This window comes from Acidovorax sp. Leaf191, assembly GCF_001424425.1.
Classification (GTDB): domain Bacteria; phylum Pseudomonadota; class Gammaproteobacteria; order Burkholderiales; family Burkholderiaceae_C; genus Acidovorax.
Genome location: NZ_LMPT01000001.1, coordinates 622,041 through 735,653 on the forward strand (window position 1 = coordinate 622,041; position 113,613 = coordinate 735,653).

A 113,613-nucleotide genomic window follows, 5' to 3' on the forward strand; every position below is an offset into this window, starting at 1 on the left:
CCATGCTCGACCCCGACCCGCGCAACGCCGGCGCAGGCATCGAGATCCTGACGGCCGCTGGTGTGGAGGTGTCGGTCGGCGTGCTGGAGCGCAGCGCCGTGGACGACATGGGTGCGTACCTGGCGCTCAGCGCCAATGCCGCCACCCCGGGGAGCGCCGCATGACGCGCTTCACGCCCAGCCTGCTGGTGTGCCTGGTCGGTGCCGCATCGTGCGCGCATGCCGTCCAAGCGCCTCAAGTGCCTCAAGCGCTTCAAGCGCCCCAGGCCGTGAGCGCTGCAAGTGCTGCAAGTGCCGCCAGTTCGGAGAGCGCCCCCAGCGCCGCCGGCCTGCTCGGCTGCTGGCGTGCCACCAAGATCGTGCTGTACGTGCAGGACGGCACCCAGGCCGAGGACACCTCGGGCCGCTGCACCCTGCAGTTCAAGCAGACCCTGTTCGAGTCCACCTGCAAGACCTCCACCGGCAGCTCCACCACCGCGTACCGCTACCAGGTCGTGCGGCCCCAGGTGTATGCGGCCACCATGGCCAGCAGCACCTTCAAGACGGACATGATCGGCTCCACCCGCGAGTACGAATACCGCATCGACGGTGACCGGCTGCGCACCGTGAGCGTGCCGCCCGCCAAGCCGCCCGAGCCGCCGGCCGTGGCGGCACCGCGCGTGGAGACCGAGGCGGCCAGGACGCCATGCCCGTGAGGCTTGCGGTTGGTTTGCTATTGAATTAATAGCTGCTGGCGCTTGCCTATCCAGCGGTAGCGGCCCAAAAGGCTTGGATTTCAGGCCGCGTCGGCCGGTGCTGCCGTGGCCGCAGCCGCAAAGCTGCGCCGCAGTATCCCGGTCAGCATGGTGTGCAGCAGCGCCTGCACCGCTTGGATCGCGTCATCCCCCGGCCCCGTGCGTCGCAGCGCCGCGGCCAACGCATCGCCGTGCGCAGCCACCGTGCCGGTGACCTCGGCGCGCCAGCGCTCGGCCAGCCGGGCGGCATCGGCCGGTGGCACCCGCTCCAGGTGCGCGATGACGAGGTAGTGCGTGCAGGCCGCCTCCACCGCGTGGCGCAGCAGCGCGTCCCCATCGTCCCTCTTCTGCAGGGACCGCAGCACCCAGGCGGTGGTGCCGCCCAGCAGCGCGCCCAGGGCGGTGCCCGCGCCCAGCGTCAGGCCGCCGGTGCCGATGTCGATCAGCGCACCGGCCTTGGCGCCTGCCGCCGCGCCCGCTGCGGCGCCGGCGGATGTGCCCACGGCCAGGGCGGCGGTGCTGGTACGGCGCATGGCGGGCAGCAGCGCGTTGGATTCGTGCAGCAAGGGCGCAGGTGGCTGGCCGTGCAGCGTGCGCAGCGCGGCGTCCAGCGTCTGCACCTGCTGGGCGTAGCGCGCGGACTGGGCGTTGGCGTCGCCCGTCTCACCGCTGGGTGCGGGTTGCGCCACCTCGCGCAGGTGCCGGGCCAGGGCTTGCAGCGACTGGTGAAAGCGCAGCTCGTTGCGCTCCACCCAGGCTGCGCGCAGGCGGCCCAGGGCGTGTTGATGCGCGGGCAGCGCCACGGTTAGCCGGTCAAACAGTGCGGGCTCCAGCACCCAGCTGGCGCCAAAGTCTTCCCACCGCAGTGCCATCAGGGGCGCGCCCTGCCAGGCGGGCGGTGGGGCGTCGGTGGTCCATGCCAGCACGGCGTCCACCGGCTGGCGGGCATCGCCGAACTGCAGGCGGTCGCCCTGCGGGGTCTGCACCGCGGCGTTGTGCAGCACGTCCGCCAACGGCCCGTGCAGGCCGATCAGCAGGTCGCCTGGCAGGGCGGCGCGCAGCGCGTCGAATGCGGCATCGCCCGGGTCGATGCGGGCTTGCCAGCGGGCCTCGCGCCAGCGCGCCCAGGCCGCCAGCGCCAGGCGCGGCAGCACCACCACCAGCGCCAGCAGGCCCACGTACATCCACACCCAGCGGCTGCCGCCCGCGCCCTCGCCGGCAAAGTTCTGCGTGGCCGCGATCTCCTGCAGCGTGAAGGGGGCCGTGCCGAACAGCACGGCCAGCGGCCAGAACAGCACCGACACGATGGCGTGCACCTGCGCGGCGTCGAGGAAGGTGCTCTCCCACCCGAACTGGTAGCGCACCACCAGCCCGCGCAGCAGCAGCGACAGCGCGATGCCCGCGCCCCAGGCCGCCGCGCACAGGTGCAGCACGCGGGCCGCGCGCTGCACCTGCAGGTCGGCCGTGTGGGCCCACCACCGTGCATGGAAGTCCGCCGCGATGCGCGCCGCCAGCCCGCGCCCCCGGCCGGTGCCCAGGCGGCGGGTGAGGTGCCGCAGGCCCTGCAGCAGCGGCAGCCCCGTGGCCGGCGGGCGCCAGGCGCGCCAGGCCATCAGCAGGTACACGCACAGGTTCCAGGCCAGCACGATCAGCAGCGGTGGCGACAGCAGGTCCACCCGGTGGGCGTTGGCGATGCGGTCGATGGCCAGGCCCATCGCCAGGGCCAGCAGCGGCAGGCCGCGCGCCAGCCAGCGCCAGGCGGCACCGGGCTCGTGCAGGGCGGCGACGGTGGTGTCCCGGCCGCTGGCGCGCCGGGCGACGGTGTCGGCACGCTCCAGCACCACGTCGCCCGCACCCACGCGCTGCGCACCGCGCTGGCGGGCGGCTGCCACGGCCGTGCGCGTGGCCTCGTCCCAGTCGGCCTGGCTGACCAGGGTGCGCCCGGCATCCACCTGCTCGATGGACTGGGCGAGCAGCACGGTCCGCAGCTGGGGCAGGGTCACGCGCACGGATGCTCCTGTTTTAATAGCTGTTAGCGCTTGTCATACAAGCGGTAAAGGCATTTTTGACCATTATTTGGGCCACAGCGCCCACAGCCGCAGGTTCTGCTTCAGGCGCCCGGCAATGTCCCCGGCCTCCGGGCCCCAGCCCGTGAAGAAGTCGGCCCGCACCGCGCCCAGGATCGCGCTGCCGGTGTCCTGCGCCATCACCATGCGGTTGAGCTGCACCTGGGGGCCGCTGGAGGCCAGCCACACCGGCGTGCCGTACGGGATGCTCTGGCGGTCCACGGCGATGGAGCGGCCGGGCGTGAGCGGCACGCCCTGCGCGCCGCGCGGGCCGAAGCCCGCGTCCAGCGGGTTCAAGGGCTCCTCGCGGAAGAACACGTACCGCGGGTTGGTCCACATCAACTCGTTGGTGCGCTGCGGGTTGGCCGCCAGCCAGGCGCGGATGCCGGGCCAGGTCGCGTCGCGCGTGTAGCCCTGGTCCAGCAGCCAGCGGCCGATGCTCTGGTAGGGCTGGTCGTTCGTGCCCGCGTAGGCCACGCGCACCAGCGACACCGACCCGTCGGCCTCGGTGATGCGCAAGCGGCCCGAGCCCTGGATGTGCAGCACCATCGATTCGACCGGGTCGCGCAGCCAGGCGATGGCCCGGCCGGCCAGCGCGGCCTGTGCCTCGGGCATCGACTCGATCTGCTGGCGGGTGTACCAGGGCTTGCGCGCGCCCAGCCCGGCGGGCGTGCGGTAGATGGGCACGTTGAAGCCGTTGCCCGGCTGGCGCGCGCCGTCCATCATGGGCTCGTAGTAGGCCGTGAGCAGGCCGTCGGGGTTGCCGTCGGTCGCCTCCACGCGGTAGGGCTGCAGCCGCGCGATGAGCCAGGCGCGCTGCTCTTCGGCGGTGGCGATGCTCAGCTGGCGCACGTCGCTGCACAGCGCGGTGAAGGGCGGCGCGGGCCGTTCGCAGCTCTTGATCCAGGCGTTCCAGGCCTCGTGCAGCGCGTCCTCGGTAAAGCCCGGCAGCTCGGCCCAGCGCACGGGCACCCAGCGGCTCTTGGGCTGGGCCATCGGCGCAGGCAACGGGCCGGTGTCGCCCGGCAGCACCACCGCGCCAGGCGGCAGGGACGGAAAGGGCGCCGGGATGGCCGGGGTGCGGGAGGGGCTTGCAGGCGGAGGGCTGGAGCAGGCCACCAGCGTTCCTACAATCAGCGCCGTCGATACAAGGCGCAGGAGTGTCAATGTCATGGGGCTGATTTTGCTTGAAGCGCTGCTTGCGCTGGTGCTGCTGGGGGCGATTGTGTGGTGGACGATGTTTTCGGGGCGCAAGGGGGGTGAGCTCAAGCCGCCCAGCCAGGACACGCCTGCACCTGCACCTGCACCGCCTGAGGCGCCCGGCCCCAAGCCTCCTGCGCCGCCGCCCGGTTCTTCCTGACCTTCTGCGCTTGACCAGCTCCCGGGAGCCAGGCGACGCAGTCCTACAACCAAGGGGCCCCTGTGCCGATGGCGTGGCTGGGCATGCCACACCAAGATGGCGGATCAGCTGGGCGCTACCGAGGCTGCCGCCAAAAACAGGCTGCAGCCCGCGACCGGAACTCCCGCAGCGCCCAGCTCCCGTTGATCATTCAAGGAGCACACACATGCGCAGAAACATTCTTTGGGGCGCCACCGCCGCCGTCGTCATCCTGGCCACCGGCTGCGCCAACATGGACGATACCCAACGCCGCACCGCCACGGGCGCTGGCGTGGGGGCACTGGCCGGCGCCGTGATCGGCTCGGCCACCGGTGGCAATGCCGGTACCGGCGCCGTGGTGGGCGCGGGCGTGGGCGCCCTGGGCACCTACATCTGGTCGCAGAACATGGAGCGGCAAAAGCGCGAGATGGAGCGTGCGACCCAGGGCACCGGCATCGCCGTGACCCAGACCGCCGACAACCAGCTCATGCTCAACATCCCGAGCGACATTTCGTTCGCGGTGGGCCGCTCGGACATCCAGCCCAACTTCGCGCCGGTGCTCGACCAGTTCGCCGCCGGGCTGCGCAACAACCCCAACACGGACGTGCGCATCGTGGGCCACACGGACAACACCGGCAGCGATGCCATCAACAACCCGCTGTCGGTGGACCGCGCCGCCAGCACGCGCAGCTATCTGGCTGCGCGGGGCGTGGACGGCCGCCGCATCGCCATCGACGGTATGGGCGAGCGTTACCCCATCGCCAACAACGACTCGGCTGACGGCCGCGCCCGCAACCGGCGCGTCGAGATCTTCGTGGGCGAACGCCCCCGCGGTTGATCCTCGGGGCTGACAGCCCCAGGCGCAACGACCCAGGCTCGCCAGCCTGGGTTGCGCACGCCGCAGCGGCTCAGTGCAGAGCCGGCGGCTTCATTGACCTGCGCGCAGCAGGTTGGCCAGCTCGACGGCTGACTTCACCTGCATCTTGTCGAACACGCGCGAGCGGTGCACTTCCACCGTGCGCACGCTGATGTCGAGCTGGTCGGCGATCAGCTTGTTCGGCAGGCCCGCCACCACCAGGTCCATCACATCGCGTTCCCGCTCCGTCAGGTCGGCCAGCCGCACCTGCAGGTCGCTGCGTTCGCGCAGCTGCGCCAGGTGCGCGGCCGACTGGGCGAGCGCCTGCTCGATGCGGTCGACCAGGGCATTGTCGGAAAACGGCTTTTCGCAGAAGTCGAACGCACCGCGCTTGACCGTGTCCACCGCCGTGGGCACGTCGGCGTGGCCGGTGAGAAAGATCACCGGCATGGTGGCCAGGTCGCCCCGCACCGCCAGCAGGTCGAACAGCGCCAGCCCGCTCATGCCGGGCATGCGCACGTCCAGCAGCAGGCAGCAGGGCTGGCGCTGCGCAGGTCGGGTCTTGAGCATCGCGTCGAAGGCTTCGGCACTGTCGAACGACTCGCTGGGCAGCCGGCGCGAGCGCAGCAGCCAGGCCAGGGCCTCGCGCACGCTGGCGTCGTCGTCCACGATGTACACGGTGGCGTTGGTGATGGGTTCCATCAGGGTGGGGGCGCGGGTTGGGAGACAGGGAGCGTGAAGGTGAATACCGTACCACGCGGCTCATGGGGGGCAAAGCCGAGAAAACCACCGTGCTGCTCGATCACCGTGCGGCACAGCGACAGGCCCAGGCCCATGCCTTCGGGCCGCGTCGTGAAGAACGGCGTGAACAACCGGGCCGCGACATCGGGCGGAATGCCCGTGCCCACGTCCGTGACCGCGAATTCGACCCAGCCGCTGTGCTGGTTGGAGGCCGCGCGGCGCACGCGGATGTCCAGCACGCGGTGGCGGATCTCGGGGTCGTCCATGGCCTGCATGGCGTTGCGCGCGAGGTTGAGCAACACCTGCTCGACCATGGTGCGGTCGCACAGCACCGGCGGCAGGCCGGGCTCCACCGTGGTGTTCACCCGCACGGCCAGCTTGCGGGCCTGCAGGATGGCCAGCGGCAGAATGGCGTCGATCAGCTGCTGGGCCGACACGGCCTCGCGCGCCTGGTCGCGGCGGCGCACGAAGTCGTGCACGCTCTTGATCACCTTGCCGGCCCGCTCGGCCTGGCGGGCGATCTGCTGCATCGCCATGCGCACGTCCTGCAGGCTGTCGGGCGCTGGCGTGCTGCCGGCCCCGGCGGGCGCTTCCAGCAGGTTCATCGAGCCGGTCGCGTAGCTCGATATGGCGGCCAGCGGCTGGTTGAGCTCGTGGCTCAGCAGCGAGGCCATCTCGCCCACGGTGGCCAGGCGGGCCGTGGCCTGCAGGCGCTCCTGCGATGCGCGCGAGAGCTCTTCCACCCGCCGCTGCTCGCTGATATCGAGGAACGCGCTCATCCAGCCGGTGTGCTGGCCCTGCGCGTTGATGAGCGGCGCCTCGATGATGAGCACCGGGAAGCGCGTACCGTCCTTGCGCATGAAGACCGACTCGAACCCCTCGCGCGGCGGTATGTGCTGGCCCGACAGGCGGATGGCCTGGCGCTGGCGGTACTCGTCCACCAGCTCGGGCGGCCAGTAGGGGGCGGACACGCTCTGCCCCAGCAGCTCCTGCGCGCTGAACCCCACCATGGCGCAGAACGCGGGGTTCACGTAGGTGATGCGGCCTTCCAGGTCGCGCGCGCGCAGGCCGGTGACGAGCGAATCCTCCATCGCCTTGCGAAACGCCAGCGCATCGGCCAGGTCGCGCTCGGCGCGCAGCCGCCGGCGGTTGTCGCGCACCAGCACCACCATCACCGTGACCAGCGCGATGGACATGGCCGTGACCAGCGCCGTGAGCACGTTGGGGAACAGGCTGGGCGCGCTGTGCCAGGTGTCCATGCGCAGCACGAGCGTGGTGCCGGGCAAGTCGAGCAGGTGCTGCGCGGTGAACATGCGCGAGCCCCTGCGCGCCGCACCCAGCACCGCCAGGCGCGTGCCGTCGGCCTCGGTGAACGATGCCTCCTGGCTGCGCGTGAGGTTGTGCGCCACCAGGTTCACCAGCACGTCCTGCAGCGAATACGTGGCCACCAGAAAGCCGGTGTGCCTGCCCCCGCCGGTCAGCGGCAGGCACAGCTCCATCATTTCCGAACCCAGGCCGTCGCCGTGGGGCTGGAAGTAGCTGCTGGAGTACGAAGGGCTGCTCAGGCGGCGCGCGTTGGTGCAGGCGATGGCAGCGTCGGACTGGTGGCCTTCGCGGATGCGCGCATCCCAGGCCACGGGCCGGTAGGGCGACTGCGCATGGGTGCGCATCCGCAGGTTGGCGTCGCGCCATTCGATGCGCACCAGCTCGCGCCGGCTGCGCAGCAGCTCGGCCGCATCCACCTCCCAGGCCAGCTGGCCTGGTTCGCCCGCGTGCAGGGCCTGCAGGCTCTGCAGGTTGCGCGTGAGCGCCACGCGGATGTCCGACACCGCGTCGGCCGTGTCGCGCTCCAGCCGGCTCTGCACCTGGCTGGCCTCATAGCGCCCCGCCAGCCACACCATGGTGGCCAGCATGGAGATCACCAGCAGCACCAGCAGCGTCCACAGCGACCAGCGCCGCCAGGCGCCCCGCCAGCGCCGCAACAGGGTGCGTGGCCCCAGCTTCACAGGACGCGGTGCGACAGGGAGGGCAGCTGCAGCCGCACGCTGCGCAGGCGCTCAGGGTCCAGCGTGCCCTGCACCACGCCCGCGCCCTGGTCCTGTTCGGCCAGCACCACGCCCCAGGGGTCCACCAGCATGGTGTGGCCCCAGGTGTGGCGTCCGTTCTCGTGCACGCCGCCCTGCGCGGGGGCCAGCACATAAGCCAGGTTCTCCACCGCGCGGGCGCGCAGCAGCACCTCCCAGTGCGCCTGGCCCGTGGTGTGGGTGAAGGCGCTGGGCACCAGCAGCAGGTCGGCCCCGGCGCTGGCATGCGCGCGGTACAGCTCCGGAAACCGCAGGTCGTAGCACACCGACAGCCCCACGCGCCAGGTGTGGCCGCCGCGCGATGGCAGGTCGAACTGCACGGGCGTGTCGCCCGCTTCGATCACGCGGCCTTCGTGGTACTGCTCGCGTCCGTTGTCGAAATAGAAAAGGTGGATCTTGTCGTAGCGCGCCACACAGGCGCCGCTGGGGTCGAACACCAGCGTGGTGTTGCGCACGCGCTCAGGGGTGCTGGTCTGCAGGGGCAGCGTGCCGCCCACCACCCACAGCTTCAGCTCGCGCGCCGCGGTGGCCAGGAACCGCTGGATCAGGCCTTCACCGGCGGCTTCGCCCAGGGCCAGCTTGTCGGTGTCCTTGTGGCCCATCACGCAGAAGTATTCGGGCAGCACGGCCAGCTCGGCACCGCCGTGCGCCGCCTGCTCCAGCAGGGCGCGCGCGGCGGCCAGGTTGTCCTCGAGCCGGGTGCCGGACACCATCTGAATCGCTGCAACTTGCATCATGACACTTCTCCTGGTTTTGCCGGGGGGCTGCTGCGCGGCGGGGCCTCCGCACCGGGCAAGGCATCGCGCGCGCGGCGCGGCACGCGCACCACGCGCGGGTCGGACCAGGTGCCGTCGATGCGGAACTCCTGCGTGGCGGCCTCGATGAGCGGCCCGCGCAGGAACACCTGCGCGAGGAAGCTTCCGAGGCCGATCACCGGGTTGATGGCGGTGGCCACCAGCGACGCTGTCATGGCGTTGATCTCGGGCACCACCACCACGCGCAGGTCCTGCGTCTCGTGGTCGATGTTGGCGCTGCCTTCCATCAGCACGGCGGCGTTCACGCCCTTCATCTGCAGGTTGTTGGTGGTGGCCACGCCCTGCTCGATGCGCACGTCGCCGCGCACGAAGTCGAACGCGAAGCCCTCGCTGAACACATCGCGGAAGTCGAGCGTCAGGCGCCGCGGCAGCGACTGCAGGCTCAGCACGCTCAGCAGCTTGGCCAGCCCCGGGTCGGCCTTGAGGAACTGGCCGGTTTCGATGTTCACGTTGATCAGGCCGGTCATGGAGCGGTAGTCGGGGCTGAAAGGCGCGCCCACCCAGGCGACCTGGCCCTCCAGCCGCCCCTTGCCGCGCCGGATCACGCCGGGCATGCTCATGCGGGTCAGCAGGTCGCCCGAGTCGCGGATGTCCAGCCGGAAGTTGAGCACCGTGCGCCGATCGGCCTCGCGCGGGCCCGAGCCCGCCGCGTTGAGCACCGCCCAGTTGCCGCTGGCGGTCAGGACGGCCTCGGGCGCGGTGATGTTGAACTTGGACAGGCGCCATTCGCGCTGCGAACCATCGCCGCCGCGGTTCTGCGCCTCGATCTCCACCCGCCCGAGCCGCTTGCCGCGCAGGTCGAAGTCGTCCACCACGATGTCGAGCGCCGGCAGGGCGCCGGGCTGCTCGTCCAGCAGCGACTCCACCTGGTTCACGTCGCTTTGCGGCATGTTCACCCGCGACAGCCGCGCGAACAGGCGGCCGTTGGGGTGATCGGCGGAGCCGGGCTGGCGGTACTCCAGGTAGCCGTTGAGTTCGGTGGCGTCCAGGTTGGCGCGCCAGGTGGTGCCGTCGCGCAGCGCCCCGGCCACGATGTTGTGCAGCGTGCGCCCTTGCAGCGTGATTTCGCGCGCGCGCAGCGCGAGCGTGGTGGGCATGTAGTCCTGCGTCAGGGTCTGCGTGCCCGGGGCCGCTGCTGCCGTGGCACCAGCGGCAGAGGCCGGTGCGCGTGCCGCGGCGCCGGTGCCGGACGTGGCCTGGCTCAGCACGTCCTCCCACGCATCCACGTCCAGCCGGCCCTGGTTGATGTTGGCGGCCACGCCCTGCGCCGGCATGGGGGAGGATTCGCCGCCCGTCAGGCCGACGCCGATGGTGCCGCGCAGCACCCGCGGCTGGGGGCCGCTGATGTCGCGCACATACATGGCCGAGCCCACCGAGCCCAGGTCCACGGTGATCTGGTCGCGCAGCGGCGGGGCCTCCGCGCCGTTGCCGTTGCCATTGCCATTGCCACTACCCGCGCCGGTGCCCGTGCCGTTGGTGCCCTGGCCGTGGCTGCCGTGCGTCAGGCCCGCCAGCGACTCGCGCAGCACCTGGTTTTCAAAGCGCAGGGGCAGGCTGGTCTCGGCGGTCTTGCCCAGCGGCGGCGGCAGTGCCAGCGCCAGGCCCTGCAGGCTGGTGGTCACCTGCACCTCGGGCACGCCGCGGCGAAACGACAGCGCCATCGAGTACGGCGCGCTGCCGGTGGCGCGCCTCGCCAGCTGCGAGAGCATGCCCAGTTGCGGCGTCTGCTGCAGCCCTTCGGCGGTGGCGGTGCCCTGCGCGCGCAGTTGCACGGCGGACTCGGTGGCCGGCGCGTTGGCCGGCAACGCACGCATGCCGCCTTCCAGCTTGACGCTGCCGCCCAGCGCCGTCGCCTGCACGCCCTGCAATGCAAAGCCGGCCTCGGTGAACTGCACCACGCCGCGTGCGCGGCTCAGGGGCGGGGTGTCGGGCGTGATGCGCACATCGTTGCCCGCCAGCGTGACACTGCCCTGCACCTTGGACTTGTTGATCTCGCTGATGGGCAGCGACAGCCGCAGCTGCAGGTCCGCAGTGCCCGTGCCGCTGGCCTGGTCGAGCGCGCCGCCGGTCATGCGGCCGAGCGGCGAGGTGGCCATGAGGGCCAGCATCTCGGGCAAGGGGCCGCGCGCGTCGGCGCTGACTCCGACCACGGTATGGGCCAGGTCCGGAATCCTGGCATCCACCTTCGACAGCTTCAGGCCCTGGCGCCCCGCAAACGTGCCGGTGGCGCTGCGCACCTGCATGGACGAGCGCTCGAAGATCAGCTCGCCCGACAGGTCGGTCAGCGCCGGCCAGGGCAGGGTGCCGGCGGGCTGCAGGCTGGGCGGCACGTAGGCGTACGTCACGTCCTTCACCCGGGCGGCGATGCGGAACTCGCCCAGCTTGGGGTCGTTGAAGGGCAGGTGGTGCAGGTCGCCCTTCACGCGGAACTGCACGTTGCTCGCACTGCCCGCCACCACTGCATCGCGCACATAGTGGCGCGAGTCGGGCGGGATGGACAGCGGCAGATAGCGGTGCACGCGCGTGCCGTCGGCGCGGTGCAGCGTGCCGCTCAGGTCCAGCACGCCCGGAAAGCGCGACTGGTGCGAGACCTTGGCCGCGTCGCTGGTGTGCCAGGTGGCGCGGGCCTCGCCCTGCGCGTCGGCGTTGGCGAACTGCACGTCGTTGGCCTGCACCGCAATGCGGCTGCCCTCGAGCTGCCAGCGCACGTCGGCGCTCAGGCGGTCCAGCGGCAGCACCGGGTCTTCGAACACGCCGGGCAGCAGCAGCGCGCCCGAGGCAATGGTCAGCGCCGCCTTGCCGCCGCCCTGCGTCATGTCGACATCCACCGTGGCGCCGCGCAGGCCCAGGTGGGTGGGCGCGCCGCCACCGGTGTCGCCCGCCAGGGCCAGGCCGCGGATGCGGCCGCGCACCTGGTACTGCTGCAGGCTGTCGAGCGGGCCCCGCCAGGTGGCGTTGATCTCGTCCACCAGGCCCTGCGGCGCATAGGTGCGCACAGCCTCGTGCGCGGTGTTGCCCAGGGGCAGGCGGCTGGCGATCTGCGCCAGGGCCGCCAGGTCCAGCCGGTCCGCGCGGAACTCGCCCTGGGCCGGTGCCTTGGCCGTGGCATCGGTGTAGACCAGCCGCAGGTTGCCGCCGGGCCAGGCCAGGCCGTCGTCGGTCTCAAACTGCAGGGACTGGGTGGAAAACTCGAACCCGCCGTTGAGCCGGCGCCCACCCATCCGGCCCTGGATCGAGGGCAGCACCAGCGCCTGCAACTGCGGGCCCAGCGTGGCGTTGACGTCGGCCAGGGCCAGGTCGGCCGTGCCGCCCACGATCTGCCCGCGCTGCACATCCGCCCAGGCGCGTAGCGCCCCGCGGCCCTGCGCCACCTCGATGCCCACATCGGCATAGTGGCGCAGCCGCGACGCATCGACCCGCGCAAAGTGGGCATACACCTGCCCGTTCCAGTGTTTCCAGTTGCCGTCGCGGGCGCTCAGCAGCGGCGCGCGGAACAAGCCGACCACCGTGAACCGCTCGCCCCAGGCTTCGGGCGGGGTGGCATCCAGGCGCATGTGGTGGTGCCAGTTGCCATTGCGCAGCACCAGGTCCACCTTCTCCAGCGCCAGTTCGGGGGCGCCGCGCTGCTCGTCCGTCCAGCGCACCGTGCCGCCCTGGATGAACACCTCGCCCTGCGAGAAGATCCAGTCGGCCGCGGCGCTGCTGTCGCCTTGCTCCTGCGTAAAGTCCAGGCCCGCCACATGGATACGGCCCTGGGTGTCGCGCCGCACATCGAGCTCGGGTCGTTCGACATAGAGCTGCTCGAAACCGCCCTTGAGCAGCGACCGCGGCGACAGCGCCACCACCACCCGCGGCAGGCGCAGCGCGGTGCGGCCGGCGGCATCGAGCAGGGCCAGGTCCGACAGCTCGATGGACGGGATCAGCCCCTCGGTCTTGGCAGAGATCGCGCCGATCTTGACCGGAACCCCCAGAGCCCGTGCGGCATGCGCCTCCAGCTGCGGGCGGAATTCGCCGATTCGCGGCACAATCCAGCCATGAAGTGCGCCCCACGCGATGGTCACCAGCAGCCAGAAGGCCAGCAGCAAACCGAGTGACCACCGTGCGAGACCTGCCATAAATTTGAGCAGGCGTGTGGGGTGCGTGGTGGGAGCAATCATGGTCGAATTGAATGTGGCTGGAATTATGACCCGCGGCTCCGGCGCGGGTTCACTACCAACGAGTGTCCTTATGTATGTGGTCCCCGGCCATGTCTGCCATGCCATCGCCCGCCGCTGACCTGTGCTGCCTGGCCCGGCCCGAGGGGCTGCTGGCCAGCCATTCCCGCTTCTACCAGCGCCTGCACCGCCGCTACGCCGACGACCTGCCCCTGCTGCCCCCCGGCCCGCCGGTGCTGGCCACGATGGAGCAGGCCTACGAGGCCTTGCGCGCGCGCGGCGCGGACACCGGCACCGCCTTGCGGGTGGTGCGCCAGCTGGTCATGGAGCGGCTGATCCAGCTCGATTGCGATGAGGAGGCCTCCCTGGCCGACGTCACCCGCGCGGTGACCGAGCTGGCCGAACTGGCGCTCGACCGCGCCTGCCACCAGGCGCGCCAGGAGCTCGACGAGCGCCACGGCGCGCCGCGCGGGCCCGAGGGCCAGCCGGTGCAGCTGTGGATCATCGGCATGGGCAAGCTGGGCGCGCGCGAGCTCAATGTGTCGAGCGACATCGACCTGATCTACGTGTACGAGCACGACGGCGACACCGCCGGCACGGCCGAGGGCCGCGGGCGCATCTCCAACCACGAATACTTCGCGCGGGCCGTCAAGTCCATCTACAGCCTGGTGGGCGACACCACCGAGCACGGCTTCGTCTTCCGCGTGGACCTGGCCCTGCGGCCCAACGGCAACTCGGGGCCGTCGGCGGTTTCGCTGCCGGCACTGGAGGAATACCTGCAACTGCATGGCCGCGAATGGGAGCGCTTTGCCTGGCTCAAGAGCCGTGTGGTCGCGCCGCGCGACTGTATCGGGGGCTCGGAGGTGCAGGCGCTGCGCGGCGTGGTGCTGCCCTTCGTGTTCCGCCGCTACCTCGACTACAGCGTGTTCGACGCCCTGCGGTCCCTGCACCGCCAGATCCGCGACCACGCGGCCAAGCGCAGCGCCGGCCACCCCGAGCGCGCCAACGACGTCAAGCTCTCGCGCGGCGGCATCCGCGAGATCGAATTCACCGTGCAGCTGCTGCAGGTGGTGCGCGGCGGGCAGTTCCCCGAGCTGCGCCGCCGGCCCACGCTCGACGCGCTGCCGCGCATCGCGCAGGCCGGCCTCATGCCGCAGGAGACGGCCGAGGCACTCGCCCGCGCCTATGTCTTTCTGCGCCGCGTGGAGCACCGCATCCAGTACCTGGACGACCAGCAGACGCACGTGCTGCCCACGCGCGACGACGACCTGGCCTGGATCGCCTACACCATGGGCTACCCCGACTGCTGCGCCTTTCTGCACGAGCTCGACGCGCACCGCGAGCTGGTGGCCCAGGAGTTCGACACCCTGCTGGGCGGCAGCGGCAAGAAGCAATGCAGCGGTGGCGGTTGCGGCGGCCCCCGGGCGGCCGCGCCGCCTCCGCCCGAGCTGGAGAGCCTGCTCGAACAACTGCCTCCCGGCTTTCGGGAGCGCGTGGCCGAATGGCGCAACCACCCGCGGGTCGAGGGCCTGCGCGATGAAGCGCGCACGCGCCTGTTCCGCCTGGTGCAGCGCACCGCGCGCTGGCTGGCCGAAGGCAAGGTGAACGAGGACGCGGCGGTGCGCCTGGTCGGCTGGCTGGAGCCACTGCTGCGGCGCGAAAGCTACCTTGCTTTGCTGCTGGAGCGCCCGTCGGTACACGAGCACCTGCTGCACCTGCTGGGCGCCGCCAAATGGCCCGCCCGCTACATGCTGCAGCACCCCGGCGTGATCGACGAGCTGGCGGGCGATGCGCTGCTGTCCGAGCGCTTCGTGGTGGAAGACTTCGAGCGCGAGCTGGCCGTGCGCCTGGCCTCGCTGCAGTCCACCGGCGAAGACGACGACGAGACCCTGCTGAACCTGCTGCGCCGCGCCCAGCACGCCGAAACCTTCCGTACGCTGGCGCGCGACGTGGAGCGGCGCATCACCGTCGAGCAGGTGGCAGACGACCTGTCCGCACTGGCCGACAGCGTGCTGCGCATCACCGCCGACTGGTGCTGGAGCCGGGTCAAGAACCGCCATCGCAAGAGCCCGCAGTTCGGCATCATCGGCTACGGCAAGCTGGGCGGCAAGGAGCTGGGCTACGGCAGCGACCTGGACATCGTCTTCGTGTTCGATGACGACGACGATCGCGCCCCCGAGGTCTACGCCGCCTTCGTGCGCAAGCTCATCAACTGGCTCACCGTGAAGACCAGCGAAGGCGATTTGTACGAGATCGACACCGCGCTGCGCCCCAACGGCAGCTCGGGCCTGCTGGTCACGAGCTTCGAGGCCTACGCCAACTACCAGCAGCGCCGCGGCAGCAACACCGCCTGGACCTGGGAGCACCAGGCCATGACGCGCGCGCGCTTCGTGATGGGCAGCGACGCGCTGCGCGAGCGCTTCGACACGGTGCGCGAGGCCGTCATCACCTCCGAGCGCGACCCGGTGGCCCTGCGCGACGAGATCGTGCTGATGCGCGAGCGCGTGCGCTCGGCCCACCCCACGCGCGACGGCCGCTTCGACGTGAAGCACAGCCCCGGCGGCATGGTGGACGCGGAGTTCGCGGTGCAGTACCTGGTGCTGTCGCAGTCGGCGGCGCACCCCGAGCTGCGCGGCAATGTGGGCAACATCGCGCTGCTGCAGCGCGCCGAGCAGGTGGGGTTGCTGCCCCCCGGTGTGGGCACCGCCGCGGCCGACGCCTACCGCGAACTGCGCCGCGTCCAGCACGTGGCGCGCCTGGACGAGGCGCCCACGCAGGTCGCGCCGCCCGCGCTGCAGGCCGAGCGCGACGCCGTGTTCGCCCTCTGGCTCGCCGTGTTCGGCGCGGGCCTGGGGATGTAGACCGCCGACCCCCGGCGTTGCCGCTGCGAGAGCAGGCGGTGACAAATGGTTGCAAGTTGCCGGGGCACCGCCGGCCTAAAAAAGTCGTTAATTCAAACAACTGTTTGAATTCTGGTGGTTTAATCCGGGGCCATGAGTTTTGGTGCCCATTTCATTCCTGCCGCCCAGCGCACCGCCCGCAGCGACGGCGAAGACACGCGTGCGCGCCTGCTGCGCGCGGCCTTGCAGCTGTTCTCCGAAAAGGGCTTTGCCCAGACCTCGGTGCGCGCCATTGCCGAGGCCGCCGGCACCAACGTCGCCGCCATCGCCTACCACTTCGGGGACAAGGCGCAGCTGTACACCGCCACCTTCTACGAACCCTTTGGCAGCGGCAGCGACCTGATCCCGGTGTTCGCCGACCCCGCGCTGGACCTGGGCGAGGCCCTGAGCCGCTACTTCGCAGGGTTTCTGGAGCCGCTCAAGCACGACGACCTGGTCACCCAGTCGGTGCGCCTGCACATCCGCGAGCTGCTGGACCCGACCCACGTCTGGCCCGAGCTGTTCGAGCGCGAGTGCCGCGCGCCCCACCTGGCCCTGGTGCAGGTGCTGCGCCGCCACATGGGCGTGACCGAGGTGGACGACGACATCCACCGGCTCGCTTTTTCGCTGGCCGGCCTGGTGATGCAGATGTGGACGCAGCGCGACGCCTTGCAGGGCATCACACCGCAGCTGGCCACGGAGGCGGCCGTCGAGCAGTGGGTGGAGCGGCTGACCGGCTACGCCCTGGACATGGTGCGCGGCGACATCGCACGGCGGCAGGCCGACGCACCCCCGGTGCGCCCTGCACGCCGCGGTACTTCACAGACTCCGAGGACTTCGCACAAGAAGGCATCCAACACATGACCACCAGCAAGACCCGACTTTTATGGGCCGCCTGCCTGCCCCTGGCCCTGGGCGCCTGTGCCATCTCGCCACCGCCGGCGCAAGTGCCCGCACCGCCCCCTGTGGCGTGGCAGGCCCCGTTGCCGCACCAGGGCTCTCTCGGGGACCTGGCGCAGTGGTGGACGCAGCTGGGCGACCCGCTGCTGGTCGAGCTGATCGACGCGGCGCAGGCCATCAGCCCGGGCGTCGCGCAGGCCCAGTCGCGCATCGCGCAGGCCCGGGCCACGCAGGTCAGCAGCCGCGCTGCGCTGCTGCCGTCGCTCGACGGCCAGGGCAATGCCAGCCGGGGCTTCAATGAACAGCTCGCGGGCATTGCCACCACGGCGCAGGCCGGGCTGCAGGCGAGCTGGGAGATCGACGTCTTCGGGGCCAACCGCGCCACCAAGGCTGCGGCCGACCAGCGACTGGCGGGTGCCCAGGCGCTGTGGCACGAGGCCCGCGTGAGCGTGGCCGCCGAGGTCGCGCTGCAGGCGAGCAGCCTGCGTACCTGCCTGGAGCAGTTGCGCGTGGCCGAGCGCGACGCGCAGTCGCGCGGCGAGACCTCGCGCCTGTCCGACCTGAGCGAGCGCGCGGGCTTCACTGCCCCGGCCACCGCAGCGCTGGCCCGCGCCAGCGCCGCCGAAGCCCAGGCCCGCGCATCGCAGCAGCGCATGCTGTGCGAGGTGGACGTGAAGACCCTGGTGGCCCTGACCGGCTGGGAAGAGCCCGCGCTGCGCGCCCGCCTGTCCACCGCCGCGCCTGCGGCGCCCGACACATTGTTCAGCATCGCGGCCCTGCCCGCGCAGGTGCTGGCCCAGCGGCCCGACGTGTACAACGCCGAGCGCGAAGTGGCGGCCGCCAGCGCCGAGGTGGGCAGCGCGCAGGCGCAGCGTTACCCGCGTTTGTCGCTCAGCGGCTCCGTGGGCACGGCCTGGGTGCGCACCGGCGGCGTGACCACCGACCTCAACACCTGGACCATCGGCCCGCTGGCGCTGAGCGTGCCCCTGTTCGACGGCGGCCGGCGTGGCGCGCAGGTCGATGCGGCGCAAGCCCGATACGACGAAGCCGCAGCGCTGTACCGCGCCAAGGTGCGCCAGGCCGTGAGCGAGGTGGAGCAGGCGCTGGTGCGGCTGCAGAGCACGGCCGAACGCAACACCAGCGCACGCACGGCGGCGGCGGGCTACCGCACCTCGTTCGATGCGACCGAGGCGCGCTGGCGCGGCGGGCTGGCCAGCCTGGTGGAGCTGGAGGATGCGCGGCGCACGTCGCTCGCGGCCGAGAACGCGCTGGTCGCGCTGCAGCACGAACGCCAGGCGGCCTGGATCGCGCTGTACCGCGCCGCAGGCGGCGGCTGGAACGGGCAGACCGCCCTCGCCGTAGCCCCACCATTCGCTGCGGCCACCGCCGCGCGCTGAGTGATTGAAACCGTGGGAGCCGGCCGATCGCCAGCCTCCTTTTCCTGACACCGACTGGATGAACGGACAGACAAAAATGACAACTCCAACGCAACGTTTCAAGTTCTCTCCCACCGCCTTCGCCGTGATCGCCGCCTGCGTGCTGGCCACGGGCGGCGCCCTGGTTTTCTCGGGCGCGTCGCGCGCGGCCGATGAGCCCAAGGCCAACCAGCCCCGCCCCGCGCTCACCGTGAGCACGGCCCAGCCGCAGCGCACCTCCGTGCCGGTGCGCCTGTCGGCCAACGGCAATGTGGCCGCGTGGCAGGAGGCCAGCATCGGCGCCGAAAGCAACGGCCTGCGCCTGACCGATGTGCGCGTGAACGTGGGCGACGTGGTCAAGGCCGGCCAGGTGCTGGCCACCTTCTCGGCCGAGACGGTGCAGGCCGACGTGGCGCAAATGCGCGCAAGCCTTCTCGAAGCCCAGGCCAACGCGGCCGAGGCGGCGGCCAATGCCGACCGCGCCCGCTCGCTGCAGGCCACGGGCGCCTTGAGCCAGCAGCAGATCCAGCAATACACGACGGCCGAGAAGACCGCGCAGGCCCGGGTGGAGGCCGCCAAGGCCACGCTGAACGCACAGCAGCTGCGCCTGAAGTACACGCAGGTGGTGGCGCCCGACAGCGGCGTGATCTCGGCCCGCACGGCCACGGTGGGTGCGGTGGTGGGTGCGGGCACCGAGCTGTTCCGCATGGTGCGCAAGGGCCGCCTGGAGTGGCGGGCCGAGGTCACCTCGACCGAGCTGCGCCGCATTGCGCCGGGCGCCAAGGTCAGCGTGACCGCGGCCAGCGGCGCCACGGCCGAAGGCACGGTGCGCATGGTCGCGCCCACGGTGGACCCGCAGACGCGCAATGCGCTGGTGTACGTCGATTTGCCGGCGAACAGCGATTTCCGCGCAGGCATGTTCGCGCGCGGCGAGTTCGCGCTGGGCCAGAGCGATGCGCTCACCGTGCCGCAGGAGGCCCTGGTCGTGCGCGACGGGTTCTCCTACGTGTTCGTGGTGGGGGCCGAGCAGCGCGTGCAGATGCGCAAGGTGCAGACCGGCCGCCGTGTGGCGGACCGGGTCGAGGTGGTGTCGGGCCTGGAGGCCAATGCGTCGGTGGCCGTGCGCGGGGCGGGTTTCCTGAACGATGGCGACCTGGTGCGCGTGGCGGCACCGGCGGCTGCGCCGGTTTCGCCCGCGGCACCTGCACAGCCCGCGCGCACCTCCTCAGCGCGGGAATTCAAGCCAAAAATGCACCTGGCGCTTGCTGATCAAGCGCCAGCAGCTCTCAATTAAGGAGCGTTCTTCATGAATGTATCCACCTGGTCCATCAAGAACCCGATACCGGCGCTGATGCTGTTCGTGCTGCTGACGTTCGGCGGCCTGCTGTCGTTCAACGCCATGAAGGTGCAGAACTTTCCGGACATCGACCTGCCCACGATCTCCGTGACCGTGGCGCTGCCGGGCGCCTCGCCTGCGCAGCTCGAAAACGACGTGGCGCGCAAGATCGAGAACAGCATCGCCACGCTGCAGGACTTGAAGCACATCTACACCAAGGTGCAGGACGGCGGCGCCACCATCACGGCCGAGTTCCGCCTGGAAAAGCCCACGCAGGAGGCGCTCGACGACGTGCGCTCCGCCGTGGCCCGCGTGCGCGGCGACCTGCCCGGCGATGTGCGCGACCCCATCGTGACCAAGATGGACCTGGCCGCGCAGCCGGTGCTGGCGTTCACCATCGCCTCCACCCGCATGGACGACGAGGCGCTGTCGTGGTTCGTGGACGATGCCGTCGCCAAGAAGCTCCTGGCCGTGCGCGGCGTGGGCGCGGTCAACCGCGTGGGCGGCGTGCAGCGCCAGGTCCATGTGGAACTGGACCCGGTGAAGCTGCAGGCGCTCAACGCGTCGGCCGCCGACATATCGCGCCAGCTGCGGCTGGTGCAGACCGAAAGCGCCGGCGGCCGCACCGACCTGGGCGGCAGCGAGCAGCCCGTGCGCACGCTGGCCACCGTGCAGTCGGCGCAGGAACTCGCGGGCCTCACGCTCGCGCTGTCCGACGGCCGCCATGTGCGGCTCGACCAGGTGGCCACGGTCTCCGACACCATCGCCGAGCCGCGCGCGCTGGCCATGCTCAATGGCAAGCCCGTGGTGGGCTTCGAGGTGGCGCGCAGCAAGGGCGCGAGCGAGGTGGAAGTGGGCGGCGCGGTGCAGGCTGCGCTCAAGGAGCTGCGCGAGCAGCACCCCGACCTCGAGGTCACCGAGGCCTTCAACTTCGTGCAGCCGGTGCAGGAGGAATACGACGGCTCCATGCACCTGCTGTACGAAGGCGCCCTGCTGGCCGTGCTGGTGGTGTGGCTGTTCCTGCGCGACTGGCGCGCCACGTTCGTGTCGGCCGTGGCGCTGCCGCTGTCGGTGATCCCGGCGTTCATCGGCATGCACCTGCTGGGCTTTTCGATCAACGTGATCACGCTGCTGGCGATGTCGCTGGTGGTGGGCATCCTGGTGGACGATGCCATCGTGGAGGTGGAGAACATCGTGCGCCACCTGCGCATGGGCAAGACGCCCTACCAGGCGGCCATGGAGGCGGCCGACGAGATCGGCCTGGCGGTGGTGGCCACCACCTTCACGCTGATCGCGGTGTTTTTGCCCACGGCCTTCATGAGCGGCATCGCGGGCAAGTTTTTCAAGCAGTTCGGCTGGACGGCGTCGCTCGCGGTGTTCGCCAGCCTGGTGGTGGCCCGGGTGCTCACGCCCATGATGGCGGCGTACATCCTCAAGCCCATCGTGGACGAGCACAAGGACCCGCGCTGGATGACGGTGTACCTGCGCTGGGCGTCCTGGTGCGTCAAGCACCGCTGGATCACCTTCCTGGCCACCGGCGCGTTCTTCATCGGCTCGCTCGCGCTGATCCCGCTGCTGCCCACGGGCTTCATCCCGCCGGACGACAACTCGCAGACCCAGGTCTACCTGGAACTGCCGCCCGGCGCCACGCTGGCGCAGACCCGCGCCGTGTCCGAAGACGCGCGCGCGCGCATCGCCAAGGTCGAGCATGTCAAAAGCGTCTACACCACCATCGGCGGCGGCTCGGCGGGTGCCGACCCCTTCATGGGCGGCGCTGGCGCCGAGACGCGCAAGGCCACGCTCACCATCTTGCTGGCCGAGCGCGGCGACCGGCCGCGCAAGCAGGGCATCGAGAACCACATCCGCGCCGCGCTGGAGACGCTGCCGGGCGTTCGCAGCAAGGTGGGCCTGGGTGGCTCGGGCGAGAAGTACGTGCTGGTGCTCTCGGGCGACGACCCGCAGGCGCTGACCACGGCGGCCCTCGCGGTCGAGAAGGACCTGCGCACCATCCCGGGCCTGGGCAGCATCTCGTCCACCGCCAGCCTGGTGCGCTCCGAGATCGCGGTGCGCCCCGACTTCGCGCGCGCCGCCGACCTGGGCGTGACCAGCAGCGCCATCGCCGAGACCCTGCGCATCGCCACCGTGGGCGACTACGACGTATCGCTGCCCAAGCTCAACCTGGCCTCGCGCCAGGTCCCCATCGTGGTCAAGCTGCAGGACGACGCGCGCCAGGACCTGTCGCTGCTCGAGCGTCTGGCCGTGCCCGGCAGCAAGGGCCCGGTGATGCTCGGCCAGGTGGCCACGCTGGAGTTCAGCGGCGGCCCGGCCGTGGTGGACCGCTACGACCGCGCGCGCAACGTGAACTTCGAGATCGAGCTGTCGGGCCAGCCGCTGGGCGACGTGACCAAGGCGGTGGAGGCGCTGCCCTCCATCAAGAACCTGCCGGCCGGCGTGCGCCAGATCACCATCGGCGACGCCGAGATGATGGGCGAGCTGTTCGCCAGCTTCGGCCTGGCCATGCTCACCGGCGTGCTGTGCATCTACATCGTGCTGGTGCTGCTGTTCAAGGACTTCCTGCACCCGGTGACCATTCTGGCGGCGCTGCCGCTGTCGCTGGGCGGTGCGTTCGTGGGCCTGTTGATCGCGCAAAAGAGCTTCTCCATGCCCTCGCTCATCGGGCTGATCATGCTCATGGGCATCGCCACCAAGAACTCCATCCTGCTGGTGGAGTACGCCATCCTGGCGCGGCGCGAGCACGGCATGACGCGCTTCGAGGCGCTGATCGACGCGTGCCACAAGCGCGCGCGGCCCATCATCATGACCACGCTGGCCATGGGCGCGGGCATGATGCCCATCGCCCTCGGTATCGGCGCTGCGGACGCGAGCTTCCGCTCGCCGATGGCGGTGGCCGTGATCGGCGGCCTGATCACCTCGACGCTGCTGAGCCTGCTGGTCATCCCGGCGGTGTTCACCGGCGTGGATGACGTGGGCCAGTGGTTCGGGCGCACGATGCGCCGGCTGCGGGGCGGGCACCATGAGCACCCGCCTGCGGCACCGCAAACTCCGCCAGCCACGCATTGATAGCACGCACTTACATTTCGGGGGGCTCTTTCGGCAGAAAAGCCGGGAAATCACCCGGCAGCCGATGGGTTTGGTGGGGGGCGGGCGTTAGATAATGTAACGAGCACCATGAACCTCGTCAGCCTCAACATCGAATCGATCCAGCTCGGCCAGCCGCTGCCTTTTGTGCTGCGCGGCGCCGACGGCACCCTGCTGGCACAGAAGGGGTACATCATCCGCACCCGCGAAGAGCTGGCCAAGATGGTGTCCCGGGGCCGCCAGCTGTGCGTGGACACCGACGAGTCCGGCGGCAGCCACCGCGCCTACCTGGCGCAACTGCAGCGCATGCTGAACGCCGACACCAACCTGGGCGAGATCGCGGCGATGAAGATGACGGCGGCCGAGGACTCGGCCGCGCGCGCCCGCGGCGGCCGGCTGCTGCCCGACTGGCCCGAGCTGCAGCTGCGGGCCACGCAGCTGCTGCGGTCGCCGTCGGCCACGGACTTCGGCGGCCGGTTCCAGGCCCTGCACGACGAGCTATCGCGCCACTGCGAGCAGACGCCGGACGCGACGCTGCTGGCCATGATCTACCTGTCGGCGCAGGAAACCCACATGTACAGCGGCACCCATTCGATGCTGGTGAGCTGCGTGTGCATGGTGGTCGCGCGCGAGATGCTGCGCTGGCCCGAAGTGCGCGTGCAGCAGCTGGGCCAGGCGGCGCTGAGCATGAACATCGCGATGACCGAGCTGCAGGACCAGCTCGCCCAGCAGACCCACCCGCTCACCGCCGAACAGATCTCTGCGGTGGAGGACCACGCGGCGCGTTCCGAGGCCCTGCTGCGCAGCCTGGGCGTGTCCGACCCGCTGTGGCTGGAGGCGGTGCGCTGCCACCACCACCGCACCCCCGGCCCCCTGGCCAAGAAGACCGAAGCCCAGCAGATGGCGCGCCTGCTGCAGCGCGCCGACATCTTCGGCGCGCGCATGGCGCCGCGTGCGGCCCGCCCGCCCATGCCGGCCACCGCCGCCATGCAGGCGAGCTACTACGACGAGGAGCACCAGGTCGACGAAGCCGGCGCGGCCCTCGTCAAGACCCTGGGCGTGTACCCCCCCGGTGCCTTCGTGCGCCTGGCCAGCCAGGAGGTGGGCGTCGTCATCCGCCGCGGCGCCACGGCCACCACGCCCAAGGTGGCCGTGGTGACCAACCGCGAAGGCATGCCCACGGGCGAGCCCATTCCCCGCGACACCGGCATGCCACCCTGGAAGGTCACGGGCGTGGTGGCCTTCAAGGATGTGCGGGTCAAGCTCTCGCTCGACCGGCTGCTGAGCCTGGGCTGACCCGCCGGCGCCGACGGACGGACAGATACACCTGCGGCCTGCGCCATCGGCCAGCGCCCCTCGTGCTCATGCGGTGCGGCGCCGGTACGCCGCGGTGCGCGGCGCCCTCTCCACAGACTTTGATCCCCTTGCGGCATGGTGGCCGCATCCATGGGGTCGGCTGCTGCGTACATGATGCAGGTGCCGCGTGATCCACACCGATTCCGGGATCCGCACCAAGACGTAACCAATCGGTATAAATAAAAACTCATGTGGACAAAAAATAATGGAGCGGTTAAATTGGCCGCACCGACCTGTGCTGGAAGTCCTATGACCACCTTTTTGCTACGACCCGTCCCTGCCGCCGCCCTGGTGCTGGCCGCTGCCTTCGGGCCCGGGGCCTGGGCCCAGCCAGCGGCGCAGCCGGTGCCCGGTGCGGCTGCAGCGGCGGCGCCGGCCGCCTGTCCCGCCACGCTGCAGCACACCTTCCTGCGCCTGCAGGACGAAAAGCCGCAATCCCTGTGCCAGTACAGCGGCAAGGTCGTGCTCGTGGTCAACACCGCCAGCTTCTGCGGATTCACCGGCCAGTACAAGGGGCTTGAAGAGCTCTATGCGCGCTACAAGGACAAGGGCCTCGTCGTGCTGGGCTTCCCGTCCAACGACTTCTCGCAGGAGTCCGGCAGCAACCAGCAGATCGCGGACTTCTGCGAAAGCACCTTCGGCGTGAAATTCCCCATGTTCGCCAAGAGCAGCGTGAAGGGCGCCGAGGCCTCGCCGCTGTTTCGCCAACTGGCCCAGCTCTCGGGCACCGCCCCGCGCTGGAACTTCCACAAATATCTGCTGGGCCGCGACGGCAAGCTGGTCGACCAGTACTCCAGCCTGACCGCGCCCGACAACCAGGGCCTAGTGCGCGCCATCGAGCAGCAACTGGCGGTTGCCCCCGCACGGTGATTGACATGCTTTCTTTACGTTTCTTTAAAAAAAACCTGTCCGAAGGCTGGAACTTCGGCGGGACAGCCCCACTCTATTTCTTGCGCAACACGATTGCGCGACGTACAGTTTTAGTGTTGCGAAGCCTTTCGGGCCCCCGGGTTCCGACTGACCTCCTGGAGCGCTTCTCCTCCCTCCCTCTCTTATTCGTTTCGGGACGCTTCGCAACCTTTTTATTCCGTGACCCGGCCAGAGGGAGCCGGCCATGAAAATCGCCATCATCGGCTCCGGCATCTCCGGGCTGGCTGTCGCGCACCAGCTGCGCGGGCATGCGGACATCACCCTCTTCGAGGCCGGCGACTACTTCGGCGGCCACACCCACACGGTGGACGTGACGCTGCCCGATGCCTGGGGCAACCCGGTCACGCACGGCGTGGACACGGGCTTTCTGGTCTTCAACGAGCGCACCTACCCGGGCTTGATCCGCCTGCTGGCCGAGCTGGGGGTCGAGACCTCCAAGTCCGACATGTCGTTCTCGGTGCAGGTGCCCGGCGCGCTGCGCGGGCGCACGCTCGAGTGGAGCGGCACCGACCTGTCCACCGTGTTCGCGCAGCGGTCCAACCTGCTGAACCCGCGCTTTTGGGGCATGCTGCGCGACCTGCTGCGCTTCAACCAGCTGTGCACCGGCATCGCACAGGCCAATGCCGAGGCCGCGATGACGCAGCCGCTGGGCGACTTCCTGAAGGAGCACCGCTTTGGCGATGCGTTCCGCGACTGGTACTTCCTGCCGATGCTCGGCTGCATCTGGAGCTGCCCGACCGACCAGATGCTGAAGTTCCCCGTGGCCACCATGATCCGGTTCTGCCACAACCACGGCCTGATCCAGGTGAGCCAGCGGCCGCAGTGGTGGACGGTGTCGGGCGGTGCCTGGCACTACGTGGAGAAAATCGTGGCGGGCATTGCCGACAAGCGCCTGTCCACCCCCGTGCGCCGTGTGGAGCGCGACGCAGCCGGCGTGCGCGTGGTCACCGACCGGCACACCGAGCACTTCGACAAGGTCGTGCTGGCCACGCATTCGGACCAGTCGCTTGCGCTGCTGGCCGAGCCCAGCGCGCAGGAGCGTGCGGTGCTGGGCGCCATCCGCTACCAGGCCAACCGCGCCGTGCTGCACACCGACGCGGCCGTGCTGCCAGGCCTGCGCAGCGCCTGGGCCGCCTGGAACTACGAGCGCGCCGCCGAGGGCCACCGCGAGTCGGCCCGCGTGTGCCTGCACTACCTCATCAACCAGCTGCAGCCCGTGCCGTTCGCGCAGCCCGTGGTCGTGTCGCTCAACCCGCTGCGCGAGATCGCGCCGGAGCATGTGATCGGCAGCTACGACTACGCCCACCCCGTGTTCGACCTCGCGGCCATCCAGGCCCAGCGCGGCGTGGCCCAGCTGCAGGGCCAGGCCCACACCTGGTTCTGCGGCGCCTGGACGGGCTACGGCTTCCACGAAGACGGCCTGCAGTCGGGCCTGGCGGTGGCCGAGCAGCTGCGCGCCACCCTGCCCACCGCGTGGGCGAAGGCCGCCTGATGACCACGCCGGGCGCTGCCGCACCCCTGATCGGCTTCGGCCAGGTGCGCCACACCCGGCTGCGCCCGCAGCGGCACGCGTTCGCCTACCCCACGTTCTTCCTGATGCTGCCGCTGCGCAGCCTGGCGGGCGGGGCCGGCGCGGCTGCGGGCGCACCCGGCCCGCTCGCGGTCAACCGCCGGGGCCTCATCAGCTTTCACGATGCCGACCACGGCGACGGCCGCAGTGCCGCGCAGGGCGGTGCGCTCGCCTGGGTGCAGGAGCTGCTGCGCGCCGAGGGCATCGCAGACGCGGACGGCGAGGTCTGGCTGCACTGCTACCCGCGCGTGCTGGGCTACACCTTCAAGCCCGTGAGTTTCTGGTACTGCCACCGCGCCGACGGCAGCCTGCGCGCCATCGTGGTCGAGGTCAACAACACCTTCGGCGAGCGCCACTGCTACCTGCTCGATGCGCCGCGCTACGGCGTGGAGCTTGCAGCGCGCAAGGTGTTCCACGTGTCGCCGTTCTGCGAGGTGAGCGGCGGCTACCGGTTCCGCTTCATGCGCACCCTGGCCGCAGGGGCCGGAGCGCCCGCCGACACCGATTCCGTTGCCGCGGGCCGCACCGTGGTGCGCATCGACTACGACGACGCGGCCGGCCCGCTGCTGCAGACCAGCGTGAGCGGCACCCTGCACCCCATCACCGACAAGACGCTGCGCCAGGCCCTGTGGGGCTACCCGGCCATGACGCTGGCCGTGATCGCCCGCATCCACTGGCAGGCGCTGCAGCTGTGGCTCAAGCGCGTGCGCTTTCACAGCAAGCCCGCAGCGCCGGCCTCCACCGTGACCCGCTGAACTGCTGAAACGTTGACCACCGAACCATCGAATCGCCGGCCCTTGGAACGCACCCACCGCAAACCGCACGAGATGACCGCCATGAACACCTCCAGCACCACCGCCCGCCGCCCGGCCATCGACCTGCCCCAGGGCACGCCCGCCGCCGCCCGCACGGCCCTGAAGCTCTTGCAGCGGCTGCAGCACGGCAGCCTGACGGTGCAGCTGCCCGACGGCACGCTGCAGCACTTCGGCCACGGGGGCGGGCCCACCGCCGCCATCACGCTCAAGAACTGGAACGTGTGCAGCGCCGCGCTCAAGTCCGGCGACATCGGCTTTGCCGAGAGCTACATCGCCGGCGACTGGACCACGCCGCACCTCACCGACCTGCTCAAGGTCTTCATCGCCAACCGCCAGCAGGTCGAAGGCGTGATCTACGGCACCTGGGCCGGGCGGCTGCTGTACCGCATCAAGCACCTGCTCAACCGCAACACCCGCGCCAACAGCCAGAAGAACATCCACGCCCACTACGACCTGGGCAACGCGTTCTACCAGCTGTGGCTGGACGACACCATGAACTACTCGTCCGCCTGGTTCGAGGGCCAGGCCGGCGGCGACATGCGCGCGGCCCAGCACGCCAAGGTGCGCCGCGCGCTGCGCATGGCCGGCGTGCAGCCCGGCGACCGCGTGCTGGAGATCGGCTGCGGCTGGGGGGCGCTGGCCGAGATGGCGGTGACCGAGTTCGACGCGTCGGTGACCGGCGTGACGCTGTCGACCGAGCAACTGGCCTTCGCCCAGGACCGCATGGCGCAATGCGACCGCGCGCAGCAGGCCGACCTGCGGCTGCAGGACTACCGCGACATCACCGACGGCCCGTACGACGCCGTGTGCTCCATCGAGATGATCGAGGCCGTGGGCCGCGAGTACTGGCCCACATACTTCCAGGCGGTGCAGCGCCTGCTCAAGCCCGGCGGCCGTGCCTGCGTGCAGAGCATCGTCATCGACGACAGCCTGTTTGCGCGCTACATCAGCTCCACCGACTTCATCCAGCAGTACATCTTCCCGGGCGGCTGCCTGCCCTGCCCGCGCGAGTTCCGCCGCGAGGCGGAGGCCGCCGGCCTGCGCGTGGTCGACGAATTCGCGTTCGGGCAGGACTACGCCGAGACGCTCAAGCGCTGGCGCGAGCGCTTCCTGGCCCAGCGCACGCAGATCCTGCAGCTCGGGTTCGACCAGCGCTTCATGCACATCTGGGAGTTCTACCTGGCCTACTGCGAAGCCGCCTTTGCGATGGGCAACATCGACCTGGTGCAGTACACGCTGGTCAAGGACTGACCGGCCAGCCCCGGAGGCACACCGATGAACGCTATTAAAAACATAGCTATTGCCGCTTTCCTGGCAAGCGGTACGGCCATTTTTTATGCGCAACCCCTGTTCGCGCTGGAAGCCGAGGCGGCCGGCCCGCTGTCTGGCGCCCGCCTGGTGGGCCAGGGCACGTTGAGCTTTCTGGGGTTCGATGTGTACCGTGCGCGCCTGTGGGCCGCGCCCGGGTTCGACGCCAGCGACTACGCCGCCCACCCGCTGGCGCTGGAGCTGACCTACCACCGCGGCTTCTCGGCCGATGCCATCGCCAAGCGCTCGCTCGACGAGATGCGCCGTGTGGGCAGCTTCACCCCCGAGCAGGCCGCGCGCTGGCAGCAGGCGCTGCAGGCCGCACTGCCGGACGTCAAGCCCGGCGACCGCCTGCTGGGCGTCTACCAGCCCGGTGCGGGCGCGGTGTTCCGCATGGGCGGGCGGGTGGTGGGCGAGGTGCCTGACGCCGAGTTCGCGCGCCTGTTCTTCGGCATCTGGCTGTCGCCCAAGACGTCGGAGCCGGCGCTGCGCCAGGCACTCATCGCCTCGCCCCGCAACGCAGGGTCGCCCCCGTGACCCCGCAGGCCCTGCAGTCGCCGCTGCGCTCCGGGCAGGGCCTGGCGTATGGCCTGCTGGGCCTGCCGCTCGCGTTCGTCGCGCTGCCGCTGTACGTGCTGCTGCCCAACCACTATGCGCGCGAGTTCGGCATGCCGCTGGCCACGCTGGGCGGGCTGCTGCTGGCGGCGCGGCTGCTCGATGCCGTGTCCGACCCGCTGCTGGGGCGGCTCTCCGACCACCTGTTCGGCCGCTCCGCGCGCGCCGTGCTGGCGGTGGGCGCCGTGTCGGCGGTCGTGATGGCGCTGGGGCTCACGGGGCTGTTCTTTCCGCCGGTGCAGGGGGCGCCTGCGCTCACCGCCTGGGCGTTTGCGGCACTGGTGGTGACCTACCTGGCCTACAGCCAGCTGGGCATCGCGCACCAGTCGTGGGGCGCGCGCCTGGGTGGGGACGAGCTGCAGCGCAGCCGCATCGTAGCCTGGCGCGAAGGCGCGGCCCTGGTGGGCGTGGTGCTGGCCTCGCTGCTGCCCGCGCTGGCGGGGCTGCCGGCCATGCTGGGCGTGTTCGCGCTGGCGCTGAGCCTGGGCTGGTGGGCCTGGAGCCGGGCGCCCCGGCCGGCCACCCACGCCGCTGCGGCGTGGCAGCCGGCGCACGCAGCACCACAGCCCGCGCTGTGGCGCCCGTGGCAGCGCCCGGCGTTTCGGCGCCTGCTGGCCGTGTTCGTGCTCAACGGCATTGCCAGCGCCATCCCGGCCACGCTGGTGCTGTTCTTCATCCAGGACCTGCTGCAGGCCCCGCCCGCGCAGGAGCCCCTGTTCCTGGGCATCTATTTCGTGTGCGCCGCGGTGTCGATACCGCTGTGGCTGCGCGCCGTGGCGCGCTTCGGGCTGGCACGCACCTGGCTGGCGGGCATGCTGCTGGCCATCGCGGCGTTCAGCGGCACGGCGCTGCTGGGCGCGGGCGATGTGTGGCCGTTTGCGCTGGTGTGCGCGCTCTCGGGCGTGGCGCTGGGCACCGACCTGGCCCTGCCCAGTGCGCTGCTGGCCGGCGTGATCGCGGCCGAAGGCGACAGCGGCCGCCACGAGGGCGCGTACTTCGGCTGGTGGAACCTGGCCACCAAGCTCAATCTGGCCCTGGCCGCGGGCCTGGCGCTGCCGCTGCTCGGCGCGCTGGGCTACGCGCCCGGCACCCGCAGCGAGGCCGGCCTGCAGACCCTGAGCCTGGCCTACGCAGTCCTGCCCTGCGCGCTCAAGCTGATGGCCGCCGTGGCCCTGTATGCCCTGATCCTGCGCCGCCTCCCGGCGGGCGCAGCCCTTCCCCTGCGAGGTACCCCATGACACTGAACCGACGCCACCTCCTCGCCGCCGCCGCGGCCGCCGCCAGCCCCGTGCTGCTGGCGGGCTGCGCCAGCCAGAACCTCGAGGGCTACGCCAGCGAAAAGCCGGTGCTCGACCTGGCCCGCTACTTCAACGGCACCATCGACGCCCACGGCATCTTCCAGGACCGCAGCGGGCAGATCGTCCGCCGCTTCACCGTGGTCATGGTCTGCACCTGGACGGGCGACCAGGGCGTGCTGGACGAGGCCTTCACCTATTCGGACGGCACCACGCAGCGGCGCGTCTGGCGCCTCACGCGGCTTGCGGACGGGCGCTACACCGGCACGGCGGACGACGTGATCGGCGAGGCGAAAGGCCAGACGCGCGGCAACGCCTTCCGCTGGAACTACACGCTGGCCCTGCCCGTGGACGGCAAGGTCTACCACGTGGACCTGGACGACTGGATGTACCTCATGGACGACCGCGTCATGCTCAACCGCGCCACCATGAGCAAGTTCGGCGTGCGCCTGGGTGAGATCACTTTGTCCTTCACCAAGCGCGCGCCATGAGCCTGAACCCGCCCCAGCGCGACTGGCACGGCCGCCGCGCCTGGCTCATCGGCGCCTCCACCGGCATCGGCCGGGCCACGGCGTCGGCCCTGCATGCGCGGGGTGCGCGCGTGGTGGTCTCGGCCCGCGATGGCCAGGCGCTGCAGGAGTTCGTGCGCGAGCACCCCGGCAGCGAGGCCTGGCCCCTGGACGTGGCCGCGCCCGAGCAGGTGCAGGAGGTGGCCGCGCAGGTGCTGGCCGGCGGCGCAGTGGACCTGGTGTGCTACTGCGCAGGCACCTACCGCGAGATGCGCGCCACCGAGTTCGACCTGGCCGACATGCTGCGCCACCAGCAGACCAACTACACCGGCGTGCTGCACGTGCTGGGCGCCGTGCTGCCGGCCATGCTGGCCGCCGCCGCACGCGGCCAGCCCGGGCACCTGAGCGTCATCAGCAGCGTGGCGGGCTTTCGGGGCCTGCCCAAGAGCCTGGCCTACGGGCCCACCAAGGCCGCGCTGATCAACCTGGCGGAGGCGCTGTACCTGGACCTGCACGACCTGGGGATCGGCGTGAGCGTGATCAACCCCGGGTTCGTGTCCACGCCGCTCACCGCGGGCAACGACTTTCGCATGCCCGCACTCATCACGCCCGACGCGGCGGCCGCGGCCATCCTGCAGGGGTGGGGAGAGGGCCAGTTCGACATCCACTTCCCCAAGCGCTTTACGCGCGTGATGAAGGCGCTGCGGCTGCTGCCGTATGGTTGCTATTTTCCGGCGGTGCGCCGCTTCACGGGACTATGACCACCAGTTTCTCGCCCCCTCCACCGCCCGTCCCCACCGGCGGCGCGCCCGCGGCAACGCCCGAGGCCGTGGCCCGCGTCGTGGCGTTCTTCGAGCAGCTGTCCCCCGCCGATGTCGCGCACATCGGCCGCCTGTACGCACCGGCTGCGCGGTTCAAGGACCCGTTCAACGATGTGCAGGGCGTGCCCGCCATCCAGGGCATCTTCGAGCACATGTTCACGTCGCTGCAGGCGCCGCGCTTCGTCGTCACCGGCCAGGTGGTGCAGGGCGACCAGTGCTTTCTCACATGGGACTTCGTGTTCGCGTTCCGCAATTTCCACCAGGGCGTGCAGCAGACGGTGCGGGGCGCGTCGCACCTGGTGTTCGACAGCCGGGGGCTGGTCACGCTGCACCGCGACTACTGGGATGCGGCCGAAGAGCTGTACGAGAAGCTGCCCGTGGTGGGTGGGCTGATGCGCTGGCTCAAGCGGCGCGCGAACAGCTGATGGCTTCCGCTTGCAACAACACCCATCGTTCACCGTTCGCGCAGTGCCAGCCCGCACGCAGCGCAGGGCTTGGGCAGGCTCAGCCCGAACGGCCGGGGGTGAATGGCCCCATGCAGACCCCCTTGCACGGCCGGGGCTGATAGCGGTCAGCCCCGCGCCCGCAGCCGCGAATGGCCGGGCAGCGGCACCGCGCGCTGCAGCACGCCTTCGGCCAGCCACACCGCGCTGTCCCACGCACGCTGCGCCACGAAGGGCAGCGGCAGCTGCTGGTAGTCGTCGTTGAAGACCTCGAAGCTGTAGTCGCCCTGGTAGCCCATGCCGTCGAGCGCGCGCACCAGTTCGGCCAGCGCCTGGCTGTGCACGCCCTCGCCGGGGAACACCCGAAAGTGCCGCGCTGTGTCGATGCGCTCCTGCACCGTGCGCGTCTCCTGCCACATGAAGTCCGACAGCTGCACCAGGTAGATCTTCTCCGGGTCCACGTCGCTCAATGCCGACAGCGGCGTGCTGGTGGCGAACTGGTGGTACGAGTCGATGGCCAGGCCCAGGTTGGGACAGTCGGCCTGCTCGACCGCGGCCCAGGCCTGGTGCACCTCGTTGATGTGCCGGCCCCACGACAGGCCCTCGAACGCGATGCGGATGCCGTGCGGCAGCGCCAGCATCGCGAGTTTGCGCAGGTCGCGCGCAATCGCGTCGGCGTCGGCCGTGGCGTGCGACGAGGTGGAGCTGCAGGCCAGCAGCACCGGCGCACCCAGGTCGCGCGCCATCAGGATCATCTGCTTGGCGATGTCCACCTTGTAGCTGTGCAGGTGGCCCGACAGGCCCTCGAAGTCGCGCAGCACCTGAAAACCCGTGACGCGCAGCCCGCTGCTGCGCACCGCGTGCACGGCGGCCTCGATGCCCTCGGGGTGGCCCACGATGTCGCGGGCGGCCAGCATGATCTGTCCGAAGCCTGCGGCCTGGATGGCGGCGAGCTTGGCCTCCAGCGGGCCGGCCAGGCTGATGGTGTCCATGCCGAAATCGGCGACGTTGCGTTGCATGGTGGATGTGCGCATGGCGGCTCGGCTCCGGTGCGGGGTCAGCGCTGGTCCAGCACCAGCTCGAAGCTGGGGGCGCCGGCTTCGGCCCGCGTGAGCGCGCCGCGTGACTCGGTGTGCACGCCGGTGGGCGACTCCACGAAGTCCACACCGCGTGCGCGCAGCGCATTCACGGTGGCCAGCACGTCGGGCGTGCCGAAGGCCACGCGCTGCAGCAGCTCCTCGGGGTCGGCATCGAGCGCGTCCACCAGCGGCTCGATGAGCTGCCAGTGCAGCGTGCCGCAGGGGCTCGCCAGGATGCGGCCGTGCGTGAGCACGCCAAACGACGTGTCGGGCGACAGCTCGGCAAAGCCGAACAGCTCGCCGTAGAAATGCGCCCAGTCCTGCGCGCGGCCCAGGCCGATGTACTGCACCACGCCGAACAGGTGCAGGCCCTGCATCGCGGGCGACAGGCCAGACGGTGGTGGCTGCACCGTGGGGATGGACACGAAGTCCACGTCGTAGATCGAAAAATCCTTCCAGCGGTCCACGAAGTAGATGCGGCTGGCGCCCACGCCGTGAATGGCGGGGATGTTCAGTTCCATCACCTCGACCTCGGTGTGGACGGCCCACGCGCCCAGCGCGAGCACGCGGCGGTAGGCCGCGGCGGCATTGCCCACGCGGAACGCCACGGCGGTGAGCACCGGGTGCTCGGTCAGCGCTGCGGGTGCGTGCACGCCGGTGCGCTCCTCGTCCTGGTGCGCGTTCACGATGATGTTCATGTCCCCCTGGCGGTACAGCAGCACCTCGCGCGAGCGGTGGCGCGCAACGGGCTGAAAGCCCATGCGTTCGAGGGCCTGGCCCAGCGCCTGCGGGCGGATGGTGGCGTATTCGATGAACTCGACGCCCTGCAGGCCCAGGGGGTTGGGCATGTCGCCCAGCGCTTCGCGGGCGGCCATCATCGGGGTGCTCATGGGTTCAACTCCTTGTGTTGTGCCGCGCGCGCAGGGGCGTCAGCGGGCGGTGACGAGGCGGCGGAAATGCGCGTCCATGCGCGCAGCGTCGGGGGCTTCGCCGGTGAACAGCTCGAACGCGCCCACGGCCTGGCCCACGGCCATGCCGCCGCCGTCCGACACGCGGCAGCCCAGGGCCCGTGCGGCCTGCACCAGCGCGGTGTCGAGCGGGAAGTACACCACCTCGGACACCCACATCGCGGGGCGCAGCAGGCCCACGTCCAGCGGCAGGCCGGGCAGCTTGTCCATGCCCGTGGGCGTGGCGTGGATGAGCCCGCTGGCACTGGCCATGGCGGTGGGCAGGTCCGCAGCCTGGGCGCGTGCGCCATACAGGGCGTTCACATCGGCGGCCAGCTGCGCCGCACGTTCGGGCTGGGCATCGACGATGCTCAGGCGCTGCGCGCCCAGGCGCAGCACGGCGTGGGCAATGGCAGCGCCTGCGCCGCCCGCGCCCAGCAGCACCACGTGCGACAGGTCGGCCTGGGGCAGTGCGCGGGTGAACCCCCACGCCCAGCCCGAGCCATCGGTGTTGTGCCCCACCAATTGGCCATCGCGGATCACGACTGTATTGACCGCGCCCATGGCCTGGGCCTCTTCGGAGAGGCTGTCCAGGTACGGGATCACGGCCTGTTTGCAGGGGTAGGTGACGTTGCAGCCCGCGTAGCCCATGATGCGCGCGGCGGACAGCAGCGTGGGCAGCTGTGCGGCCGACGAGGCCGAGCGGTCCAGGTCGATGAGCTGGTAGTGCAGGCGCATGCCGTGGTGGCGCGCCTCTTCTTCATGCAGCGCGGGGGACAGCGACTTCTGGATGCCGGCACCGATCAGTCCGATCAGTACCTTGCGGGGGCTCAGGGGCGGCATGGCAGTCTTTGCGGGAGCGGTCGGGGGATCGGAGAGCAGGGTGCTCATGGGGATAGGCTTGGGTGCGCTGCGCCAGCGCGCAGCGCACGGGGTGGAGGTAGCGTTACTTGGTACCGCGCAGCTTGGCCAGCGTCGCATAGACCTCTTTCACGGTCTCGGCGCCCACCTTTTCGCTGTGCTTCTCGACCACGGGCTTGACCTTGGCGCGCAGCTTGTCGAGCTCTGCAGCGGGGAACTCGGTGACCTGCATGCCGGCCTTCTTGAGGTCTTCGAGCGCCACGTTGGCCTGCACGCGCGAGACGCCGCGCTGGAACGTGGTGGCCTCGGCCATGGCTTCGGTCACGGCCTTCTGGTCCGCGGGGCTCAGGCTGTCCCAGAACTTCTTGCTCACGATGACGGCCTGCGGGTTGTACATGTGGCGCGTGATGGTGAGGTACTTCTGCACCTCGGCGAACTTGGACGACAGGATGGTGGAGACCGGGTTCTCCTGGCCGTCCACGGCCTTTTGCTCCATGGCGGTGTAGAGCTCGGGGAAGGGCATGGGCACGGCGTTGGCGCCCAGCGCGTTGAACATGTCGATGTAGATCGGCGACTGGATCACGCGGATCTTCAGGCCCGCGATGTCCTCGGCCTTGGTGATCGGGCGCTTGCTGTTGGTCACGTTGCGAAAGCCCAGCTCCCAGTAGCCCAGGCCCACCAGGTTCTTGGCCTGCAGTTTGTCGAGCAGCTTCTTGCCGAAGGGGCCGTCGGTCACGGCATCGGCTTCTTGCGGCGAGGCGAACAGGAACGGGAAGTCATAGATGCCGAACTCCTTGGCCTGGGCCGACAGGATGCCGGCGTTGAGCACCGTCATCTCCACCGTGCCGCCTTGCAGGGCCGAGACGGTCTGCAGGTCGCCGCCCAGCGTTCCGCCGGGGAACAGCTTCACGGCGATGCGGTTGTTGGTCTTGGCCGCGACGAGGTCGGCGAACTTCTGTGCGCCCTGCGCCTGCGGGTGGTCCTTCTGGTTCTGGAACGCGAACTTGATCGTGCGCTCCTGCGCGTGCACGGCGGGCAGCAGCGATGCGGCGACGAGGGCGGTGGCCAGCAGGGTCTTCAAGAGTTTCATGGATGTCTCCTTGGGTTTTTGGGCGGTGCAGAAACGACGACGGAAAAGGGTTGCGCGGTGTGCGTGGAATGCTCGGATTGGCGGGCGTATCAGCCGCCCAGCCAGCGCATGGGCACGGTGACGAGCGACGGGAACAGCACCATGAGGAACATCACGATGAACTGCGCCAGCATGAACGGCATGACGCCGCGCGTGACCTGGCCCATCGAGATGCGGCCCACGCCGGCCACCACGTTGAGCACGGTGCCCACGGGCGGCGTGATGAGGCCGATGGAGTTGTTGATGATGAACAGCACGCCGAAGTACACGGGGTCGATGCCTGCGGCCTTGACCACCGGCATGAGCACGGGCGTCATGATGAGGATGGTGGGCGTCATGTCCATGGCCGTGCCGACCACCATCACGAGCACCATGATGGCGATCAGCAGCAGCGTGGGGTTGCCCATGAAGGGCTCCAGCATGCCGATGACCTTGGCAGGCAGGTCTGCCACGGTGATGAGCCAGGCCGACACCATGGCCGCAGCCACCAGGAACATGATCACGGCGCTGGTGCGGGCCGCCGTCTTGAAGATGACGATGAGCTGGCGCCAGGAGAGTTCGCGGTACACCACCATCGAGACGACGAGCGCGTACATCGCGGCCACCACGGCGGCCTCGGTGGGGGTGAACACGCCCATGCGCAGGCCCACCAGGATGATGATCGGCAGGCCCAGCGCCCAGCCAGCCTCGCGCAGGGCGACCTTCAGTTCAGCCCGCGTGGCGCGCGGCGGCGGGGTGACGTGTTCGCGTCGGCCCACCCACCACCAGGTGAAGGCCAGCGACAGTGCCAGCAACAGGCCCGGGAAGATGCCCGCGAGGAACAGCTTGCTGATGGACACGTTGGCGGCCACGCCGAAGATCACGAAGCCGATGGACGGCGGGATGATGGGGCCGATGACGCCGGCCGAGGCGATGAGGCCCGCAGAGCGCTCCTTGCTGTGGCCTGCGACCACCATCATCGGCAGCAGCAGCGAGGTCAGCGCCGCCGCGTCGGCCACGGCCGAGCCCGACACGGCCGACAAAATCACGGCGGCCATGATGACCACGTAGCCCAGGCCGCCCGGGATGTGGCCGACCAGGGCCAGCGCGAGCTTGACGATGCGGCGCGACAGGCCGCCCACGTTCATGATCTCGCCGGCCAGCATGAAGAACGGCACGGCCAGCAGCGGAAAGCTGTCGGCACCGTTGATCACGTTCTGCGCCAGGATCTGGGCATCGAACAGGTCCAGGTGCCACATCAGCGCCACGCCGCTGAGCAGCAGCGCATACGCAATGGGGATGCCGATGGCCATGGCCACCAGCAGAGAGCCGAGGAAGATTGCGACGGTCATGGAAAGAGTGCTCCGGGCGGTTTGTTCTCAGGGCGTGAACACGTATTCAGGGCTTGCCCGAGCCCGGCGCGCTGCGGCCGTCCAGGCTCTGCGCCATGGCAGCGGCATCGGCTTGCTGTACGTCGCGCTGGATCTGCTCGAGCGCGGCGGCTTCTTCGCTTTCCTGCACCATGACCAGTTCGCGGTCGGTCAGCGGCAGGAACAGCGTGCGCAGCAGGTCGCGCAGCAGGATGGCAATCGCCGAGGCGCCCATGAGCACGCCGCTGGCGTAGAAGATGCCCACCGACGCGCCGGTGACCGGGGCCTCGGTCTCCCAGTTGATGACCGTCTGCGCCCAGCTGCCCGTGAGCAGCAGCCACGATACGTAGATCATGGCCACCTGGGCCAGCACGAGGCAGATCTTCTTGCCCAGGCGCGGCAGCCGGGCCACCATCGCGTCCACGCCCAGGTGGCCGTGTTCGCGCAGCGCCACCACGGCGCCCATGAAGGTCAGCCAGACGAAGAGCCAGCGCGACAGCTCCTCGGACACGGTGATGCCCGAGTTGAAGGTGTAGCGCAGCACCACGTTGCCGAAGACGAGCACCACCATGATGGCCAGGCACAGGCCGGAGAGGGCGTCGAGGGCGCGGGTGTAGCCCCGCAGAACGCGGTCGGCCAGTGCAAACATGGTGTCTCCATTCTTGTCGTTGATGCGCTGGAAATTATTTTGTACGAACTGGTTAGTATTTGATCTAGGTGCAAACCCTGGACCGGGGAGTGCGATAAAGAATGAGGAACGGGAACGGGAACGGGAACGGGAACGGGAACGGGAACGGGAACCGAGGGCGGGGGCAGCCTGAGCGGGCCGCACGGCCTGCGCAACCGCCGCCACGCCGCGCCGGGAGCGTCCCCCCGCGGGGATGGCGCGCAGCGCCTCAGGGGGGCTTACTTCACGAAGCGCACGATCATCTCGATGATCGAATCGCGGCGCGCCGCCGTGGCGTCGGCGGAGTCCAGCGAGCGCTTGAAGATCGCGCCGAAGGTGTGGCGGTTGGCCACGTTGAAGAAGCACAGCGCCGAGATGGACATGTGCAGGTCCAGCGGGTCCACGCCCGGGCGGAACACGCCGCTGGCCACGCCGCGCTGGTAGACGTCCCGCACCGCGTGGATCACCGGGATGTTGAGCTCCTGGATGGTGGTGGAGCGGCTGATGAACTCGCCCCGGTGCATGTTCTCGTTCATCACCAGGCGGATGAAGTCGGGGTTGGCCAGCTGGTAGTCGACCGTGAAACCCACCAGCGTGCGCAGGGCTTCCTCAGGTGCCAGGTCTTCGAGGTGCAGCTCCGCCTCGATGCGCCGGATGCGGCGGTAGGCGTCTTCCAGCACCGCCACGTACAAGCCTTCCTTGCTACCGAAGTAGTAGTAGATCATGCGCTTGCTGGTGCTGGTGAGCGCCGCGATCTCGTCGATGCGGGCGCCGGCCAGCCCCTTGTCCGCGAACTCCGCCGTGGCCACCTGCAGGATGTTAGCCATGGTGCGGTCGGGGTCGTTCACGCGCACACGGTCGGCGCCGGGCGCGGCGGCGGCGTCGCGCGCCGCGCGCTGCCGGCCGGCACGGGTGGTGGCGGCGGCCTTGACGGTCTTGGCGGGCTTGTTCGGGTTTTGAACCATTTCGTTCATAAGCTTCGTAGCATACGGCACGCCATGGATACCCTCGGAGTGGCGCGGCCGCTGCGCCGGTGCCCGGCGGCGGCCCCCAACGCAGGCAGGCTCAGGACGGCCGGGTGTCCGCGAAGCTCGGGCGCAGCATGAGCTTGTCGAGCAGCTTGGCGAGGTTGGGGTACTCGCCGCGCCAGGCGATCTCGGGGAAGCGGAACTCGAGCCAGCCCAGGGCGCAGCCGACGGCGATGTCCGACAGGCTCAGGTGGATGCCGCTGCAAAACGGCTTGTCGCCCAGGCCCTGGCTCATGGACTTCAAGCTGTCGTTCACCTTGCGCAGCTGGCGGTCGATCCAGGCCTGGCTGCGCTCGCTGTCCTTGCGGTGGGCCCAGGTGGCTTCTAGGCGCGCCAGGATGGCGGCGTCCACCAGGCCATCGGCCAGGGCTTCCCAGGTCTTGACCTCGGCGCGCTCGCGGCCCTGGCTGGGGATGAGCTTGCCCACGGGCGAGAGGGTGTCGAGGTACTCCACGATCACGCGGGAGTCGAAGACGGCTTCTCCGCCTTCCATGACCAGGCAGGGCACCTTGCCCAGCGGGTTGGAGGTGGCAATGGTGGTGTCGTCCGCCCAGACGTTCTCTTGCACGAACTGGTAGTCGAGCTTTTTTTCCGCCATCACGACGCGCACCTTGCGGACATAAGGGCTGGCAGTGGCTCCGATCAATTTCATGGTGTGGCTTCCAGTGCGCGGTAGTCTGAACAATCGAGTTTGATTCTATCGGCTGCGACTTGGCACCATCGCCGGGCGGGCGGCAGGTGTGGCAAAGCCGTGACACTGGCCCAACACCTACAATGGCGCGCCATGAGCCTGTCCACCATCACCGCCCTGTCGCCGCTTGACGGCCGTTACGCCAGCAAACTTGCCGCCCTGCGCCCGATCATGAGCGAGCACGGCTACATGCACCGCCGTGTGCAGGTGGAGGTGGCCTGGTTCATCGCCCTGTCCGACGCGGGCTTTGCCGAGTTCAAGCCCCTGACCACCGGCGCTCGCGCCTACCTGCTGGGCCTGATCAAGAACTTCTCCGAAGCCGACGCCGCGGCGATCAAGGAGATCGAGAAAACCACCAACCACGACGTGAAGGCCGTGGAGTACTGGATCAAGAGCAAGTTCGAAGCGCGCCCAGAACTGGAGAAAGCCTCCGAGTTCGTGCACTTCGCCTGCACCAGCGAAGACATCAACAACACCAGCCACGCGCTGCAGCTGCGCTCGGGCCGCGACCAGGTCGTGCTGCCGGGCCTGGACCGCATTGTGCTCAAGCTGCGCGAGATGTCGCACGCCTACGCCGACGTGCCCATGCTGAGCCGCACACACGGCCAGACGGCCAGCCCCACCACGGTGGGCAAGGAGATGGCCAACGTGGTCATGCGCCTGCAGGCCGCCAGCGAGCGCATCGCCAGCGTCAAGATCATGGGCAAGATGAACGGCGCCGTGGGCAACTACAACGCCCACCTGTCCGCCTGGCCCGATTTCGACTGGGAAGCCTTCAGCAAGAAGGTCATCGAGACCCCCGAGCCGCTGGGCCTGGGCCTGACCTTCCAGCCGTACTCCATCCAGATCGAGCCGCACGACTACATGGCCGAGCTGTTCGACGCCGTGGCGCGCGCCAACACCATCCTGATCGACCTGTCGCGCGACATCTGGGGCTATGTGAGCCTGGGCTACTTCAAGCAGCGCCTGAAGGCCGGCGAGATCGGCTCGAGCACCATGCCGCACAAGGTCAACCCCATCGACTTCGAGAACGCCGAAGGCAACCTGGGCCTGGCCAACGCGCTGCTGCGCCACCTGTCGGAAAAGCTGCCGATCAGCCGCTGGCAGCGCGACCTGACCGACAGCACGGTGCTGCGCAACATGGGCGTGGCCCTGGGCTATGCGGCGCTGGCGTACGCCTCGCTGCTGGCGGGCCTGAACAAGCTCGAGTTGAACGAAGAAAACCTGGCCGACGACCTCGACGCGGCCTGGGAAGTGCTGGCCGAGCCCATCCAGACGGTGATGCGCCGCTTTGGGGTGCAGGGCGCGTATGAAAAGCTCAAGGAAGTCACGCGCGGCAAGACGGTGACGGCCGAGGCGCTGCACGGCCTGATCCGTTCGCTGGAGATTCCCGAGGCGGAGAAGGAACGCCTGCTGGCCATGACGCCGGGCAGCTACACGGGCAAGGCGGCGGAGCTGGCCCGGAGGGTGTAGCCCCCTGCGGCGCTTTGCGCCTTCCCCCGCAGGGGGACGCACCCTGTGGCCTGGCGGAGCCAGTTCCACGCTGCGCTGGTTTGGGCAGTGTGCATAAGTGGCAGCTGCCGAGTCGCGGTGCGCATCTGTTTTTTCAAGCCTTTTTGGCCTCCACCGCTTGATAGGTAAGCGGCGGAAGCTATGACATTTATAGCAAGGCCCCATGGCAATCAAATCCACGATCTTCAAGGCGCATCTCTCGATCGCCGACATCGACCACGGCTACTACGCCGACCACGCGCTCACCCTGGCCCGCCACCCCAGCGAAACCGACGAGCGCATGATGATCCGTCTGGTGGCCCTGGCCATCCAGGCCCACCAGCTCAACGACCTGTGCAAGGGCGACGGCACGCTGACCTTCGGCGCGGGGCTGTCCGACCCGGACGATCCCGATGCATCGCTGACCGACTTCACGGGCCGCAAGCGCGTGTGGATCGAAGTGGGCCAGCCGGAAGACAAGCCGCTCACCAAGGCCTGCAGCAAGTCCGACGCGGTGATCGTCTACTGCTTTCACCATGCGGCCGAGGTGTGGTGGCGGGGCATCGAGACCAAGCTGTCTCGCCTGGAAAAACTGCAGGTCTGGCGCATACCCACCGAGGCATCCCAGGCGCTGGCCCAGTTGGCCGAGCGCAGCATGCAGCTGCAGGCCACGGTGCAGGAGGGCGCGATCACCCTGAGCAGCAACCAGGGCAGCGTGCACGTGGAGCCCGTGCGCTGGAAGTGATGCCGGATTCCAGGATTCAGCGTTCAGTAGTAGGGAAAAAGGCAGCTACCGCATGATAGGCGGGCGCTGGCCGCTATTAATTTGATAGTAATTGCATCGCATCGCATCGCATCGCATCGCATTCAGCTGCGCTGAATTGCTTCGCTGTGGCGGTGCCGGTCATTCGCGCGGCATGAGCGCGCCGCATTGCCAGCACTGCTCGAAACCGCCCTCCACCATCTCGCCACAGCGGCAGTCCCAGCGGCGCTGGGGCAGCTCCTCCAGTGCCTGGAGCAGACTGCGGGCAGGGGTGGCGTGTCCGTCGTACTCCAGCCAGATCTCGGGCAGGCACTGGTCGGGCGGCAGGTGACCCGCTGCGGCGCCCAGGTACTGGCGCTGTACCGACGCCGCCATGCCCGCCTCGCACAGCAGGTCTGCCCAGAGCGTGGCAATCGCGATGTTCGGGGCTTGGGTCAGGCGCAGCATGGGCCCACCATAGCGGTTTGCTCCCGTGGCGTACAGCCCTGCGGCCTCTTCCGTTGCCCCTGCCGCTCCTGTTCCCCTGCGTGTTGCACGTTCAGCGGGTCGTGCAGGACTGACAGCCAGGGTGACAGCAGCCGACCGCCAGCCTTCTTCAGGAGGCGGCCTCGGCAGCAGCAGCGGACCGGGTTGACGCGCCTTCGGCCGCACGCTCCGCGTACCGGTTGAAGCGCCAGGCCGAGTGCTCCAGCGTGATGCGCCGCCACACTACGCGCTTTTGCGCCGGCGTGAATGCGGGCCAGAACTGCACTTCGTCAAACGTGCGCCCGCAACCTTTGCACAGGTCATCGCCCTGGCTGGTGGAGCAGATGGCAATGCACGGCGTATCGGGCGTGGTGTCGTACCAGGCCTGCCATGCGGCCTGGGCCTCGGTGGTCACGGCCGCTTCGTCGACCTCGTCCTCGCGCCGGAACACCATGAGCGCGTACAGCTCGCCCAGGGCGCGGATCTCCGGCGCCAGACTCACGCCATCGGGCGACGGGCGGCACCTCCGCCAATGGTTGATCGCAGCTTCGATGTCGGTGATGTGGAGAACGGCCATGGAGAAAGATCAGAAGGGGCTGGATCATAGCTGCCCGCCCCCGGGCCTCCTGCCAGCGGTGTTATTTGCCTGCCGCGGGCGCACTGGCAGAGATTCCGGGGTACCGCTGTACGCATTAACCACAACGAGCCGCCCTTGCGCGCAAGCGCTGGCGATGTTCCAATCGCAGCTTCGAAGGGGAGTAGCTCCCGACTTGCCACCCGGCACGGCCAGACACCTGGTCCTGGGGGTGGCGAGGCATCGGAACCGTCGTCAGTACGAAGCGCGCACCGCGCTTCCGGCGGTCCGGGCCAGGCGCACTCACCATGCTCCGGGCTGAGCAAGACCTTTGATGGGCCCTGCACAGGGCTGATCAAGGCCGTCCTTCGCATATCCATGCCCTTCTCGGGCGCGCCCTTGATCCTCTCATCGCAGGCCCTCTATCCCTTGGACGGACTCGGCGCTACAGTGGCACCGGGATCCTCCTTTCGCGCGCATTGATACAGAGGAATTTATGGACTTTTTGGCTTCGCCCGAATTCTGGATCGCCCTGGGGCAGATCATCATCATCGACATCCTGCTCGGGGGCGACAACGCGGTGGTCATTGCGCTGGCCTGCCGCAAGCTGCCGCCCGCCCAGCGCACCAAGGGCATCATCTGGGGCACCGCCGGTGCCATCATCCTGCGCGTGATCCTGATCGCCTTCGCGATGACACTGCTGGCGCTGCCGTTCCTCAAGTTCGTGGGCGCGCTGCTGCTGGTCTGGATCGGCATCAAGCTGCTGGCCCCCGATGAAGACGGCCACGGCGACGTGCAGGGCAGCGACAAGCTGCTGGCCGCCATCAAGACCATCATCGTGGCCGACCTGGTCATGAGCGTCGACAACGTCATCGCCATCGCCGGCGCCGCCCAGAATGCGGGCGAACACTCGTTCCTGCTCGTGGTGCTGGGCCTGCTCATCTCCATCCCGATCATCGTCTGGGGCAGCCAGCTGGTCATCAAGCTCATGGAGCGCTTCCCCCTGATCATCACGGCCGGCGGCATGCTGCTGGGCTGGATCGCTGGCGGCATGCTGGTCACTGACCCCGTGTTCGCCAACCCCGACAAGTGGCAGTGGATGGTCAAGCTGCCGCAGACGGACCTGATCCGCTATGGTGCGAGCGTGGCAGGTGCACTGCTCGTCCTGGCAGCCGGCAAGTTCGTCCTGTCGCGCCGCGCAGCCGCCGCGCCTGCCGAGCAGCAAGGCTGATCGCCAGGCGCTATCGGGCGCTCTTTGGAATCGACCCGGGGCCTGGGGGCATGTCGCCCTCCGGGCCTTTGGCTCTCAACAGGAGATGGTATGGACAGAGTCATCGTGTATGTGGACGACGCGGCATACGCCGAACAGGTGCTGGCGCCGTTGTTTGCCCGGGATGCCACGAAGCATACCCAGTGGGTGCTGGTCGCCTGCGCTCCCCGCATGACCCACCGCATCAGCAAATGGGTGAGCCACAGCGCGCGCGAGAACTGGCGCGCCAAGTGGGCCGACAAATTGTTCTCGCAGATCCTGCCCGCGCTGCGGGCGCCCGCGAGCAGCGTGACCACCGTGGTGGCCAAGGGCCCGCTGGTGGAGCTGACCGAGCAGCTGCAGGCAGCCCAGCCGTCCGCGGCCCAGGTGGTGGACGCCCGCCGGCCCAAGTCCGACACCCCCGAAGCGCAGGCCGCCGCAGGCCGCCGCTGGTCGTCGCCGCGGCCGGGCACGCTGCTGGGCAGCCTGCTCACCGGCTTTGGCGCCCTGTGGGTGCTGGCACTGGAGTAAAAAAAGTGCTGGACAGCCCGCTTCATGGCGCGGGTTGGCATGCTGAAAGGGCCCTCGCGGGCCCTTTTTCGTTGTGGCTGGCCGGTGCTATTCTTTGGCCATGAAACTTCTTCTCAAATGGCTGCTGAGCGCAGCGTCGCTGCTGTTCGTGGCCTACATCTACAGCGGGGTCGAGGTGAAAAGCTTCACGTCGGCCCTGATCGCGGCTTTCGTCATCGGGCTGTTCAACGTGGTCCTGCGGCCCGTGCTGGTGGTGCTGACCCTGCCGGTCACCGTCGTCACGCTGGGGCTCTTCCTGTTCGTCATCAACGCGCTGATGTTCTGGGCCGCCGCGGCCGTGCTGGACGGCTTCCACGTGCAGGGCTTTGCAGCCGCCCTCATCGGGTCGCTGATCTACACCGTCCTGGGTGTTCTGATCGAGTCAGCGCTCGGCGGCCTGTTCTCGAAGAAGTAGCTCCACCGCGCGCAGCCGCGTGTCGATGATGGACGCTTCGATGTGGTCCACCTGCGGCCCGCCGCGCCGTGCCAGATCCTGCCCGGCCTTGAACCGGTCCACCGCCGCCGCATAGTCATAGCGGGCGGCGTGGGCCTCGGCTTCGGCACGCACGGCGCGCAGCGGCTGGCCCTGTGCCTGCCAGCTCGACGCCAGCAACTGCCACACTGTGGCATCCCGGGGGTGCGTGGCCACCCAGGTCTGCAGCGCGCCCGTGCCCTCGGCAGCGCGCCCGAGCCGCAGCAGGGCCTGGGTGCGCAGGGCCAGGTCCGGGCGGCGTGGCGCGCCTTGCTCGGCGGGCAGCGCATTCAAAGCCGCGGCGGCGTCGCCCGCGGCCAGTTCGATTTCAGCGCTCAGCAAGCGGGCCAGCCGATGGGCAGCGGGGTCGTTGCGGGCCAGTTCGTCCAGCTTCCTGGCCGCCGAGCGCGCACCCTGCGCATCCCGCAGTTGGTTGCTGCCAAGGGCTGCCGCATACAGCACGGCAGCGCGGCGGTTGGCCGGCAGCGAGGCAAATCCCGTGCCCTGAGGCTCGGCCACCCACTGGCGCAGCGTGTCGACCCCGGGGTTGGACAGCACCCGCGCACGCGCTGCCACCATCGCGTGCTCCATCGTGCCCGCCGGCGCCGCTGTGGGCGCAGCCGCCGCGCCGGGCGGCATGCGCGAGTGCATGTCTGCCATGCGCTCGCTGGTCAGCGGATGGCTGCGCAGATAGGGCCAGGAACCGTTGTCGTTCAAGCGGTTGGCCTGCTGGAGCTTCTCGAACATGCTCACGAAACCCTGGGGCGCAAACCCGGCCGGCGCCATCAGTCCGTAGCCGATCCGGTCCGCCTCGCGCTCCATGTCGCGCGAGAAATTCAGCTGGTTCTGCATGGCCAGCGCCTGCCCGCCGACCACCAGGGCCTGCGTCGCGCCCGGGTTCTTGCTGGCCGCCAGCGCGCCAAGGATCATCGCCCCCAGGAGCAGGGGCGTCTGCTTGCTTTGCTGAGTGATCAGGCGGGAGATATGGCGCTGCGTGACATGGCTGAGCTCATGGGCCAGCACCGAAGCCAGCTCGTCGCGCGTGGTGACGACCCCGATGAGGCCCAGGTGGACCCCCAGGTAGCCGCCGGGCAGCGCAAACGCGTTCACTGTACGGTCGCGCCCGAGCAGAATCTCCCACGCAAAGCGCTCGTCCAGCTCCGGCGAGAGCTCGCCACGGGCTTTGGCAGCTGCCACCAGCGGCTGCCAGATGCCCTGGACATAGTCGCCCACCACGGGGTCGTCGATGTAGTCGGGGTCGCGGTAAAGCTCGCGGATAATGCGGTCACCCAGCCGGCGCTCTGCGCTGGTGGTGAGGTCGCTGGAGTCGCCGAGGGTGGGTAGGCCTGTCTGGGCGCCTGCAGGCGAAACGCTGGCGGCGGTGCCCAGCGCTATCAAAATAGAAGCTGCTAGTGACCTGCTGGCAAGCGCCAACGGCTTGAAAATCTTGAAGTCTTGCATCGAGAGGGTCGGCGGGCTGGGGCGCGTATCCCGCGCCCATGAGCGGTTCCACATGCATCGTATGATGCCCTGAACCACTGAATGTTTCGCCACGCGCGCCGTAACTATCGCAACACTCGAGATATGACCTCCCTGACCCACTTTGACGATCAAGGCCAAGCCCATATGGTGGATGTTGGCGCCAAGCCCGCCACGCACCGCATCGCGGTGGCATCGGGCCGTATCGAAATGCTGCCTGCCACTCTGGGACTCATTCAAGCAGGTACATCCAAGAAAGGGGATGTCCTTGGTGTGGCGCGAATTTCAGGTATACAAGCCGCCAAGAAGACCAGCGATCTCATTCCACTGTGCCATCAGGTGGCCTTGACCCGCGTTTCTATTGATTTCGAAACCGCCAATGCGCAACGACCAGAAGCAGTGGGCGTCATTTGTACGGCAACCGTGGAGACTATCAGTCCAACAGGTGTGGAAATGGAGGCACTTGTAGCGGTGCAGTTGGCGTTGCTCACTGTCTACGATATGTGCAAGGCTGTGGATCGGGGCATGTCGATACATGACGTACGGGTCATGAGCAAACATGGCGGAAAATCGGGGAGCTTTTCCGTAGTTTAGGTGCGTCGTATGTGTATGACGAAGCAATTCGAACGCTCGGTCAGAAGGGTTTAGTCTATTTCAGCCAGCTGGATGTGTCGAGCTGTCTTACTAATAGCCTATGGCTCCCAAAGCAAGAGCACTTCCCGTTTTGTCCTGTGCGGCGAATTATATTCTGCCTTGACAACTCGTTGTGTTGGGACTTTTGGCGTTTACTAAAAATATTGTAATTAAAAATTATTTAATCACCACGCGGTAGCCGAGAATGCGATTCAGACGGCGCGGTAGAGTATTTGAATTGCTTTCAAATAGCTCACATTACCATGAATCCGTCGCCAGGTAAAAATCCTATTATTTTTGCGGATTGGTCCAGGACCGCTATCCAGTCCTGTCTGTGATGGACCGGCAAGAATAAGCATTCATTGACACTTATTCCTGCCTTTTTTGCGATGGTTGATGCCTCATCCATGACGTCTGGATAATGGGTAAGGAATTTTGCCAACGGTTTGGCCTTGGCTAACACCTTGCTCTGATAGTCCCTGTCATAAGGTATGTAAAATTCAGGGCGTTGCGAGTAATCTCGGCCTCCTTGCAAAGAGTCGAACATTACCATCTGCTTCTCGGTAGAGTCTTTTGGCTCGCGAATTCCCACAACGATTGGTCGCCGAAACCACTCGGGGCGAATTTTTTCTGGTAACGCTGCAAGGGACGGCCCAACTTCATGGCCTTGGTATTCTGGTTGTCCAACAACGTTGAAGCGATCTATCTCGTGTACCAGAAAAAGCGGACGTGCCTGATAAACGGTGTGAATCCCATAGCCCAACGCAAGAAGCTGAATGGCTGTCACTAGGGCTATATCGGTAATTATTTCTCGGCGTGGCTTTTGGGGGTTGAATATGACCAGTGTCAAAATGGGGCCGCATATCAGATCTGCAGTGATCAATATTGCAAAAAGACCCAGTCCGCCAGATAGCAGGCCGTATGGGTGCGGGTACCACATCAGAAACACTAGCGCAGCTATCGATCCCGCAATCACCGATGAGAATAACAAGTGTATCAGCGAAGCTTGAGCGGCTGCCCGCACTCGGGAATAAAATGACATATTCTGAGGTTTGAGGATCAATACTCTTGTTGGTATTTCTCTGGCTGTGCTGTTGATATTTGCAATGCCATTATTTTAATCAATTTCCCCAAACTGAGCAAATGTCAGTTCCCCGACAAGCTGGAGCAATAGGTGGATGCAAAATCGGCGCTGGGAGATGACTTTAGCGGCAAGACGCTGGTACATATTTGGCTTGCACAGTTCCTAACGCAGCGCTACCCATCCCTTGGCTTTGGGCTGTGGCTTTGGTGCTCGATGTACAGGCCCAATCGATCGATGTTGCCGTTCCAGCGGCTTGAGCTGTAGCCAAAGTAATCGCAGCCCCCGCTGCGTTCCGAGCGTAAGGTGATAGAAGAATGGTATTTTGACCCGCACCGACCCCCACAGTCACCCGGTTCATCGTAACAGTGATGACGCCGGTAGGAGGATTGCTCACATTGAGCAACACGGAGGCTACATACTTACTATTGGCACCAGTCCCGCCGGCCTGAGAGTTCCACGACGCTGAAGCTTGGGTCAAAGTGTCCACATTACCTACGCCGTCAGCCGCGACAACCAGCTTCGCACTGTCTGCCAAGAGAAGGCCTTCCACGATTCTCGTGCGAATAATGTAATCTTGGTAGGCTGGTAAAGCAACAGCAGAGAGTACTCCGATAATGGCCACAACCACCATCAGCTCGATCAGTGTGAAACCGTTATTTAATCGTGACATACTTGTTGCCGAGCGGCCGGTGAGGTTTTTCAGAAAATCTGCCTGAAACAATTGAATCTTCAAGATAAAAAGAGCGCAAAAGCGCTCTTTTTATGGGTCGTTAAAAACGAATTAACGGCAAGAAGCGGGGGCGTACTTGGCCAGCAGCGTTCCGGCTGCTGCACCTGGCATGTTGCCACCGGTAGTCGCATTGGTTGCTGCCAAAGCGGTGGTAGCACCGCAAGCCCAGTCGATCGAACCGGTCACAGCTGGGGTGGAGGTCAGAGCGGTTGCCAAGGGGACGCCAGCGCTGGCTGCGGTAGCGGAACCTGCGGCGGAGCGGACATAAGGAGAAAGAAGGATCGTTCCCGTAGCGCCCAGCGTAGCCGGAATAAAGGTCACGGTAATGACGCCAGTAGCAGGAGCGATAAGTACGCTGCTAACGTACTTGCTGTTAGCGCCAGTTCCGCCGGCCTTAGCATTCCACGTAGTAGCAACGCGGTCAAGATCACCGACCGAAGCGGAACCGTCAACTGCGACTTCCTTCTTGGCGCTATCTGCCAGGCCCAGACCTTCCGTCACGCGAGCGCGGATGGTGTAGTCTTGATAAGCTGGCAAGGCCACTGCGGCCAAAATACCAATGATCGCCACAACGATCATCAATTCAATCAGGGTAAAACCCTTTTGCAGAGTACGCTTCATATAAAACTCCTTGGAGGTCCGTTGCATTAACAACCTGCAGAAGGATTCTTCAGGTCTGCCATGACTACAGCACTTCTCGTGCCAACCTGCGCTAGCGCCGCATGCTTTGAGACACGTAGGTAGTGACACGGTTGGCGGCCGGGCGGGTGACATTTTTGTGCGATCACTACTGTCACTAAGTGCGTTTTCGGTAGCATCTTGTGTGCACTATGAGCATGCTATGGCGGTCAAGGCTTGTTAAGTGAAGCAGGTGCTTGTGCATCATCTACCCCGCGCGGTGTCCCCGGCCCGCCTTGGCTGTCTTACACGTTGAATTCCTGTCCTGCCTGTAGCCAATGAATGCTCAGCGGAGGTAGCCCCTGTGTAGAGGCGTCGGGGAACGCTTGGGCATACAGCTCGCATATTTCGCTCATGATCAGGTCAGTTTGCGCTGGTTTTGTATGCGTGATGTAAACCCGGCCCCCAGGCTGATTAAAAGATTGCAGTTCCGCCAAGAGGGTTCTCGGTGACAGATGCAGGCTCCGTTGAGCAAGGGTGCTTTCCCGGTCACTGAATGCCGTCTCTATGATCAACATAGCCACCGGCAACTGTTTCACCCGCTCCCAGAACATGGGATTTCTCTCCGTGTCGCCACTGAAAACCCACCAACCTGTCGCGCCCTTCACCGCGTACCCGACCGCCGCCACAGTGTGAAAGGCCGGCAGTGCTTCCACCACCAGCCCTGCAGCTTCACGTGGTTCACCCTGTTGCATAGGGGTGAAACGCAGGAATGGCTGGGCTAGCGAGGGAATGCGCTCGAAGTCCGGCCAGATGACGTCATTGAAGATGTGGGTTCGAAGCGCCTCGATCGTTTCAGGTAGTGCATGAATTTCCACATGCGTATGCCGCAGTGAGGACACTGCATCAAGCATGAGAGGAAGTGCAGCAATGTGGTCCAAATGCGAATGCGTGAGAAACACATGATCAATCTTGCACATTTCCTCTAACGTCAGGTCGCCAACACCTGTTCCCGCGTCGATCAGCACACTTTCATCCAGAAGAAACGACGTGGTCCTGCAATCCTTGGCAATGGCTCCAGAGCAACCCAGTACACGAACCTTCATGGGCCAACCCTACTATTTGGTTTCAAAATTGGTGGCGCCGTCCCATTGGATGTCAAAAGCATCCCCTTGACGTTCTTTGATACGCGCTATGTACAGTTCGCGAAGTTGCTCGGGAACTCCCGCGTCTCCCAAATCCACCAATAATTTGTGGCATTGTGCCCAATCCTGTGATCTATAGGAAGCGACGATTGATTGCCACGTCAGAAGCGTCTTGTCACCACTATTGAGCGCTGGTGCCCCTATCGGCGAGTAGATAGCCACTGCTTGTGCTTTGCCTTTGACCCGTACCCTGTCCAGATCCAGCCACGCGAATTGCGGCGCTTGCGCGAACGTTGTTTCGCTCACCACGGTCCGCACGCCGTAGTATTTCGACAACCCCTCAAGCCGTGATCCCAGGTTGACGGCATCTCCAATGACTGTGTAACTGCGCCGGATATCGGACCCCATGTCGCCAACGCACATGTTGCCCGTGTTGAGCCCGATGCCGATTCCAATCTCGGGCAGACCCCGCTCCCGGTGCAGAACATTCACCTCTTCGATAGCTTTGGCCATATCAAGAGCCGCCTGCACAGCCAGCCGCGCATGGTCAGGAGTCGGCACCGGGGCGCCCCAAAACGCCATTACGCAGTCCCCCATGTACTTGTCGATGGTTCCCCGATGGCTGCGGATGATGTGGGTCAGCCTGCTGAACACGTCGTTGAGCAACGCCTGCAGTTGCAACGGCTCCATCTGTTCTGACATGGCCGTGAAGCCTCGCATGTCGCAGAACATGACCGTGAGCTCCTGGTTGCTGGCCTGCATGCTGTAGTTGTCGGGCTGCTTGACCATCTCGTCCACCAGTTCTGGCGGGACGTAAGTGCCGAACAGCGCGGCCAGTTCCCGTTTGGAGCGGCTTTCCACAAAGTAGCCGTAGACCATGTTCAGCGTGAACGCCAAAACAACCATCACGACCGCGCTGGCCAGGGGCAGTGCCAGCCCGTGGCTGAGGTAGAGCCACAGGTTGAGGGCCGTCAAGCCGCTCACCAGTCCCACGCTCATCAAGACCGCCCATGCCGCTGACAGCGCAGGCAACGCGAATGCCAGCAACAGGCCCGCGCACAGCAATTGCAAGGCGTCAAACCCGGCGGCGTAGTCCGGTCGCACAATGTTCTTGCCGTCCAGAAACGCGGACAGGACATTGGCATGCGTTTCGACGCCCGGGTAGGCGCGGCCCACGGGCGTGACCCTCAAATCCAGCAAGCCGGGTGCTGTGGAGCCGACCAGGATCAGCCGGTCCTTGAGTTCGTTCGCAGCGAGCCTGCCTTCCAGAACGTCTGATGCGGAAAGATAGCGGAAGGATCCACCGCCAACATCGCCGGGGCCGCGAAAGGGAATGAGGGTGGCCAGCCGGTCATCCACCGGAAGCGCCAGCGCACGCCCGTCCTGCACCAGTGCAACGCTGTGCAGCGTGTCATAGGTGCCGTCCGGCGCAGGGTTTGCAAAGCCGGGGTGGATTTCGGGCAGGCCCAACGCGGTGCGAAACATCGCAAGGGCAAGCGACTCATAGTACTTGCCCTGGTACTCTGCGAGCAAAGGCAGTGCCCGCACCACCCCGTCCTCATCGGTCACGGAGTTGAAGAAGCCGGCGATGGGCACTGCACCAGCGAGAACGCCGATGTTGCTGCCGTACCCTCCCCATGAATAGGCCTTGAGGGGCAGGCCACGCAAGCGCTCTGCCGGAAGTGCGGGAGGCGGCAGGACGCCCTTGGTCCGGCCCTCCTTGTCACTGGTGAGGTAGTAGCCCAGCACGGCCGGGCGCCCCTTCAATGATTCAGCGAAGAGCGTGTCGAAGTCCAGGGATGGCGCCAGGCGCTCCAGCTGCGCCTTGAATGCGGGTTGGTCGCTCAGCGCACCCTGGGCCAGTTGCTGCAGGTTGCGGAGTCCGGAGCTTCCATCGGTCTCCGCGAAAAGAACATCGAAGCCCACCACCGCCACCTGTTGCCGCTCGAACAGCTCTTGGGCCAGGGTGGCCATCTTGTCCCGGCCCCAGGGCCAGTGGCCTACCCGCTCCAGGCTTTTTTCGTCGATGTCGACGATGACGATGCGCTCGTCCAGCGTGCGCGGCATCGTGGCGCGCAATCGGATGTCATAAAAGATGTTGTCCAGCCGCTCCAGCATCTGCAGGGGGAGAATGCCTGACAGGTGCAGCAGCGCAAAGACAAGAGGGATCAGCGTCACCGCCGTGCGCCGCCAGCGTCGGCGAGCCAGCTGTGCGATGTGCTTCCACATGACTTCCGTCCGGCGTGGGTGGTGCGGGGATCGGAAGTCCGGGCCGATGGCTCAGGCAGTGCTGCTCGGCCCGTTCATTCAGCCTGCGCGTCAGGTCTGCTCGAACTGCATTTCCGTCCCGGCCAGCTCCAGCCGGTCACCGTTCTTCAGGGGCACGGGCGCACTGCCGATGGATGTGCCGTTGAGCAGCGGCATGTCCGGCCCTTCCACATGGGCCAGCACGAACCCCTGGTGGCGTTTGGTGATGGAGGCAACCGCCACGCCGGGCTTGCCGATGGTGGTGACGACCTTTTGCAGGGAGACTTCACGCCCGGCCGCAGCGCCGGACATCACGCGGATGACTGCCGAAATCGGCGCCACGGGTGCCGCGCCCAGGGGCGCTGGCCGGGAGGCTGTGCCCAAGGGCGGCACCATCCCCGGCTTGAAGATCATCGTCTTCTCGAAGTTCTGGCCCTCGGCCTCGTGCAGGAAGCGGATCTTGTACTTGCCCACCTCGATGGTGTCGCCGTTGCGCAGCTCCTGGCGCTTCACGGCCTTGGCGTTCACATAGGTGCCGTTGGTGCTGCCCAGGTCCTCGATCTCGACATCCTGCTCCAGCATGTGAATGACCGCGTGCTCGCCACTGACCGCAAGGTTGTCGATCACGATGTCGTTGTACGGGCGACGGCCGAGCGTGGTGCGCTCTTTGGTCAGCTGGACTTCCTTGATGACGACGCCGTCGATTGAAACGATCATTTTGGGCATGATCCACTCCTGATGTGATGAGTAATTGTTGTATTGGGAGCCAGTCACGAGGCTCCGAGCAATCGGGACACAAGGCTGCGTTTTTTGCCCCCTGCCGCAGCCTGCACCAGCAGTACGCTCACGTTATCACGCCCGCCGTTCGCGTTGGCGGTGTCGACGAGCAGTGTGGCTTTTTCTTCCAGCGGTATCGGTGCACGCACCAGCTCGGCCAGGTCCGCGTCGGCCACCATGTCGGTCAGGCCATCCGAGCACATGAGGAACAGGTCGTTGGGCGCCACCTGGAACTCGTTGACTTCCATCATCACGTTCGGCTCCACGCCCAGTGCGCGGGTGACGAGGTTGCGGTTGGTGGACAAGGCGGCCTGCTGGGCCGTGAGCAAGCCGGCATCGACCTGCTCCTGCAGCCAGGAATGGTCCCGTGTAATCTGCTGCAATGCACCATCGCGCAAGCGGTAGCAGCGGGAATCGCCGATGTGGCCCAGGATCAGCCGGCTGCCGTGAAACACACCCACCACCAGCGTGGTGCCCATGCCCGCATACTGGGGGTTCGACAGCGACGCCCCCAGGATGGCGTGGTTGGCGTTTTCCACGCAAATCTCCAGCGCCCGGCGGACATCGGTGGTCTGCGGCGTGGTGCCCGCCTGGCCGAGCCATCGGGCCATTTCCGTGCGGATGAAAGTGGTCGCCATGCCGCTGGCGACTTCGCCGGCGTTATAGCCCCCCATGCCATCGGCCAGGATGGCGACCTGTGCATCGCGGTCGACGGCTACCGCGTCTTCATTGTTCGTACGCACGCGACCCTTGTCAGTCCGCGCGAAAAATTCGTAGGTCATGGATGTTGGGGCGAGCGTCATCGGGCGCTTGAAATCGGCGGGGACGCCGCGGCCCGCCCCGCGGGTGTCTCCGTCACGGTTTCCTGAAAATCCACCATCTCATGCCCTGTTGCATCGCGGTCCGCATCATAGACGACTGCCCCGGCCTCCGGTGCACCCGTCTGTCCGGCCTGGGCGCCCGCCTGCCGCAGAGCGTCTGCAAACTGCCGGCCCGTTTGGTACCGCGCCTCCGGGCGCTTTTGAAGGGCTGTGGCCACCACCTGGGCCACGGCCGGCGAGAGCTCTGGCCGCAGCTGGCGAATGTCCGGCGCATCCACGTTCGCGATCTTGTGCATGAGCTCCGTCATCGACTCGCCACGCAGCGGCAGCGAACCCGTCAACAGCTGAAACAGCGTGACGCCCAGCGAATAAAGATCAGATCTGCCGTCCACCTTCTTGCCCGCCAGCTGCTCGGGCGACATGAAGCTGGGCGTGCCCAGCACGAGGCCCGTGCGCGTCTTGCTGGAGTCCGTGATGCGGGCGATGCCGAAATCCGTGACCTTCACGGTATCCGTCGCGCGGTCGAACATGATGTTGGCTGGCTTGATGTCGCGGTGCACCACCTGGTGGGCATGGGCATAGTCCAGGGCCTGGGCGACCCGCGATGCGATGGACAGCACGGTGGCCACCGGCAACAGCTGGTCGGCGCGGCACGCTGGCGCCAGGTCCGCGCCTTGAAGGAACTCCATGGCGATGTAGGCCAGGTCGTGCTCCTCGCCGGCATCGAAGATCGTCACGATGTGCGGGTGCTGCAGGCGCCCCGCGGTCTCGGCCTCCCGAAAGAAGCGGGTTCGCGCGTCCACCAGCGCATCGCCTTCGAACTCATCGCTCAAGGCCAGCGTCTTGATCGCCACCACGCGGCCGATCTTCGGGTCGCGGCCCTGGTACACGATGCCCATGGCGCCTTTGCCGAGTTCCTTGTCGATGTGATAGCGGCCCAGCATCGGAATCGCAACGCCCGCATCCCCCGGCAAATGCGGCAGCTGCGACAACGGCGACGGGAGTGACGACGGTGTGCTGGGCGGCGCATCGGCGGCCTGCAGCTGGGCGCGGATCCGCTTGTAGCGGCTGCGGGCATCCTTGTAGTCGCGGTTGTGCTGGAGGATGTGCTTGTAGACCGCCTTGGCCTTGGCCAGGTTGCGCTTGCGCTCGAAGTCCTGGGCCAGGTGGTAGAGGTTGTCCAGCACCGCGTCGCTGGCGGGCACCTTGCGCAGGCGTTCGAACGCCATGTCCAGCTGCCCCTGGCCCTGCAGCGCCAAGGCCATCATGCGATCGGTTTCCGCGGCGTCCGCCGACGGGGTCTGGCTGGCCGTGCTGCGCAGCGACAGGGCCGTGACGGCAAGCCACCCGGCGATCAGGGCGACCACGCCTGCGACCAGCGGTATCCACAGGCCCGCGTGGCGCAGCAGGGCCCACTCCAGGCCCGCCAGCACGACGACCACGGTCGCGGTGGCCACCCAGCCCGCGGCACGGGAGAGTTTGGGAAGCACCAGCGCTGCGAACACCAGTGCCAGTAGCGCGGCACCCCAGGACGCTGCGGGAGTCCACGAAGGACGCAGCACGCCCTGGCCCAGCCGGATGGATGACACGGTGTGCGCCAGCACCTCCACCGGGTATGCGGCCTGCCCGCCTGGCAGGGCCTGCGGTGCGGCCAGGGAGTCGCTCAGGGCGCCCACCAGCACCAGCTTGCCGCGGAAGGTCTGCGGCGGCACCTTGCCCTGCAGCACGCTGGCAGATGGCGTCACGGCAAACGCCGGCGCGGCGTTCTCTGCCGGCGCATGGAACCGCGGGCGCAGCACCGCGGAGGCGTCGGTGGCGACATGCAGGCCGCCCAGGCGCAGGCCCCGGGACGCCTCTTCCACGCGCAACTCGCCGGGGCCGAGGTGCAGGCTGTGGCGCACTGCGAGCAACGCGAGTGACGGCAGGCCGATGTTGTCGTGGCGCACGAGCAAAGGTATCTGCCGCACGACCCCATCCGCGTCGGTGTCGGCGACCCAGTGGCCCACGCCCGCTGCGGCGGCGCCCAGGCCGGCGGTGGGGTACTGGATGGAGGGGGGCGCGATGGCGAACGCGCCAGGGTCTGGCAGCGCGCCGCGGTGTGCGTAGGAGGGCAGTGGCAGCGACGCGCCGCTCGGCGCATACCGGGAGGCCAGCAGGACGTTGCCCGCACGCTGGAGGCTGGCCGCCAGCCGCGCGTCGGTGTCCAGGTCGTTTTCCGCTGCGGCGGCCAGCTGGGCCAGTTCGGTCGATGTGGCCGATGTGTCCCCGGAGCGCGCCAGCGTTTCGCGGATCTTGCGGATCTGGGCGAGGCCGCGATCGGATTGCGGCTCGAACAACGGGCCCGTCAGGACGATGGTCTTGGCGCCCGCCGCCGCCAGTTGGTCGACCAGCCTGGCGTCCAGGTCGCGTCCCCAGGGGCGGTTGCCCAGCGCCTGGAGGCTCGCGTCGTCGATGCCGACGATGGCGATGTCGGGCAGCGGAGCAGGTGCCGTGATGCTGGCAGCAGCGTCATAGACGAAGTTTTCCGCCCGCTGAACGGCGCCGCTGGCCACCAGCAACGCCGTCACCCCAGCAGCCATCACAGCGGCCAGGACACCGTCGGTACGCCATTGGCCACGCTGCCGTCCCGAGGTTGTTCGTCCCACTTGCTATCGTTCCGCTCTGAGTTTGAAGTGGGTTCGAAGCAATATCTGCGCCCAGCGCCAACCCCTGCCCAGAGCGGCCCGGCAGCCGCAGGATGCCCAGTGGCCCGGCATGGGCCCTGTCGTTCTTGTCGCGCTGCAGGCCCCTGGCAGCATGGCTGCTGCCATTTTTGTCACATGCGGAGGGCCTGCGGCGTTCAGGCGGCGGCGCTGGCTCGGCGCGAGCGGTAAGCCCAGAACTTGCCGGCGCCCACCACGAGGGCCGCGCCCAGGGCCGCTGCCACGTAGTGGAGTGACGGGTGCGCTGCCACGTAGCCGTGCAGGGCCGCATCGTTGGCGATGGTTTCGCCGCCCACCCAGCCGATCAATGCAGCACCCAGCAACACGATGACGGGAAAGCGCTCCATCAGCTTGATCATCAGCGTGCTGCCGAAGATCACCAGCGGAATGCTGATGGCCAGGCCCAGCACCAGCAGCACCACGTTGCCGTGGGCGGCTGCCGCCACGGCGATCACGTTATCGAGACTCATCACCAGGTCGGCAATCAGGATCGTGCGCACGGCGGCCATGAGGCTGCCGTAGGTCTTGGACTCGCCTTCGTCTTCCTCGTCGTCGCTCAGCAGCTGAAAGCCGATCCACAGCAGCAGGCAGCCGCCGATGATCTGCAGGAACGACAGCTCCAGCAGCTTGGCGGCCACGACGGTGAGCAAGATCCGCAGTACCACGGCGGCGCCGGAGCCCCAGAAGACGGCTTTTCTCTGCTGATGGGGGGGAAGCGAGCGGGCCGCCAGGGCGATGACCACGGCGTTGTCGCCCGAAAGAATGATGTTGATCCAGACGATCTTCATCAGGCCGATCCAGAAATCGGCACTTTGCACAAACTCCATACTGAACTCCACTGTTATGAATGCAAGAAGCGCCGGGAACCAGGGTTCCGAGCGCTTCTCTTTTTATTGGAGCGGCCAGTTTATCTGGCCTGGCGGTCGCGGGCGTCCGTAATTGTGCTTACGAATGCCCGTGCCGCAGTGTGGCAGGCAGCTTACTTGAGCTGGGCCTTGAGCAGCTTGCCCAATTCCGAAGGGTTGCGGGTGATGATGAAGCCCGACTCTTCCATGATGGCCAGCTTGGCATCCGCCGTGTCGGCGCCACCGGAGATCAGCGCGCCGGCGTGGCCCATGCGCTTGCCGGGAGGGGCGGTCACGCCAGCGATGAAGCCCACGATAGGCTTCTTCATGTTGGCCTTGCACCACTGGGCGGCTTCGGCTTCGTCAGGTCCGCCGATTTCGCCGATCATGATGACGGCGTCGGTGTCCGGATCGTCGTTGAAGGCCTTCATCACGTCGATGTGCTTGAGGCCGTTGATGGGGTCGCCACCAATGCCCACGGCGCTCGACTGGCCCAGGCCCACTTCGGTCAGCATGGCCACGGCTTCGTACGTCAGCGTGCCGGAACGGCTCACGACGCCGATGCGGCCCTTGCGGTGGATGTGGCCGGGCATGATGCCGATCTTGATTTCGTCAGGCGTGATCAGGCCGGGGCAGTTGGGGCCCAGCAGCAGCGTCTTCTTGCCGCCGGCGGCTTCCTTGGCCTTCATCTTGTTGCGCACTTCCAGCATGTCGCGCACGGGGATGCCTTCGGTGATGCAGATGGCCATGTCCAGGTCGGCCTCGACGGCCTCCCAGATGGCAGCGGCGGCGCCTGCGGGCGGCACGTAGATCACCGACACGGTCGCGCCGGTCTGCGATGCGGCTTCCTTGACGGAGGCGTAGATCGGGATGTTGAAGATCGACTCACCGGCCTTCTTCGGGTTCACGCCGGCCACGAAGGCGTTCTTGCCGTTCGCGTATTCCTGGCACTTCTCGGTGTGGAACTGGCCCGTCTTGCCCGTGATGCCCTGGGTGATGACCTTGGTGTCTTTGTTGATGTAGATCGACATGTGTGTTCTCCGGGCTTACTTGACGGCAGCAACGATCTTGGTCGCAGCTTCGGCCATGGTGTCTGCGGCGATGATGGGCAGGCCGGACTCGGCCAGCATCTTCTTGCCCAGTTCTTCGTTCGTACCCTTCATGCGCACGACCAGCGGCACGTTCAGGTTCACGGCCTTGCAGGCGGTGATCACGCCGGTGGCGATGGTGTCGCACTTCATGATGCCGCCGAAGATGTTGACCAGAATGCCTTCGACCTTGGGGTTCTTGAGCATGATCTTGAAGGCTTCGGTGACCTTCTCGGGGGTGGCTCCGCCGCCCACGTCCAGGAAGTTGGCCGGCTCGCCGCCGAACAGCTTGATGGTGTCCATGGTGGCCATGGCCAGGCCGGCGCCGTTCACCAGGCAGCCGATGTTGCCGTCGAGGCTGATGTAGGCCAGGTCGAACTTGGAGGCTTCCACTTCGGCTGGATCTTCTTCGTCCAGGTCACGGAAGGCCACGATTTCGGGGTGGCGGAACAGCGCGTTGGCGTCGAAGTTGAACTTCGCGTCCAGGGCCATCAGGTTGCCCTTGGAGTCGCAATTCAGCGGGTTGATTTCCACCAGCGACGCATCGGTTTCCATGTAGCACTTGTAGATCTTGGCGAAGATGTCTACGGCCTGGTCGATGGAGGCACCGGTCAGGCCGATGGCGGCTGCGACCTTCTTGCTTTGCTCGGTGGTGATGCCGGCAATCGGATCGATCATCTCGGTGATGATCTTCTCGGGGGTGGAGTGGGCCACTTCCTCGATGTCCATGCCGCCTTCGCTCGACGCGATCAGGGCGACCTTCTGCGTGGCGCGGTCGGTGACCAGGGACACGTACAGTTCGTTCTTGATGTCGGCGCCGTCTTCGATGTACAGGCGGCGGACCTTCTGGCCTTCGGGGCCGGTCTGATGGGTCTTGAGCTGCATGCCCAGGATCTCGCCAGCGATGCGCTTGACGTCGTCAATGGTCTTGGCAACCTTCACGCCGCCGCCCTTGCCACGGCCACCGGCGTGGATCTGGGCCTTGACCACCCACACGGGGCCGCCGAGCTTCTGGGCTGCTTCGACGGCTTCTTGCACCGTGAATGCGGGAATGCCACGCGGAACGGGCACACCAAAATTGCGCAAGATTTCCTTGCCTTGGTATTCGTGAATCTTCATGAGGTCTCTCTCAGGGAAGGGTGATAGTTACCCGTTTACCATGAACAGTTGTCTGGCCGCGGGCTTGGGACATGGCAACCGGCGACTGTATCATGTTGCGACGCACCATTCTTGTGCAGACCTGACGGCCCCCATGGCTTCGCCACGGGCAACCACCCTTGTTTTCTTCGGCGGCCCAGCGGCTGCTTTCTTGCAGGAGTCACTCCATGTCCAGAGTCTTTATCGATGGCGAAGCCGGCACCACGGGCTTGCAGATCCGTGAGCGGCTGCAGGCCATGCCGCAGGTCGAGCTGGTCAGCATTGCGCCCGAGCTGCGCAAGGACCCGGCTGCCAAGCGCGACCTGATCGCCGGCGTGGATCTGGTGGTGCTGTGCCTGCACGACGACGCCGCCCGCGAGACGGTGGCTATGGTCGACGGCATCACGCAGAGCACCGGCCGCGCGATCAAGATCATCGACGCGAGCACCGCGCACCGCACGGCGCCGGGCTGGGTGTTCGGTTTTCCGGAACTGGCGGCAGGGCAGCCCGAGGCCGTGGCCGCGGCCGACCGCGTGTCCAACCCCGGCTGCTACGCCACCGGCGCCATTGCGCTGCTGCGCCCGCTGGTCGACGCCGGCCTGGTGCCCCAGGACTTCCCCCTGGCCCTGCCGTCGGTCAGCGGATATTCGGGCGGCGGCCGCACCATGATCGAGGCGTACGAGGCGGGCACCGCGCCGCTGTTCGAGACCTATGCGCTCACGCTGCAGCACAAGCACCTGCCCGAAATCATGCGCTACACCGGCCTCACGCGCCGGCCGATCTTCGTGCCGTCGGTGGGCAACTTCCGCCAGGGCATGCTGGTGCAGCTGCCCCTGCACCTCGACCTGCTGCCGGGTGCGCCCAAGGCCGCCGACCTGCACGACGCACTGGCCGCCCACTACGCCAAAAGCAACACGCCCGAGCAGTGGGTCAGCGTGCTGCCGCCCACCGCGGACGGCAAGCTCGATGCCACCGCGCTCAACGACACCAACAAGCTGGAACTGCGGGTGTTCGCCAATGAAGAGCACCGCCACGCCGTGCTGATCGCCCGCCTGGACAACCTGGGCAAGGGCGCCAGCGGTGCCGCGGTGCAAAACCTCAAGCTGATGCTGGGGCTCTGAGGAGGGGGCTGCGCTGGAGCCGCCCGGTGCTGGCGGCATCAACTCAAGCCTGCGGCGCCTCGCCGCGCACCACACGCCAGGTGATCTCGCTGGAGAATCCGCGCGTCACCAAAAAGCGCACCTGCTTTGCGCGCTGCTGGGGGTCTTCGGCCACCGCGCCGAATTTGCGCTGCCACACGGCGTGCGCGCGGGCCCATTCGGTGTCTTTCAGCCGGGTGAGCGCTTGTTGCGCCGTGTCGGGGTCGATCCCCTTGGCCTGCAGTTCCTGACGGATGCGGTTGGCGCCCAGGCGGCTTGCGCGCTGGTGCAGCACCGACTCCACCACCCGGGTTTCGCTGATGAAATCGCGGGCCTCCAGGTCGTCCAGCAGCGCGGCCAGGTCCTCGCCCTCCTGCACATGGGGCGCGAGCTTGCGCTGCAGTTCAGCGCGGGAGTGCTCGCGCTGGCTCAGCAGCCGCAGCGCCCGGCCCTTGAGCGACAAAGTCGTGAAGCCCATGGCGGATGGTCGTTGTTATCAAATTCATAGCAGCTACCGCTTGTCAATCAAGCGGTAGCGGGCTATTTTTATCAATAACGGACGCTCACTCCTCGGTGGCGGCCGCGGCCTTGGTCACGGCGGCTGCCTGCAGTGCCACGCCCAGGCCTTCACGCACCTTGTTCTCGATCTCGCGGGCGAGGTCGGGGTTTTCGCGCAGGAACTCGCGGGCGTTGTCGCGGCCCTGGCCGATCTTCTCGCCGTTGTAGGCATACCAGGCGCCCGACTTCTCCACGATCTTGGCCGTCACGCCCATGTCGATGATCTCGCCCTCGCGGCTGATGCCTTCGCCGAACAGGATGTCGAACTCGGCCGTCTTGAAGGGCGGGCTCACCTTGTTCTTGACCACCTTGACCTTGGTTTCGTTGCCGATGGCTTCGTCGCCCTTCTTGATGGTGCCGGTGCGGCGGATGTCCAGGCGCACCGAGGCGTAGAACTTGAGCGCATTGCCGCCGGTGGTGGTTTCGGGGCTGCCGAACATCACGCCGATCTTCATGCGGATCTGGTTGATGAAGATGACCATGCAATTGGTCTTCTTGATCGTGGCCGTGAGCTTGCGCAGCGCCTGGCTCATCAGGCGGGCCTGCAGGCCGGGCAGCGAGTCGCCCATTTCGCCTTCGATTTCGGCCTTGGGCGTGAGGGCCGCGACCGAGTCGATGACGATCAGGTCCACGGCGCCGGAGCGCACCAGGCTGTCCACGATTTCCAGGGCCTGCTCGCCGGTGTCGGGCTGGCTGATGAGCAGGTCGGGCACATGCACACCCAGCTTCTGGGCGTACTGGATGTCCAGCGCGTGCTCGGCGTCGACGAAGGCGCAGGTGCCGCCCTGCTTTTGCATCTCGGAGATGACCTGCAGCGTGAGCGTGGTCTTGCCCGACGATTCCGGGCCGTAGATCTCGACCACCCGGCCGCGGGGCAGGCCGCCCACGCCCAGGGCCACGTCCAGGCCCAGCGAGCCTGTGGACACCACCTGGATGTCTTCGATCACCTCGCCTTCGCCCAGGCGCATGATCGTGCCTTTGCCGAACTGCTTCTCGATCTGGGCGAGCGCGGCGGCCAGCGCCTTGGCCTTTTCGGTGTTTGCGGGGTTGGTGCCTTTGACTGCGACGTCCATGAGAAACTCCTAGGAAAAACAACAGGTTGGATGTGTGTGCGTCCTCTGCGGTTAACCACAGGCTGGATGCTTGAACAGTAGTTTATGCGACCTGTTTCGCCAAAACCAAGCAGTATTTGGTCAGTTTGCCTGACAATCCGGCATGGCCGAAAACTCCCCGTCCATCCCCACTGCCCACCCCCCGCCAGGGGCTGCCTGGCCCCGCGTCGACGACGGCTGGCGCCAGACCCACCTGGGCCGGCTGCTGGGCCATGCGATGCGCCGCTTCGATGCCCGGGTGCTGCAACTCATGGCGCACAACGTGGAGGTGCCGCTGGCGCTGTCCAATCTGGCGGCGCGCGACCAGGTGACGGCCGCGCATGTGCACATCACCCGCCACCTGGCGCTCCAGGGCGACCGGCTGACCGACCTGGCCCAGCGTGCCGGCATGACCAAGCAGGCCATGGCCAACCTGGTGGACCAGTGCGAAGCCTGGGGCCTGGTCACGCGCGAGGCCGACCTGCTGGACGCCCGCGCCCGGCGCGTGCGCTTCACGGCCACCGGCCTGGCCTGGGTGCAGGCCTTTCGCGACGCCGTCACGCAGGCCGAGGCCGAGTTCCGTGCCGAGGTGGGCCCTGACGTGGCCACGGTGGTGGCCATCGGGCTGGAAGCGTATGCGGGCGGCGATGCGCAGTGGCTGGCCGCCGGCCGCCGCGAGTGAGCCGCGCCGCTGACCACGCGTCCCCCGCAGAGCCCACCTGACCCCGCGCAACGCGGCCAGGTCCGCCCCGCGCATGGCTGCCGGGGCCCATGCACCGCTGCGCTGCTCAAGGCACCGGCAATGCACCCGTGCCTGCGCCCTGCGCCGCAGGCACCGCGGGCGTTGCGCCCGGAGGCTCGGCGCACACCAGCAGCCACTGCAGAAAGCACTGCAGCGCATGCAGCTGCGTGCGGCCCTCGGGGTAGCAGAACCAGTAGCCCATGTCGCTCAGGTAGCCGCCGCGCAGGGGCTGGTCCGCCAAGGGCTCGCGCACCAGCCCCGCGGTGATCTCGTCCTGCACCAGGCAGCGCGGCACCAGCGCCAGCCCCATGCCGGCCATCACCGCGCGGATCATGGTCTGGAACTGGTCGAACTGCGGCCCGGCCAGCGGGTCGATGAGGCCCGCCACCTGGTGCGTTTCGCTCCAGCGCAGCCAGGCATCGGGCACCGTCACGTGGCGCAGCAGCGTGTGCTGGGCCACGTCGCGGGGGCTTTTCAGCGGCCAGTCGGCCACGCGGGTGCGCGGGGCGATCAGTGCGACGTCGTTGCCGGTCAGGTAGTGGGCATGGGCGCCGGGCCAGTGGCCTTCGCCGAACAGGATGGAGCAGTCGAGCTCGGGCCGCTCGAAGTCGTAGCTGTGCACATAGGGCACGAAGTGCAGCGTGACTTGCGGGTGCTGCTGCTGAAACTGCGGCAGGCGCGGGATGAGCCACTTGGCACCGAACGTGGGCAGGCTGGACAGGTGCAGCGCACCGCCGCCGTCGTCGCTGGTGATCAGCTCCAGCGTGGCGGCCTCCAGCTGCGCCAGCACCGCGCGCACGGCTTTTTCGTAGCGTTCGCCCGCCGGCGTCAGCGACAGGCGCTTGCGGTTGCGCTCGAACAGCGCCACGCCCACCCAGCCCTCCAGCTCCTTGATCTGCTTGCTCACTGCGCTCTGCGTGAGGTGCAGGGCCTCGGCGGCGCGCGAGACCCCGCCGAACCGCGTGACGGTGGAAAACGCCCGCAGCAGGTGCAGGGGCGGTGAAAGGCGGCGCAGGGAGGACATCGTAAGTTCTCACATCATTCCATTCAGGAATGTTATCAGGCATATCCATTGCTTGGTAGGGCTCACCAGTTCATTTAACCTTCAGATTCTTCATAGGAGAACCCCACATGCAACGCCGTCACCTGCTGTCCGCTTTGGCTGCCGTATCTTTCGTTCCTGGAATGTCTATGGCGCAAGAGGGCAAGCCCCTGCGCATCGTCGTGCCCTTCCCGCCCGGGGGCGCCACCGACATCACGGCCCGCAGCCTGCAGGAGTCGCTGGCCCGCATTCTCAAGCAGCCTGTGGTGCTGGACAACCGCGGCGGCGCGGGTGGCTCCATCGGCATGTCCGAAGTGGCGCGCGCCCCGGCCGATGGCCTCACCATCGGCGTGGCGACCCTGTCCACGCACGGCGTGAACCCGGCGGTCTTCAGCAAGCTGCCCTACAACCCCACCAAGGACTTTGTGGGCGTGACCGAGATCGTGAAGGCCCCGGGCGTGATCGTGATCAACCCCACGGTGCTGCCCGTCAAGGACTTCGCCGACCTGGTCAAGTACCTCAAGGCCAACCCCGGCAAGATCTCGTATGCCACCCCCGGCAACGGCACCATCGGCCACATGTGGGGCGAGCTGTTCAAGAGCAGCACCGGCACTGCCATGGTGCACATCCCCTACCGTGGTGCAGGCCCGGCCATCAACGATGTGCTGGCCGGCCAGGTGGCGGTGTACTTCGACCAGGTGGCCTCGTCGCTGCCGCACATCAAGTCCGGCAAGCTCAAGGCCCTGGCCGTGTCGTGGCCCGAGCGCCTGGACGTGCTGCCCGACGTGCCCACCTATGCCGAGCTGGGCTTCAAGCAGGCCAACGAGCCCTCGTGGTTCGGCCTGGTGGCCCCTGCCGGCACACCGCCCGCTGCGGTCGAACGCATCCAGCAGGCCGTTGCCCAGGCCTTGAAGGAGCCTGCGGTGCGCGAGCGCCTGGCCGGCCAGGGGCTGTACCCCTCGGGCACCACGTCCAAGGACTTCACCGCGCAGATCGGCCGCGAGATCGACAAGATGAAGCGCGTGGCCGCATACGCCAAGATCGCCCTGGACTGACCCGCCCTGAACTGATACCCCCGGGAGGCCTTGTTCCGCAGGTGCAAGGCCCCCACCTGGGCAGGGTGCCGTCCCTGCCCGGCCGTTAGCCGGATGCCATGGCGCCTGAGGGATAACCATGGCCCTATTCCGGTCTGGGAGGCTAGGCCAGCCGCCCCCATTTGCGCACACTCTGCCTATGCATGCAGCCTTGAAACTCATTCACCACCGATTCCAGCAGGCCCAGCCCGGCCTGACCGGTTCGCCCGGGCACCCATCGCCCGCTCCTGCCACAGCTGCCGCTGCCGCCATGGTGACCGCCGTGCCCGGCAGCACGCCGCTGGTGCTCGACTCGCCGCACAGCGGCACCCAGTACCCGGCCGACTTCGGCTCGGCGTGCGACCTGCCCACACTGCGCCGCGCCGAGGACACGCACGTCGAGAAGATCTACGCCTTTGCCCCCGCCCTGGGCGTGGCCTGGGTCGAAGCGCACTTTCCGCGCATCTACCTCGATGCCAACCGCGACACCACCGAGCTCGATACCTCGCTGCTCGACGGCGCATGGACCGACCCCATCTCCACCGACCCGCAGGTGCTCAGCAAGGTGCGCCTGGGCAAGGGCCTGGTGTGGAAGTTCACCGACGAGGGCGAGCCCATCTACAACCGCCTGCTCACCGTCGATGAAGTGCGTGCGCGCATCGACCGCTGCTGGCGCCCCTACCACGCTGCCGTTGCACAGGCCATCCAGGCCGCCCATGCGCGCCACGGCTACAGCATCCACCTCAACTGCCATTCGATGCCCGCCGTGGCCGGCCGCTTCGCGACCGAGTTCCCGGGCCTGGAGCATGCCGACTTCGTGGTCGGCGACCGCGACGGCACCACCGCCAGCCCCGCGCTGTCCGCACTGATCTGCGACCACCTGCGCGCGTGCGGCTACAGCGTGGAATACAACCACCCCTACAAGGGCGTGGAGCTGGTGCGCCGCTACGGCAACCCCGCGCAGAACCGCCACAGCATCCAGGTGGAGATCAACCGCAAGCTCTACATGGACGAGCGCACGCTCGCCCAGCACCCCGAAGGCATGGCACGGCTGCAGGCCGACCTGCAGACCCTGGTGCACAAGCTGCTGGCGCACGACCCGCGCTGACGGCGGCACCCGCCCCGCAGAACAAGCAGGCCAACAAGCAGGCCCAGCAGGCCACTGAGGCCGCGCAGACACCGCACGGCCTGCGCCTGCGCAGCGGGTCGGCGATGGCCGGGTCGGCAGGGGGGGCTCCGGTTTGCGGCAGTCGCCTGCCGCTGCGCCCGCCCCGCCTAGAATCGGCAGCAGGCGCGGCGCCAGACCGCAGCCATCCACCAGGAGACACCCGCATGCGCATCCTCATTGCCGAAGACGACCAGGTGCTCGCCGACGGGCTGCTGCGCACGCTGCGGGGATCGGGCGCCGTGGTGGACCACGTGGCCAGCGGCACCGAGGCCGACGCCGCCCTGCTCACCAACAACGAATTCGACCTGCTGATCCTGGACCTCGGCCTGCCCAAGCTGCACGGCCTGGAGGTGCTCAAGAAGCTGCGCAGCCGGGGCTCGGCGCTGCCGGTGCTCATCCTCACCGCGGCCGACAGCGTGGAAGAGCGCGTGAAGGGCCTGGACTTCGGCGCCGACGACTACATGGCCAAGCCGTTTTCGCTGCAGGAGCTCGAAGCCCGCGTGCGGGCCCTCACGCGCCGCGGCATGGGCGGCACCAGCAGCGCCATCAAGCACGGCCCCCTGGTGTACGACCAGGCCGGCCGCGTGGCCACCATCGACGGCAAGATGATCGAGCTCTCCGCCCGCGAGCTGGGCCTGCTGGAAGTGCTGCTGCAGCGCGCCGGCCGGCTGGTGAGCAAGGAGCAACTGGTGGAGCGCCTGTGCGAATGGGGCGAAGAGGTCAGCAACAACGCGATCGAGGTCTACATCCACCGCCTGCGCAAGAAGATCGAAGGCGGGCCCATCCGCATTGCCACGGTGCGCGGCCTGGGCTACTGCCTGGAGAAAATTCCAGGCTAGCTCCTGAATTGATAGCTGCTGGCGCTTGATGGACAAGCGGTGGCGGCCCAAAAGGCTTGAAACCTTGAAAATCTTCCAGCGAGAGCAGCGCTCCCTCTTCGGCGAGATCCTCGACTGGATGCTCACGCCGCTGCTGCTGCTGTGGCCCGTCAGCCTGGCGCTCACCTGGCTCGTGGCCCAGGGCCTGGCCAACAAGCCGTTCGACCGGGCGCTCGAATACAACGCCCATGCGCTGGCGCAGCTGGTGTCGGTGTCCGGCGGCAAGGTGCAGTTCAACCTGCCCCAGCCCGCCAGCGAGATTTTGCGGGCCGATGACTCCGACATCGTCTACTACCAGGTCATCGCGCCGGGCGGAGAGTTCCTGTCGGGCGAGCGCGAGCTGCCCGAGCCGGCGGGCGACGAAGTCCCCCAGTCCGGCGAGGTGCGCCTGCGCGATGCCGAGATGCGCGGCATCGAGATCCGCGTGGCCTACATCTGGGTGCGCCTGCCGCTCGAAGGCACGCCTCTGGCCCTGGTGCAGGTGGCCGAGACGCGCGAAAAGCGCAGCGTGCTCGCCACCGAAATCATCAAGGGCGTGATGCTGCCGCAGTTCGTCATCCTGCCGCTGGCGGTGCTGCTGGTGTGGCTGGCGCTCGCGCGCGGCATCCAGCCGCTGAACCAGCTGGAGCAGCGCATCCGCGCGCGCAACCCTGACGATTTGTCTCCGCTGGACGACCGCACCGTACCGCTCGAAGTCGCGCCGCTGGTCTCGTCGGTGAACGACCTGCTGCAGCGCCTGAACGACTCGCTGGCCACGCAAAAGCGCTTTCTGGCCGACGCGGCGCACCAGCTCAAGACCCCGCTGGCGGGCCTGCGCATGCAGGCCGACCTGGCCCAGCGCGAGGGCACCAGCACCGAAGAGCTCAAGCGCTCGCTGCAGCAGATCGGGCGCTCCAGCATCCGCGCCACGCACACCGTCAACCAGCTGCTGGCCCTGGCGCGTGCCGAGGGCAGCGGCGTGGGGATTGCGCGCCAGCCCTGCGACCTGGCGCGGCTCGTGATCGAGGTGGTGCGCGACTCGGTGCCCCGCGCGCTCGACAAGCGCATCGACCTGGGCTACGACGGCGCCGAGCCCGGCTCGCCCGGTGTGCTGCTGGACGGCAACCCCACGCTGCTGAAAGAGCTGGTGCGCAACCTGCTCGACAACGCCATCAACTACACGCCGTCCACACCCGCCAAGCCCGGCGTGGTCACCGCCCGCGTGCTGGCCGACACCTTCGGCCACGTGCTGCTGCTGCAGGTGGAAGACTCCGGCCCCGGCGTGCCCGAGGCCGAGCGCGAACTGGTGTTCCAGCCGTTCTACCGCGCCCTGGGCAGCGAGGCCGACGGCTCGGGTCTCGGTCTGCCCATCGTGCTCGAGATCGCGCGCAAGCACGGCGCCGAGGTCACGCTGGAAGACGCGCGCCCCGGCCACCACCCGCCCGGCGCGTGCTTCAGCGTGCGGTTTGCGGCGCGGGACGCGGTGGCGGGGGGCTGACTGCGTGCCCGGCGCCCGTTGACTGTCAACTGAACGGGACATCACTGCAGCGCTTTGCATCGCACGGCATCGCGCCCATCCGCCGCACACCCAGCCCCGTAGCCGCACATTCCACCGCGGAATGTGATGAGGCTCAAACATCGTTAGCCAGCGCGGCATCGCCTGCCCAGAATGGGCCGCAGCACATGCCGCGAGGCGAGGACCCCACGATGCCCACCACTACCAGCCGGCGCAAGCTACTGATCTCCACCGCCGCAGCCTGCCTGGGCGGCCCACTACAAGGCCTCGCCCACGCACAGGGGCAGCCGGCTTCGGCCGGCAGCGCACCGCAGGCCCGGCCCAGCCAGCCCGTGCGGCTGCTCGTGCCCTTTGCCGCAGGCGGCGCCACCGACATCACCGCGCGCGTGCTGGCGGGGCCGCTGTCGCAGTGGCTGGGCGTGCCGGTGGGGGTGGAAAACCGCCCCGGCGCGGGCGGCGCCACCTGCATGGCCGAGGTGGCCGCTGCCGCACCCGACGGCGCCACACTGGGCGTGGCCACGCTGTCCACGCATGGCGTGAACCCCGCGGTCTACAAACAGCTGCCGTACAACGCGCTCGACGGCTTCACCCCCGTCACCGAGATCGTCAAGGCCCCGGGCGTGCTGGTGGTGCACCCCGGCCTGCCGGTGCGCGACTTTGCGCAGTTCGTGCAGCACCTGAAGGCACGGCCCGGCCAGCTGGCTTATGCATCGCCGGGCAACGGCACCATCGGGCACATGTGGGGCGAGCTGCTCAAGAGCAGCGCCAATGTGCGCATGCCCCACCTGCCCCAGGCCGGCGCCACGGCCGCGCTGGCCGAGGTGCTGGCGGGCCGGGTGCCGGTGTACTTCGACCAGGTGGCGTCGTCGCTGCCGCACATCCAGGCAGGCCGCCTGCGGGCGCTGGCCGTGTCGTGGAACCAGCGCCTGGCCGTGTTGCCCCAGGTGCCCACCTACGCCGAACTGAGCTTGTTCTCCAACAACGACCCCTCATGGTTCGGCCTGGTGGCTCCGGCCGGCATGCCGGCCGCCGCGGCGCGCCGGCTGCGCGATGGCGTGGCCGCCGTGCTCAAAGACCCCGGCGTGCTGGCGCGCCTGGCCGAGCAGGGCCTGTTCGCATCCGGCAGCCTGCCCGACGAGTTTGCCGCGCAGATCCGCAAGGAGGTGGAGAAGATGCGCCGCGTGAGCCGGTTTGCGCGGATCACGCTGGATTGAAGAGGGGGGCTGCCGCGTCCACCGCCGCAGGCAGGCAACACATCGCCTGCGGTGTTTGCCTCGGGTGCCATGTCGGTGGATTGCGGCGCGCCGCGGTCTGTCTCTGCACAACCCCGATGCATCCGGCAAAGGCGCGTAGCCTCAAGGATCTGAATGCTTTGAGCCTCTACCGCTGGTTGGGCAAGCGCTAAGAGCTATATTTTTTATAGCAACGAGCAACGAGCAACGAGCAACGAGCAACGAGCAACGAGCAACGAGCAACGAGCAACGAGCAACGGGCAACGGGCAACGGGCCTAGCCGCAGTTGCGCAGCGTCTTGCCCGCCATGGCCGTGCGCAGCACCTCCAGCTGCGGGCGCAGCGCGTCGGTCACTGCGGGCAGGCGCAGGGTGAAGCCGGCGGTGTCCGGCCGCTCCTGGATCACGCGCGCGGTGCGCACGCCCTTGGTGGCCAGGTTGGCCAGCTCGCGCTCGGCGGCGTCCTTGGAGGCAAAGCGGCCGAGCGACAAACCCAGCTCCAGCGTGCCGCCCGCGCGGTCGTGGTCCACCTTGCGGGCGCGCAACTCGGCGCGCTTGCGGTCCAGCGTCTCCTGGTCTTCGAAGCGGCCCATGTAGACCATCCAGCGGCCCGGCACGGGCGTGGGGTCGATCACCCAGCTGCCCTGCGGCAGGTTGGCGGCGGCAGTGCGCAGCGCCTCGACCTGGCGTTCGTCGAACACGCCGGCCTGCAGGCATTCGGCGGATTCGGTGGGGGTGGGGGGAGGGGAAGACGAAGACGAAGAGGCGGCATCGCTGGACGCCGTGGCCGTGCCAGACGAAGAGCCGGGGGTGGCCGGGGCCGCCGAAGAGGAGGGTGAGGTACCGGAGGAGGACGACGGGGACGTCTTGCCCGGGTTCACGCGCAGAATCTGCAGCGTCTCGGGCCGGATCTGCTGGTCCATGCGCTGGGGCTCCGCCTGCTCCTCCGGAGCCAGCCCCCAGCTCTTGAGCAGCCCTTGCGACCACGCGTAGTACCCCGCGTTGGCCAACAGCAGCACGATCACGGCAAGTCGCAGCATGGTGTCCTTTCAGTCGCGGTGTCCGACCAGCGTAAGTCCAACGCACCTGCCGTAAAAACTGGCGCTACCCCCGCCAGCGCCACCGTGGAGCCGGCTTTGCCGGGCCAGGGGTGGCGTCCCCCTGTGGGGGATGACGCGAAGCGGCTCAGGGGGAATCTCATGCCACCGGCCGCACACTGATCTCGGAACTGGTGACCGCCTGCATGCCCGCGTCCGTGTGCACCAGCAGCGCGCCGTCGTCGCCCACGCCATGCGCAGTGCCCGCCGTACCGTCGCTCAGTGTCACCGCGCGGCCCTGCAGCACGTCGCGCGCCGCAAAGCGGGGCTGCATGGGGCCGAAGCCGTAGCCTTCGAACGAGCGCAGCAGGCTCACCAGCGGCGGCACGATGCGCAGCAGCGCGGCGGGTGCATCCAGGCCCGGCTCCACGTCCTGCAGGCTGCCGGGCGGCATGCTCATGCCGTCGCCGCTGCGCGGCAGCACGTTGATGCCGATGCCCACCACCACGTAGCGCTGGTAGCGCTGGGTGTGGGGCAGCCCGCCAGCGGCGGGCGCTGCGCCCTGCGGCGAGACGAAGCTGGCCGTCTCGACCAGGATGCCGCCCAGCTTGCGGTCGCCGCCCGCGCCGCCCAGCCACAAGTCGTTGGGCCACTTCAGGCCCACGCGGGCAGGGTGGGCCGCGCCGACGGACGGCAGCACGGGCTGCAGGCTCTCTGCCACGCTCACACCCACCGCCAGCGACAAACCCGACCAGTCGGCCGGCGCCAATGGCAAGCCCAAAGACATCATCAAAGACGACCCGATATCGCTCTGCCAGGCCCGCCCCATGCGGCCACGGCCGGCGGTCTGCTGCTCGGCCACGAGCAGCGTGGGGTCGCACTGGCCGGCGCGTGCGCGGCGCATCAGCTCGGTGTTGGTCGAATCGATGCTGGGCAGCACCTCGACGGTAAAACCGGGTAACAACGGTGACACCGCTTCCCACACGGCCTCTGCGGGCCAGCGGATGGGCGCGGTCACGCGCGGCGGCCCTGGGCGGTCTTCGCCTGGGGCTGGGCCGGCTTCACGGCCTTGGAGGGTTTTGCCGTCTGGGGGGTCTTTGCGGTCTTGGCCGCTTTGATGGGCTTGGCGGGCTTGGCGGCTTCTGCGGCCTGGCTGGCCTTCGCGTTCGCTTTCACCGCCTTGGCGGTTTTGGCTGCTTTCGCCGGGCTGCGCGGCACCGGCGGTGCCCAGCCGCGCTTGGGCGCCAGCAGTGTGCCGCGGCAGTTGGCGTTGCCGCACCAGCAGGGGTATTCGGCCTTGAGCTTGGGGGTGTAGCGCTCTTCGATGATCAGGCCGTAGTCGTAGTTGAGCTCTTCGCCTGCCTTGATATTGCGCAGCGCCGTGATGAAAATGCGGCCGTCCCGTTCGTCGGCGTAGCAGTTGGGGTTGCAGCTGTGGTTGATCCAGCGCGACGAATTGCCGCCGAACTTTGCGTCGATCACGCGGTCTTCATCCACATGGAAGTAAAACGTGTGGTTCGGTTGCAGCGGGTCGTGGGGGTGGCGGTCCTGCGCCTCCTGCCAGCTGATGACCTCGCCGGTGTACTCCACCAGCACCTCGCCCTCGGCGATGTCCTGCACGGCAAACACGCCGTTGCCGTGCACTGCCGAGTGCCGGGTCTGGATGCGGCGACCCGGGGCGATGGTGGGGGCAGCAGGCGATGCAAAGCGGGGCATGGCAAAAACTCTGTTAACTTGATAGTGCACACGTGTGTGCGTGCGCGTGCATGTATGCGTACGTACATGCGCGCGAAACCCGAATTGTAGAAGCGCCCGGGCCGGACCCGGTCGCTTGGCCCCCAGAACGCAGAACGAACGACGACAGGCAAGAGCCCCCCAAAAAATGACCAAGACCCTGGTAATTGCAGAGAAACCCTCCGTGGCACAGGACATCGTGCGCGCCCTCACGCCCGTGGCGGGCAAGTTCGACAAGCACGACGACCACTTCGAGAACGACCGCTACGTGGTCACCAGCGCCGTGGGCCACCTGGTCGAGATCCAGGCGCCCGAGGAGTTCGACGTCAAGCGCGGCAAGTGGAGCTTTGCCCACCTGCCCGTGATCCCGCCGTACTTCGACTTGAAGCCCGTGGACAAGACCAAGACGCGCCTGAACGCGGTGGTCAAGCAGGCCAAGCGCAAGGACGTCACGCAACTCATCAACGCCTGTGACGCGGGCCGCGAGGGCGAGCTGATCTTCCGCCTGATCGAGCAGTACGCCGGCGGCGCCAAGCCCCTGGGCAAGCCCGTCAAGCGGCTGTGGCTGCAGTCCATGACGCCGCAGGCCATCCGCGACGGCTTCGACGCCCTGCGCACCGAGCAGCAGATGGCGGGCCTGGCCAGCGCCGCGCGCAGCCGCAGCGAGGCCGACTGGCTGGTGGGCATCAACGGCACCCGCGCCATGACCGCGTTCAACTCGCGCGACGGCGGGTTCTTCCTGACCACCGTGGGCCGCGTGCAGACGCCCACGCTGTCGCTGGTGGTGGAGCGCGAAGAAAAGATCCGCAAGTTCGTGAGCCGCGACTACTGGGAAATCCACGCCACCTTCGGCGCCGAAGCGGGCGAGTACCCCGCCAAGTGGTTCGACCCCAAGTGGAAGAAGGGCGAGGATGTGGAAATGCGCGCGGACCGCGTCTGGTCCGCCGCCGAGGCACAGTCAATAGCCAACGCCGTGCGCGGCAAGCAGGCCACCGTCACCGAAGAGAGCAAGCCCACCACGCAAGCGTCGCCCCTGCTGTTCGATTTGACCAGCCTGCAGCGCGAGGCCAACGGCAAGTTCGGCTTCTCGGCCAAGACCACGCTGGCGCTGGCGCAAAGCCTGTACGAGCGCCACAAGGCCCTGACCTACCCGCGGACCGACTCGCGCGCGCTGCCCGAGGACTACCTGCCGGTGGCCAAGCAGACCTTCGAGATGCTGGCCGACAGCGGCATGCGGCACCTGGCGCCGCACGCGCTCACCGCGCTGAACAACAACTACGTGCGCCCGTCCAAGCGCATCTTCGACAACAGCAAGGTCAGCGACCACTTTGCCATCATCCCCACGCTGCAGGCACCGAGCGGCCTGTCCGAAGCCGAGCAGAAGCTGTACGACCTGGTCGTGCGCCGCTTCATGGCGGTGTTCTTCCCGAGCGCCGAATACACGGTGACCACCCGCATCAGCACCGTGGCGCCCCATAGCTTCAAGACCGAAGGCAAGGTGCTGGTCAAGCCGGGCTGGCTGGCCATCTACGGCAAGGAAGCGGCCGACGAGGTCGAAGGCGGCAAGGAGGGCGACAAGGGCCAGAATCTCGTGCCCGTCAAACCCGGCGAAAGCGTGAGCACCCTCGCCGCCGACCCCAAGGGCCTCAAGACCAAGCCCCCCGCACGCTACTCCGAAGCCACGCTGCTGGGCGCCATGGAAAGCGCCGGCAAGCAGATCGACGACGAGGAGCTGCGCTCTGCCATGCAGGAAAAGGGCCTGGGCACGCCAGCCACCCGCGCGGCCATCATCGAAGGCCTGCTGACCGAAAAGTACATGCTGCGCGAAGGCCGCGAGATCATCCCCACGGCCAAGGCCTTCCAGCTGATGACGCTGCTGCGCGGCCTGGAGGTCGAAGAACTCTGCCGCGCCGACCTGACCGGCGAATGGGAGTTCAAGCTCTCGCAGATGGAAAAGGGCCAGCTCAGCCGCGAATCCTTCATGGCCGAGATCGCCGCCATGACCGAGCGCATGGTCAAGAAGGCCAAGGAATACGACCGCGACACCATCCCCGGCGACTACGCCACGCTCGAATCGCCCTGCCCTAACTGCGGCGGCACGGTGAAGGAGAACTACCGCCGCTTTGCCTGCGTGGGCAAGCCGGGTGCGGAAGGCTGCGGCTTCAGCTTCGGCAAGTCGCCCGCGGGCCGCACCTTCGAGACGGCCGAGGCCAACGCGCTGCTGCGCGACAAGAAGATCGGTCCGCTGGAGGGCTTTCGCTCCAAAGCGGGCTGGCCCTTCACCTCCGAGATCGTCATCAAGTACGACGACGAGGCGCACAACTACAAGCTCGAGTTCGACTTCGGCGACGACAAGAAGGGCGAGGAGTCCGGAGAGCTGGTGGAGTTTGAAGACGCCTCGCTCGGCCCCTGCCCCATCTGCGGATCGGAAGTGCACGAGCACGGCAGCAACTACGTGTGCAGCAAGGCCGTGCCCACCGCCGCACAGCCCACGCCGAGCTGCACCTTCAAGAGCGGCAAGATCATCCTGCAGCAGCCCGTGGAGCGCGAGCAGATGACCAAGCTGCTGGACACCGGCAAGACCGACCTGCTCGACAAGTTCGTGAGCATGCGCACCCGCCGCGCCTTCAAGGCCCACCTGGCCTGGGACAAGGACGCGGGCAAGGTCAACTTCGAGTTCGCGCCGAGCAAGTTCCCGCCGCGCCCCGGCGCTGTCGCCAAGGCCGCCGCGGCCAAGGCCGCCAAGCCCGGCGCCGCCGCCAAGAAAACCGCCAAGCCCGCAGCCGCCAAGAAGGCCCCGGCCACCAAGACCGCCGCCGCCAAGGCACCGCGCAAGGCCGCCGCCGGCAAGGCCCCCAGCGCCGCCCTGGCCGCCGTGATCGGCACCGATCCCGTGGCCCGCCCCGAGGCGGTGAAGAAGCTGTGGGAATACATCAAGGCCCACAACCTGCAGGACCCCAAGGACAAGCGCACCATCGTCGCCGACGACAAGCTGCGCGCCGTGTTCGGCAAGGACAGCGCCGGCATGTTCGAGCTGGCGGGCATCCTGGGCAACCACCTCGGAGGCGAATGATGACCCCTCAAGCTGAACGCACAACGTCGCGGGCTGGCCGCGTCTGGCGCGCCGCCCTCACCACGCTCGGGGCCGTCGTGGTCGTCGGCGCGCTGGGTGGCTGCGGCAGCACCAGCACCGCAGGCTCCGCGCGCTCCAGCGACCCCGCGAGCCAGCAGCAGCAGCAGGGCGGCAGCGGCGTGACGGTGTTCGGCGATATCGATGTGAACGTGACGCGGGAGCGCACGCGCTGAAGTATTGAGGTGAAGGCCTGTGGTGGTGAGGCGGCGAGGCTTGAGGTGCCGAGGTGTGCATGTGGTTCAGCGTCGCTCGCGTCCATTCGGCGCCGCGGTGGCCACCGCATGCAGTCGGCCTGCCCACAGCGCATCGCGTCACCAGCCTGGACCGCACAGGTGATCGCCGCCCACCCGCACCCCTGGAAAGAGTGATGTGATGGGCGAGCCCGCACTGTCCCTGCAGATCGCCACCACGGTCCACCACCGCATCCACACCGTCACGGTGCGCATGGATTCGGTGGGCTGGGTGGTGTCGGGCACCAAGCACCTGGTCGCGCCCAGCGGCGGGCACCGCTACGCGAGCGGGCGGGTGTTCGTGCTGCCACGCGGCGCGCAGTGGGAGGTCGTCAACGACCCGGCGCCGCAAGGCCGCTATGTGGCGCGCCTGCTGTGTTTTGCGCCCGAGTTGGTGGCGCAGTTCCACCGGCAGTTCGGCCAGTTCGCGGCCGTGGCACCGGTGCAGGGCTGCGCCGGCATCGCTGCCGATGCGGCGTTCGAAGACAGCTACATGCGCGCGGTAGCCGCGCTGGAGAGCGACGGCAGTTCGCAGGCGCTGCGCGAACACCGCGCGCTGGAGGTGCTGCTGCTCCTGGCCGAGTTGGGCATCGTCTTCGCTCCTCCCGGCGAGCTGGGCTGGGCCGAGCGCGTGCGGCGCCTGGTGGGCCCGAGCCCCCAGGCCGACTGGACGCTCGATCGCATCGCCGCGGCCTTCGCCATCAGCCCCAGCACCCTGCAGCGCCGCCTGGCGCAAGAGGGCGACACCGTGAGCCAGTGCCTGCGCGACGTGCGGCTGGAGACGGCGCTGGTGCTGCTGCAAAGCTCCACGCTGCAGGTCTCCGAGATCGCCGGCCGCTGCGGGTACGAATCGCACAGCCGCTTCAGCGCCGCGTTCCGCGAACGCTTCGGCTTCCCGCCATCGCAGTTGCGGCCTTGATGCGTCGGCTGTTCCGATCTGCGGGCAAACGACAAAACGACAAACCGTTCACGCTGAGCTCGTCGAAGCGCTGCGCAGGGCTTCGACAGGCTCAGCCCGAACGGGTTGTGCAAGTGATGCCGTTGTGAATGCACTAAAAAAGAAGCCCGGTCCGTTCACGCTGAGCTCGTCGAAGCACTGCACAAGGCTTCGACGGGCTCAGCCCGATCGGGGTGTGGAGGTGATGCCGCTGGGAAGCCGCCAAAATGAAGACAAGTCCGTTCACGCTGAGCCTGTCGAAGCGCCGCGCAAGGCTTCGACAGGCTCAGCCCGAACGCCCTGGGGTGTGGCCGAGCGCGACCCCCCTGACGCGCAGCGCACAGCGATTGACGCCGCCGGGCCAGCGCCAAAGCACGGCGCGAAGCACCATCAAGGCCTTGTTCCACACCGCTATTGCAGGAGCCTTCTTGATGCCACAACGTCCATTGCTTCACCGCCGCCTTCTGACCACCATCGCCACACTGGGCCTCGCACTGACAGCCGGCACGCTGGCCGTCACAGCCGCCCACGCCCAGGCCTTCAGCCTCAGCAGCCCCGACTTTGCCGCGGGCGGCACGCTGCCCCAGCGCTTCGAGTTCAAGGGCTTTGGCTGCGCAGGCGACAACCAGTCGCCCGCGCTGCGCTGGAGCGGCGCGCCCGCCGGCACGCAAAGCTTTGCGGTCACCATGTACGACCCCGACGCACCCACGGGCTCGGGCTGGTGGCACTGGTCGGTGGTGAACATCCCCTCCAGCGTGACCGAACTGCGCGCCGATGCGGGCGCGGCGGGCGGCGCGCAACTGCCGGCAGGTGCCAGCCACGTGCGCATCGACTACGGCGTGGCCGCGTGGGGCGGCACCTGCCCGCCCGAGGGCGATGCGCCGCACCGCTACATCTTCACGGTGCATGCGCTCAAGGTACCGCGGCTCGACCTGCCCGCCAACGCAACGGCGGCGCTGGCCGGCTACATGGTCAACGCCCACAGCCTGGGCAAGGCCACCCTCACCGCCCGCTACGGGCGCCCCGCGGCCCAGTAGGCGCGCTGCGTACCCGGGCGCCCGGGCCATGGCAGTGACCGCAGTGACCGCAGTGACCGTGTCGGGTGGAGCGGGGCGAGGTGGGCACTTGCGTTGTCTTGCCGTAAGCTCGCGGCGTCCGGCCCGTGCCAGCGCGGGTCGTCCCTGCCCACACCCCTGAAGGTCCCACCCATGCGCAGTACCCGCGAACGAGCCCTCTGGTCCATCGCCCTCGCGCTGCTCTTGGCCGCTGCCGCCGCCGCATGGTGGACGGCCGACCAGTGGCTGCCGCAAGCGGGCCCGTGGGCCGACCAGGCGTGGAAGAAAATCACCCGCCCCGGCCCGGACACGCTGCCACCGGGCCAGCAGGCCGGCCAAGCCCGCGCAGCGCGCGGCGGAGCCTCGGACCCGCTGCCCGCGCAGCCCCGCAAGTGCGTGCAGGACGGCCGCGTCACCTACACCGACCAGCCCTGCCCCAAGGGCAGCCGCGAGCAACCCGTGGACGGCGCCGTGACCTCGCTGCCGAAGTGATGCAACTAACGCCTGCCGGCGCCATCAAGATCGGAGCGCATGGCATCCCCGGTAGTAAGGCTGTCCCGCATGTGCCAGGCCCCCGGGCCCTGTCACCAGACTGCCTTGGTGCGTCGATAGAGTCGGCCTCTTTTCCAAAATGGAACGATCCCCCATGAAAGCCTTTTCCCTGGCAGCCGTCTGCCTCTGTGCCCTCATCGTCACCGGCTGCGGCGGCAGCGACGACGCTCCGGCCCAACCCCAGGTCATCGCGCACCGCGGCGCCAGCGGCTACCTGCCCGAGCACACGCTGGGCGGCTACGAACTGGCCATCCGCATGGGCGCCGACTTCATCGAGCCCGACCTGCAGATCACCAAGGATGGCGCACTCGTGGCCATCCACGACGACACCCTGAACCGCACCACCAACGTGGCCACGCTCTTTGCGCAGCGCAACGGCGGCTACAAGGTGGCCGACTTCACCCTCGCAGAAATCAAGACGCTGACCGTGGTGCCCACCGGCACAGGCAAGGTCAGCTACCCCGGCTTTGTGCCCAGCGCCACCAGTCCCTTCACCGTGCCCACCTTTCAAGAGGTGGTGGACTTTGCCAAGAAGCAAAGCAGCGCCGTGGGCCGCGAAGTGGGCATCTACCCCGAGGCCAAGCAGGCCGACCCGGTCATGGAAGACGGCATCCTCAAGACGCTGAACGCCAACGGCTACAACGGCACCAGCAAGGTCTTCATCCAGTCGTTCAGCGACGCCACGCTGCGCAGCCTGCGCACCAAGCAGATCGCGCAGAACAACAAGATGCCGCTCATCCTGCTGGGCGTGGCCACCACAGCGGCCGACGGCAGCGTGCGCATGGGCGTGACGGGTGCCACCGGCGTGCAGCCGCTCACGCTGAAAGACGTGGCCAGCTTCAACGAAGGCGTGGGTGTGCTCATCAACAACACCACCTACCCCGTCACCAAGGCCTTCATCGACCAGGCCCACGCCGCAGGCCTGAAGGTGCACGGCTGGACCTTTGCGCAGGCCGACGCCACCCTGGCTGCTGCAGAGTTCCGCAAGTACCTGGACATGGGCATGGACGGCATGTTCGCCAACTACCCCGACCTGGCCGTGACCACGCGCAACGCCTACGTGCAGGGCAAGTAACGGCGCGCTGAGGGGCGCGGCCCGCCGTGTGGCACACGGCGGTGACAGCCCGGGCAGCGCATTTGGGCTAGGCTTGGAGCCTGCGCCGGCCCGTCACTCCCGTGGCGCCGGCCCAGCACCACCACCAGCCACCCCACGCAAGTCCCCACGTACATAGCCACGTACATAGCCACGTGCATAAGCACGCACTCGCCATGCCCCAGCAGCCCGCCTCCACGCACTCCACCGCCAGCCCCACCCGATCCCTCCCCTTCGCGGGCGCCAGCAACTTCCGCGACCTGGGCGGTTACATCGGCCGCGACGGGCGCGCGGTCAAGTGGCGCCACCTCTTCCGGTCAGACCACCTGGCCGCGCTCACCCCGCAAGACCAGGCCCTGCTGGCCCAGCTGGGCGTCACCCGTGCCATCGACTTTCGTGGCAAGGCCGAAAGCGCCGCCTACGCCTACGCCCTGCCCGGCGTGGCCTACCACCCCCTGGTGATCGAGCCCACGGTGGTGCAGCGCGCGCTGGAGCTGCAGCGCACAGGCCGCCAGCTCACCGCACAAGACGCCGCGGTGCTGATGCAGGACACCTACCGCGGCTTCGTGCACGACAACGCGCCGCGCTTTGCCGAGCTGTTCCAACTGCTGCTGGCAGGCAGCGAGCCCACGCCCGTCGTTTTTCATTGCACCGCAGGCAAAGACCGCACCGGCTTCGCCGCCGCCCTGATCCTGCTGTCCCTGGGCGTGCCACGCGATGTCGTCATGCAGGACTACCTGCTCACCAACACCCTGTACCGCCGGCCTGAGGGCATGGGCAGCCACGCACCCGAAGAAGTGCTGTCGGTGCTGTGGCGAGTGCAGGAAGAGTTTCTGGATGCGGCGCTCCACATGGTGGACAACGACTTTGGCGGCGTGCAGGCGTATCTGGTGGATGTGCTGGGTGTGGATGCGGCGGCGCAGGAGGCGTTGGTGGGGCGGTATTTGCAGAAGTAGCGGGGGTGGCAGGTTCGGAGCGCAATTGGTTGCACCTCTCACGTTTGCGCTCTGTTTTTTGCTTCTAGACTCCTCCGGCTCAAGCAGTGCGGCCTTCCGACCCAGATGCTGGGGCGTGAACAACCTCTCATCTGAAAGTCATGTATGCCGTACGTTTATGAGGACCCGGAGTCGCTCGCCGGCGGGAAACTGGTAGGAACCCATCAGTGCGTCGCGCTGGTCAAGCACTACGCCCGTGCGCCAGCCACCTCGTTGTGGCGAGAAGGAGCTACTGTCAAAGGCAATTTGCTGCTCACCAAGGGCACGGTCATTGCGACCTTCGTCAACGGCAAGTATCCCAACAAGCCCACCGGCAACCACGCAGCGTTCTATGTCTCTCAGGATGCCTCAGGCATCACCGTGGTGGACCAGTGGACCGGCAGCGGCAAAATCCGCAAGCGCGTCCTGCCTTTCCTGGGCAAGGACAAGACCGGTAAGTTCGTCGATCCCAGCGGCAATGGCGATGCCTTTTCAGTGGTGGATTAATCGTTATGCCATGCAAAGAATCTCTGGCATTCGCGCTCATAACCCTCGGCGCTCTTTCCGCCTGCGCACAGGCCACCGAAACGGCACTGGCGCCCTCTGCCAGCGTGTGTCCACGCTCGCTGCAGGTCCAGCAAACGCCTTCGGACAAGGTGCCACCTGATTGGCAGGTGCGCGGCAGCAACAAGAGTTTTCCCCTTTCCAATGTTGGGTTTTATCAAGGTCCCCCTGAGCTGCTCATGCAGAAGGTACCGTACCGCACCTACCGTAGAGGCAAGACGCTGCACTCTCAGTGGATCTTCCCACCCTCTACTCAACAGTATTGGGTGGCATGTGAATACTCCAGCACCGATGCCGTAGCCACAATGCCGCTGGACAAAAGTGTTACTGGCTGCACGGCAGAACACGACCTCAATACGTCACCGCCTACCGTTAAAAGCTGGGCCTGTCAAAGCACAGCGCGCCCATGAAGCGCGACGTGAATGATGAATCGCCGCAAGCGGGTGAGCCATGCTGCAGCTAAACCGAGCGCGGTCGCTATACCCCGATGCGCTGGCTGAACAGCCGACCGCCTCTCCACTTTGCCGTCGCCTTTCTTTGTCGTGGAGTAGTCGCTATGGCAATTCGCTGGCGCTCAATATTTTTTCTCGCGCTATTTGCAGCCACGGGTAGCGTCATCGCCCAAACAGGCCACGCCTTGCCCAGCGTCGCGCACGTGGGCACATGCCCGGCGTCCATAGAGGTACAGCAAACGCCCATCGGCGAACTGCCGCCAGGCTGGCAGGCGGTTGGCAGCACGCGCAAGCATTACCTCAACAACGTTTCGTTCTACTACGGGTCGCCCGATCCAAGGGCGATACTGGCGCCCGACAGCGAGCAGCGCAGGGGCAAGACGTTGACGTCGACTTGGCCGCTCACGCCCCAAGACCTCCCTTACTGGGTCGGCTGTGAGTACGGGCGAACAGCCGCGATAGTCGCCAAACCGCTCGACAAGAGCCTGACATCGTGCTCCGTGCAACACGATCTGACCACTTCACCCATCACCCTCAAGCGGTGGTCGTGCAGCAGTGGCGGCTTGTGATAAATCGGGCGAAAGAGGTAGCCGCGGGGCAGTGGGATGTTTGGGGATCGTGAAGAGCCGCTGGCAAGCGCAGTAGGTTCACGACTTCGTCAAGTTTTTGCTCATAAAGTTATAGCTGCTGGCGCTTTTTCAGTAAGCGGCAGAGGCCAATTCGGCTCAATTTTTACCTCACGCTCCCCTTCGACACCGAGCGCAGCCGTCACCATGATCATCCACCGTCACATCGTCTTCCTGCTCATCGCTCCAGGCTCAATGGCTCTCGCCATGGCGCAATCAGCACCTGGTCCCAACGCAACGCCAACGGGCAGCCCGTGTCCGCAATCGCTGCAAGTCCAGCAAACGCCGTCGGACAAGGTGCCCCCTGATTGGCAAGTCCGCGGCAGCAATGGCAGCTACCCCCTGTACAACGTGGGTTTTTATGAAGGCCCGCCGGAGCTGCTCGTGCAAAAGGTGCCGAACCGCACGCAGAGTCGAGGCAAGACGCTGCACTTGCAGTGGGTGTTCCCGCCCTCCACGCAGCAGTATTGGGTGGCCTGTGAATACTCAGGCACCTCTGCGGTGGCTACGAGGCCGCTGGACAAAAGCGTTACCGGCTGCACGGCAGAACATGACCTCAATACATCACCGCCCACCGTCAAACGGTGGAGCTGCCAGAGCCAAGTGCGCCACTGACAATTGCTATTGAATTGGTAGCTTCTAGCGCTTATTCAACAAGCGGTGGAGGCCACTTTGATGCCAATTTCCGATGGGCATCGCCACCAAGGCCCACCAACCGCCCGCACAGCAGCTCGCCCCCACCCTCTGACATTTGATAGTTGCCGCATTCGCCGCGCCACCCTACATTGGATTTACAAATGGACACATAAGTAGATCAACAGGCAAAGGGGGAAGGCAAGTGCAGGCATGGCGACACTGATACCGGCGATAGGCTCGTCCGCGTTTGATTCCACTGGTGAGCGGCGCCTGGCCGAGCGGCTGGAGCAGAAGCTCGATGACGACTATCTGCTGTGGCACAACGTGCCCATAGGCCCCCGGCAAACCTACCCGGACTTTGTCGTGCTGCATCCGCGCCGTGGCTTGCTGGTGCTGGAGACCAAAGACTGGCACCTGGAAACCATTCGGAACACCACGCGCCAGTACTGGGAAATTCTGGACAGCAACGGCCAGACCAAGCCCGTCAAGAACCCGCTCGAACAGGCACGCCACTGTGCCATTCAGGTCGTGAACGCCCTGGAGCGCGACGCACCGCTCGTGCAACCCAGCGGGCCGCACCAAGGCAAGCTGGCGTTCCCCTGGGGGCACGGCGTGGTGTTCACCCGCATCACACGCAAGCAGTTCGATGCAGCGGGCCTGGGCGAAACCATTGCCTCCCACTACGTCATCTGCAAAGACGAGATGGAGGAATCTGCCGACCCCGAAGCGTTTCAGGAGCGGCTGTGGAACATGTTCGCCCACCGCTTCGGCGGCGCGCTGAGCCTGCCGCAGCTCGACCGGGTGCGCTGGATCATGTTCCCGCAGGTGCGCGTGCAAACCCAGGGCGCCCTGTTCGACGACAACGACGCCGAAGCCCAGCTGCCCGACATCATGCGCGTGATGGACATCCAGCAAGAGCAGCTGGCCCGCAGCCTGGGCGACGGCCACCGCGTCATCCACGGCGTGGCCGGCTCGGGCAAGACGATGATTCTGGGCTACCGCGCCGAATACTTGGCCAAGGCCAGCACCCCGGCCAGCAAGCCCATCCTCGTCCTCTGCTTCAACGAGCCCTTGGGCGTGAAGCTGGCCAGCATGATGGAGGCCAAAGGCCTCAGCGACCGCGTGCACGTGCGGCACTTTCACAGCTGGTGCCACCGGCAGCTCACCACCTACGGGCAGGCTCTGCCGCCCCAGGGCGGCGGCTTTTATGAAGGCCTGGTGGACCACGTCATCCGCGCCGTGGAGCGCAGCCAGATCCCCGGCGGCCAATACCAGGCCGTGATGATCGACGAGGGCCACGACTTCGCACCCGAATGGCTCAAGCTCATCACGCAGATGGTGGACCCCGCCACGAACAGCCTGCTGGTGCTGTACGACGACGCGCAGAGCATTTACGAGCGCGCACGCAGCAAGCAGTTCAGCTTCAAAAGCGTGGGCATCCAGGCGCAGGGGCGCACCACCATCCTGAAGATCAACTACCGCAACACGCGGCAGATATTGCACACCGCCAGCCTCGTCGCCGCAGACCTGCTGACCGCGGACGACCAAGACGACGACGGCATCCCGCTGCTCAAGCCCGTGAGCTGCGGGCGCGAGGGCCAGGCCCCCGTGATCATCAAACTGCCCACCCTGCGTGATGAAGCCTTTGCCATTGCGGACCACCTGGCCAGCGCCCACAAAGAGGGCTTTGCGTGGGGTGATATGGCGGTGCTGTGTGCGGATTGGAAAACCATGGATTTGTGCGCGATTGCTTTAGCTCAGCGCAAGTTGCCGCATCGGGTGCGAAAGAAGAGTGGAGAGTACAAGCCTGGTGCGGATGCGATTCAGGTGATGACCATGAAGGTGAGCAAGGGGCTGGAGTTTCCGCTGGTGGCGCTACCTGGGGTGGGGCACATGCCTGTAGCGGGGGAGGACGAGAAGGACGCGGCTCGGGTGTTTTATGTAGCGGCGACAAGGGCGACACATCGGCTAGTTATTACGGCAAGCGGAGATAGTGGTTTTGAAAGTCGATTATTTAATCAACGGTAGTTAAAAAATCCATCATGAAGCTCGAAGAAATTTCTATACTAAATTTTTGTTCCTGCGAGAATGTCACCATTCCGCTAGGTTCATTCACTCCAATCATTGGTTACAACAATGCAGGAAAGTCAACAATTCTTCGCGCGATTTCTTGGCTACTCAGAAAAAGTGTTCTTTCGCCGGCAAAGTTCACGAATTTAGCGAATGCAGTCGTAGTTTCGGGCGTCATCGACAACCCACAAGTCGGAGCACTTCCACCAAATCAGCAAGCTCAAGTATCAAAATATCTGCACAACAACAAGCTCACCATTCGCCGTATCCAGGAAGCCCCAAATGTCCGCGCTGCAGAGATAAAGCTCGAGGTACTAGACCCAGCAAGCGGTGACTGGCTTCCAAACCCGACAGGCATAGACAACGCCTTAGCTGCGCTTTTCCCTGAGCCAATTTTTATTGAAGCAATGGACAACGCCTCAGAAGACGTAAATCAATTTGCGGCGAAGAACACAATTGGACTTTTGCTCAAAAATACAATGGAGCAGATACGCACAAACAATGTTGCAGCGCTAGCTACATTGACTTCTGCACTCTCAAATGCCGCCGCCCATCTGAATGGTCCGAATCGGATCGCCGAATTCGCACTTTTTGAATCCGCTGCCACAACTGCACTAGCCAAATTTTTTCCAGGCCTAAGCATCCATCTTTCAATGCAATCTCCAACGTTGGAAGATGTTGTAAAGACCGCCTCTATTGCGCTGTCGGACACAAACAATCCTGCTCCCATCGGATTTTCTTCATATGGACATGGAACTCAACGAACTGTCCAAATGGCACTCATCAATCTGCTTGCAAGCCAGCTAAGACCTGCAACTCCAGGCCAAACAACTACGCTGTTGTTGATAGATGAACCTGAGCTATACCTACACCCACACGCCATTGAGCTGTTACGCGACTCCTTGATAGCAATTTCTCAAAATGATTTCCAGATTGTCTTTACCACTCATAGCCCATTGGTTATCGGGGAAAAAATACTTGACACTTTGGTAGCATATAAAAACCCGAATGGACGAACCGAAGTCCGAAAAAAACTAAGTACTGCAGCAAATAATCTTCAGAACATGGCTCATCACACGGCCGTAGTTTTTTCATTGCAAAATTCCAGTTATTTCTTATTTTCGGAGAGTATTGTCATTGTCGAGGGGAAGACCGAAAAAATGGTCATCCCTGAGATGTACCGAGCAGTAAGGGGGGCGCAATTGGCTAGAAATAAAACATGCGTGATTGAGGTTTCCGGGAGTGGCTCTATCGAGCCGACACGGAGTGTTTTATCTGAAGTGGGTTTTAACAGCAAAGCAATCGTTGACTTGGATTATGTTTTTAAGCAAGCTCCCAAATTCCTTCCAACATTGACTACGAATTTGGATTTCATTGCATGTAAAAACTGGTTCAACGCAAATGCCGCGTTGCTCAATTTCTCTTTAGGAACTGATGGATATCCCTGCAAAGGCGGTAGTCTTTTACCAGAAGCTGCCTTCATGGCCATGGCAAATGCAATGCCTCAAGAAGTACAGAATCTTGCAGCACAGTTGAATGCGAGCGGCTACTGGGTATGGTCATTGGGGGCCATTGAATCTCATCTGGGCATCGGAAAGAATGACACCGACAGGTTGGCTTTCCTCACGCTTACAAAAGCGAGCGGAAACTTGAATCACGCCGCCGATCCAAATGGACTGAACAACTGCATGAGTTGGATCTGATCGCATTTAAGTTGAAAGACCAAGTGGCGTTCGCAGTATTCTCGCGGCCCCAACAGAACCTGTCATGCCAGCCTTTTAACGCTGGCCGTAAATATCAAGGGCTTCTCCCACGCCCCAACTTCGCCAACAAACTCTGCCATGCGCTTCTGTCGGGTTTCCGGCTGCTTGGCGCTGTGCAGCCGGTGGTAGATGGTGAATAGGCTCTGGCGTTTTAGGGTGACGTAGAAAGCGTGGGCGGCGGGGTGTTGTAGCAACGCTGCCAAGAAGTCTTTGGGCATCACCGTGGTGGCGCTGCCGGCGTAGGCGGCGGCCCAGCGCCCATCGCTGCGCGCGGCCTCCACCTGCTTCCATGCGCCCTTGCTCTAGCAGCCGCTCGGCATGCTGCACGTTTTTCTGTGCCCAGTTGGAACGCGCGCGGTGTGGCGTTAGGCGTTGCAGAAACGAGGTGTCGTCCAAAGCTTTGCGCAGCCCGTCGATCCACCCTAGCAAATAGCGGCCACCACGCAATCGTCCCAGGTGACGCTGGGCTGGCCGGTGGCCTTTTTGAAGATGCGCACCACAGCTCAGTTTCGCTGCCGTGGTTCACCCCGCAGCCACGCGTGGAGCTGCTCAGGTGTTTCAAAGGTGTGGTGCGCTGCTGTGCTCATGAATCAATAGCTGCTAGCGCTTATCGAACAAGCGCCAGAGCTGAATTTACCCATCAAACATTCGCCGAATCCGCCTCCGCCTCAGGCCACAACTGCGGAAACATAAAGCGCAAGGCATGTTGCGGTAACCCAAACCGCACCTTGCCCTGCGGCGAGTCGGACCTGAGCAATCCCCGCTTGACCAGCGCACCCAACGCATCGGTGGCGCCACGGTCGCTCATGCCCAGCATGGCCTTGAAGTCGCCACGCTGCATGTCTTCACCACTCAAAAACAGGTAGTGCAGGCCGCGCAGAGCCTCCTGGCGCACGCCGTTTTTCAGCACGGTGGCTTCAAACACCAGGCAGGCTTCGATGCGGTTCTTGATGGCCTCGAAGTCCAGCAGGCTGGCCATGAAGCGCACTTGGTCCAGGCAGGTGTCCAGCACATAGTCCGCCCACGCGATCAGGGCCTGCTCGCTCAGGTTGCCGCGCCCGTCCAGGTCGCCGCGGCGCAGGCTGTCGGCGTCGGCCAGCAGCGCGTAGTAGCGCTCGGTGCTGCGCGCAAAGCCGCGCAGGGGCGACCACAGGCCGCCGGTGTAACCCATGGCGGTGAGCCAGGTGTGGGTGTGCAGGCGCATCACGCGCCCGTTGCCATCCACAAAGGGGTGCACCCAGCCCAGCCGCTGGTGCGCGCAGGCCAGTGCCACCAAAGCAGCCTCGCCCCGGCGCACGCCCCCATAAAAAGCGGCCCAGCGCTGCAAAAACAGCGGCACGGTGGCGTGCGCCGGTGCCACATGCCGGCCCACACGCACATCGCGCTGGCGCAGTGCGCCGGGAACGATGGACTCTTGCTGGGAGGTGAACAGGTCCGCGGCCGGCAAGCGGGCAAACAAGGCGTGGTGGATGTCTTGCAGCGCTTCTGGTGCATACAGCTTGGCTGCACCTTCGGGCCCGGCATAGCTTTGCTCCAGCGTCTGCTCGGCCTCGATGTGGGCAATGGCCAGGCGTTGTTTGGCGGCCAGCGCGGCGTCTTTGGAGAAGTCTTGCCGCAGTGCTTGATCGATCTCGTGCGGGCGGGTGTGCTGGCCCTCGATGCGATTGGTGTAGTACGAATTCATGTTGCGCAGCAGGCTGCGCAGCTCCGGCGGCACGCGGGTGCCGGCCAAGGTGGTGGCCAGACGGGACAGGTCATGCGCTTTGGCCAGCAGGGGCTCCATGCGGGCGTCGGCTGGCAGGAGCGGTTCGAACTGGTGAACTTCGGTGTACATCACCCTATTTTGCCAAGATACATACGTATGTAAATATATGAATTGAAATGATATTTTGATAAATACGCTAACTTTTTTGCTAACTATCTTTCATCCTTTGCGTGAGAGGCGGCGTCACGGTTGCCAGCCACGTCACCTGTGGCATTGGCGTTCGGGGTGGCCAACGGCTGTTAGCTGGGTACGCACACCTTCTATTCGCCGCAGTGCCCACTCCTGAGGCGGCTGACCGACAGCATTCACCGCCTGAAGGAGAGGGCGCATGGTTGACACAAGGTGCCGTTGGGGCCCCTGTAAAGCGCCCTGGCAGGCGCCCCCACTCAAATCTTGATGAACTGCGTACTCGACAACGCCCCAAACGGCAGCTCCGACAGCCGCCCGCCCACCGCGAGCGTGCCCAGGTCTACCGGGAAGTAGCCAATCGCGTCCAGCACCTGGCGCACCGCGGCCTTGGCGGCGGCGTCGTCGCCGGCGTAGAACATGGCGCGCTGGCCGCCGGAGACCTGGGGCTGCGCCAGCACGTTCACGTCCAGGTGGTTGAACGCCTTGACCACGCGGGCACCGGGCACGAATTCGCTGAAGACTTCGCTGGACGAGCGCCCGCCCAGGTCGATGGCCTTGATGCCGTAGGCTGCCAGTGGGTTGGTGGGGTCCTGCGCGTCGGGCGACTCGGGGTCCAGAAACTCCACGGGGTTGGTGCCGTCGATGACGATGCGGCGGTTCCAGGCGGGCAGGGGGCCCAGCGCCTGGCCCAGGTCTTCCCAGCGCACGGCGATGAGCACGATGTCTGCGGCGGCAGCTTCTGCCACGGTGCCGGCCTGGATGGTGGGGCCCAGTTCGGCCACCAGAGCGGCCAGGGATTGCGGACCGCGCCGGTTGGAGAGGGTGGCCGACAGGCCCTTGCGGGCCAATGCGCGGGCCACGTTGGAGCCGAGACCGCCAGAGCCGATGATGCCGATGTTCATGATGTTTCCTTGGGTGAGTGAGTGAAGTGGGTTGAAAAAACGTGATGGAAAGTGAGTGGAGCCAAGGCGACGCTGGGCAGGCCTGCGCGATGCCCCGGCCCTGTTCAGCCCCGCCCTAGGCCAGCCGCCCGGCCTGGCGCAGTGGCCCTGCAATGCGCCGGATTTCTGTGGCGCCCTGTGCCAGTGCGGCCGGGCTGGTGTGCACCGAGTAGCGGCCCATGACCAGGTCGTGCGGGTGCGGCACGGCAGACCCCAGCACGAACCGGGTGGCTTCGGTGGCGACAAAGTCGATGCTTTGGCTGCTGGGCTCGAACGCCACCAGTTCGCCTGCGTCAAGGCCTTCGCCTGCAGTGAGGGCCCCGGTAGCCACCGCTGCCCACGCCACCGTGTGGCCCTGGGGCGGGGTGTAGGTCCAGCGTTCGCCCTGGGCCAGTTGCACCGACAGGTAGGTCATGCCGCCCGGCGCCGCGACCGGGCTGCGCGCCGGGCCGTAGGTGCCCATCAGCACCCGCACCGGGCCGACCTGGGGCACCAGCTCGGGGGCCAGGTACTGGCTGTGGGCGGGGGCGTTCTCCAGCGCGGCGGGCAGGGCCACCCACAGCTGAAAGCCGCGGCCCGGCGTGTCGCCCACGGGGGCGCCGGTGTGCCACACGCCGTTGCCAGCACGCATCCATTCCACGCCGCCGGCGGGCAACAGGCCGGCTTGGCCGGTGCTGTCTTCGTAGCGCACATCGCCTTCCGACAAGAACGTGACCGTGGCGATGCCCGAATGGGGGTGCATGCCAAAGCCCTGCTGCGCCGCGCCGGGTTGGAAGTGCACCAGGTCCAGAAAGATGAAGGGCTTGAGCACCTGGCCCAGGTTCCCAGGGCTCATGAGGCGGGTGATGGGGCCGTGCGTGGTGCCGCGGGTGCGGTGGGCGATGGCGCGTGGGGCTGAAGCTGGTGCAGACATCCTGAAAACCCTGAAGGTGTTGAAGTGATGCCTGTAGCTTAAAAATTCATCGATTGATTGACTAGATGGTGCAATATGATTGCACTCGTCCATTAATCGAATGATTTGTGAGTGAGGGCGCGCAGCCATGCTGGATCTGAACGACGTTGCGGTCTTTGTGCAGGTGGTGCGCTGCGGCAGCTTTGCCGAGGCCTCGCGCCGCCTGGGCGTGCCGCCCAACACCCTGAGCCGCCGGGTGCAGCAGCTCGAAGCGCACCTGGGCACCCGGCTGATGCAGCGCTCGACCCGCCATCTCACGCTCACCAGCGCGGGCCAGGTGTTTCTGGAGCGCTGCAGCGGCGCGGTGGAGGGCCTGATGGATGCGGGCGAGGAGCTGCTGGCGGTGAACCAGGAGCCCAGCGGCCTGGTGCGGGTGGCGGCGCCAGCGGACTTCTTCGATTTCTTTGCGATGGAGTGGCTGACCGAGTTTCTGGTGGCGCACCCCAAGGTGCGGGTGGACTTTGTGCTGAGCGATGGGCGCGCAGACCTGATCGCAGACCGGATCGACGTGGCGTTTCGGGGCGGCATCCTGGAGGACTCGGGCCTGTTTGCCCGCAAGGTGCTGGACGCGGGCACCGACGGCCTGGTGGCCAGCCCCGCCTACGTGGCGCGCCAGGGCGTGCCGGCCACGCTGCAAGACCTGGCAGCCCATGACTGCCTGGTGTTCGGCCACCCCAGCGGCAAGGCCACCTGGCGCGTGACGGGGCCGGACGGCGCACCGGCCGAGGTGCAGGTGTCAGGCCGCTTCAGCGGCAACACGGCGCAGGCCCTGCGCAAGGCCGCGCTGGCGGGCTTGGGGATTGCGCTGCTGCCCTCCACGCTGACGCAACGCGACCTGCGCGCGGGCCTGCTGGTGCCCGTGCTGCCCGGTTATCACCAGGTGGGCCACGGCGTGCACATGGTCTACCCCAGCAGGCGCTACCTGCCGTTGGCCGTGTCGGCGTTCATGGATCTGGTCATCGACAAGATGGGCGCGGTGCAGGAGCTGCCGCCGCAGGCCTGCGGCTGATGCGGCAGGCATCCTGCGGCAGGCATCCACCTGAGCCGTTCACGCTGAGCCAGTCGAAGCGCCGCGCCAGGCATCGACAGTCCCAACCCGAGCGGATGTTGCCGGCGAGCGCCCTACACCACCAGCCGCGAGTACCCCACGCCCCCGCCCTTCACCACGCGGATCTGCGCCGGTATCCGCTCCTTCAGCGCCTCCACGTGGCTGATGATGCCGATCATCTTGCCGCTGGCGTTGAGCGAATCCAGCGCCGTGAGCGCCACCTCCAGCGTGTCGCCGTCCAGCGATCCGAAACCTTCGTCCAGAAACAGCGAGTCGATCGACGTCTTGTTGCTCACCAGGTCCGACAGCGCCAGGGCCAGCGCCAGGCTGACCAGAAAGCCTTCGCCGCCGGACAGGGTGCGCGTGTCGCGCGCCACGTCGCCTTGCCAGGCGTCGACGATCTCCAGCTCCAGCTCGCCGGTGGATTTGCGGCGCAGCAGGTAGCGGCCGTGCAGGCGGGCCAGGTGCTTGTTGGCCAGCTGCAGCAGGTGGTCCAGCGTGAGGCCCTGGGCGAACTTGCGGAACTTGTCGCCTTTGGAGGAGCCGATCAGCGCGTCCAGCCGCTGCCACACGTCGCTGTCGGCGGTCTGCTGGCTGATCTGCGCGAACAGGGTTTGTTGGGTGGTGCGCAGCTGGTCGTCGCGCGTCAGCAGGGCGCGGTGGGCGCCGATCTGTTCGCTGACGGCGCTGCGCTGCGCTTCCAGCTCGGCCAGGCGGGCGGTCAGCTCGTCCAGTGACTGCGGTGTGAGCGCCTGGGCCTGCAGCTCGGCATGCCGGGCGTGCGCGGCCTGCAACAGGGCGTCGGTGCGTTGCTGTGCGGCCAGCAGGGCGTCGCGCTGGGCGGCCAGGCGCTGGCGCTCGGGCTCGGGCAGCAGGGCGGCTTCGAACCGGCCCAAGTCGGCGAAAGGGCTGGCCTGCAGCGCGTCGTGCCATGAGTGGGCTGCTGCCTTCAGCGCCGTGGCTTGTTGGGCGCGTGTGGTTTGTGCCTGAGCTTGGCGGCCTTCCAAAGCCGCCAGGGTGCGTTGCAGGCGCTCAATTTCCGCCACGCTGGCCTGCAAGGCTGTGGCGGCATCGGCCGTGCCATCGTGGGCCCTGTCGTCGTCCAGGGTAGCCGACAGGGGTAGCTGCAGGTTCGCGTCGGCGGGCTGGTCTGCACCGCCAGCGAAAGTAGCTTGCAGCGCAGCCCAGCGTTGCGACCACAGTTCAGCCTGCGCCTGTGCAGCGTCGCATTGGGCTTGCAGGCGCGTGATGCTCTGGGCCAGCGTCTGCAGCTCGGCCTGGGTGTGGCGCCAGCGTTGCCATTCGGCATCGCGCGCTTGCAGCCAGGGCGCGTGGTCGGCGGGCAGGTCGTAGCCGGCGGCTTGCACGGCGGCGCGCAGGCGGGTGTCCAGCGCGGTGCATTCGGCCTGGGCGGTGCTGATGGTGTCTGCCAGCGTGGCTTGCCGCGCGTGCGCTTCGTGCACGGCTTGCTGCTGCAGGGCCAGTTGGTGCGTGGCGGCTTGCAGGGCCTGGTCGCACTGGCTGGCAGCGGCCTGGGCTTGCTGCACGCGCTGCTCTGCGGCCTCTGCTTTGTGCAGGGCGTCGGCCAAGCGTGCTTGAGCGGCTTGGGCGGCTGTGTGCCCGGCTGCGAGTTGGTCGGCGTGCTGCCAGTCTTCGGGGCGCAGCGCGGGCAATGAGGTCAGCGCGTTCGGCGCTTCGGAGGGGTCCGCTGCGTTCAGCCCGTTCTGTTCGCTCTGCACGTTCGGCGCATTCAGGGGTTCGATGCAGGTGGCCCACTCAGCATCCCACTGGCCGATGCGCTGGGCGGTCTTTTGCTGCTGGTCCATGCGCTCGGCCAGCCGGGTCTTGCTGGTGGCCAGCGACTCTGCCACGGCCTGGCCTTGGGTGGTCAGCGCCTCCAGCTCGGCCTGTTTGTGCTGCAGCGCGGCCTCGGTGGCCGACACGTCCAGCGCCTGGTAGGCGTCGATGGCGGGGTGCGCGGTGGCGCCGCACAGCGGGCAGGGCTCGCCGGGCTGCAGGGCGTGGCGGTGCTGGTCCAGGCTCTGGATGCGGCGCTCTTGCTCCAGCAGCTGGCGCTTGTCGGCCACCTGTTCTTTCAAGCCGTTGTACTGCGCGCGCAGTGCCAGGCGTGCGGCCTCCTGGCTGGCGGTGGCCGCTTCGATGCGCTGCACTTCCGTGCCCAGTGCGGCCTGCTGGTCTGCCAGCTCTCGGCGCTGCTCGCCCAGTTGCACAGCATGGCGCCAGGCGGCCACGCGGCCCTGTGCGTGCTGCCAGCGCTCGCGCAGGGTGGCGATGGTGTGGCCGCCCAGCTGTTGGTGTTGCTCTGCCTGGGCGGTGCGCAGTGCGGCGGTGGCGGTGGCCTGGTCTTGCGTGGCGGCGTCTACGCGCGCGCTCTGGGCGGTGACCTGGTCGCTGCGCTGGGCGATGTCTGTCTGCAGCGCCTGCAGCGCCGTGTGGTGCTCGGCCAGCTTGCCCTGCAGGTGCTGCCGTTGCAATAGCTGCTGGCGCCATTCGCCCAGGCGCTCGCCCAGGTGGGCGTGCTGGGCGTGGGTGGTGCAGTAGCCGGTGTGGCGCTGTTGCGCGGCCTGGGCCTGCGCCAGCGCGGCCTGTGCGGCGTGGGCCACGCGGCGGGCCAGCACGGCGGTAGTGTGGTGGTGCTGGGCGTGTTGCGCGGACTCGTGCTGGTGCTGCGCCTGCAGGCTGGCCAGCAGGGTGTCGCTGGCTTCGCAGGCGGCCTGGGCCTGCTGCCACGCCGCGTGCGGTGCACGCAGGGCCTGGGCGGGCTCGCTGTCGGCCAGGCGTTGCAGGTCGGGAGCGGCGGCCTGCAGTGCGGCAGCGGCCTGCTGCTGGCCGGTGGTGGCGGCCAGCACGGCCTGCGCGCTGTGGTCCACATCGATGTGCCACTGGCGCTGCGTGCTGGTGGCGGCGTGGGCGTGCTGCACCTCGGCCAGCGCCCGGGTCCATTCCTGCAACTCGGCCTGCATGGCGGCGCTGCGCTCTGCGGGCAGCAGCTCCACGCCGTCGGCGCGGGCCTTGAGCTGGTTCAGCTGCTCGCGGGCGTCACGGGCCTGTTCGAACACGCGGCGGGAGATGTCGCCATAGATCTCGGTGCCCGTCAGCTCTTCGAGCAGCTCGGCGCGGTCGTTGGCGCTGGCGTTCAGAAAGGCGGCGAACTGGCCCTGCGCCAGCAGCATGGACCGGGTGAAGCGGCCAAAGTCCAGCCCGGTGATGTCGGCCACGCGGCGCAGCTTGTCGTTGCTCTGGCTGCACAGGACGGTGCCCAGGCCGGTGGCGGGGTCGACCTGGGCCAGCTCCACCTTGGGGTCTTGCAGCGCACCGTCCACCTTGTCGCGGGCGCGGCGCTGGCTCCAGAAGGCGCGGTACACGGCGCCCTTCACCTCGAACTCCACCTCGGCCAGGCAGTCGGCGGTGTGGCGCGTCATGAGGTCGTTGGACGACTTCGAGACGCTGGGCAGCCGCGGCGTCTGGTGGTACAGCGCCAGGCAGATCGCGTCGAGCAGCGTGGACTTGCCCGCGCCCATGGGGCCGGTGATGGCGAAGAGGCTGTTCTCGGTGAACGGCGGCTGGGTGAAGTCGATGGCCCATTCGCCTTTGAGCGAATTGAGGTTCTTGAGGCGCAGCTTCAGGATCTTCATGCCGCGCCTTCGGTGATGCTGCGGACCACGTCGGTGTACCGCTGGTTCAGGGCCTGCCGCAGGTCGGGCGACAGGTCTTCCTGCGACAGCCGCCGTGCAAACACGTCTTCGGTGCTCAGCTCGTCCAGAGTTTCCAATGCCTCGGAGAACAGGGTGGCGGTGGTGCTGGCGCGCTGGCGGCGCACGCGCAGCACTTCCACCGGCAGGCCCTGCGTCATGGTGTTGATGCGCTCGGGCAGGTCTTGCAGGTAGTCGTCTTCGGCCACGGTGACCTCCAGCCAGGCTGGCTTGTCGGCCGTGCCTTCCGATGCGGCGGCGGCGATGGCCGCGGGCAAGGCGGCGAGGTTGCCGCTCACGGACACCAGCGCCTGAAACCGCGGCACGGGCAGCGGCGTGACGCCTGCAAGGCCGGTGGCATCCAGGTCCACCAGCAGCACTTCCTTGTGCTGCCGCGCCTCGTCAAAGCCCAGCGGAATGGGCGATCCGCAGTAGCGGATGTGCGCGAGGCCGCCCACCTTCTGCGGCTTGTGGATGTGCCCCAGCGCGATGTAGTCCACCGGCGGAAATGCGGCGGTGGGAAAGGCGTCGAGCGAGCCCACATAGATCTCGCGCACCGACTCGTTGCTGCTGGCGCCCACGGTGGTGAGGTGGCCGGTGGCGATGAGGGGCACGCGCCGGCCCAGCGTCTGCTGCAGCTGCGCCTGCAGGGCCAGGCCCGCATCGTGCACGCCCTGGTAGTACGCCTGGATGGCTGCCTGCAGGGACTGCTGCTTGTCCTCAGCGCTCTGCCCGGCCTTGCTTTGCCACACATCGCGCGGGCGGATGAACGGCACGGCGCAGACGATGCACCCCGGCTCGTGGCTGCCATCACCGCCGCGCCGGGGCAGCACCACCACGTGGTCGGCCGGGTCGCTGACGGCCGCCACCACCGTGGTGTTCAGCACCGCGAGCAGCGCGCGGCTTTCGCCCAGCGTGGCGACCGAGTCGTGGTTGCCGCCCAGCAGCAACAGCGCCACGCCTGCGCGGTGCAGGCTCACCACCAGGTGGCTGTACAGCTCGCGCGCATAACTCGGCGGGGCGCCGGTGTCGAAGATGTCGCCCGCAATCAGCACCGCATCCACCGCATGCGCATCGACCTGGACCAGCAGCCAGTCGATCAGCGCCTGGTGTTCGGCCTGGCGGCTCTTGCCCATGAAATGCTGGCCCAGGTGCCAGTCGGAGGTGTGGAGGATGCGCATGGGATGGGTGGGTGGGAGGGGCTGAAGGAACTGTACGGGCCGAATAGGTCGAATACTATGCTTTTGATAGCTGCTGGCGCTTGCTGATCAAGCGGCAGGGGCTTTTTCCGTCTCAATATCCGCCCATTCCGCCAGCTTTTGCTGCAGCTCTTCCTTGCTGGGCAGGTACAGCTGGTATTCCCTGGCGTGGATGTTGGCGCCCTGGGGCAGGGTGATCTCGACCAGCGCCTCGTGCTTCTTCTTGCACAGCACGATGCCGACCGTGGCCGCTTCGGTGTCGGTCTTGACGTGGCGGTCGAAGTAGTTGACGTACATCTGCATCTGCCCAAGGTCCTGGTGCGTGAGCTTGCCCAGCTTGAGGTCGATGAGCACGTAGCAGTGCAGCAGGCGGTTGTAGAACACCAGGTCCACGAAGAAATGCTCGTCGTCGAAGGTGAAACGCTTTTGGCGCGCCTCGAACAGAAAGCCTTTGCCCAGCTCCAGCAGGAAGCGCTCGATCTGGCTGATGATGGCCGCCTCCAGGTCCGATTCGGAAAACCGGGCCTGCTCGGACAGCCCCAGGAACTCCAGCACCAGCGGTTCCTTGAGCAGGTCGCTGGCGCGGCTGACGGTGTGCCCCTGCTGCGCCAGCTGGCGAATGCCGTCCTGGTCGCGGCTCAGGGCCAGGCGCTCGTAGAGCCCGCTCTGAAACTGGCGCTTGAGGTCCCGCAAGGTCCATTGCTGCTGGGTGGCCTCGATTTCGTAGAAGCTGCGTTCCTCGGCATGCTTGATGCCCAGCAGGAAAACGTAGTGGGACCAGCTGAGGGTGAAGGGGCGCTCAGATTGTCCAGACGCTGTCTGGCCGATCTGAAACGGCGCGGTGCCAAGCGCCAGCGATGATTGTCCAGACGCTGTCTGGACAATCAGCACGCGCTCCCGGTACGCCAGGTAGAAGCTGCGGCAATAGGCGATATTGCTGCGCCCGAAGCCCTTGCCGAACTCTGCGGTCAGCCGCTCGGACAAGAGACTGAGCAAGGCATTTCCATAGCCCGCCCGCTGCTCCCCCTGCTGCTCGAACTCGACAATGTGCCGCCCGATCTCGAAGTGGGTGTGCACCTGCACCAGGTCGACGCCGCGGGCCACCGTGCTGCGGGCCGACTCGATCAGCGTTCGGATGCTGGCAAACAGCGCCGACTCGGGGTCGGTCAGGGCGGAAGCAGCGCGGGGCGTCTTCGTCATGGAGGGTCCTCAGGCAGGGGGTGAAATGCGCAGATGACTGTATTTTTGCACAGTGTTTTGCGCGGCCAGCTCATCTGCTCCGCGCGCTCCAGGCGCATGCGCATCACCTGTGCATCACCCGCGCACCATCACCACCGCTCACACCCTGACCGACGCCCCCGTCGCATAGAACTGCCCACCCGCCACGTAGTGCAGCGTGCGCAGCGCATCGGGCGCGGTGTCGAACTCCCAGTGCCCGTGGCGGAACACGCGCTCGTCCGCCCAGGCGGCCACCACTTCGCCGATGAAGAGGTCGTAGGTCTGCTGGTTGTGGGGCTCGGGGATGACGCGGCACAGCAGCCAGGCGGCGCAGCCTTGCACCAGCGGGATGTGGGTACTGATGTGGGTGCTGGCGTGGCCGGGGGCGTGGAACAGCGGCACGCCGTGCTGCTGCAGCTTGTCCGGGTGGGTCTTGGCGCTGTCGGTGCCGATGGCCACGGTCATCGCCGCCATGGGCACGGTGGGCAGCTGCAGCGCGAACTCGCCGCTGGCCTCCACCAGCTCGCGCGTGCGTGTGGCCTTGTCCAGCACCAGCGTCACCTTGGGCGGCGCAAAGTCCAGCGCACAGGCCCAGGCTGCGGCCATCACGTTGTGCTGGCCGGCGTGCGCGGCCGACACCAGCACGGTGGGGCCGTGGTTGAGCAGGCGGTAGGCCTTGTCGAGCGGGACGGGGGTGAAGTGCTCGGGGGCTGCGGTGGCGATGGTGGAGGTGGTGGTGGACATGCGGGCTGTGCTGGACGGTGGTGGAGGTCTTCCCCCGAAGCCTACGCCAGATGCGCCAGCAGATGGCGCCAGAAGTTCAAGCGTGTTTCCAGCGTGGACACCAGGATGTGCTCGTGCAGCGTGTGCGCGCCGTCGCCATCGGCGCCCAGGCCATCGAGCGTGGGCACGCCCAGGGCCGAGGTGAAGTTGGCGTCGCTGCCGCCGCCCGTCATGGGGGCGTCTTCCAGCGTGAAGCCGGCGTGGCGGGCAGAGTCCTGCGCGCGGACCAGCAGGGCCTGCACGGCTTCGCTCTTGACCATGGGCGGGCGGTTCACCTCGACGTCGATGTCGAGCTCCATGTCGGCACCCACCGGGCGCAGCGCCTGCATCTTGTCCACCAGTTCGTCTGCCGCCTGCAGGTCGGGCAGGCGAAAGTCCACCACGCAGCGGCAGCGGTCGGGCACGGTGTTGGTGGCGGTGCCGCCTTCGATGGTGCCCACGCTGACGGTGACGCCGCGCGCGTAGTCGGTCATGGCCTCCAGCGCCAGGATCTGGTGCGCCATTTCGCGGATGGCGCTGCGGCCCTTCTCGTGCTGCACGCCGGCATGCGCGGCGCGGCCCTTCACGCCCAGGCGCAGCATGCCGGTGCCCTTGCGCGCCGTCACGCACTTGCCGCCGTTGGCGCGGGCGGGCTCGCACACCAGGGTGTAGCGCGCGTTGCGTGCAAAGGCCTCGATGTGCGCGCGCGAGGCGTGGCTGCCGGTCTCTTCGTCGGGCACCACCACAAAGTCCACCGGCAACGCGGTGGCGCCTGCGGCGGCCAGGTCGCGCAGCGCGGTCAGCGCCAGGTAGATGCCGGCCTTCATGTCATAGCCGCCGGGGCCATAGAAGCGGTCGCCCTCGATGCGGCAGGGGTTGTCCTGCAGCGTGCCGATGGGGTGCACGGTGTCCGAGTGGCCCAGGATCAACAGGCCCGGCCGTACGTCGCCCGCAGCCCGGTTGCTGATGTGCAGCAGCGGCCCCACCGCAGCGCCCAGCGGCGTGACCGAGGCTTGCAGGCCGGCGCTTGCTGCATAGCCCTGCATGACCGCGACCATGCGCGCCAGGCCTTCGGGGCTGCTGGTGGGGGACTCGCACTGCATCCACGCGGTGATGCCATCGACGAGGGACTGGGTGGTGGGTGAGGTCATGGGGGCAGCTCCGAAAAAGGGTGTGGCGATGGGCGATGGGCGACGCGTTGGCGTTCGGCTTCGGGTCGGACGCGGTCAGGCCGTGTGCCGGCCCGCCAGCGCGGCCAGCTGCGCAGCGTCGGGCAGGCGGTGGTGAAACCACAGGTGCGCGCACACGGCCGACATGGCTTCGCCGTCGTGGCCGATGCCTGCGATGGTGTGCAGTTGCCACGCGAACGGCAGGCCCCGGCGCGCCGCCTCGGCCTGGGCCGTCGCGAAGTAGTTGAGCGCGCGCGAATAGCGGTGCGGGCCCTGGCGCAGCGCGGCGGGCTCGGACGGCAGGTGCGGGTCGGCGGTCTCGGTGTCCTGGTCGCCCGCCAGGATCGTGAGCGGGGCGGAGAACAAGCGGGCCAGGCTGTCGGCATCGGCAGGGGTGCCGCTCAGCCCTTCGGGGAAGGGCAGGTCGAGCAGCGGCAGCGTGTACCACCCCGGGTTGCCCGCGGCGACCTGGGTGAACACGCCAGGGGTCAGCACGCTCAGCAGGCGGTGCACGAACTGCCCGCCCGCCGAATGGCCGAACAGGTAGAGCGGCTGGTCCGCCAGCACCCCGGCGGCTTTCAGGTCGTCCACCAGCCGGGTGACCACGGTGTACGACCAGGCCTCGGGCGCCGTGGTGGGGGCGGTGTCGGCCAGCGCGGCGCGGTCGGTGGTGGCCAGCAGGTTGCCGTTGTTGTAGCTCACCACGTCGGGCCACTGCGCGTCGGAGAACGTGGGCGCGATGATGACCAGGCCGTGCTCCTCGGCGGCCGGAATCCAGAAGTCGCGGTAGTCGTCGCCGTTGCGCATCACGCCGTGCTGCACCAGCACGACGGGGCTCTGGGCGGTGGCGTGCGCGGGCCGGTAGGTGTGGAGGGTGATGGTGCGCGCATCGGGTGTACCGGTCGCAACGCCGTTGCCGTATTCGACCGCGTGGCGGCCCACGCGCAGCACGGCGTCGCGCAGGGTTTGAAGGCGTGGTTCGTGGGGCATGTCAGGTGGGGCGGGTGGGTCGGGTTGGGTCAGACCGGTTCAAAGGGTCGCGTGGTTCAGGTGGCAGGCCGACCAGTGGCCGGGTGCAATGGCTTCCAGCGGCGGCACTTCTGCGCGGCAGCGCGGCATGGCGTGGGGGCAGCGGGGGTGAAAGGTGCAGCCCGATGGCGGGTTGAGCGGCGAGGGGATTTCGCCCTTTATCGGCACGAACACGCGCTTGCGCCGCGCGAGGTCCGGTACCTCGGCCATCAGCGCCTGCGTGTAGGGGTGGTTGGCGCGCGCAAAGATCTCGGCCGTGGTCGACATCTCCACGATCTTGCCCAGGTACATGATGGCCACGCGGTCGGAGATGTGCCGCACCACGCCCAGGTCGTGGCTGATGAACAGGTAGGTCAGGCCATGCTGCGCGCGCAGGTCCATGAACAGGTTGATCACCTGCGCCTGGATGGACACATCCAGCGCCGCCACCGGTTCATCGCACACCAGAAACTTCGGCGACACCATCAGCGCCCGGGCAATGCCCACGCGCTGGCGCTGCCCGCCCGAGAGCTGGTGCGGCAGCCGGTCGCGGTACTCGGCGGCCAGGCCCACCTCGGCCAGCGCCTGGTCGATGCGCGCGGGTATCTCGGCTGCGGGCGCGAGCTTGTGCACCTGCAGCGCCTCACCCAGGATCTGGTGCAGGCGCTGGCGCGGGTTGAGCGAGGCCTGCGGGTCCTGAAACACCATCTGCACGCCCAGCGTGTAGGCCAGCTTGTCGGCGCGGTTCAGGCCCGCCACGTCGGCGCCCTGGTACAGCAGCTCGCCCTCGGTCTGGTGGTGCAGGCCGGCCACCACACGGCCCAGGGTGGATTTGCCGCAGCCCGATTCGCCCACCAGGCCCAGCACCTCGCCGGGCGCGATGGACAGGCTCACGCCGTTGACGGCATGCACGGTGCGGGGCACGGGCTTCTTGCGCGCCAGCTCCAGCGCGCGCCCGATCAGGTCCTGGTGTTTGGTAAAGCGCTTGTGGACGTTGCGCAGCTCGATGACGGGAGGCAGGGTCGTACTCATGCGGCAGGGTCCAGGGCAACGAGGGGGGCAAAGCAGCGGTAGGTGCGGCCGCCGGCCACCGTGCGGTCGGGCTCGGTGGTGGCGCACTGCGGCAGGGCCCGGCTGCAGCGCGGCGCAAAGGCGCAGCCTGCGGGGCGGTTGCTCAGCGTGGGCGCCATGCCGCTGATCTGGCGCAGGCGCTCGCCGGGCGCGATGGCGCCGGGCAGCGAATCGAGCAGGCCGCGGGTGTACGGGTGCGCCGGGGCGTCCAGCACCTGCGCCACCGGGCCGGATTCCACGATCTTGCCCGCGTACATCACGGCCACCTTGTCGGCCAGCTCGGCGATCACGCCCAGGTCGTGCGTGATCCAGACCAGCGCCGTGCCGTGCGTGCGGCAGATCTCCTGCATGCGGTACAGGATCTGGCCCTGGATGGTCACGTCCAGCGCCGTGGTGGGTTCGTCGCAGATGATCAGCTCGGGCTGGTTGAGCATCGCAATGGCAATCGCCACGCGCTGGCGCATGCCGCCCGAGAACTCGTGCGGGAAGTTGCGCAGGCGCGATGCGGGGGCGGGGATGCCCACCATCTCCAGCGCCTGCACGCAGCGCTGCAGGGCCGCCGCGCGCGAGACTTCGGGGTGGTGCGTCTGGATGGCTTCGAGCATCTGCTCCTCGATGCGCAGCACCGGGTTCAGCGTCATCAGCGGGTCTTGAAAGATCATCGCGATGCGGTTGCCGCGCAACCGGCGCATCTGCTCTTCGGTCAGCCCGCGCAGGTCCTGGCCCTGGAACAGCACCTCGCCGGCGATCACCTCGCCGGGCGGGTCGATCAGGCCGAAGATGGAAAAACCGGTGACCGATTTCCCCGAGCCGGACTCACCCACCAGGCCCACGATCTCGCCGGGCTGGATGGACAGGTCCACACCGCTCACGGCAGGCCAGGCGCCTTCTTCGGTATGGAAAACGGTGTGCAGGCCGCGCACTTCAAGCAACGGCGTTGTTTTTGTCGTCGTCGTGGTCATCATCAGCCCCTCGGGTCCAGCGCGGCGCGCAGGCGATCGGCGATCACGTTGATCGTCAGGATCAACAGCAGCAGCGCCAGGCCCGGGAACATGCTGATCCAGTAGTCGCCCGACAGCAGGTACTGAAAACCGTTGGCAATCAGCAGGCCGAGCGAAGGCTCGGTGATCGGCACGCCCACGCCCAGGAACGACAGCGTGGCTTCCAGCACGATCGCGTTGGCGATCTGGATGGTGGCGAACACCATCACCGGGCCCAGGCAGTTGGGCAGCAGGTGGCGCAGCATGATGCGCCACGCCGGAAACCCCAGGTTCTGCGCCGCCTCGATGTATTCCTTGCGGCGCTCCTGCAGCGCGCGGCTGCGCATGATGCGCGCGTAGTGCGCCCACTGCACCGTCACGATGGCGATCACCACCTTGTCCACCCCGCGGCCCAGCATGGCCAGCAGCACCAGCGCCACCAGGATGGTCGGAAAGCCCAGGATGAAGTCCACGATGCGCATCAGCACCGTGTCGACGAAACCGCCGATGTAGGCGGCCACCAGGCCGACGAGGCTGCCGATCACCGTGGCCAGCGCCACGGCGGCCAGGCCCACGGTCAGGCTGATGCGCAGGCCGTACAGGATGGCGCTGAGCATGTCGCGCCCCTGGCTGTCGGTGCCCAGCCAGTAGGTCAAGCCGTCCATGCTCTTGGAGCCCGGCGGCATGCGGCCGTCCATCAGGTCCAGGGCCGCCAGGTCATACGGGTTCTGCGGCGCCAGGAACGGCGCCAGCATGACCACCAGCAGCAGCACGATGAGCGCGATCACCGAGCCCTTGACGGACGGGCGGCTGCGCAGGTGCCGCAGGATGGCGCGGCGCCGCGGCGTGTCCGACAGCGGTGTCGCGGCGGATGGGGCCGGTGTGATCGGTGTGATCGACGTCTTCGGGGTGATCGGCGCGACCGGCGTGGGGGGAGATTCTGGAATTGTCATCGTTGTCGGTGCCCGCGGTTATTCCGATTCCTGCAGCTGCACGCGCGGGTCGAGCGCGGCATACAGCATGTCCACCAGCATGTTGATCATCACGAAGATGAAGGTCACGAGCAGCACATAGGCCACGACCACCGGGCGGTCCAGCTGGTAGATGCTGTCGATCAGCAGCTTGCCCATGCCGGGCCAGGCGAACACCGTTTCGGTGATGGTGGAGTAGGCGATCAGCGTGCCGAACTCCATGCCGATCACGGTGACCACCGGGATCAAGATGTTGCGCAGGATGTGGCGCGTCAGGATGCGCCGGGGCTTAAGGCCCTTGGCGCGCGCGAACTTCACGTATTCCTGCGTCTTGGCGTCCACCACGCCCGTGGCCGTGAGCCGCAGCACCAGCGCGATGTTGGCCAGCGCCAGGTTCACGGCCGGCAGCATCACGTGCTTCCACCCGTCGGCCGTCAGCAGCGACAGCGGCACGCCGAACACCGCCACCGTGTCGCCGCGCCCCGCGGCGGGCAGCCATTGCAGCCACACCGCAAAACACAAAATCAGCACCATGCCCTGCCAGAAGCTGGGCAGCGAAAAGCCCAGTACCGAGCCCGCCATCAGCCCGCGCCCGGTGGGCTTGTCGTTCTTCAGACCTGCGATCAGGCCCAGCGGAATACCCACCACGATGGTCAGCGTGATCGCCACCAGCACCAGCTCCAGCGTGGCCGGAATGCGCTGCACGATCAGCTCGATGGCAGGGATGCCGTGCACGAACGAGGTGCCCAGGTCGCCCTGCAGCGCGCGCACCAGGAAGCTCGTGTACTGCTGCCAGATGGGCAGGTCGAGCCCCAGGCGCTTGATCATCGCCAGGCGGTCGGCCTCGCTGGCTTCGGCATTGACCAGCAGTTCGATCGGGTCGCCCACGGCATACACCGCAAAGAACACCACCAGCGACACGGCCAGCAGGACAAAAAGGCTCTGCATGAGCCTTCGCAGGATGAAGATGAGCACTCAGGCACCCCCTCGCGAAATGGATGGACGCCTCGGCCCAGCGGCACGGCGCCGGCCGCTGGGCAGGGTGAAGAAGGGGGCTTTGGACATGGCTGGCCTGTGACGACGTGGCTGGGCGCGGCATTGCGCGGCATTGCGCGAGGAGGGCGCGACGTGGCGCTGAAGGAAAAATAAAAATACGGAGTGCTCTAGGAGCCTGTCGGACTTGGAAATCGTCGGCTGCAAATTGACCGCAGCGGTCCATTTTTTACCGTCTTTTTGCCGCATAGCCAGGCTATGAGGCTGCAAATCCGGCAAAAACTGTCCTCGCTGGGGCCAATTTTCGCTTCGACGCTCCAAGTCCGACAGGCTCCTAGGCGCACCCCGTATCGTTCACTGACCCGCGACGGCTTACTTGGGCTTGACCGAGGTGGCCAGCGTGTACTGGTCGCGGCGGCCTTCGTAGCTCAGGCCCTTCTTGAAGGCCCAGATGCTGCTTTCAAAGTGCAGCGGGATCAGCGCCACGTTGTCGAGCGCGAACTTGGTCGCGGCTTCCAGGCCGGCCTTGCGCTTGGCGGGGTCCACCAGGTCGGCAGCCGGCAGGTACAGCTTGTCGAACTCGGGGTTGTAGTTGGCGCCGTAGTTGCTGGTGCCCTGGCCCTTGGGCGCATCCAGCGATGCCACCCACAGCTGGAACAGCGCCGATGCCTCGCCCGTTTCCGCAGGCCAGCCGCCCATGGGCAGGCTGAATTCGCGCTTGGCGCGCTTGGGGAAGTAGATCGATGCCGTCATCGCATCCACGTTGGTCTTGATGCCGATGCGCGTGAAGTACTGCGCCACCGACTGGGCCACCTGGGCGTCGTTCACGTAGCGGTCGTTGGTGGACGACAGCGTCAGCTCGAAGCCATTGGGGTAGCCGGCTTCGGCCAGCAGCTTCTTGGCGCCTTCGGGGTCGAACTTGATCTCGGGGGCCTGGGGCAGCGCGCCGAACATGCCGTCGGGCATGTACTGGTAGGCGGGCGTGGCCATGCCGTCCATGATGCGCTGCACGATGGCCTTGCGGTCGATGGCCATGTTCATGGCCCGGCGCACGCGCACATCCTGCAGCGGGTTCTTGCCGTCCGCGGCCTTCACCTGCGGGCTGGGGTTGCGGCCGATGTCGGGCTGCAGGAACACCAGGCGCGTCGACGGCGTGGCGACGAAGTCGAACTTGGCGTTGTCCTTCACACGGGTCAGGTCGCGCGCGGCGGGGTTTTCGATCACGTCGTAGTCGCCCGACAGCAAGCCCGTCAGGCGCGGGCCTGCGCTGGGCACGGGCACCATCTTCACGGTCTTCCAGTGCGGCTTCTCGCCCCAGTAGGCATCGTTGCGCTCCAGCTGGATGCCGGTGCCCTTGACGTACGACTTCATCAAATACGGGCCGGTGCCGATGGCCGTCTTGCCGGTGTTGAAGTCGGTCACGGTGGGCCAGGCGCCGGTCACGCCGCAGCCCGTCTTGGGGGCGAAAGCGAGCTTGCCGCTTTGCGCAATGCCGCTCCACACGATGGGCAACGACCGCGCCATTTCAGCGGGCAGCAGCGGCAGCGGCGCGATGGTCTTGATGATGACGGTCAGGTCATCGGGCGTCTTCACATCGGTGATGCGCTTGGTGGTGTCGGTGTACGACTCCGAGACATTGGTCTCGTTGTTCAGCGTGCGGCAGATGGTGAACAGCACGTCCTTGGACGTGAACGGCTTGCCGTTGGAGAACTTGACCCCGGGGCGCAGCTTGAACTCCCACGTCAGGTCGTCCAGGTTCTTCCACGACGTGGCCAGCGAGGGCACCAGCTCCATCTTGGCGTTGCGCGCCACGAGCGAGTCGTACACGTGCGCCGAAAAGGCATCGTTCGCCGTCATCTTGTGATAGTGCGGGTCGGCCGCCGTCGGCTCTGCGGCCAACGCGATGGTGAGCGACTGCGCGTGCACCACGCCCACCGCACACACCGACACTGCCACACCACCCGCCAGGGCGGACACGGTCTTTCGGATGCCTACATTCATTTTCGGATTCCTTTTTTATCAACCACTCGATGAAACACACGCAGCGAACCGGCCGTGGGGCCCGTGTTCGCTATGTATGCATATTATCGGTTCATCCAGGGGCAGAACCCCACTCGGGTATTCCGCAGTGCGCGTGCGCGCAGTCGCCTGCCGGGGCGTGGGCAACATGGCGCTGCCTGGGTGGATTGCTATGTATTCAATAGCGGTTGGCGTTTGCGGGGCGGGCGGTGGAGGCCATCGGGGCGCCCCGCATGCGCGCAACGTGGCACGCTGGCGACCGGCTCACGCACCGATGAGCCAGTAACATCCCCCCGCTCACAACCCGCCCCTGCAGGGGCCCCAACGGAGACAACAACAATGTTCAGTCATGTGATGGTCGGCGTGAACGACCTGGAAGTGTCCAAGAAGTTTTACGACGCGCTGCTGGGCACGCTCGGTGTGCCGCCCGGCGTGGCCAACAAGAACCGCTACTTCTACCGCGGCCCCAACGGCACCTTCGCCATTTCCACCCCTATCAACGGCGAGCCCGCCACGCAGGGCAATGGCGCCACCATCGGCTTTGCGGTGCAGTCGCCCGAGCAGGCCGACGCGTTCCACGCAGCCGGCGTGGCCCACGGCGGCACGACGTGCGAAGACCCGCCAGGCTTTCGCGAAGGCCCGTCGGGCGCGCTGTACCTGGCCTACCTGCGCGACCCGGACGGCAACAAGCTGTGCGCGCTGCACCGCCCGCCCAAGCCTGCGGCGGCTTGACGGCGTCGTTGCTTCTTCTTCTTCTTCTTCTTCACCCTCACGCCGCGGTGCGGGCCGGGGGCCGGCGCACGGCGCGCACCTTGCCGCTGCCGCCGCCACCGCAGTAGAACAGCCCGGCTCCGTCGGACTCGAGCCCGCTCACGCCCACGCCGGGCGGCAGGTCCAGCTGCTGCAGCACCGCGCCGCTGGCAGGGTCGATGTGGCGCAGGGTGCTTTCGTCGCCCTCCCAGGTGCCGTGCCACAGCTCGCCGTCCACCCAGGTCACGCCGGTGACGAAGCGGTTGGATTCGATGGTGCGGCGGATGGCCCCCGTGGCGGGGTCGATCTGGTGGATCTTGCGGTCGCGGTACTGGCCCACCCACAGGCTGCCTTCGGCCCAGGTCAGGCCCGAGTCGTTGCCGCCGCCCGGGGCCGCGATGGTGGCCAGCACCTGGCCCGTGGCCGGGTCGATCTTGTCGATGCGGGACTCGGCGATCTGATAGATGTGCGTGCCGTCGAAGGCGGTGCCTGCGTCGCACACCACGTCGAGCGTGCGCGCGGTGGTGCCGCTGGCGGGGTCGAACGCCACCAGGTGCTCGCCCGTGGCGGCCCACACACGGTGGCCGTCGTGCGTCACGCCGTGGACCGCGCTCGCGGTACCGAACGGCCCGTACTCGCGCACCACCTCGGCCGGCTGGCGCGCGGCGATGGGGATTTGCAGTTGCGATGGCGGGGTGCCGCCGGGCTGGCTGCTGCAGGCGGTGTCCGCGGTGGTGGTGGGGTTGGGGGTGGGGGTGGCGTGGGGTGTCGCGGTGGTCATGGCGGTAGCTCCTGGGTGGGTGCCCGTTGCAGGGGTTGCTGGGGCGGTGCGGCCACTTTAGGCAAACGGCTGCGCAGCAGGGAGTAACAAGATCGTCGTGAATCCCACCAGCGGCGCGGCCAGCCAGCGCCGCGCCCGTGCCTGCCCGATGGCGCGCACGCGCCCGGCGGATTCCAGGTCGGCCAGCGCGCGCTGCACGGTGCGCTGGCTGTCGCCCAGGGCCAGCGCCAGGGCCGATGTGGACCAGGCCGCGCCATCCGCCAGCAGCGCCACCAGCGCGCCCTGCTCGCCCTCCACCGGCGGTGCCAGCACTGCCACGTCGCGCCCGCCCAGCGGCCGCAGCACAAAGCCGCGCGGCGTGGCCTGCACACCGGCCAGCGGCGCCATCAGCGCGCGCAGGCGGCCGATTTCCACGCGCAGCCGGGCGCGGTGGGTGTCGTCGGGGTGGCGCGTGCGGAACACGGTGGCAATCAAGGCGTCGCGGTCCGCATCGCCGGGCCACGCCTCGGCCAGTGCGCGCACCAGCGCAAACAGCACCGGGCGGCGCGCCAGCGGCTGCCAGGTGTCGCCCGCGCGCACGCCGTGGCGGCAGGCGTCCACCACCATCAGCGTGGGGGATGCCAGCAGCGCCGCCACGTCGTCCAGCCGCAGCATCTGCTCGGTGCCGTGGGCCAGGCGGCGTGCGGCAGGCTGGTGGAGCAGCGCGTGGGCCTGCGCCACTTCGGCCAGCAGGGCAGGCACCCCCGACTGCGTCGCGGCCTGTTGCGCGCGCTGCAGGGCCGTGCGTGCCGCGCCGATGTGCAGCGAGCGCAGCGCCAGTTCCGCGGCGGCCAGCTCGGCCACGGCGACCAGCGACGGGGGCCGGCGCGTGGCCGGATCGGCGGCCTGGGCGCTTTCCAGCGCAGCCGATGCTGCGTCCAGTCGGCCGAGCAGGATCAGCTGGCGCGCCGCCACCAGCCGGGCCTGCAGCGCGTTGCCCGTGTCGCCGTGGGCCTGCAGCAGGGCGGCGGCCGTCAGCAGCGCGTGGGTGGGCCCGCCCAGGTCGCGCAGGGCCAGGGCCACCTCGGCCTCGGCCACCCCACAGCGCGCGCGGGCCACGGGCTCGTGCGCGCCAAAGCCGCGTGCAGCGCGGCGCAGCAGTTCGCGGGCGCGTGGGTGCTCGCCCAGCTGGGCCATGGCAATGCCGCGCAGTGCCAGGGCCGGTGGGTCGTCGCGCAATGCCACGCGCTGCAACGCTGCGAGGGCATCGCCTGCGGCCAGCGCGCGGGCCGCGGCGGAGATCAGCGAATCCATGGCGACAGCCTAACGCAGCGTGCCACCGCGAGGGTGTGCAACAGCCCGTGGGGGATACTTGGCGCCTTCGCGCTGCCGCCCGCCGGGTGGTGCGCACCACCCCCAGACACGAGGACCCGCCTTTGAAATCCGCCAGCGCCACCACTTTTGACGAGGCCTACTACCAGCGTTTTTACTTCGACAAAAAGACCAGCGTGGTGGACCCGGCGCACATGGAGCGGCTGGGCACGTTTGTGTGCAGCTACCTCAAGTACCTGCGGGTGCCGGTGCAGCGCGTGCTAGACGTGGGCTGCGGCATCGGGCTGTGGAAGGGCATCGTGGCGCAGCATTTTCCGCAGGCCAGCTACCAGGGCGTGGAGATCAGCAGCTACCTCTGCGAGCGCTTCGGGTGGGAGCAGGGTTCGGTGGTGGACTACGCGGCGGACAAGCCGTTCGACCTCGTCATCTGCCAGGGCGTGCTGCCCTACCTGAGCCCGCCGGACCTCAAGGCCGCGCTGCACAACCTGGGCCGCCTCTCCCAAGGCGCGCTGTATGTGGAGGCGGTGTCGCGCGAGGACTACGAGCGCGACATCATCGACGAGGACCTGACCGACAACCGCGTGTTCCGCCACCGTGCCGATCTGTACCGCCGCGGCCTGCAAGAGGGCGCGATCGAGCTGGGCGGCGGCGTGTGGCTCAGCCGCAAAGCCGAGCTGCCGCTGTTTGCGCTGGAGCAGTCGGGTGGGCAGTAGCGACGCGCCGGGCGCGGCGCTGCCAGCCAGCGCTGCGCCCCACGCCGTCTCCCGCCTGCGCACCGAGCGCCTGGCCCGCAGCGCCAAGCCGTTCCTCGCGCGCGGCGGCCCCAAGGGCGTGCGTTGCGCCGGCTGCCGGCTGGTGCCCAGCCACTGCATGTGCGCGCTGCGCCCCGAGGTCCCCACGCGCGCGGGCATGTGCCTGCTGATGGCCGACATCGAGCCGCTCAAGCCCAGCAACACCGGATGGCTGATCGCCGACGTGGTGGCCGACACGTTTGCGTTTGGCTGGGCGCGCACCGAGGTGCACCCCGGCCTGCTGGCGCTCCTGGCCGATCCGCAGTGGCAGCCCTACGTGGTGTTCCCCGGCGAGTTCGTGGCGCCGGAGCGCGTGGTCACGGAGGTCGCGCCACCGAATGGCAAGCGCCCGCTGTTCGTGCTGCTGGACGCCACCTGGCCCGAGGCGCGCAAGATGTTCCGCAAAAGCCCCTACCTCGACCACCTGCCCGTGCTCAGCCTGCAGCCCGAGCAGCTGTCGCGCTACCACCTGCGCCGCTCCACGCGCATGGACCACTTCTGCACGTCCGAGGTGGGCGCGCTGTGCCTGGAACTGGCCGGCGAGCCACACGCCGCGCACGCGCTGGAGGCCTACCTGGACGTGTTCACCGACCACTACCTGCAAGCCAAGCACCAGCTGCCGGTGGATGGCAGCGATGCCGTGCACCAGCGGCTCATGGACCTGCGCAGCGCGGGCTGAAAAAACACCCGCGCCACCAGCGCGGCCCGGCAGGCGGCGCCACACGGGCAAAATGCACCGATGAAAGCACCCCCCCGCCTGCAGTCCCTCGTTGAAGAAGGCTTGATCGACACCGTGGTCCGCCAGCTCATGAGCGGCAAGGAGGCCATGGTCTACGTGGTGCGCTGCGGCGACGAAACCCGCTGCGCCAAGATCTACAAAGAGGCCAACCACCGCAGCTTTCGGCAGGCGGTCGATTACACCGAGAACCGCAAGGTCAAGAACTCGCGCTCGGCCCGCGCCATGGCCAAGGGCAGCAAGTTCGGCCGGCAAGAGCAGGAGGCCGCGTGGCAAAGCGCCGAGGTCGATGCGCTGTACCGCCTGGCCGCCGCCGGCGTGCGGGTGCCGCAGCCCTACAACTTTCACGACGGCGTGCTGCTGATGGAGCTGGTGACCGACGCGCAGGGCGACGCAGCCCCCCGCCTGAACGACGTGAGCTTCACGCCCGAAGATGCCCGCGCCCACCACGCCACGCTGGTGGCCGAGGTGGTGCGCATGCTGTGTGCGGGCGTGGTGCACGGCGATTTGTCGGAGTTCAACATCTTGCTGGCGCACCTGCCCGGCGAAGACGGCCAGCCCGCGGCGGACGGCCCCGTCATCATCGACCTGCCCCAGGCGGTGGACGCTGCCGGCAACAACCACGCCCAGCGCATGCTGCTGCGCGACGTGGCCAACCTGCGCGATTTCTTCGGCCAGTTCGCGCCCGAGCTGCGCGCCACCCAGTACGGCCCCGAGATCTGGAGCCTGTACCAAAGCGGCCTGCTGACCAACGAGACCCCGCTCACCGGCCGCTACGCGCCCGAGCACGTCGATGTGGACATGCAGGCCGTGCTGCGCGAGATCGACGATGCGCGCGACGAAGACGCCGCGCGCCGGCTGCGCATGGCCGCAGGCTGACGCGGGTGGCCCACCCGCGCCGCGCTCCTGCCATGCCCTCTGTCTCCATCCGCAACTTCCTGCCCGGCGACGAGCCTGCATTGCGTGCGGTTTTCCATGCCTCGGTGCAGGGCCTCGCGTGCAAGCACTACACCGCCGAACAGCTCGCCGCCTGGGCGCCTCTGGAGCACGACCCCGCGCAGTGGGCCCAGCGCATGCAGGCCAACCAGCCCTTCATCGCACAGGCAGATGAAGGTGGCGCCATCGCCGGCTTTGCGGACCTGCAGGCCGACGGCACCATCGACATGTTCTTCGTGGCCCCGGCGTTTGCGGGCCAGGGCGTGGCGCGGGCGCTGATGGCCCACATCCACGCGCAGGCCGTGGCGCGTGGCATCGCCCGGCTGCACGCCCACGTGA

At 67.4% G+C, this 113,613-nt stretch carries 101 protein-coding genes (2 of these 101 running past the window's edge); 50 read left to right on the top strand and 51 right to left on the bottom strand.

Annotated features, from left to right (window positions below; genetic code table 11):
• Window positions 1–164 carry the 3' end of a bifunctional diaminohydroxyphosphoribosylaminopyrimidine deaminase/5-amino-6-(5-phosphoribosylamino)uracil reductase RibD gene (locus ASG27_RS02710; RefSeq protein ID WP_056411127.1) on the top strand. The gene continues 301 nt to the left of window position 1, outside the view, so the window shows 164 of its 465 coding nt (coding positions 302–465); its start codon lies off the left edge, out of view; its stop codon occupies window positions 162–164.
• Entirely contained in the window at window positions 161–694 is a 534-nt protein-coding gene (locus ASG27_RS02715; protein ID WP_056411129.1) for a hypothetical protein, read from the top strand. The genes ASG27_RS02710 and ASG27_RS02715 overlap by 4 nt, the downstream gene beginning before the upstream one ends.
• A gap of 80 nt (window positions 695–774) precedes the next feature.
• Here the strand turns inward: ASG27_RS02715 and ASG27_RS02720 are convergent, their stop codons facing one another.
• Entirely contained in the window at window positions 775–2,736 is a 1,962-nt protein-coding gene (locus ASG27_RS02720) for a DUF3482 domain-containing protein (RefSeq protein ID WP_268753251.1), read from the bottom strand.
• A gap of 69 nt (window positions 2,737–2,805) precedes the next feature.
• Window positions 2,806–4,038 (bottom strand): MltA domain-containing protein, encoded by a 1,233-nt coding sequence (gene mltA, locus ASG27_RS02725; RefSeq protein ID WP_200912379.1) that lies wholly within the window; start codon window positions 4,036–4,038, stop codon window positions 2,806–2,808.
• A gap of 326 nt (window positions 4,039–4,364) precedes the next feature.
• Between mltA and ASG27_RS02730 the strand changes: the two genes are divergently transcribed.
• Complete coding sequence (locus ASG27_RS02730) at window positions 4,365–5,015, top strand: OmpA family protein (RefSeq protein ID WP_056411136.1); 651 nt, start codon at window positions 4,365–4,367, stop codon at window positions 5,013–5,015.
• Window positions 5,016–5,105: 90 nt separating this feature from the next.
• Here ASG27_RS02730 and ASG27_RS02735 read toward each other — a convergent pair whose 3' ends face one another.
• The 4 genes from ASG27_RS02735 to ASG27_RS02750 are packed head-to-tail and all read right to left on the bottom strand — an operon-like array spanning window position 5,106 to window position 12,830.
• Window positions 5,106–5,735, bottom strand: a complete 630-nt coding sequence (locus ASG27_RS02735) for a response regulator transcription factor (protein WP_056411138.1) — start codon at window positions 5,733–5,735, stop codon at window positions 5,106–5,108.
• Complete coding sequence (locus tag ASG27_RS02740; RefSeq protein ID WP_056411140.1) at window positions 5,735–7,780, bottom strand: two-component system sensor histidine kinase NtrB; 2,046 nt, start codon at window positions 7,778–7,780, stop codon at window positions 5,735–5,737. The genes ASG27_RS02735 and ASG27_RS02740 overlap by 1 nt, the downstream gene beginning before the upstream one ends.
• Window positions 7,777–8,592, bottom strand: coding sequence for a carbon-nitrogen hydrolase family protein (locus tag ASG27_RS02745; RefSeq protein WP_056411627.1), 816 nt, complete (start codon window positions 8,590–8,592; stop codon window positions 7,777–7,779). The genes ASG27_RS02740 and ASG27_RS02745 overlap by 4 nt, the downstream gene beginning before the upstream one ends.
• The gene (locus ASG27_RS02750; protein ID WP_056411142.1) at window positions 8,592–12,830 is read right to left on the bottom strand and encodes a YhdP family phospholipid transporter; all 4,239 of its coding nucleotides are present in this window, start codon (window positions 12,828–12,830) and stop codon (window positions 8,592–8,594) included. Before ASG27_RS02750 ends, ASG27_RS02745 begins: the two co-directional genes overlap by 1 nt.
• A gap of 98 nt (window positions 12,831–12,928) precedes the next feature.
• Here ASG27_RS02750 and glnE point away from each other — a divergent pair, with 98 nt between their 5' ends.
• The 15 genes from glnE (at window position 12,929) to ASG27_RS02825 (ending at window position 32,100) form a co-directional block, all read left to right on the top strand.
• Entirely contained in the window at window positions 12,929–15,688 is a 2,760-nt protein-coding gene (glnE, locus tag ASG27_RS02755; RefSeq protein WP_056411629.1) for a bifunctional [glutamate--ammonia ligase]-adenylyl-L-tyrosine phosphorylase/[glutamate--ammonia-ligase] adenylyltransferase, read from the top strand.
• Window positions 15,689–15,820: 132 nt separating this feature from the next.
• Window positions 15,821–16,570 (top strand): TetR/AcrR family transcriptional regulator, encoded by a 750-nt coding sequence (locus ASG27_RS02760; RefSeq protein ID WP_056411144.1) that lies wholly within the window; start codon window positions 15,821–15,823, stop codon window positions 16,568–16,570.
• Window positions 16,567–18,003, top strand: a complete 1,437-nt coding sequence (locus ASG27_RS02765) for an efflux transporter outer membrane subunit (protein ID WP_056411146.1) — start codon at window positions 16,567–16,569, stop codon at window positions 18,001–18,003. The genes ASG27_RS02760 and ASG27_RS02765 overlap by 4 nt, the downstream gene beginning before the upstream one ends.
• Window positions 18,004–18,079: 76 nt before the next feature.
• Window positions 18,080–19,315 carry an efflux RND transporter periplasmic adaptor subunit gene (locus tag ASG27_RS02770; protein WP_056411147.1) on the top strand — a complete coding sequence of 412 codons (1,236 nt, stop codon included), beginning with the start codon at window positions 18,080–18,082 and terminating at the stop codon, window positions 19,313–19,315.
• Between the two features lie 12 nt (window positions 19,316–19,327).
• Entirely contained in the window at window positions 19,328–22,438 is a 3,111-nt protein-coding gene (locus ASG27_RS02775) for an efflux RND transporter permease subunit (protein ID WP_056411149.1), read from the top strand.
• Window positions 22,439–22,546: 108 nt separating this feature from the next.
• A complete protein-coding gene (locus ASG27_RS02780; protein WP_056411150.1) occupies window positions 22,547–23,752 on the top strand; it encodes an HD-GYP domain-containing protein in 1,206 nt (401 codons plus the stop codon).
• 309 nt (window positions 23,753–24,061) lie between these two features.
• On the top strand, window positions 24,062–24,682 hold the full coding sequence (locus tag ASG27_RS02785; RefSeq protein ID WP_082485721.1) for a glutathione peroxidase: 621 nt from the start codon (window positions 24,062–24,064) through the stop codon (window positions 24,680–24,682).
• Window positions 24,683–24,926: 244 nt separating this feature from the next.
• Window positions 24,927–26,234, top strand: a complete 1,308-nt coding sequence (locus tag ASG27_RS02790) for an NAD(P)/FAD-dependent oxidoreductase (protein ID WP_056411152.1) — start codon at window positions 24,927–24,929, stop codon at window positions 26,232–26,234.
• A complete protein-coding gene (locus ASG27_RS02795) occupies window positions 26,234–27,067 on the top strand; it encodes a DUF1365 domain-containing protein (RefSeq protein WP_056411634.1) in 834 nt (277 codons plus the stop codon). The genes ASG27_RS02790 and ASG27_RS02795 overlap by 1 nt, the downstream gene beginning before the upstream one ends.
• Before the next feature lie 81 nt (window positions 27,068–27,148).
• Window positions 27,149–28,378, top strand: coding sequence for an SAM-dependent methyltransferase (locus ASG27_RS02800; RefSeq protein WP_056411636.1), 1,230 nt, complete (start codon window positions 27,149–27,151; stop codon window positions 28,376–28,378).
• 24 nt (window positions 28,379–28,402) lie between these two features.
• Window positions 28,403–28,972: a chalcone isomerase family protein gene (locus ASG27_RS02805; RefSeq protein ID WP_082485722.1), complete on the top strand. Its 570-nt coding sequence runs from the start codon at window positions 28,403–28,405 to the stop codon at window positions 28,970–28,972.
• Window positions 28,969–30,288 (top strand): MFS transporter, encoded by a 1,320-nt coding sequence (locus ASG27_RS02810; protein ID WP_056411154.1) that lies wholly within the window; start codon window positions 28,969–28,971, stop codon window positions 30,286–30,288. The genes ASG27_RS02805 and ASG27_RS02810 overlap by 4 nt, the downstream gene beginning before the upstream one ends.
• Window positions 30,285–30,836: a DUF3833 domain-containing protein gene (locus tag ASG27_RS02815; protein WP_436127961.1), complete on the top strand. Its 552-nt coding sequence runs from the start codon at window positions 30,285–30,287 to the stop codon at window positions 30,834–30,836. The genes ASG27_RS02810 and ASG27_RS02815 overlap by 4 nt, the downstream gene beginning before the upstream one ends.
• Window positions 30,833–31,615 (top strand): SDR family NAD(P)-dependent oxidoreductase, encoded by a 783-nt coding sequence (locus ASG27_RS02820; RefSeq protein ID WP_056411156.1) that lies wholly within the window; start codon window positions 30,833–30,835, stop codon window positions 31,613–31,615. Before ASG27_RS02815 ends, ASG27_RS02820 begins: the two co-directional genes overlap by 4 nt.
• Window positions 31,612–32,100, top strand: coding sequence for a nuclear transport factor 2 family protein (locus tag ASG27_RS02825; protein WP_082485723.1), 489 nt, complete (start codon window positions 31,612–31,614; stop codon window positions 32,098–32,100). Before ASG27_RS02820 ends, ASG27_RS02825 begins: the two co-directional genes overlap by 4 nt.
• Before the next feature lie 146 nt (window positions 32,101–32,246).
• Here the strand turns inward: ASG27_RS02825 and ASG27_RS02830 are convergent, their stop codons facing one another.
• The 8 genes from ASG27_RS02830 to ASG27_RS02865 form a co-directional block, all read right to left on the bottom strand.
• Window positions 32,247–33,152, bottom strand: coding sequence for a sugar phosphate isomerase/epimerase family protein (locus ASG27_RS02830; protein WP_056411157.1), 906 nt, complete (start codon window positions 33,150–33,152; stop codon window positions 32,247–32,249).
• 23 nt (window positions 33,153–33,175) lie between these two features.
• On the bottom strand, window positions 33,176–34,087 hold the full coding sequence (locus tag ASG27_RS02835; RefSeq protein ID WP_056411159.1) for a 4-hydroxyphenylpyruvate dioxygenase: 912 nt from the start codon (window positions 34,085–34,087) through the stop codon (window positions 33,176–33,178).
• Window positions 34,088–34,126: 39 nt separating this feature from the next.
• Complete coding sequence (locus tag ASG27_RS02840) at window positions 34,127–35,035, bottom strand: shikimate dehydrogenase (protein ID WP_056411161.1); 909 nt, start codon at window positions 35,033–35,035, stop codon at window positions 34,127–34,129.
• A gap of 55 nt (window positions 35,036–35,090) precedes the next feature.
• A complete protein-coding gene (locus ASG27_RS02845) occupies window positions 35,091–36,095 on the bottom strand; it encodes a TRAP transporter substrate-binding protein (RefSeq protein ID WP_056411163.1) in 1,005 nt (334 codons plus the stop codon).
• 89 nt (window positions 36,096–36,184) lie between these two features.
• Window positions 36,185–37,465, bottom strand: coding sequence for a TRAP transporter large permease (locus ASG27_RS02850; protein WP_056411165.1), 1,281 nt, complete (start codon window positions 37,463–37,465; stop codon window positions 36,185–36,187).
• A 46-nt stretch (window positions 37,466–37,511) separates the two neighbouring features.
• Window positions 37,512–38,132, bottom strand: coding sequence for a TRAP transporter small permease (locus tag ASG27_RS02855; RefSeq protein WP_056411168.1), 621 nt, complete (start codon window positions 38,130–38,132; stop codon window positions 37,512–37,514).
• Between the two features lie 257 nt (window positions 38,133–38,389).
• Complete coding sequence (locus ASG27_RS02860) at window positions 38,390–39,124, bottom strand: TetR/AcrR family transcriptional regulator (RefSeq protein WP_056411169.1); 735 nt, start codon at window positions 39,122–39,124, stop codon at window positions 38,390–38,392.
• Window positions 39,125–39,215: 91 nt separating this feature from the next.
• Window positions 39,216–39,830, bottom strand: coding sequence for a glutathione S-transferase N-terminal domain-containing protein (locus ASG27_RS02865; protein WP_056411170.1), 615 nt, complete (start codon window positions 39,828–39,830; stop codon window positions 39,216–39,218).
• Between the two features lie 132 nt (window positions 39,831–39,962).
• Between ASG27_RS02865 and purB the strand changes: the two genes are divergently transcribed.
• Complete coding sequence (purB, locus tag ASG27_RS02870) at window positions 39,963–41,342, top strand: adenylosuccinate lyase (RefSeq protein ID WP_056411172.1); 1,380 nt, start codon at window positions 39,963–39,965, stop codon at window positions 41,340–41,342.
• A 202-nt stretch (window positions 41,343–41,544) separates the two neighbouring features.
• On the top strand, window positions 41,545–42,105 hold the full coding sequence (locus ASG27_RS02875; RefSeq protein ID WP_056411174.1) for a YaeQ family protein: 561 nt from the start codon (window positions 41,545–41,547) through the stop codon (window positions 42,103–42,105).
• A 159-nt stretch (window positions 42,106–42,264) separates the two neighbouring features.
• On the opposite strand, the gene ASG27_RS02880 is transcribed toward ASG27_RS02875, so the two are convergent.
• Window positions 42,265–42,570 (bottom strand): hypothetical protein, encoded by a 306-nt coding sequence (locus ASG27_RS02880; RefSeq protein WP_056411176.1) that lies wholly within the window; start codon window positions 42,568–42,570, stop codon window positions 42,265–42,267.
• Window positions 42,571–42,718: 148 nt separating this feature from the next.
• A complete protein-coding gene (locus ASG27_RS02885) occupies window positions 42,719–43,165 on the bottom strand; it encodes a DUF3717 domain-containing protein (protein WP_056411177.1) in 447 nt (148 codons plus the stop codon).
• Between the two features lie 493 nt (window positions 43,166–43,658).
• Here ASG27_RS02885 and ASG27_RS02890 point away from each other — a divergent pair, with 493 nt between their 5' ends.
• The 3 genes from ASG27_RS02890 (at window position 43,659) to ASG27_RS02900 (ending at window position 45,396) form a co-directional block, all read left to right on the top strand.
• Window positions 43,659–44,393, top strand: coding sequence for a TerC family protein (locus ASG27_RS02890; protein ID WP_056411178.1), 735 nt, complete (start codon window positions 43,659–43,661; stop codon window positions 44,391–44,393).
• 90 nt (window positions 44,394–44,483) lie between these two features.
• Entirely contained in the window at window positions 44,484–44,942 is a 459-nt protein-coding gene (locus tag ASG27_RS02895) for a hypothetical protein (RefSeq protein WP_056411179.1), read from the top strand.
• Window positions 44,943–45,042: 100 nt separating this feature from the next.
• Window positions 45,043–45,396: a phage holin family protein gene (locus tag ASG27_RS02900; protein WP_056411181.1), complete on the top strand. Its 354-nt coding sequence runs from the start codon at window positions 45,043–45,045 to the stop codon at window positions 45,394–45,396.
• Here ASG27_RS02900 and ASG27_RS02905 read toward each other — a convergent pair.
• Complete coding sequence (locus ASG27_RS02905; RefSeq protein WP_056411183.1) at window positions 45,364–46,914, bottom strand: M48 family metalloprotease; 1,551 nt, start codon at window positions 46,912–46,914, stop codon at window positions 45,364–45,366. The two genes, ASG27_RS02900 and ASG27_RS02905, sit on opposite strands and share 33 nt — an antisense overlap.
• Before the next feature lie 123 nt (window positions 46,915–47,037).
• On the opposite strand from ASG27_RS02905, the gene moaC reads away from it, so the two are divergent.
• A complete protein-coding gene (moaC, locus tag ASG27_RS25700) occupies window positions 47,038–47,526 on the top strand; it encodes a cyclic pyranopterin monophosphate synthase MoaC (RefSeq protein WP_082485725.1) in 489 nt (162 codons plus the stop codon).
• Between the two features lie 292 nt (window positions 47,527–47,818).
• Here moaC and ASG27_RS26460 read toward each other — a convergent pair whose 3' ends face one another.
• The 11 genes from ASG27_RS26460 to sucC all read right to left on the bottom strand — a co-directional run bounded on the left by ASG27_RS26460 (window position 47,819) and on the right by sucC (window position 60,741).
• Window positions 47,819–48,607: a pilus assembly protein gene (locus ASG27_RS26460; RefSeq protein ID WP_156370421.1), complete on the bottom strand. Its 789-nt coding sequence runs from the start codon at window positions 48,605–48,607 to the stop codon at window positions 47,819–47,821.
• Between the two features lie 163 nt (window positions 48,608–48,770).
• Window positions 48,771–49,382: a pilin gene (locus ASG27_RS27835; RefSeq protein ID WP_326938659.1), complete on the bottom strand. Its 612-nt coding sequence runs from the start codon at window positions 49,380–49,382 to the stop codon at window positions 48,771–48,773.
• Between the two features lie 48 nt (window positions 49,383–49,430).
• Entirely contained in the window at window positions 49,431–50,000 is a 570-nt protein-coding gene (locus ASG27_RS25710) for a pilin (protein WP_082485749.1), read from the bottom strand.
• 302 nt (window positions 50,001–50,302) lie between these two features.
• Window positions 50,303–51,103 (bottom strand): 3',5'-cyclic-nucleotide phosphodiesterase, encoded by an 801-nt coding sequence (locus ASG27_RS02910; protein ID WP_056411185.1) that lies wholly within the window; start codon window positions 51,101–51,103, stop codon window positions 50,303–50,305.
• A gap of 12 nt (window positions 51,104–51,115) precedes the next feature.
• The gene (locus ASG27_RS02915) at window positions 51,116–53,371 is read right to left on the bottom strand and encodes a CHASE2 domain-containing protein (protein ID WP_056411186.1); all 2,256 of its coding nucleotides are present in this window, start codon (window positions 53,369–53,371) and stop codon (window positions 51,116–51,118) included.
• 90 nt (window positions 53,372–53,461) lie between these two features.
• Window positions 53,462–54,115: an FHA domain-containing protein gene (locus ASG27_RS02920; RefSeq protein ID WP_056411189.1), complete on the bottom strand. Its 654-nt coding sequence runs from the start codon at window positions 54,113–54,115 to the stop codon at window positions 53,462–53,464.
• A 44-nt stretch (window positions 54,116–54,159) separates the two neighbouring features.
• On the bottom strand, window positions 54,160–54,948 hold the full coding sequence (locus ASG27_RS02925; RefSeq protein WP_082485727.1) for a Stp1/IreP family PP2C-type Ser/Thr phosphatase: 789 nt from the start codon (window positions 54,946–54,948) through the stop codon (window positions 54,160–54,162).
• Window positions 54,949–54,965: 17 nt separating this feature from the next.
• Window positions 54,966–57,554: a CHASE2 domain-containing serine/threonine-protein kinase gene (locus ASG27_RS02930; RefSeq protein WP_235504151.1), complete on the bottom strand. Its 2,589-nt coding sequence runs from the start codon at window positions 57,552–57,554 to the stop codon at window positions 54,966–54,968.
• A 272-nt stretch (window positions 57,555–57,826) separates the two neighbouring features.
• On the bottom strand, window positions 57,827–58,516 hold the full coding sequence (locus ASG27_RS02935) for a TerC family protein (RefSeq protein ID WP_056411194.1): 690 nt from the start codon (window positions 58,514–58,516) through the stop codon (window positions 57,827–57,829).
• Between the two features lie 152 nt (window positions 58,517–58,668).
• Window positions 58,669–59,565 carry a succinate--CoA ligase subunit alpha gene (gene sucD, locus ASG27_RS02940; RefSeq protein ID WP_056411196.1) on the bottom strand — a complete coding sequence of 299 codons (897 nt, stop codon included), beginning with the start codon at window positions 59,563–59,565 and terminating at the stop codon, window positions 58,669–58,671.
• A gap of 15 nt (window positions 59,566–59,580) precedes the next feature.
• Entirely contained in the window at window positions 59,581–60,741 is a 1,161-nt protein-coding gene (sucC, locus tag ASG27_RS02945) for an ADP-forming succinate--CoA ligase subunit beta (RefSeq protein WP_056411199.1), read from the bottom strand.
• Between the two features lie 206 nt (window positions 60,742–60,947).
• On the opposite strand from sucC, the gene argC reads away from it, so the two are divergent.
• On the top strand, window positions 60,948–61,880 hold the full coding sequence (gene argC / locus ASG27_RS02950; protein WP_056171188.1) for an N-acetyl-gamma-glutamyl-phosphate reductase: 933 nt from the start codon (window positions 60,948–60,950) through the stop codon (window positions 61,878–61,880).
• A 43-nt stretch (window positions 61,881–61,923) separates the two neighbouring features.
• Here the strand turns inward: argC and recX are convergent, their stop codons facing one another.
• Window positions 61,924–62,376 carry a recombination regulator RecX gene (gene recX / locus ASG27_RS02955; protein ID WP_056411201.1) on the bottom strand — a complete coding sequence of 151 codons (453 nt, stop codon included), beginning with the start codon at window positions 62,374–62,376 and terminating at the stop codon, window positions 61,924–61,926.
• Window positions 62,377–62,461: 85 nt separating this feature from the next.
• Window positions 62,462–63,529 (bottom strand): recombinase RecA, encoded by a 1,068-nt coding sequence (recA, locus tag ASG27_RS02960; RefSeq protein ID WP_056411202.1) that lies wholly within the window; start codon window positions 63,527–63,529, stop codon window positions 62,462–62,464.
• Window positions 63,530–63,671: 142 nt separating this feature from the next.
• Here recA and ASG27_RS02965 point away from each other — a divergent pair, with 142 nt between their 5' ends.
• Window positions 63,672–64,229, top strand: a complete 558-nt coding sequence (locus ASG27_RS02965; protein ID WP_056411203.1) for a MarR family winged helix-turn-helix transcriptional regulator — start codon at window positions 63,672–63,674, stop codon at window positions 64,227–64,229.
• A 106-nt stretch (window positions 64,230–64,335) separates the two neighbouring features.
• Here the strand turns inward: ASG27_RS02965 and ASG27_RS02970 are convergent, their stop codons facing one another.
• Entirely contained in the window at window positions 64,336–65,313 is a 978-nt protein-coding gene (locus ASG27_RS02970) for a LysR substrate-binding domain-containing protein (RefSeq protein WP_056411206.1), read from the bottom strand.
• Between the two features lie 107 nt (window positions 65,314–65,420).
• Between ASG27_RS02970 and ASG27_RS02975 the strand changes: the two genes are divergently transcribed.
• The 5 genes from ASG27_RS02975 (at window position 65,421) to ASG27_RS02995 (ending at window position 71,159) form a co-directional block, all read left to right on the top strand.
• A complete protein-coding gene (locus ASG27_RS02975; protein WP_056411207.1) occupies window positions 65,421–66,386 on the top strand; it encodes a Bug family tripartite tricarboxylate transporter substrate binding protein in 966 nt (321 codons plus the stop codon).
• 178 nt (window positions 66,387–66,564) lie between these two features.
• Window positions 66,565–67,512: an N-formylglutamate amidohydrolase gene (locus ASG27_RS02980; RefSeq protein ID WP_056411209.1), complete on the top strand. Its 948-nt coding sequence runs from the start codon at window positions 66,565–66,567 to the stop codon at window positions 67,510–67,512.
• A 224-nt stretch (window positions 67,513–67,736) separates the two neighbouring features.
• On the top strand, window positions 67,737–68,411 hold the full coding sequence (locus ASG27_RS02985) for a response regulator (protein WP_056171164.1): 675 nt from the start codon (window positions 67,737–67,739) through the stop codon (window positions 68,409–68,411).
• Window positions 68,412–68,475: 64 nt separating this feature from the next.
• Entirely contained in the window at window positions 68,476–69,927 is a 1,452-nt protein-coding gene (locus ASG27_RS02990) for a sensor histidine kinase (RefSeq protein WP_056171161.1), read from the top strand.
• A gap of 209 nt (window positions 69,928–70,136) precedes the next feature.
• The gene (locus ASG27_RS02995) at window positions 70,137–71,159 is read left to right on the top strand and encodes a tripartite tricarboxylate transporter substrate-binding protein (protein ID WP_056411642.1); all 1,023 of its coding nucleotides are present in this window, start codon (window positions 70,137–70,139) and stop codon (window positions 71,157–71,159) included.
• A gap of 294 nt (window positions 71,160–71,453) precedes the next feature.
• Here ASG27_RS02995 and ASG27_RS03000 read toward each other — a convergent pair whose 3' ends face one another.
• From ASG27_RS03000 to ASG27_RS03010, 3 genes are all read right to left on the bottom strand, one after another.
• Window positions 71,454–72,215, bottom strand: coding sequence for an SPOR domain-containing protein (locus tag ASG27_RS03000; protein ID WP_056411212.1), 762 nt, complete (start codon window positions 72,213–72,215; stop codon window positions 71,454–71,456).
• Between the two features lie 157 nt (window positions 72,216–72,372).
• Window positions 72,373–73,230: a biotin--[acetyl-CoA-carboxylase] ligase gene (locus ASG27_RS03005; protein WP_056411214.1), complete on the bottom strand. Its 858-nt coding sequence runs from the start codon at window positions 73,228–73,230 to the stop codon at window positions 72,373–72,375.
• Complete coding sequence (locus ASG27_RS03010) at window positions 73,227–73,928, bottom strand: SET domain-containing protein (protein WP_056411216.1); 702 nt, start codon at window positions 73,926–73,928, stop codon at window positions 73,227–73,229. Before ASG27_RS03010 ends, ASG27_RS03005 begins: the two co-directional genes overlap by 4 nt.
• Window positions 73,929–74,094: 166 nt before the next feature.
• On the opposite strand from ASG27_RS03010, the gene ASG27_RS03015 reads away from it, so the two are divergent.
• The 13 genes from ASG27_RS03015 to ASG27_RS25720 all read left to right on the top strand — a co-directional run bounded on the left by ASG27_RS03015 (window position 74,095) and on the right by ASG27_RS25720 (window position 87,971).
• Window positions 74,095–77,019 (top strand): DNA topoisomerase III, encoded by a 2,925-nt coding sequence (locus ASG27_RS03015; RefSeq protein WP_056411218.1) that lies wholly within the window; start codon window positions 74,095–74,097, stop codon window positions 77,017–77,019.
• Complete coding sequence (locus tag ASG27_RS03020; protein WP_156370422.1) at window positions 77,019–77,252, top strand: hypothetical protein; 234 nt, start codon at window positions 77,019–77,021, stop codon at window positions 77,250–77,252. Before ASG27_RS03015 ends, ASG27_RS03020 begins: the two co-directional genes overlap by 1 nt.
• A 199-nt stretch (window positions 77,253–77,451) precedes the next feature.
• A complete protein-coding gene (locus ASG27_RS03025) occupies window positions 77,452–78,228 on the top strand; it encodes a helix-turn-helix transcriptional regulator (protein WP_235503878.1) in 777 nt (258 codons plus the stop codon).
• A 449-nt stretch (window positions 78,229–78,677) separates the two neighbouring features.
• Window positions 78,678–79,283 (top strand): YbhB/YbcL family Raf kinase inhibitor-like protein, encoded by a 606-nt coding sequence (locus ASG27_RS03030; RefSeq protein WP_235503879.1) that lies wholly within the window; start codon window positions 78,678–78,680, stop codon window positions 79,281–79,283.
• A 171-nt stretch (window positions 79,284–79,454) separates the two neighbouring features.
• Window positions 79,455–79,793, top strand: coding sequence for a DUF4124 domain-containing protein (locus ASG27_RS03035; RefSeq protein ID WP_056411222.1), 339 nt, complete (start codon window positions 79,455–79,457; stop codon window positions 79,791–79,793).
• Between the two features lie 154 nt (window positions 79,794–79,947).
• On the top strand, window positions 79,948–80,928 hold the full coding sequence (locus ASG27_RS03040; protein WP_056411224.1) for a glycerophosphodiester phosphodiesterase family protein: 981 nt from the start codon (window positions 79,948–79,950) through the stop codon (window positions 80,926–80,928).
• 194 nt (window positions 80,929–81,122) lie between these two features.
• On the top strand, window positions 81,123–81,902 hold the full coding sequence (locus tag ASG27_RS03045) for a tyrosine-protein phosphatase (RefSeq protein WP_056411226.1): 780 nt from the start codon (window positions 81,123–81,125) through the stop codon (window positions 81,900–81,902).
• 144 nt (window positions 81,903–82,046) lie between these two features.
• On the top strand, window positions 82,047–82,427 hold the full coding sequence (locus ASG27_RS03050) for a BPSL0067 family protein (RefSeq protein WP_056411227.1): 381 nt from the start codon (window positions 82,047–82,049) through the stop codon (window positions 82,425–82,427).
• A gap of 5 nt (window positions 82,428–82,432) precedes the next feature.
• Window positions 82,433–82,894, top strand: coding sequence for an STY0301 family protein (locus ASG27_RS27955; protein WP_442854067.1), 462 nt, complete (start codon window positions 82,433–82,435; stop codon window positions 82,892–82,894).
• Between the two features lie 146 nt (window positions 82,895–83,040).
• On the top strand, window positions 83,041–83,505 hold the full coding sequence (locus ASG27_RS03055; RefSeq protein WP_056411229.1) for an STY0301 family protein: 465 nt from the start codon (window positions 83,041–83,043) through the stop codon (window positions 83,503–83,505).
• Between the two features lie 204 nt (window positions 83,506–83,709).
• Window positions 83,710–84,177, top strand: coding sequence for an STY0301 family protein (locus ASG27_RS25715; RefSeq protein WP_235503880.1), 468 nt, complete (start codon window positions 83,710–83,712; stop codon window positions 84,175–84,177).
• A gap of 231 nt (window positions 84,178–84,408) precedes the next feature.
• Window positions 84,409–86,226: a DEAD/DEAH box helicase gene (locus tag ASG27_RS03060; RefSeq protein WP_056411231.1), complete on the top strand. Its 1,818-nt coding sequence runs from the start codon at window positions 84,409–84,411 to the stop codon at window positions 86,224–86,226.
• A 14-nt stretch (window positions 86,227–86,240) separates the two neighbouring features.
• A complete protein-coding gene (locus tag ASG27_RS25720; protein WP_082493060.1) occupies window positions 86,241–87,971 on the top strand; it encodes an ATP-dependent nuclease in 1,731 nt (576 codons plus the stop codon).
• A 62-nt stretch (window positions 87,972–88,033) separates the two neighbouring features.
• Here the strand turns inward: ASG27_RS25720 and ASG27_RS27220 are convergent, their stop codons facing one another.
• The 4 genes from ASG27_RS27220 to ASG27_RS03080 form a co-directional block, all read right to left on the bottom strand.
• Window positions 88,034–88,312 (bottom strand): YdeI/OmpD-associated family protein, encoded by a 279-nt coding sequence (locus ASG27_RS27220; RefSeq protein WP_200912367.1) that lies wholly within the window; start codon window positions 88,310–88,312, stop codon window positions 88,034–88,036.
• Between the two features lie 359 nt (window positions 88,313–88,671).
• On the bottom strand, window positions 88,672–89,865 hold the full coding sequence (locus ASG27_RS03070) for a Fic family protein (protein WP_056411233.1): 1,194 nt from the start codon (window positions 89,863–89,865) through the stop codon (window positions 88,672–88,674).
• Window positions 89,866–90,182: 317 nt separating this feature from the next.
• Complete coding sequence (locus ASG27_RS03075; RefSeq protein ID WP_056411234.1) at window positions 90,183–90,827, bottom strand: NADPH-dependent F420 reductase; 645 nt, start codon at window positions 90,825–90,827, stop codon at window positions 90,183–90,185.
• A gap of 115 nt (window positions 90,828–90,942) precedes the next feature.
• Complete coding sequence (locus ASG27_RS03080) at window positions 90,943–91,779, bottom strand: pirin family protein (RefSeq protein ID WP_056411236.1); 837 nt, start codon at window positions 91,777–91,779, stop codon at window positions 90,943–90,945.
• 127 nt (window positions 91,780–91,906) lie between these two features.
• Here ASG27_RS03080 and ASG27_RS03085 point away from each other — a divergent pair, with 127 nt between their 5' ends.
• Entirely contained in the window at window positions 91,907–92,827 is a 921-nt protein-coding gene (locus tag ASG27_RS03085) for a LysR family transcriptional regulator (RefSeq protein ID WP_056411238.1), read from the top strand.
• 113 nt (window positions 92,828–92,940) lie between these two features.
• Here the strand turns inward: ASG27_RS03085 and ASG27_RS03090 are convergent, their stop codons facing one another.
• From ASG27_RS03090 to ASG27_RS03140, 11 genes are all read right to left on the bottom strand, one after another.
• The gene (locus ASG27_RS03090) at window positions 92,941–96,522 is read right to left on the bottom strand and encodes an AAA family ATPase (RefSeq protein ID WP_056411240.1); all 3,582 of its coding nucleotides are present in this window, start codon (window positions 96,520–96,522) and stop codon (window positions 92,941–92,943) included.
• On the bottom strand, window positions 96,519–97,760 hold the full coding sequence (gene sbcD, locus ASG27_RS03095) for an exonuclease subunit SbcD (protein WP_056411242.1): 1,242 nt from the start codon (window positions 97,758–97,760) through the stop codon (window positions 96,519–96,521). Before sbcD ends, ASG27_RS03090 begins: the two co-directional genes overlap by 4 nt.
• A gap of 87 nt (window positions 97,761–97,847) precedes the next feature.
• The gene (locus tag ASG27_RS03100; RefSeq protein ID WP_056411243.1) at window positions 97,848–98,978 is read right to left on the bottom strand and encodes a PDDEXK nuclease domain-containing protein; all 1,131 of its coding nucleotides are present in this window, start codon (window positions 98,976–98,978) and stop codon (window positions 97,848–97,850) included.
• Window positions 98,979–99,116: 138 nt separating this feature from the next.
• A complete protein-coding gene (locus ASG27_RS03105; RefSeq protein WP_056411245.1) occupies window positions 99,117–99,740 on the bottom strand; it encodes a flavin reductase family protein in 624 nt (207 codons plus the stop codon).
• 41 nt (window positions 99,741–99,781) lie between these two features.
• Window positions 99,782–100,909, bottom strand: a complete 1,128-nt coding sequence (locus tag ASG27_RS03110; RefSeq protein WP_056411247.1) for a M20 family metallopeptidase — start codon at window positions 100,907–100,909, stop codon at window positions 99,782–99,784.
• Between the two features lie 75 nt (window positions 100,910–100,984).
• Window positions 100,985–101,917 carry a hydrolase gene (locus ASG27_RS03115; RefSeq protein WP_056411249.1) on the bottom strand — a complete coding sequence of 311 codons (933 nt, stop codon included), beginning with the start codon at window positions 101,915–101,917 and terminating at the stop codon, window positions 100,985–100,987.
• A gap of 39 nt (window positions 101,918–101,956) precedes the next feature.
• Entirely contained in the window at window positions 101,957–102,967 is a 1,011-nt protein-coding gene (locus tag ASG27_RS03120) for an ABC transporter ATP-binding protein (RefSeq protein ID WP_056411251.1), read from the bottom strand.
• Window positions 102,964–103,968, bottom strand: a complete 1,005-nt coding sequence (locus ASG27_RS03125) for an ABC transporter ATP-binding protein (protein ID WP_056411646.1) — start codon at window positions 103,966–103,968, stop codon at window positions 102,964–102,966. Before ASG27_RS03125 ends, ASG27_RS03120 begins: the two co-directional genes overlap by 4 nt.
• Window positions 103,969–103,970: 2 nt before the next feature.
• Entirely contained in the window at window positions 103,971–104,939 is a 969-nt protein-coding gene (locus ASG27_RS03130) for an ABC transporter permease (protein ID WP_082485732.1), read from the bottom strand.
• An 18-nt stretch (window positions 104,940–104,957) separates the two neighbouring features.
• Window positions 104,958–105,932, bottom strand: coding sequence for an ABC transporter permease (locus tag ASG27_RS03135; RefSeq protein ID WP_056171089.1), 975 nt, complete (start codon window positions 105,930–105,932; stop codon window positions 104,958–104,960).
• A 390-nt stretch (window positions 105,933–106,322) separates the two neighbouring features.
• On the bottom strand, window positions 106,323–107,951 hold the full coding sequence (locus ASG27_RS03140) for an ABC transporter substrate-binding protein (protein WP_056411253.1): 1,629 nt from the start codon (window positions 107,949–107,951) through the stop codon (window positions 106,323–106,325).
• 357 nt (window positions 107,952–108,308) lie between these two features.
• Between ASG27_RS03140 and ASG27_RS03145 the strand changes: the two genes are divergently transcribed.
• The gene (locus tag ASG27_RS03145; RefSeq protein ID WP_056171083.1) at window positions 108,309–108,701 is read left to right on the top strand and encodes a VOC family protein; all 393 of its coding nucleotides are present in this window, start codon (window positions 108,309–108,311) and stop codon (window positions 108,699–108,701) included.
• 37 nt (window positions 108,702–108,738) lie between these two features.
• Here ASG27_RS03145 and ASG27_RS03150 read toward each other — a convergent pair whose 3' ends face one another.
• Window positions 108,739–109,500, bottom strand: coding sequence for a Vgb family protein (locus ASG27_RS03150; protein ID WP_156370423.1), 762 nt, complete (start codon window positions 109,498–109,500; stop codon window positions 108,739–108,741).
• Between the two features lie 57 nt (window positions 109,501–109,557).
• Window positions 109,558–110,793 carry a hypothetical protein gene (locus ASG27_RS03155; RefSeq protein WP_056411254.1) on the bottom strand — a complete coding sequence of 412 codons (1,236 nt, stop codon included), beginning with the start codon at window positions 110,791–110,793 and terminating at the stop codon, window positions 109,558–109,560.
• Window positions 110,794–110,915: 122 nt separating this feature from the next.
• Here ASG27_RS03155 and ASG27_RS03160 point away from each other — a divergent pair, with 122 nt between their 5' ends.
• The 4 genes in view from ASG27_RS03160 to ASG27_RS03175 are tightly spaced (at most 60 nt apart) and all read left to right on the top strand, a layout consistent with a single transcriptional unit that may run on beyond the window.
• Entirely contained in the window at window positions 110,916–111,524 is a 609-nt protein-coding gene (locus ASG27_RS03160) for a class I SAM-dependent methyltransferase (RefSeq protein ID WP_056411651.1), read from the top strand.
• On the top strand, window positions 111,514–112,281 hold the full coding sequence (locus tag ASG27_RS03165; protein WP_235503881.1) for a tRNA-uridine aminocarboxypropyltransferase: 768 nt from the start codon (window positions 111,514–111,516) through the stop codon (window positions 112,279–112,281). Before ASG27_RS03160 ends, ASG27_RS03165 begins: the two co-directional genes overlap by 11 nt.
• 60 nt (window positions 112,282–112,341) lie before the next feature.
• The gene (locus ASG27_RS03170; protein WP_056411255.1) at window positions 112,342–113,217 is read left to right on the top strand and encodes a PA4780 family RIO1-like protein kinase; all 876 of its coding nucleotides are present in this window, start codon (window positions 112,342–112,344) and stop codon (window positions 113,215–113,217) included.
• A 32-nt stretch (window positions 113,218–113,249) separates the two neighbouring features.
• A protein-coding gene (locus ASG27_RS03175; RefSeq protein ID WP_056411257.1) for a GNAT family N-acetyltransferase crosses the window boundary here: on the top strand, window positions 113,250–113,613 show its 5' portion. It continues 137 nt past the right edge of the window; 364 of the gene's 501 nt are visible here — the first part of the coding sequence; it begins with the start codon at window positions 113,250–113,252; the stop codon falls past the right edge of the window.

What these genes read in the sequence shown, in the direction of transcription:
- ASG27_RS02715 (WP_056411129.1), top strand. Translation starts at nt 161, where the DNA reads ATGACGCGCTTCACGCCCAGCCTGCTGGTGTGCCTGGTCGGTGCCGCA.
- ASG27_RS02730 (WP_056411136.1), top strand. Translation starts at nt 4,365, where the DNA reads ATGCGCAGAAACATTCTTTGGGGCGCCACCGCCGCCGTCGTCATCCTG.
- ASG27_RS02735 (WP_056411138.1), bottom strand. Translation starts at nt 5,735, where the DNA reads ATGGAACCCATCACCAACGCCACCGTGTACATCGTGGACGACGACGCC.
- ASG27_RS02745 (WP_056411627.1), bottom strand. Translation starts at nt 8,592, where the DNA reads ATGCAAGTTGCAGCGATTCAGATGGTGTCCGGCACCCGGCTCGAGGAC.
- ASG27_RS02750 (WP_056411142.1), bottom strand. Translation starts at nt 12,830, where the DNA reads ATGATTGCTCCCACCACGCACCCCACACGCCTGCTCAAATTTATGGCA.
- glnE (WP_056411629.1), top strand. Translation starts at nt 12,929, where the DNA reads ATGCCATCGCCCGCCGCTGACCTGTGCTGCCTGGCCCGGCCCGAGGGG.
- ASG27_RS02760 (WP_056411144.1), top strand. Translation starts at nt 15,821, where the DNA reads ATGAGTTTTGGTGCCCATTTCATTCCTGCCGCCCAGCGCACCGCCCGC.
- ASG27_RS02765 (WP_056411146.1), top strand. Translation starts at nt 16,567, where the DNA reads ATGACCACCAGCAAGACCCGACTTTTATGGGCCGCCTGCCTGCCCCTG.
- ASG27_RS02770 (WP_056411147.1), top strand. Translation starts at nt 18,080, where the DNA reads ATGACAACTCCAACGCAACGTTTCAAGTTCTCTCCCACCGCCTTCGCC.
- ASG27_RS02775 (WP_056411149.1), top strand. Translation starts at nt 19,328, where the DNA reads ATGAATGTATCCACCTGGTCCATCAAGAACCCGATACCGGCGCTGATG.
- ASG27_RS02780 (WP_056411150.1), top strand. Translation starts at nt 22,547, where the DNA reads ATGAACCTCGTCAGCCTCAACATCGAATCGATCCAGCTCGGCCAGCCG.
- ASG27_RS02785 (WP_082485721.1), top strand. Translation starts at nt 24,062, where the DNA reads ATGACCACCTTTTTGCTACGACCCGTCCCTGCCGCCGCCCTGGTGCTG.
- ASG27_RS02790 (WP_056411152.1), top strand. Translation starts at nt 24,927, where the DNA reads ATGAAAATCGCCATCATCGGCTCCGGCATCTCCGGGCTGGCTGTCGCG.
- ASG27_RS02795 (WP_056411634.1), top strand. Translation starts at nt 26,234, where the DNA reads ATGACCACGCCGGGCGCTGCCGCACCCCTGATCGGCTTCGGCCAGGTG.
- ASG27_RS02800 (WP_056411636.1), top strand. Translation starts at nt 27,149, where the DNA reads ATGAACACCTCCAGCACCACCGCCCGCCGCCCGGCCATCGACCTGCCC.
- ASG27_RS02805 (WP_082485722.1), top strand. Translation starts at nt 28,403, where the DNA reads ATGAACGCTATTAAAAACATAGCTATTGCCGCTTTCCTGGCAAGCGGT.
- ASG27_RS02815 (WP_436127961.1), top strand. Translation starts at nt 30,285, where the DNA reads ATGACACTGAACCGACGCCACCTCCTCGCCGCCGCCGCGGCCGCCGCC.
- ASG27_RS02820 (WP_056411156.1), top strand. Translation starts at nt 30,833, where the DNA reads ATGAGCCTGAACCCGCCCCAGCGCGACTGGCACGGCCGCCGCGCCTGG.
- ASG27_RS02825 (WP_082485723.1), top strand. Translation starts at nt 31,612, where the DNA reads ATGACCACCAGTTTCTCGCCCCCTCCACCGCCCGTCCCCACCGGCGGC.
- ASG27_RS02830 (WP_056411157.1), bottom strand. Translation starts at nt 33,152, where the DNA reads ATGCGCACATCCACCATGCAACGCAACGTCGCCGATTTCGGCATGGAC.
- ASG27_RS02835 (WP_056411159.1), bottom strand. Translation starts at nt 34,087, where the DNA reads ATGAGCACCCCGATGATGGCCGCCCGCGAAGCGCTGGGCGACATGCCC.
- ASG27_RS02840 (WP_056411161.1), bottom strand. Translation starts at nt 35,035, where the DNA reads ATGAGCACCCTGCTCTCCGATCCCCCGACCGCTCCCGCAAAGACTGCC.
- ASG27_RS02845 (WP_056411163.1), bottom strand. Translation starts at nt 36,095, where the DNA reads ATGAAACTCTTGAAGACCCTGCTGGCCACCGCCCTCGTCGCCGCATCG.
- ASG27_RS02850 (WP_056411165.1), bottom strand. Translation starts at nt 37,465, where the DNA reads ATGACCGTCGCAATCTTCCTCGGCTCTCTGCTGGTGGCCATGGCCATC.
- ASG27_RS02855 (WP_056411168.1), bottom strand. Translation starts at nt 38,132, where the DNA reads ATGTTTGCACTGGCCGACCGCGTTCTGCGGGGCTACACCCGCGCCCTC.
- ASG27_RS02860 (WP_056411169.1), bottom strand. Translation starts at nt 39,124, where the DNA reads ATGAACGAAATGGTTCAAAACCCGAACAAGCCCGCCAAGACCGTCAAG.
- ASG27_RS02865 (WP_056411170.1), bottom strand. Translation starts at nt 39,830, where the DNA reads ATGAAATTGATCGGAGCCACTGCCAGCCCTTATGTCCGCAAGGTGCGC.
- purB (WP_056411172.1), top strand. Translation starts at nt 39,963, where the DNA reads ATGAGCCTGTCCACCATCACCGCCCTGTCGCCGCTTGACGGCCGTTAC.
- ASG27_RS02875 (WP_056411174.1), top strand. Translation starts at nt 41,545, where the DNA reads ATGGCAATCAAATCCACGATCTTCAAGGCGCATCTCTCGATCGCCGAC.
- ASG27_RS02880 (WP_056411176.1), bottom strand. Translation starts at nt 42,570, where the DNA reads ATGCTGCGCCTGACCCAAGCCCCGAACATCGCGATTGCCACGCTCTGG.
- ASG27_RS02885 (WP_056411177.1), bottom strand. Translation starts at nt 43,165, where the DNA reads ATGGCCGTTCTCCACATCACCGACATCGAAGCTGCGATCAACCATTGG.
- ASG27_RS02890 (WP_056411178.1), top strand. Translation starts at nt 43,659, where the DNA reads ATGGACTTTTTGGCTTCGCCCGAATTCTGGATCGCCCTGGGGCAGATC.
- ASG27_RS02895 (WP_056411179.1), top strand. Translation starts at nt 44,484, where the DNA reads ATGGACAGAGTCATCGTGTATGTGGACGACGCGGCATACGCCGAACAG.
- ASG27_RS02900 (WP_056411181.1), top strand. Translation starts at nt 45,043, where the DNA reads ATGAAACTTCTTCTCAAATGGCTGCTGAGCGCAGCGTCGCTGCTGTTC.
- ASG27_RS02905 (WP_056411183.1), bottom strand. Translation starts at nt 46,914, where the DNA reads ATGCAAGACTTCAAGATTTTCAAGCCGTTGGCGCTTGCCAGCAGGTCA.
- moaC (WP_082485725.1), top strand. Translation starts at nt 47,038, where the DNA reads ATGACCTCCCTGACCCACTTTGACGATCAAGGCCAAGCCCATATGGTG.
- ASG27_RS26460 (WP_156370421.1), bottom strand. Translation starts at nt 48,607, where the DNA reads ATGTCATTTTATTCCCGAGTGCGGGCAGCCGCTCAAGCTTCGCTGATA.
- ASG27_RS25710 (WP_082485749.1), bottom strand. Translation starts at nt 50,000, where the DNA reads ATGAAGCGTACTCTGCAAAAGGGTTTTACCCTGATTGAATTGATGATC.
- ASG27_RS02910 (WP_056411185.1), bottom strand. Translation starts at nt 51,103, where the DNA reads ATGAAGGTTCGTGTACTGGGTTGCTCTGGAGCCATTGCCAAGGATTGC.
- ASG27_RS02915 (WP_056411186.1), bottom strand. Translation starts at nt 53,371, where the DNA reads ATGTGGAAGCACATCGCACAGCTGGCTCGCCGACGCTGGCGGCGCACG.
- ASG27_RS02920 (WP_056411189.1), bottom strand. Translation starts at nt 54,115, where the DNA reads ATGCCCAAAATGATCGTTTCAATCGACGGCGTCGTCATCAAGGAAGTC.
- ASG27_RS02925 (WP_082485727.1), bottom strand. Translation starts at nt 54,948, where the DNA reads ATGACCTACGAATTTTTCGCGCGGACTGACAAGGGTCGCGTGCGTACG.
- ASG27_RS02935 (WP_056411194.1), bottom strand. Translation starts at nt 58,516, where the DNA reads ATGGAGTTTGTGCAAAGTGCCGATTTCTGGATCGGCCTGATGAAGATC.
- sucD (WP_056411196.1), bottom strand. Translation starts at nt 59,565, where the DNA reads ATGTCGATCTACATCAACAAAGACACCAAGGTCATCACCCAGGGCATC.
- sucC (WP_056411199.1), bottom strand. Translation starts at nt 60,741, where the DNA reads ATGAAGATTCACGAATACCAAGGCAAGGAAATCTTGCGCAATTTTGGT.
- argC (WP_056171188.1), top strand. Translation starts at nt 60,948, where the DNA reads ATGTCCAGAGTCTTTATCGATGGCGAAGCCGGCACCACGGGCTTGCAG.
- recX (WP_056411201.1), bottom strand. Translation starts at nt 62,376, where the DNA reads ATGGGCTTCACGACTTTGTCGCTCAAGGGCCGGGCGCTGCGGCTGCTG.
- recA (WP_056411202.1), bottom strand. Translation starts at nt 63,529, where the DNA reads ATGGACGTCGCAGTCAAAGGCACCAACCCCGCAAACACCGAAAAGGCC.
- ASG27_RS02965 (WP_056411203.1), top strand. Translation starts at nt 63,672, where the DNA reads ATGGCCGAAAACTCCCCGTCCATCCCCACTGCCCACCCCCCGCCAGGG.
- ASG27_RS02970 (WP_056411206.1), bottom strand. Translation starts at nt 65,313, where the DNA reads ATGTCCTCCCTGCGCCGCCTTTCACCGCCCCTGCACCTGCTGCGGGCG.
- ASG27_RS02975 (WP_056411207.1), top strand. Translation starts at nt 65,421, where the DNA reads ATGCAACGCCGTCACCTGCTGTCCGCTTTGGCTGCCGTATCTTTCGTT.
- ASG27_RS02980 (WP_056411209.1), top strand. Translation starts at nt 66,565, where the DNA reads ATGCATGCAGCCTTGAAACTCATTCACCACCGATTCCAGCAGGCCCAG.
- ASG27_RS02985 (WP_056171164.1), top strand. Translation starts at nt 67,737, where the DNA reads ATGCGCATCCTCATTGCCGAAGACGACCAGGTGCTCGCCGACGGGCTG.
- ASG27_RS02995 (WP_056411642.1), top strand. Translation starts at nt 70,137, where the DNA reads ATGCCCACCACTACCAGCCGGCGCAAGCTACTGATCTCCACCGCCGCA.
- ASG27_RS03000 (WP_056411212.1), bottom strand. Translation starts at nt 72,215, where the DNA reads ATGCTGCGACTTGCCGTGATCGTGCTGCTGTTGGCCAACGCGGGGTAC.
- ASG27_RS03010 (WP_056411216.1), bottom strand. Translation starts at nt 73,928, where the DNA reads ATGCCCCGCTTTGCATCGCCTGCTGCCCCCACCATCGCCCCGGGTCGC.
- ASG27_RS03015 (WP_056411218.1), top strand. Translation starts at nt 74,095, where the DNA reads ATGACCAAGACCCTGGTAATTGCAGAGAAACCCTCCGTGGCACAGGAC.
- ASG27_RS03020 (WP_156370422.1), top strand. Translation starts at nt 77,019, where the DNA reads ATGACCCCTCAAGCTGAACGCACAACGTCGCGGGCTGGCCGCGTCTGG.
- ASG27_RS03025 (WP_235503878.1), top strand. Translation starts at nt 77,452, where the DNA reads ATGGGCGAGCCCGCACTGTCCCTGCAGATCGCCACCACGGTCCACCAC.
- ASG27_RS03030 (WP_235503879.1), top strand. Translation starts at nt 78,678, where the DNA reads ATGCCACAACGTCCATTGCTTCACCGCCGCCTTCTGACCACCATCGCC.
- ASG27_RS03035 (WP_056411222.1), top strand. Translation starts at nt 79,455, where the DNA reads ATGCGCAGTACCCGCGAACGAGCCCTCTGGTCCATCGCCCTCGCGCTG.
- ASG27_RS03040 (WP_056411224.1), top strand. Translation starts at nt 79,948, where the DNA reads ATGAAAGCCTTTTCCCTGGCAGCCGTCTGCCTCTGTGCCCTCATCGTC.
- ASG27_RS03045 (WP_056411226.1), top strand. Translation starts at nt 81,123, where the DNA reads ATGCCCCAGCAGCCCGCCTCCACGCACTCCACCGCCAGCCCCACCCGA.
- ASG27_RS03050 (WP_056411227.1), top strand. Translation starts at nt 82,047, where the DNA reads ATGCCGTACGTTTATGAGGACCCGGAGTCGCTCGCCGGCGGGAAACTG.
- ASG27_RS27955 (WP_442854067.1), top strand. Translation starts at nt 82,433, where the DNA reads ATGCCATGCAAAGAATCTCTGGCATTCGCGCTCATAACCCTCGGCGCT.
- ASG27_RS03055 (WP_056411229.1), top strand. Translation starts at nt 83,041, where the DNA reads ATGGCAATTCGCTGGCGCTCAATATTTTTTCTCGCGCTATTTGCAGCC.
- ASG27_RS25715 (WP_235503880.1), top strand. Translation starts at nt 83,710, where the DNA reads ATGATCATCCACCGTCACATCGTCTTCCTGCTCATCGCTCCAGGCTCA.
- ASG27_RS03060 (WP_056411231.1), top strand. Translation starts at nt 84,409, where the DNA reads ATGGCGACACTGATACCGGCGATAGGCTCGTCCGCGTTTGATTCCACT.
- ASG27_RS25720 (WP_082493060.1), top strand. Translation starts at nt 86,241, where the DNA reads ATGAAGCTCGAAGAAATTTCTATACTAAATTTTTGTTCCTGCGAGAAT.
- ASG27_RS03070 (WP_056411233.1), bottom strand. Translation starts at nt 89,865, where the DNA reads ATGTACACCGAAGTTCACCAGTTCGAACCGCTCCTGCCAGCCGACGCC.
- ASG27_RS03075 (WP_056411234.1), bottom strand. Translation starts at nt 90,827, where the DNA reads ATGAACATCGGCATCATCGGCTCTGGCGGTCTCGGCTCCAACGTGGCC.
- ASG27_RS03080 (WP_056411236.1), bottom strand. Translation starts at nt 91,779, where the DNA reads ATGTCTGCACCAGCTTCAGCCCCACGCGCCATCGCCCACCGCACCCGC.
- ASG27_RS03085 (WP_056411238.1), top strand. Translation starts at nt 91,907, where the DNA reads ATGCTGGATCTGAACGACGTTGCGGTCTTTGTGCAGGTGGTGCGCTGC.
- ASG27_RS03090 (WP_056411240.1), bottom strand. Translation starts at nt 96,522, where the DNA reads ATGAAGATCCTGAAGCTGCGCCTCAAGAACCTCAATTCGCTCAAAGGC.
- sbcD (WP_056411242.1), bottom strand. Translation starts at nt 97,760, where the DNA reads ATGCGCATCCTCCACACCTCCGACTGGCACCTGGGCCAGCATTTCATG.
- ASG27_RS03100 (WP_056411243.1), bottom strand. Translation starts at nt 98,978, where the DNA reads ATGACGAAGACGCCCCGCGCTGCTTCCGCCCTGACCGACCCCGAGTCG.
- ASG27_RS03105 (WP_056411245.1), bottom strand. Translation starts at nt 99,740, where the DNA reads ATGTCCACCACCACCTCCACCATCGCCACCGCAGCCCCCGAGCACTTC.
- ASG27_RS03110 (WP_056411247.1), bottom strand. Translation starts at nt 100,909, where the DNA reads ATGACCTCACCCACCACCCAGTCCCTCGTCGATGGCATCACCGCGTGG.
- ASG27_RS03115 (WP_056411249.1), bottom strand. Translation starts at nt 101,917, where the DNA reads ATGCCCCACGAACCACGCCTTCAAACCCTGCGCGACGCCGTGCTGCGC.
- ASG27_RS03120 (WP_056411251.1), bottom strand. Translation starts at nt 102,967, where the DNA reads ATGAGTACGACCCTGCCTCCCGTCATCGAGCTGCGCAACGTCCACAAG.
- ASG27_RS03125 (WP_056411646.1), bottom strand. Translation starts at nt 103,968, where the DNA reads ATGACCACGACGACGACAAAAACAACGCCGTTGCTTGAAGTGCGCGGC.
- ASG27_RS03130 (WP_082485732.1), bottom strand. Translation starts at nt 104,939, where the DNA reads ATGACAATTCCAGAATCTCCCCCCACGCCGGTCGCGCCGATCACCCCG.
- ASG27_RS03140 (WP_056411253.1), bottom strand. Translation starts at nt 107,951, where the DNA reads ATGAATGTAGGCATCCGAAAGACCGTGTCCGCCCTGGCGGGTGGTGTG.
- ASG27_RS03145 (WP_056171083.1), top strand. Translation starts at nt 108,309, where the DNA reads ATGTTCAGTCATGTGATGGTCGGCGTGAACGACCTGGAAGTGTCCAAG.
- ASG27_RS03150 (WP_156370423.1), bottom strand. Translation starts at nt 109,500, where the DNA reads ATGACCACCGCGACACCCCACGCCACCCCCACCCCCAACCCCACCACC.
- ASG27_RS03155 (WP_056411254.1), bottom strand. Translation starts at nt 110,793, where the DNA reads ATGGATTCGCTGATCTCCGCCGCGGCCCGCGCGCTGGCCGCAGGCGAT.
- ASG27_RS03170 (WP_056411255.1), top strand. Translation starts at nt 112,342, where the DNA reads ATGAAAGCACCCCCCCGCCTGCAGTCCCTCGTTGAAGAAGGCTTGATC.